The sequence below is a fragment of the Mycobacterium sp. SM1 genome (assembly GCF_018361265.1).
Taxonomy (GTDB): domain Bacteria; phylum Actinomycetota; class Actinomycetes; order Mycobacteriales; family Mycobacteriaceae; genus Mycobacterium.
Map to the genome: position 1 here is coordinate 114649 of NZ_JAFLNH010000004.1, position 110656 is coordinate 225304.

The 110656-nt window shown below is 67.1% G+C and carries 112 protein-coding genes, 4 tRNA genes, 15 pseudogenes and 1 other annotated feature (2 of these 132 running past the window's edge); of the genes and pseudogenes, 64 read left to right on the forward strand and 67 right to left on the reverse strand.

All coding sequences use genetic code 11. From position 1 onward, the window contains the following. The 7 genes and pseudogenes from MSM1_RS16980 to MSM1_RS17010 all read right to left on the reverse strand — a co-directional run. Positions 1-110, reverse strand: a pseudogene (locus tag MSM1_RS16980) (retinol dehydrogenase); its annotated part reaches 919 nt to the left of the window's first position; the annotation flags it as partial. Positions 111-287: 177 nt separating this feature from the next. Further along, complete coding sequence (locus MSM1_RS16985) at positions 288-857, reverse strand: hypothetical protein (protein WP_213444735.1); 570 nt, start codon at positions 855-857, stop codon at positions 288-290. A 382-nt stretch (positions 858-1239) separates the two neighbouring features. Then, positions 1240-1983 carry a hypothetical protein gene (locus tag MSM1_RS16990; RefSeq protein ID WP_213444737.1) on the reverse strand — a complete coding sequence of 248 codons (744 nt, stop codon included), beginning with the start codon at positions 1981-1983 and terminating at the stop codon, positions 1240-1242. 143 nt (positions 1984-2126) lie between these two features. After that, on the reverse strand, positions 2127-2513 hold the full coding sequence (locus tag MSM1_RS22080) for a recombinase family protein (protein WP_236056385.1): 387 nt from the start codon (positions 2511-2513) through the stop codon (positions 2127-2129). Positions 2514-2517: 4 nt separating this feature from the next. Further along, positions 2518-2622 (reverse strand): annotated as a pseudogene (locus MSM1_RS23045) (hypothetical protein); the annotation flags it as partial. Next, positions 2623-3171: a hypothetical protein gene (locus tag MSM1_RS17005; RefSeq protein ID WP_213444739.1), complete on the reverse strand. Its 549-nt coding sequence runs from the start codon at positions 3169-3171 to the stop codon at positions 2623-2625. It lies immediately after the preceding pseudogene. A 429-nt stretch (positions 3172-3600) separates the two neighbouring features. Further along, positions 3601-4871 (reverse strand): IS3 family transposase gene (locus tag MSM1_RS17010; RefSeq protein ID WP_213444741.1). Its coding sequence is split into 2 segments (ribosomal slippage): positions 3601-4598 and positions 4598-4871, totalling 1272 coding nucleotides; the frame shifts between segments, so codons are not numbered across the junction. After that, positions 4471-4602 (reverse strand) — a sequence feature (AL1L pseudoknot). It overlaps the preceding gene by 132 nt. 464 nt (positions 4872-5335) lie before the next feature. Here MSM1_RS17010 and MSM1_RS17015 point away from each other — a divergent pair. The 3 genes from MSM1_RS17015 to MSM1_RS17025 all read left to right on the forward strand — a co-directional run bounded on the left by MSM1_RS17015 (position 5336) and on the right by MSM1_RS17025 (position 9745). Then, positions 5336-6736: an IS110 family transposase gene (locus MSM1_RS17015; protein ID WP_213445661.1), complete on the forward strand. Its 1401-nt coding sequence runs from the start codon at positions 5336-5338 to the stop codon at positions 6734-6736. Between the two features lie 643 nt (positions 6737-7379). Then, positions 7380-8753 (forward strand): group II intron reverse transcriptase/maturase, encoded by a 1374-nt coding sequence (gene ltrA / locus MSM1_RS17020; protein ID WP_213444743.1) that lies wholly within the window; start codon positions 7380-7382, stop codon positions 8751-8753. Positions 8754-8863: 110 nt separating this feature from the next. Continuing rightward, entirely contained in the window at positions 8864-9745 is an 882-nt protein-coding gene (locus MSM1_RS17025; RefSeq protein WP_213444745.1) for an oxidoreductase, read from the forward strand. Between the two features lie 81 nt (positions 9746-9826). On the opposite strand, the gene MSM1_RS17030 is transcribed toward MSM1_RS17025, so the two are convergent. Further along, entirely contained in the window at positions 9827-10336 is a 510-nt protein-coding gene (locus MSM1_RS17030) for an amino-acid N-acetyltransferase (protein ID WP_213444747.1), read from the reverse strand. Positions 10337-10394: 58 nt separating this feature from the next. On the opposite strand from MSM1_RS17030, the gene pgsA reads away from it, so the two are divergent. The 3 genes from pgsA (at position 10395) to pspA (ending at position 12523) form a co-directional block, all read left to right on the forward strand. Continuing rightward, a complete protein-coding gene (gene pgsA / locus MSM1_RS17035; RefSeq protein ID WP_213444749.1) occupies positions 10395-10985 on the forward strand; it encodes a CDP-diacylglycerol--glycerol-3-phosphate 3-phosphatidyltransferase in 591 nt (196 codons plus the stop codon). Between the two features lie 201 nt (positions 10986-11186). After that, positions 11187-11513, forward strand: coding sequence for a transcriptional regulator ClgR (gene clgR, locus MSM1_RS17040; RefSeq protein WP_213444751.1), 327 nt, complete (start codon positions 11187-11189; stop codon positions 11511-11513). A gap of 158 nt (positions 11514-11671) precedes the next feature. Further along, positions 11672-12523, forward strand: a complete 852-nt coding sequence (pspA, locus tag MSM1_RS17045; protein ID WP_213444753.1) for a phage shock protein PspA — start codon at positions 11672-11674, stop codon at positions 12521-12523. A gap of 118 nt (positions 12524-12641) precedes the next feature. On the opposite strand, the gene MSM1_RS17050 is transcribed toward pspA, so the two are convergent. Both MSM1_RS17050 and MSM1_RS17055 read right to left on the reverse strand, forming a co-directional pair. Further along, on the reverse strand, positions 12642-13067 hold the full coding sequence (locus MSM1_RS17050) for a limonene-1,2-epoxide hydrolase family protein (RefSeq protein WP_213444755.1): 426 nt from the start codon (positions 13065-13067) through the stop codon (positions 12642-12644). Between the two features lie 75 nt (positions 13068-13142). Next, positions 13143-13688, reverse strand: coding sequence for a transposase (locus MSM1_RS17055; RefSeq protein WP_213444757.1), 546 nt, complete (start codon positions 13686-13688; stop codon positions 13143-13145). A 212-nt stretch (positions 13689-13900) separates the two neighbouring features. Between MSM1_RS17055 and MSM1_RS17060 the strand changes: the two genes are divergently transcribed. Next, positions 13901-15067 carry a glycosyltransferase gene (locus MSM1_RS17060; protein WP_213444759.1) on the forward strand — a complete coding sequence of 389 codons (1167 nt, stop codon included), beginning with the start codon at positions 13901-13903 and terminating at the stop codon, positions 15065-15067. Positions 15068-15083: 16 nt separating this feature from the next. Next, a complete protein-coding gene (locus tag MSM1_RS17065) occupies positions 15084-15287 on the forward strand; it encodes a DUF3046 domain-containing protein (protein WP_236056839.1) in 204 nt (67 codons plus the stop codon). A 170-nt stretch (positions 15288-15457) separates the two neighbouring features. Here the strand turns inward: MSM1_RS17065 and MSM1_RS17070 are convergent, their stop codons facing one another. Then, positions 15458-15970 (reverse strand): AmiS/UreI family transporter, encoded by a 513-nt coding sequence (locus tag MSM1_RS17070; RefSeq protein ID WP_213444763.1) that lies wholly within the window; start codon positions 15968-15970, stop codon positions 15458-15460. 437 nt (positions 15971-16407) lie between these two features. On the opposite strand from MSM1_RS17070, the gene recA reads away from it, so the two are divergent. From recA to MSM1_RS17090, 4 genes are all read left to right on the forward strand, one after another. After that, on the forward strand, positions 16408-18759 hold the full coding sequence (recA, locus tag MSM1_RS17075) for an intein-containing recombinase RecA (RefSeq protein WP_213444765.1): 2352 nt from the start codon (positions 16408-16410) through the stop codon (positions 18757-18759). Next, the gene (gene recX / locus MSM1_RS17080; RefSeq protein WP_213444767.1) at positions 18725-19246 is read left to right on the forward strand and encodes a recombination regulator RecX; all 522 of its coding nucleotides are present in this window, start codon (positions 18725-18727) and stop codon (positions 19244-19246) included. Before recA ends, recX begins: the two co-directional genes overlap by 35 nt. 153 nt (positions 19247-19399) lie before the next feature. Beyond that, entirely contained in the window at positions 19400-20935 is a 1536-nt protein-coding gene (gene miaB / locus MSM1_RS17085) for a tRNA (N6-isopentenyl adenosine(37)-C2)-methylthiotransferase MiaB (protein ID WP_213444769.1), read from the forward strand. Continuing rightward, on the forward strand, positions 20932-21555 hold the full coding sequence (locus tag MSM1_RS17090; RefSeq protein WP_213444772.1) for a hypothetical protein: 624 nt from the start codon (positions 20932-20934) through the stop codon (positions 21553-21555). The genes miaB and MSM1_RS17090 overlap by 4 nt, the downstream gene beginning before the upstream one ends. Positions 21556-21680: 125 nt before the next feature. On the opposite strand, the gene MSM1_RS23050 is transcribed toward MSM1_RS17090, so the two are convergent. Next, positions 21681-22109: a zinc ribbon domain-containing protein gene (locus tag MSM1_RS23050; RefSeq protein ID WP_374101748.1), complete on the reverse strand. Its 429-nt coding sequence runs from the start codon at positions 22107-22109 to the stop codon at positions 21681-21683. 91 nt (positions 22110-22200) lie between these two features. Beyond that, positions 22201-22350 (reverse strand): annotated as a pseudogene (locus MSM1_RS23055) (hypothetical protein); the annotation flags it as partial. Between the two features lie 180 nt (positions 22351-22530). Between MSM1_RS23055 and MSM1_RS17105 the strand changes: the two are divergent. Further along, complete coding sequence (locus MSM1_RS17105) at positions 22531-22965, forward strand: transposase (RefSeq protein ID WP_213444776.1); 435 nt, start codon at positions 22531-22533, stop codon at positions 22963-22965. Here the strand turns inward: MSM1_RS17105 and MSM1_RS17110 are convergent. Continuing rightward, a complete protein-coding gene (locus MSM1_RS17110) occupies positions 22962-24269 on the reverse strand; it encodes a DUF349 domain-containing protein (RefSeq protein WP_213444778.1) in 1308 nt (435 codons plus the stop codon). The two genes, MSM1_RS17105 and MSM1_RS17110, sit on opposite strands and share 4 nt — an antisense overlap. Before the next feature lie 623 nt (positions 24270-24892). Here MSM1_RS17110 and MSM1_RS17115 point away from each other — a divergent pair. The 7 genes from MSM1_RS17115 to MSM1_RS17145 all read left to right on the forward strand — a co-directional run bounded on the left by MSM1_RS17115 (position 24893) and on the right by MSM1_RS17145 (position 32126). Then, complete coding sequence (locus MSM1_RS17115) at positions 24893-25810, forward strand: DMT family transporter (protein WP_213444780.1); 918 nt, start codon at positions 24893-24895, stop codon at positions 25808-25810. A gap of 162 nt (positions 25811-25972) precedes the next feature. Continuing rightward, on the forward strand, positions 25973-26875 hold the full coding sequence (locus MSM1_RS17120) for a DMT family transporter (RefSeq protein WP_213444782.1): 903 nt from the start codon (positions 25973-25975) through the stop codon (positions 26873-26875). A 27-nt stretch (positions 26876-26902) separates the two neighbouring features. Continuing rightward, complete coding sequence (locus MSM1_RS17125; protein WP_213444784.1) at positions 26903-27598, forward strand: hypothetical protein; 696 nt, start codon at positions 26903-26905, stop codon at positions 27596-27598. A gap of 10 nt (positions 27599-27608) precedes the next feature. After that, positions 27609-28544, forward strand: a complete 936-nt coding sequence (gene miaA / locus MSM1_RS17130) for a tRNA (adenosine(37)-N6)-dimethylallyltransferase MiaA (protein WP_213445663.1) — start codon at positions 27609-27611, stop codon at positions 28542-28544. Continuing rightward, positions 28541-29410 carry a diaminopimelate epimerase gene (gene dapF / locus MSM1_RS17135; RefSeq protein ID WP_213445665.1) on the forward strand — a complete coding sequence of 290 codons (870 nt, stop codon included), beginning with the start codon at positions 28541-28543 and terminating at the stop codon, positions 29408-29410. Before miaA ends, dapF begins: the two co-directional genes overlap by 4 nt. A 46-nt stretch (positions 29411-29456) precedes the next feature. Further along, positions 29457-30896 (forward strand): GTPase HflX, encoded by a 1440-nt coding sequence (gene hflX / locus MSM1_RS17140; protein WP_213444786.1) that lies wholly within the window; start codon positions 29457-29459, stop codon positions 30894-30896. 69 nt (positions 30897-30965) lie between these two features. Then, positions 30966-32126 (forward strand): acyl-CoA dehydrogenase family protein, encoded by a 1161-nt coding sequence (locus MSM1_RS17145; protein WP_213444788.1) that lies wholly within the window; start codon positions 30966-30968, stop codon positions 32124-32126. Positions 32127-32247: 121 nt separating this feature from the next. On the opposite strand, the pseudogene MSM1_RS17150 reads toward MSM1_RS17145, so the two are convergent. Continuing rightward, positions 32248-33423 (reverse strand): annotated as a pseudogene (locus MSM1_RS17150) (TerC/Alx family metal homeostasis membrane protein); the annotation flags it as partial. Between the two features lie 369 nt (positions 33424-33792). Between MSM1_RS17150 and MSM1_RS17155 the strand changes: the two are divergent. Next, complete coding sequence (locus MSM1_RS17155) at positions 33793-35721, forward strand: LGFP repeat-containing protein (RefSeq protein WP_374101749.1); 1929 nt, start codon at positions 33793-33795, stop codon at positions 35719-35721. Positions 35722-35768: 47 nt separating this feature from the next. Here MSM1_RS17155 and lexA read toward each other — a convergent pair whose 3' ends face one another. Beyond that, a complete protein-coding gene (lexA, locus tag MSM1_RS17160) occupies positions 35769-36467 on the reverse strand; it encodes a transcriptional repressor LexA (protein ID WP_213444794.1) in 699 nt (232 codons plus the stop codon). A 661-nt stretch (positions 36468-37128) separates the two neighbouring features. On the opposite strand from lexA, the gene MSM1_RS17165 reads away from it, so the two are divergent. From MSM1_RS17165 to MSM1_RS17185, 5 genes and pseudogenes are all read left to right on the forward strand, one after another. Further along, entirely contained in the window at positions 37129-37473 is a 345-nt protein-coding gene (locus MSM1_RS17165; RefSeq protein WP_374101738.1) for a LysM peptidoglycan-binding domain-containing protein, read from the forward strand. Between the two features lie 136 nt (positions 37474-37609). Then, positions 37610-38074, forward strand: a complete 465-nt coding sequence (gene nrdR, locus MSM1_RS17170) for a transcriptional regulator NrdR (protein WP_213444799.1) — start codon at positions 37610-37612, stop codon at positions 38072-38074. A 160-nt stretch (positions 38075-38234) separates the two neighbouring features. Continuing rightward, on the forward strand, positions 38235-38726 hold the full coding sequence (locus tag MSM1_RS17175; protein ID WP_213444801.1) for a peroxynitrite isomerase: 492 nt from the start codon (positions 38235-38237) through the stop codon (positions 38724-38726). A 211-nt stretch (positions 38727-38937) separates the two neighbouring features. Next, entirely contained in the window at positions 38938-39195 is a 258-nt protein-coding gene (locus tag MSM1_RS17180) for a hypothetical protein (RefSeq protein WP_213444804.1), read from the forward strand. A 99-nt stretch (positions 39196-39294) separates the two neighbouring features. Next, positions 39295-40229: pseudogene (locus MSM1_RS17185) on the forward strand (transposase); the annotation flags it as partial. A 261-nt stretch (positions 40230-40490) separates the two neighbouring features. Here the strand turns inward: MSM1_RS17185 and MSM1_RS17190 are convergent. The 4 genes from MSM1_RS17190 to MSM1_RS17205 form a co-directional block, all read right to left on the reverse strand. Beyond that, positions 40491-41813: an ISL3 family transposase gene (locus tag MSM1_RS17190; RefSeq protein WP_213444806.1), complete on the reverse strand. Its 1323-nt coding sequence runs from the start codon at positions 41811-41813 to the stop codon at positions 40491-40493. 195 nt (positions 41814-42008) lie between these two features. Next, positions 42009-42695 (reverse strand): PhzF family phenazine biosynthesis protein, encoded by a 687-nt coding sequence (locus tag MSM1_RS17195; protein ID WP_213444808.1) that lies wholly within the window; start codon positions 42693-42695, stop codon positions 42009-42011. A 33-nt stretch (positions 42696-42728) separates the two neighbouring features. Then, complete coding sequence (locus tag MSM1_RS17200; protein WP_213444810.1) at positions 42729-43751, reverse strand: alpha/beta fold hydrolase; 1023 nt, start codon at positions 43749-43751, stop codon at positions 42729-42731. A 34-nt stretch (positions 43752-43785) separates the two neighbouring features. Continuing rightward, positions 43786-44757, reverse strand: a complete 972-nt coding sequence (locus tag MSM1_RS17205; RefSeq protein WP_213445682.1) for a proteasome assembly chaperone family protein — start codon at positions 44755-44757, stop codon at positions 43786-43788. A gap of 148 nt (positions 44758-44905) precedes the next feature. Here MSM1_RS17205 and MSM1_RS17210 point away from each other — a divergent pair, with 148 nt between their 5' ends. Continuing rightward, positions 44906-45079: a hypothetical protein gene (locus tag MSM1_RS17210; protein ID WP_213444812.1), complete on the forward strand. Its 174-nt coding sequence runs from the start codon at positions 44906-44908 to the stop codon at positions 45077-45079. Between the two features lie 99 nt (positions 45080-45178). Continuing rightward, positions 45179-46249, forward strand: coding sequence for a DUF4192 domain-containing protein (locus MSM1_RS17215; RefSeq protein ID WP_213444814.1), 1071 nt, complete (start codon positions 45179-45181; stop codon positions 46247-46249). Here the strand turns inward: MSM1_RS17215 and MSM1_RS17220 are convergent. The 3 genes from MSM1_RS17220 to MSM1_RS17230 form a co-directional block, all read right to left on the reverse strand. Then, entirely contained in the window at positions 46230-46922 is a 693-nt protein-coding gene (locus tag MSM1_RS17220; protein WP_213444816.1) for a metal-dependent transcriptional regulator, read from the reverse strand. The genes MSM1_RS17215 and MSM1_RS17220 overlap by 20 nt on opposite strands. Positions 46923-47042: 120 nt before the next feature. After that, positions 47043-48032 carry a sigma-70 family RNA polymerase sigma factor SigB gene (gene sigB, locus MSM1_RS17225; protein WP_213444818.1) on the reverse strand — a complete coding sequence of 330 codons (990 nt, stop codon included), beginning with the start codon at positions 48030-48032 and terminating at the stop codon, positions 47043-47045. A gap of 119 nt (positions 48033-48151) precedes the next feature. Further along, entirely contained in the window at positions 48152-48556 is a 405-nt protein-coding gene (locus tag MSM1_RS17230) for a DUF3099 domain-containing protein (RefSeq protein WP_213444820.1), read from the reverse strand. Between the two features lie 85 nt (positions 48557-48641). Here MSM1_RS17230 and MSM1_RS17235 point away from each other — a divergent pair, with 85 nt between their 5' ends. Beyond that, positions 48642-48881: a DUF3039 domain-containing protein gene (locus tag MSM1_RS17235; protein WP_213444822.1), complete on the forward strand. Its 240-nt coding sequence runs from the start codon at positions 48642-48644 to the stop codon at positions 48879-48881. 48 nt (positions 48882-48929) lie between these two features. Here the strand turns inward: MSM1_RS17235 and MSM1_RS17240 are convergent, their stop codons facing one another. Then, positions 48930-49124 carry a hypothetical protein gene (locus tag MSM1_RS17240; RefSeq protein WP_213444824.1) on the reverse strand — a complete coding sequence of 65 codons (195 nt, stop codon included), beginning with the start codon at positions 49122-49124 and terminating at the stop codon, positions 48930-48932. A 133-nt stretch (positions 49125-49257) separates the two neighbouring features. Between MSM1_RS17240 and MSM1_RS22085 the strand changes: the two are divergent. After that, positions 49258-49636, forward strand: a pseudogene (locus tag MSM1_RS22085) (DUF952 domain-containing protein). Here MSM1_RS22085 and MSM1_RS17245 read toward each other — a convergent pair. The 3 genes and pseudogenes from MSM1_RS17245 to ppgK form a co-directional block, all read right to left on the reverse strand. After that, positions 49587-50035 (reverse strand): annotated as a pseudogene (locus MSM1_RS17245) (RidA family protein). The pseudogenes MSM1_RS22085 and MSM1_RS17245 overlap by 50 nt on opposite strands. Before the next feature lie 81 nt (positions 50036-50116). Then, on the reverse strand, positions 50117-51754 hold the full coding sequence (locus MSM1_RS17250; protein ID WP_213445685.1) for an RNA polymerase sigma factor: 1638 nt from the start codon (positions 51752-51754) through the stop codon (positions 50117-50119). A gap of 163 nt (positions 51755-51917) precedes the next feature. Beyond that, positions 51918-52724 (reverse strand): polyphosphate--glucose phosphotransferase, encoded by an 807-nt coding sequence (gene ppgK, locus MSM1_RS17255; RefSeq protein WP_213444826.1) that lies wholly within the window; start codon positions 52722-52724, stop codon positions 51918-51920. Positions 52725-53043: 319 nt separating this feature from the next. Here ppgK and MSM1_RS17260 point away from each other — a divergent pair, with 319 nt between their 5' ends. Then, positions 53044-53895, forward strand: a complete 852-nt coding sequence (locus MSM1_RS17260) for an inositol monophosphatase family protein (RefSeq protein WP_236057031.1) — start codon at positions 53044-53046, stop codon at positions 53893-53895. Positions 53896-53958: 63 nt separating this feature from the next. Here the strand turns inward: MSM1_RS17260 and cei are convergent, their stop codons facing one another. After that, positions 53959-54609 (reverse strand): envelope integrity protein Cei, encoded by a 651-nt coding sequence (gene cei / locus MSM1_RS17265; protein WP_213444829.1) that lies wholly within the window; start codon positions 54607-54609, stop codon positions 53959-53961. Between the two features lie 175 nt (positions 54610-54784). On the opposite strand from cei, the gene MSM1_RS17270 reads away from it, so the two are divergent. Beyond that, entirely contained in the window at positions 54785-55087 is a 303-nt protein-coding gene (locus MSM1_RS17270; protein ID WP_213444830.1) for a DUF4193 domain-containing protein, read from the forward strand. 60 nt (positions 55088-55147) lie between these two features. Here MSM1_RS17270 and MSM1_RS17275 read toward each other — a convergent pair whose 3' ends face one another. Continuing rightward, positions 55148-55624 carry a DUF3093 domain-containing protein gene (locus tag MSM1_RS17275; RefSeq protein WP_213444831.1) on the reverse strand — a complete coding sequence of 159 codons (477 nt, stop codon included), beginning with the start codon at positions 55622-55624 and terminating at the stop codon, positions 55148-55150. 25 nt (positions 55625-55649) lie between these two features. Here MSM1_RS17275 and dut point away from each other — a divergent pair, with 25 nt between their 5' ends. Beyond that, the gene (gene dut, locus MSM1_RS17280; RefSeq protein WP_213444832.1) at positions 55650-56114 is read left to right on the forward strand and encodes a dUTP diphosphatase; all 465 of its coding nucleotides are present in this window, start codon (positions 55650-55652) and stop codon (positions 56112-56114) included. Then, on the forward strand, positions 56114-56914 hold the full coding sequence (locus MSM1_RS17285; protein WP_213444833.1) for a DUF3710 domain-containing protein: 801 nt from the start codon (positions 56114-56116) through the stop codon (positions 56912-56914). The genes dut and MSM1_RS17285 overlap by 1 nt, the downstream gene beginning before the upstream one ends. On the opposite strand, the gene MSM1_RS17290 is transcribed toward MSM1_RS17285, so the two are convergent. After that, the gene (locus MSM1_RS17290) at positions 56911-57615 is read right to left on the reverse strand and encodes an alpha/beta hydrolase (RefSeq protein WP_213444834.1); all 705 of its coding nucleotides are present in this window, start codon (positions 57613-57615) and stop codon (positions 56911-56913) included. The two genes, MSM1_RS17285 and MSM1_RS17290, sit on opposite strands and share 4 nt — an antisense overlap. Positions 57616-57775: 160 nt before the next feature. Here MSM1_RS17290 and MSM1_RS17295 point away from each other — a divergent pair, with 160 nt between their 5' ends. Both MSM1_RS17295 and MSM1_RS17300 read left to right on the forward strand, forming a co-directional pair. Next, positions 57776-58138 (forward strand): OB-fold nucleic acid binding domain-containing protein, encoded by a 363-nt coding sequence (locus MSM1_RS17295; RefSeq protein WP_213444835.1) that lies wholly within the window; start codon positions 57776-57778, stop codon positions 58136-58138. A gap of 70 nt (positions 58139-58208) precedes the next feature. Beyond that, the gene (locus tag MSM1_RS17300) at positions 58209-58862 is read left to right on the forward strand and encodes a DUF3159 domain-containing protein (protein ID WP_213444836.1); all 654 of its coding nucleotides are present in this window, start codon (positions 58209-58211) and stop codon (positions 58860-58862) included. Positions 58863-58930: 68 nt separating this feature from the next. Here the strand turns inward: MSM1_RS17300 and MSM1_RS17305 are convergent, their stop codons facing one another. Together MSM1_RS17305 and MSM1_RS17310 are read right to left on the reverse strand one after the other, a co-directional pair. Beyond that, positions 58931-59593 (reverse strand): TrkA family potassium uptake protein, encoded by a 663-nt coding sequence (locus tag MSM1_RS17305; RefSeq protein WP_213444837.1) that lies wholly within the window; start codon positions 59591-59593, stop codon positions 58931-58933. Positions 59594-59633: 40 nt separating this feature from the next. Next, the gene (locus MSM1_RS17310) at positions 59634-60305 is read right to left on the reverse strand and encodes a TrkA family potassium uptake protein (RefSeq protein ID WP_213444838.1); all 672 of its coding nucleotides are present in this window, start codon (positions 60303-60305) and stop codon (positions 59634-59636) included. A 552-nt stretch (positions 60306-60857) separates the two neighbouring features. Here MSM1_RS17310 and MSM1_RS17315 point away from each other — a divergent pair. The 3 genes from MSM1_RS17315 (at position 60858) to MSM1_RS17325 (ending at position 64605) form a co-directional block, all read left to right on the forward strand. Beyond that, positions 60858-61073: a dodecin gene (locus tag MSM1_RS17315; RefSeq protein ID WP_213444839.1), complete on the forward strand. Its 216-nt coding sequence runs from the start codon at positions 60858-60860 to the stop codon at positions 61071-61073. A 220-nt stretch (positions 61074-61293) separates the two neighbouring features. Next, entirely contained in the window at positions 61294-62640 is a 1347-nt protein-coding gene (locus tag MSM1_RS17320) for an IS256 family transposase (protein ID WP_213444840.1), read from the forward strand. A 225-nt stretch (positions 62641-62865) separates the two neighbouring features. After that, positions 62866-64605, forward strand: coding sequence for an IS1634 family transposase (locus MSM1_RS17325; protein ID WP_213443518.1), 1740 nt, complete (start codon positions 62866-62868; stop codon positions 64603-64605). 200 nt (positions 64606-64805) lie between these two features. Here MSM1_RS17325 and MSM1_RS17330 read toward each other — a convergent pair whose 3' ends face one another. From MSM1_RS17330 to MSM1_RS17340, 3 genes are read right to left on the reverse strand one after another with little or no spacing between them, the layout of a single operon-like run. Then, a complete protein-coding gene (locus MSM1_RS17330; RefSeq protein WP_236056847.1) occupies positions 64806-64955 on the reverse strand; it encodes a hypothetical protein in 150 nt (49 codons plus the stop codon). A 45-nt stretch (positions 64956-65000) separates the two neighbouring features. After that, on the reverse strand, positions 65001-66290 hold the full coding sequence (locus MSM1_RS17335) for an SLC13 family permease (RefSeq protein ID WP_213444841.1): 1290 nt from the start codon (positions 66288-66290) through the stop codon (positions 65001-65003). Between the two features lie 25 nt (positions 66291-66315). Beyond that, positions 66316-66762, reverse strand: coding sequence for a CBS domain-containing protein (locus MSM1_RS17340; RefSeq protein WP_213444842.1), 447 nt, complete (start codon positions 66760-66762; stop codon positions 66316-66318). Positions 66763-67091: 329 nt separating this feature from the next. On the opposite strand from MSM1_RS17340, the gene dxs reads away from it, so the two are divergent. Then, positions 67092-69092: a 1-deoxy-D-xylulose-5-phosphate synthase gene (gene dxs / locus MSM1_RS17345; protein WP_213444843.1), complete on the forward strand. Its 2001-nt coding sequence runs from the start codon at positions 67092-67094 to the stop codon at positions 69090-69092. A 3-nt stretch (positions 69093-69095) separates the two neighbouring features. On the opposite strand, the gene MSM1_RS17350 is transcribed toward dxs, so the two are convergent. From MSM1_RS17350 to MSM1_RS17360, 3 genes and pseudogenes are all read right to left on the reverse strand, one after another. After that, on the reverse strand, positions 69096-70340 hold the full coding sequence (locus MSM1_RS17350; protein WP_213444844.1) for a ribonuclease D: 1245 nt from the start codon (positions 70338-70340) through the stop codon (positions 69096-69098). A gap of 1 nt (position 70341) precedes the next feature. After that, positions 70342-70967 (reverse strand): annotated as a pseudogene (locus tag MSM1_RS17355) (DUF3000 domain-containing protein); the annotation flags it as partial. 159 nt (positions 70968-71126) lie between these two features. After that, positions 71127-71963, reverse strand: coding sequence for an enoyl-CoA hydratase/isomerase family protein (locus tag MSM1_RS17360; RefSeq protein WP_213444846.1), 837 nt, complete (start codon positions 71961-71963; stop codon positions 71127-71129). A 125-nt stretch (positions 71964-72088) separates the two neighbouring features. Between MSM1_RS17360 and hemE the strand changes: the two genes are divergently transcribed. From hemE to hemQ, 3 genes are read left to right on the forward strand one after another with little or no spacing between them, the layout of a single operon-like run. Continuing rightward, positions 72089-73162, forward strand: a complete 1074-nt coding sequence (gene hemE / locus MSM1_RS17365) for a uroporphyrinogen decarboxylase (RefSeq protein WP_213444847.1) — start codon at positions 72089-72091, stop codon at positions 73160-73162. Further along, positions 73159-74526: a protoporphyrinogen oxidase gene (locus MSM1_RS17370; protein WP_213444848.1), complete on the forward strand. Its 1368-nt coding sequence runs from the start codon at positions 73159-73161 to the stop codon at positions 74524-74526. Before hemE ends, MSM1_RS17370 begins: the two co-directional genes overlap by 4 nt. A 46-nt stretch (positions 74527-74572) precedes the next feature. Next, a complete protein-coding gene (gene hemQ / locus MSM1_RS17375) occupies positions 74573-75268 on the forward strand; it encodes a hydrogen peroxide-dependent heme synthase (RefSeq protein ID WP_213444849.1) in 696 nt (231 codons plus the stop codon). Between the two features lie 103 nt (positions 75269-75371). Here hemQ and msrB read toward each other — a convergent pair whose 3' ends face one another. From msrB to MSM1_RS17415, 8 genes are all read right to left on the reverse strand, one after another. Beyond that, positions 75372-75791, reverse strand: a complete 420-nt coding sequence (msrB, locus tag MSM1_RS17380; protein ID WP_213444850.1) for a peptide-methionine (R)-S-oxide reductase MsrB — start codon at positions 75789-75791, stop codon at positions 75372-75374. Beyond that, complete coding sequence (gene aftC / locus MSM1_RS17385; protein ID WP_213445687.1) at positions 75788-77098, reverse strand: arabinofuranan 3-O-arabinosyltransferase; 1311 nt, start codon at positions 77096-77098, stop codon at positions 75788-75790. The genes msrB and aftC overlap by 4 nt, the downstream gene beginning before the upstream one ends. A 67-nt stretch (positions 77099-77165) precedes the next feature. Further along, a complete protein-coding gene (locus tag MSM1_RS17390; RefSeq protein ID WP_213444851.1) occupies positions 77166-78743 on the reverse strand; it encodes an alpha/beta fold hydrolase in 1578 nt (525 codons plus the stop codon). A 16-nt stretch (positions 78744-78759) separates the two neighbouring features. Further along, the gene (locus MSM1_RS17395; RefSeq protein ID WP_213444852.1) at positions 78760-79548 is read right to left on the reverse strand and encodes a pyrimidine reductase family protein; all 789 of its coding nucleotides are present in this window, start codon (positions 79546-79548) and stop codon (positions 78760-78762) included. A 74-nt stretch (positions 79549-79622) separates the two neighbouring features. Then, positions 79623-80189, reverse strand: coding sequence for a GNAT family N-acetyltransferase (locus MSM1_RS17400; protein WP_213445688.1), 567 nt, complete (start codon positions 80187-80189; stop codon positions 79623-79625). Between the two features lie 95 nt (positions 80190-80284). Then, positions 80285-80878 (reverse strand): methylated-DNA--[protein]-cysteine S-methyltransferase, encoded by a 594-nt coding sequence (locus MSM1_RS17405; RefSeq protein WP_213444853.1) that lies wholly within the window; start codon positions 80876-80878, stop codon positions 80285-80287. Continuing rightward, positions 80875-81351, reverse strand: coding sequence for an RNA polymerase sigma factor (locus MSM1_RS17410; protein WP_213444854.1), 477 nt, complete (start codon positions 81349-81351; stop codon positions 80875-80877). Before MSM1_RS17410 ends, MSM1_RS17405 begins: the two co-directional genes overlap by 4 nt. Before the next feature lie 52 nt (positions 81352-81403). Beyond that, positions 81404-82189: a Clp protease N-terminal domain-containing protein gene (locus MSM1_RS17415; protein ID WP_213444855.1), complete on the reverse strand. Its 786-nt coding sequence runs from the start codon at positions 82187-82189 to the stop codon at positions 81404-81406. A 219-nt stretch (positions 82190-82408) separates the two neighbouring features. Here MSM1_RS17415 and MSM1_RS17420 point away from each other — a divergent pair, with 219 nt between their 5' ends. Then, complete coding sequence (locus MSM1_RS17420; protein ID WP_213444856.1) at positions 82409-83887, forward strand: sodium:alanine symporter family protein; 1479 nt, start codon at positions 82409-82411, stop codon at positions 83885-83887. A 38-nt stretch (positions 83888-83925) separates the two neighbouring features. Here MSM1_RS17420 and MSM1_RS17425 read toward each other — a convergent pair whose 3' ends face one another. Further along, positions 83926-85110 carry an NAD-dependent formate dehydrogenase gene (locus tag MSM1_RS17425; protein WP_213444857.1) on the reverse strand — a complete coding sequence of 395 codons (1185 nt, stop codon included), beginning with the start codon at positions 85108-85110 and terminating at the stop codon, positions 83926-83928. A 297-nt stretch (positions 85111-85407) separates the two neighbouring features. Between MSM1_RS17425 and MSM1_RS17430 the strand changes: the two genes are divergently transcribed. The 5 genes and pseudogenes from MSM1_RS17430 to MSM1_RS17450 form a co-directional block, all read left to right on the forward strand. Continuing rightward, positions 85408-85707 carry a DUF732 domain-containing protein gene (locus MSM1_RS17430; protein WP_213444858.1) on the forward strand — a complete coding sequence of 100 codons (300 nt, stop codon included), beginning with the start codon at positions 85408-85410 and terminating at the stop codon, positions 85705-85707. Positions 85708-85778: 71 nt separating this feature from the next. After that, a pseudogene (locus MSM1_RS17435) lies at positions 85779-86255 on the forward strand (transposase family protein); the annotation flags it as partial. Positions 86256-86315: 60 nt separating this feature from the next. Next, positions 86316-86900, forward strand: coding sequence for an IS607 family transposase (locus MSM1_RS17440; protein WP_213444859.1), 585 nt, complete (start codon positions 86316-86318; stop codon positions 86898-86900). Then, positions 86897-88549: an IS607 family element RNA-guided endonuclease TnpB gene (gene tnpB / locus MSM1_RS17445; RefSeq protein ID WP_213444861.1), complete on the forward strand. Its 1653-nt coding sequence runs from the start codon at positions 86897-86899 to the stop codon at positions 88547-88549. Before MSM1_RS17440 ends, tnpB (MSM1_RS17445) begins: the two co-directional genes overlap by 4 nt. Positions 88550-88578: 29 nt before the next feature. Beyond that, positions 88579-88725 (forward strand): annotated as a pseudogene (locus MSM1_RS17450) (transposase); the annotation flags it as partial. Positions 88726-88755: 30 nt separating this feature from the next. Here MSM1_RS17450 and MSM1_RS17455 read toward each other — a convergent pair. Continuing rightward, on the reverse strand, positions 88756-89649 hold the full coding sequence (locus MSM1_RS17455) for an IS3 family transposase (RefSeq protein ID WP_213444862.1): 894 nt from the start codon (positions 89647-89649) through the stop codon (positions 88756-88758). Then, the gene (locus tag MSM1_RS17460; RefSeq protein WP_213444864.1) at positions 89646-89888 is read right to left on the reverse strand and encodes a transposase; all 243 of its coding nucleotides are present in this window, start codon (positions 89886-89888) and stop codon (positions 89646-89648) included. The genes MSM1_RS17455 and MSM1_RS17460 overlap by 4 nt, the downstream gene beginning before the upstream one ends. 96 nt (positions 89889-89984) lie before the next feature. On the opposite strand from MSM1_RS17460, the pseudogene MSM1_RS17465 reads away from it, so the two are divergent. Beyond that, positions 89985-90710 (forward strand): annotated as a pseudogene (locus MSM1_RS17465) (transposase); the annotation flags it as partial. Between the two features lie 392 nt (positions 90711-91102). Here the strand turns inward: MSM1_RS17465 and tnpB (MSM1_RS17470) are convergent. Together tnpB (MSM1_RS17470) and MSM1_RS17475 are read right to left on the reverse strand one after the other, a co-directional pair. Beyond that, positions 91103-92754: pseudogene (gene tnpB, locus MSM1_RS17470) on the reverse strand (IS607 family element RNA-guided endonuclease TnpB). Continuing rightward, positions 92751-93017 (reverse strand): annotated as a pseudogene (locus MSM1_RS17475) (IS607 family transposase); the annotation flags it as partial. The pseudogenes MSM1_RS17475 and tnpB (MSM1_RS17470), both read right to left, overlap by 4 nt. A gap of 91 nt (positions 93018-93108) precedes the next feature. Between MSM1_RS17475 and MSM1_RS22090 the strand changes: the two are divergent. After that, positions 93109-93546 (forward strand): hypothetical protein, encoded by a 438-nt coding sequence (locus MSM1_RS22090; protein ID WP_236056851.1) that lies wholly within the window; start codon positions 93109-93111, stop codon positions 93544-93546. A gap of 39 nt (positions 93547-93585) precedes the next feature. Here MSM1_RS22090 and MSM1_RS17485 read toward each other — a convergent pair. From MSM1_RS17485 to MSM1_RS17505, 5 genes and pseudogenes are all read right to left on the reverse strand, one after another. Then, a pseudogene (locus tag MSM1_RS17485) lies at positions 93586-94043 on the reverse strand (tyrosine-type recombinase/integrase); the annotation flags it as partial. Positions 94044-94246: 203 nt separating this feature from the next. Further along, a complete protein-coding gene (locus MSM1_RS23060) occupies positions 94247-94711 on the reverse strand; it encodes a DUF732 domain-containing protein (protein ID WP_374101750.1) in 465 nt (154 codons plus the stop codon). Positions 94712-95077: 366 nt separating this feature from the next. Then, positions 95078-95293, reverse strand: coding sequence for a hypothetical protein (locus MSM1_RS17495; RefSeq protein ID WP_213444868.1), 216 nt, complete (start codon positions 95291-95293; stop codon positions 95078-95080). Positions 95294-95313: 20 nt separating this feature from the next. Continuing rightward, the gene (locus MSM1_RS17500) at positions 95314-95547 is read right to left on the reverse strand and encodes a hypothetical protein (protein ID WP_213444870.1); all 234 of its coding nucleotides are present in this window, start codon (positions 95545-95547) and stop codon (positions 95314-95316) included. Next, on the reverse strand, positions 95544-96122 hold the full coding sequence (locus tag MSM1_RS17505; protein WP_213444872.1) for a hypothetical protein: 579 nt from the start codon (positions 96120-96122) through the stop codon (positions 95544-95546). Before MSM1_RS17505 ends, MSM1_RS17500 begins: the two co-directional genes overlap by 4 nt. A 320-nt stretch (positions 96123-96442) precedes the next feature. Here MSM1_RS17505 and MSM1_RS17510 point away from each other — a divergent pair, with 320 nt between their 5' ends. From MSM1_RS17510 to MSM1_RS17540, 7 genes are all read left to right on the forward strand, one after another. Then, a complete protein-coding gene (locus MSM1_RS17510; protein ID WP_213444874.1) occupies positions 96443-97573 on the forward strand; it encodes a tyrosine-type recombinase/integrase in 1131 nt (376 codons plus the stop codon). 2 nt (positions 97574-97575) lie between these two features. Beyond that, entirely contained in the window at positions 97576-98016 is a 441-nt protein-coding gene (locus tag MSM1_RS17515; protein WP_213444876.1) for a hypothetical protein, read from the forward strand. A gap of 98 nt (positions 98017-98114) precedes the next feature. Beyond that, on the forward strand, positions 98115-98315 hold the full coding sequence (locus MSM1_RS17520) for an excisionase family DNA-binding protein (protein WP_213444877.1): 201 nt from the start codon (positions 98115-98117) through the stop codon (positions 98313-98315). Positions 98316-98541: 226 nt separating this feature from the next. After that, positions 98542-99024: a DUF2742 domain-containing protein gene (locus MSM1_RS17525; protein WP_213444878.1), complete on the forward strand. Its 483-nt coding sequence runs from the start codon at positions 98542-98544 to the stop codon at positions 99022-99024. Further along, complete coding sequence (locus MSM1_RS17530; protein WP_213444879.1) at positions 99024-100610, forward strand: DUF3631 domain-containing protein; 1587 nt, start codon at positions 99024-99026, stop codon at positions 100608-100610. The genes MSM1_RS17525 and MSM1_RS17530 overlap by 1 nt, the downstream gene beginning before the upstream one ends. After that, entirely contained in the window at positions 100600-100944 is a 345-nt protein-coding gene (locus MSM1_RS17535) for a hypothetical protein (RefSeq protein ID WP_213444880.1), read from the forward strand. The genes MSM1_RS17530 and MSM1_RS17535 overlap by 11 nt, the downstream gene beginning before the upstream one ends. 1044 nt (positions 100945-101988) lie before the next feature. Further along, complete coding sequence (locus MSM1_RS17540) at positions 101989-102273, forward strand: hypothetical protein (RefSeq protein ID WP_213444881.1); 285 nt, start codon at positions 101989-101991, stop codon at positions 102271-102273. A 71-nt stretch (positions 102274-102344) separates the two neighbouring features. On the opposite strand, the gene MSM1_RS23065 is transcribed toward MSM1_RS17540, so the two are convergent. After that, positions 102345-102614 (reverse strand): phage antirepressor N-terminal domain-containing protein, encoded by a 270-nt coding sequence (locus tag MSM1_RS23065; protein ID WP_374101751.1) that lies wholly within the window; start codon positions 102612-102614, stop codon positions 102345-102347. A gap of 100 nt (positions 102615-102714) precedes the next feature. On the opposite strand from MSM1_RS23065, the gene MSM1_RS17550 reads away from it, so the two are divergent. The 5 genes from MSM1_RS17550 (at position 102715) to MSM1_RS17570 (ending at position 104390) form a co-directional block, all read left to right on the forward strand. Then, positions 102715-103032 carry a hypothetical protein gene (locus MSM1_RS17550; protein WP_213444883.1) on the forward strand — a complete coding sequence of 106 codons (318 nt, stop codon included), beginning with the start codon at positions 102715-102717 and terminating at the stop codon, positions 103030-103032. Next, on the forward strand, positions 103032-103475 hold the full coding sequence (locus tag MSM1_RS17555) for a hypothetical protein (protein ID WP_213444884.1): 444 nt from the start codon (positions 103032-103034) through the stop codon (positions 103473-103475). The genes MSM1_RS17550 and MSM1_RS17555 overlap by 1 nt, the downstream gene beginning before the upstream one ends. After that, positions 103472-103780, forward strand: coding sequence for a hypothetical protein (locus MSM1_RS17560; protein WP_213444885.1), 309 nt, complete (start codon positions 103472-103474; stop codon positions 103778-103780). Before MSM1_RS17555 ends, MSM1_RS17560 begins: the two co-directional genes overlap by 4 nt. 118 nt (positions 103781-103898) lie before the next feature. Further along, on the forward strand, positions 103899-104207 hold the full coding sequence (locus tag MSM1_RS17565) for a hypothetical protein (RefSeq protein ID WP_307857426.1): 309 nt from the start codon (positions 103899-103901) through the stop codon (positions 104205-104207). Positions 104208-104216: 9 nt separating this feature from the next. Beyond that, positions 104217-104390, forward strand: a complete 174-nt coding sequence (locus MSM1_RS17570) for a hypothetical protein (protein WP_213444886.1) — start codon at positions 104217-104219, stop codon at positions 104388-104390. A 263-nt stretch (positions 104391-104653) separates the two neighbouring features. Here MSM1_RS17570 and MSM1_RS17575 read toward each other — a convergent pair. From MSM1_RS17575 to MSM1_RS17605, 7 genes and pseudogenes are all read right to left on the reverse strand, one after another. Next, positions 104654-105111, reverse strand: a pseudogene (locus MSM1_RS17575) (tyrosine-type recombinase/integrase); the annotation flags it as partial. A gap of 180 nt (positions 105112-105291) precedes the next feature. Continuing rightward, positions 105292-105966, reverse strand: a complete 675-nt coding sequence (locus tag MSM1_RS17580; protein ID WP_213444887.1) for a DUF732 domain-containing protein — start codon at positions 105964-105966, stop codon at positions 105292-105294. A gap of 315 nt (positions 105967-106281) precedes the next feature. Then, positions 106282-106503 carry a hypothetical protein gene (locus MSM1_RS17585; protein WP_213444889.1) on the reverse strand — a complete coding sequence of 74 codons (222 nt, stop codon included), beginning with the start codon at positions 106501-106503 and terminating at the stop codon, positions 106282-106284. Positions 106504-106508: 5 nt separating this feature from the next. Continuing rightward, complete coding sequence (locus MSM1_RS17590; RefSeq protein WP_213444891.1) at positions 106509-106745, reverse strand: hypothetical protein; 237 nt, start codon at positions 106743-106745, stop codon at positions 106509-106511. Positions 106746-106983: 238 nt separating this feature from the next. After that, positions 106984-107058, reverse strand: a tRNA-Val gene (locus tag MSM1_RS17595). Between the two features lie 16 nt (positions 107059-107074). After that, positions 107075-107145 (reverse strand) — tRNA-Cys (locus MSM1_RS17600). A 29-nt stretch (positions 107146-107174) separates the two neighbouring features. After that, a tRNA-Gly gene (locus MSM1_RS17605) sits at positions 107175-107247 on the reverse strand. Between the two features lie 168 nt (positions 107248-107415). On the opposite strand from MSM1_RS17605, the gene MSM1_RS17610 reads away from it, so the two are divergent. After that, positions 107416-107487, forward strand: a tRNA-Val gene (locus MSM1_RS17610). Positions 107488-107696: 209 nt separating this feature from the next. Here the strand turns inward: MSM1_RS17610 and MSM1_RS17615 are convergent. The 3 genes in view from MSM1_RS17615 to MSM1_RS17625 are tightly spaced (at most 56 nt apart) and all read right to left on the reverse strand, a layout consistent with a single transcriptional unit that may run on beyond the window. Further along, positions 107697-108977: a sugar ABC transporter substrate-binding protein gene (locus MSM1_RS17615; RefSeq protein WP_236057062.1), complete on the reverse strand. Its 1281-nt coding sequence runs from the start codon at positions 108975-108977 to the stop codon at positions 107697-107699. Positions 108978-109033: 56 nt separating this feature from the next. Further along, a complete protein-coding gene (locus MSM1_RS17620; protein ID WP_213444895.1) occupies positions 109034-109861 on the reverse strand; it encodes a carbohydrate ABC transporter permease in 828 nt (275 codons plus the stop codon). Then, on the reverse strand, positions 109848-110656 hold the 3' portion of the coding sequence (locus MSM1_RS17625) for a carbohydrate ABC transporter permease (RefSeq protein ID WP_213444897.1). Its footprint extends 76 nt past the window's final position; only the last 809 of its 885 coding nucleotides appear in the window; its start codon lies off the right edge, out of view; the stop codon is at positions 109848-109850. The genes MSM1_RS17620 and MSM1_RS17625 overlap by 14 nt, the downstream gene beginning before the upstream one ends.

The window sequence follows — 110656 nt, forward strand, 5'->3', positions numbered from 1 at the left end:
TCGTGCACCTCGCCCCACGCGCCGACAATGTGCCGCAGCTGGGCGGTGTGATCGCCGGGCGCGACACGATTTTTGCGGGCGAGCGGATTGACGATGACGCCTAGATACATCCGGACGTCACCAGCGCATGGCCGCCGGATTCGCACCGCCATGCCAACCGGCGATGGTTGCGGCGACGGCTCGCGAAGTGCCGCGTCCCACCTGAATCCTCCTCGGGCGGCTGGGGGCGCTTGGATCCGACTCGGGTGGCCGTGACCACGTGTGGGCTGCTAACCCAGACGATACCGCTACAGCTGGAGTTGGCCGTTGTTGGCCATTGCCGGGGTAACGGTTGCCCGGCCCGGTAGTCGCGTTCTTGCCCGGTTGGGTGCGCGGGATTTAGTTCCCCGTGTCCCTGGCCGGTGGCGGCTACTGGTGTTCGCTTGGTGGCTGTTGGGTTCGGCCTGGTCGGTAGCTCTCACCGCGTGTTCCTCTGGTCGCGTCGGTGTCACACCTTTCCGTCGCCGGGCCCTAAAGCCTTGGGCGCGACGCCCGATCACGGTGGCTGCTGCCTGGTGTCGGGTGAGGTTGGGGTAGGGGCGGCGCCAGTGCTTCTCGCCCGAGATGCTGCTGTAGGCGGGGTTGACCGCGAACAGGTGGATGCCGGCGCGGGCGGCCATGCTGGCGAGCCGGTTGCGGAACACCGCGGTGGGGATGCCAGACATCACGGCGCGACGGAACCGTTTCCCGGCCGCGCCGCGGCCCATGGTTTCCCGACCGGTGGCCCGCGCGTCGGCGAAGTCGAGGTCTTCGACCGCCAGCGTCGTGATGCCGTGCCGGCGGGCGTAGTGCGGCAGCCTGGTGATGGCGTGGCGCACGTGGGCGTCGCGGCGCGTCGAGCGGCCCGACAGGTCGATGCCGATGCGCTTGGCGGCCCCAACAGGGTTGCCGTGTGTCCAGGCGGCGCACGGCCAGGTGGCCGTCGTTGAGATCCACGCTCACCACCGGGCCTTCGGCGTACACATCGTCGCCGGCGGCGCCGGCCGCCCGGCCGGCCCAGCACGGCGCGCGGGGGATCGCCCAGCAAGCGGCCAGATACCGCCCGGCCCGGCCCGGGCGGCGGGTGATCGTGTACGAAATCGAGTTGCCGCCCGTGATCCGGTGGGCCCATTCGTCGCCGCGGTGCGCGAACACCGCGCGGGCTGACAGCACGTAGCGGCCACGGGCGGCGTTGGCCAGGCTCTCCAACGGTTTAGGCAATCAAATGCTGACCTGCCCGGCCGGGGTGACGGTAATGGTCAGGTTCCCAAACGGTTCGCCCGGGGAGCCGTTGGCGGTGATCCGGTAGCGCGCCGCCTGCCAATGCTGCCGCCACGCATCGGCGGTGAGCCCGGCATCGTCGAGCCGGTGGCGCTTTTTAGCGAGCCGTTTACCGCCGTCAACCACATGGACCCGACCCGCGGCGTGGTCGGCCTGCACGCGGGCGAGCTCGGCGCCTAGATGCTGCAGGCGGCGCTGCTTGTGGAATCGCTCGGCCTGAGTCGGGTAGCCCTTCGGATGTCGAGTCTTGCTGCGCGCCTTACGTTCTTCGGCGCTCAGGGTGTCACCGGTGGGGGCGGCCAGCCGTTTTTCGATCGTCGTGATCGCCGCCCGCAAACCGACAATATGGCGGCGCTGAGCGCCGCGGGCCAGCCGATACCGGTCGTCGTTAGCGGCGATGATCGCATTGGCCCGCCGGGCAGCAGACTGGGCGGTCAACCCCGCCTTGCGGGTGTTAAGCCGATCCCTGCGGGCGTGCCGCCGCGCCTCGGCATCAAAGACAGGCCCTATCGGTGTCGACCGCCAGGCCAAGTCCGCGCGCCGCAGCGCGCCCAGATGCTCGGCAACCAAGTCGAGCACGCGCTCGTCCTCGTCGGTGATCCGCAATCGGGTGCTAATCGCCACCCCGGACGGTCCGGCCGCCGGTTTGACTTCACGCCAGGCCCGCAGCTTGTCGGCCGTCATGCGGCATCACCGCTAGTGGCCTCGGCGCTCACCACTGCGCGTAATCGCTTCGCTTTGGCTGATCGCTGCCCGTAGAGGCGGCCAGCGAAGCTGGTCACGATCGCGATCATGTCGCGCACCAGTGCTGACTCCGCCGAATCGTCCTAGACGGCAAGGCCGCTGTAAGTCACACTCACCCCGTGTCCGGCCAGCAAGTGCTCGATCACCCCGACCCCGAAGCCTGCCAGCCGATCCGGGTGCTCGACCAGCGGCACGGTCACCGCGGGTTTCATGCACTCGGCCAGCGCTTTACCCAACCCAGCCCGACGGCCGGACAGCCCCGAGGCGACGTCGGTGAACACCACCAGATCCGCCCCGCCGAACTCCTTGAGCCCAGCCACCTGCCGGTCGAGATCGCCTTCGACCCTGCTGGCGCCGCGACGACACCCTCGCATACCCCACCATCCGCCCACCATCAGCGGGCGGATGGTGGCCGATCGCATCCAGATCGGCGATCCGGAAGATCCGCCGGCCACCGGCGCCGCGCGCATCCGGCAGCCGGCCTTCTTGCGTGTAGCGGCGCAACGTCCGCGTCGACACCCCCAATCGCAACGCCGCCGACGTCGCCGACACGTAATCATCCGGGCGCCGATTGGCCACTCAGCCCACCAACCCCGCAACAGGCGCGTGCACGTCACCGCTCTCGTCGTCGATGGGGCCCAGCCCGGCCAACACCACCGCCAGCCGCTCGGCGCGAGACCAGTCGCGGCGAGCCGCCAGCAGCATGCCAGGCAAGGCCGACAATGGGGCACCCATGTCGACAACCTTCTCCGGATCCAGTACTGGGCACTCGATCTCGGTCCACTCATATAACGCCTGGCACGCCAAGGCCATGACCTCAGCCGGGACGCCATCGAACGTGCGACCACGATAATCGGGCCCAGCGTCTCGCGCCGGCACGCCAGCAATAACCTCGAGGGCCTCAACATCGCCTGCCAGCACCAGCCCCGCGATGACGTAGCCATGCGCGAGGCTTTCTAATGCCCAATACTCGTGCCAGGCATCAGCCCAGGTCTCGGCATCCAGGCCGGCACCAGACACATAGGTGGCTTTCGTGTTCCCATTCGGGGCATCGAACAAATCGCCCAGCGTCCCCGGCTCCCGATAGACGCCGTGCTCGCGGCACCACTGTTCGTTACGCCCAGACAACGAGACCCGCGTTTGGCCCGCTCCCGGTTCGTCTCATCCGCCCGCCGGGCATGAGTCGACACGTCATAACCGCAGTCCCACACCTCGGTATCGGCCGCAGCGGCGTCTAGTGCGTCGCGCAGATAGTTGAGCAGATTCACCTTGGCGAAATCACGTGCGAATACCGACGCCGACTCGGTGATGGCCGGATACCCCACCGTCGCGCGGCGCGTGAGCACCGCCTCTAACCGCGCGGCACGCTGCCGTTCCTCTTCGGCCCGCACCGCCGCCAACGCCGCCCGAGCAGCACACAACCACTGCCGATGATCCCGTCGCGCATTAACAACATCACGAACCGTCCACGGCCGGCCCAGATCAGGCACATCCGCCACTGCCACCGCCAAGCGCTTCGCCACAGCCTGAAGCATCCCCGGTGTCATGCACACCTGGTTACGTGTGACCGGTGTGCTTTCCGGCCTGGAGTCGAGCGTAGTGCTCGGCCTCGGCTTCCGCGGGCGGGATGCGGCCCAGGCGGTGCATCAGCCTGCGGTCGTTGTACCAGCTGACCCACGCCGAGGTCATGTTCTCCAGGTCGGAGAGGGTGCGGATCGGGCCGGTGCGAAACGGGGAGCCTGGGCGCACGCACTCGGTTTTGTAGAGCCCGATCGTGGTTTCGCAGAGCGCGTTGTCCAGGGCGTCGCCGACGGTACCGATCGACGGTATCAGCCCCTCAAGCATCAGCGTCTCACCGTAATGTATTGCGGTGTACTGGCTTCCGGCGTCGCTATGATGGATCGTGTCGTTGAACGGATAGCCTTGACGGGCGCGGAACGCCGCGGCGTGGCGCAGGGCGCGCTCGACGAAGCCGGTGTCTTTGGTCATCGAGCACTCCCAGCCGGGGATCAGCCCGGCGTAGGCGTCGACGACGAACGCGGTGTAGCCGAACCCGCCGGTGTCGAGCGCGACGTAGGTGAAGTCAGCTACCTCCAGCAGGTTGGGTGCGGCAACGCGCCACCGCCGGCCCACCAGGTCCGGCGCTCGGGCCGCGGCCGAGTCGCGCTCGGTGGTACGCGGCGGGCGGCGAGCACGGGTGACACCCCGCCAACCGTTGCGGCGCATGATCCGTTCCACCGTGCGCCGGGCCACCGGGATGCCCTGCCGCTGCAGATGCGCCCACATCTTCAAGCTGCCGTAGAGGCTCTCCGGTGGGCGTTTCCCGTCGGCGTCAGGCTCGTAGTAGCCGGCCAGGATCTCGGTGATCGTGGTGTCCCACAGGGCCCGTTTCGACGGCGCCGACGAGCGGTGCGCCCAGTAGGTGCGCGGGGCGATCGCCACGCCCTGGATACCCAGGGCGCGGCAGATCGGTACGACCCCGAATTCCTTACGATGTTCGTCGATGAACGCACAGATCAGCGGTGTAGCGGGTCGCACTCCCGCGCGAAGAAACTCGTTGCGGCCTTGAGTATTTCGATAGTCTGCTCAAGCTCCCGGTTCTTCTTACGCAGCTCACGCAGCTCCCGGCTCTCCTCGCTGGACATCCCCGCTGCTTCACCGGCGTCGATCTCGGCTTGACGCACCCACTTGCGTAGCGTCTCGGTATGCATCCCCAGCCGGCCGGAGATCGCCTTGAGCGCCGCCCACTCTGAGTCGTAGTCGTCGCGGTGTTCGCGCACCAACCGCACGGCCCTGGCCTTGGTGTTCTCGTCGTACTTGCTCGGCATCGCGCCATCCTTCCCAACAAAGGAAGTGCGCATAAAACCGGGGACGGTTCAGCCTCCACCGTCAACTCCTGATTGGGATTCTGCGCCCGCGCCTACTTCGACCTCGACCGACTCACCCAGCCTCACCCCCACGCACTAACCACGAATACTGCGGCCAACAATGGCTAACAAACCAGCACTAAACAAGCCGCCACGCGGAACACGCACACATAATCTCAAACAGGTCCGACATTTAGCCTCGGTGTGAGTCCACGGGCAGGTCCGAGGGTCCGACTGGGACACCTGGTGATCCCTGAGATTTGAGCGGCCTCCCGTGGACTTTGGTGTCTGGTCGTGCGGTGTTGTTGTTCGGGAACTTGGAGCCAGCCCGTGGTGTGGACTCCTGCTTAGAGAATGTCTGGACCGTGGCCGTGGCGCTCAGTCACCTGGTGATCTGGAAGAGCTTGTGGCAGGAGGGTTTTTCAGTGGCATTGACGTTGGGGATCGACGTCGCGGTCCGGGCGGCGCATCAGGCGACGCTGGCCCGTGACGGCAAGACGGTGTGGCGGGGCCGTAAGTTCTTGACCCGCCCCGACGAGCTGGAGCGGGTGTGGGCCGATGTGGGTGCCGAGGATCCAGGCGAGCTGACGGTGGTGCTCGAGCCCACCAGAAACGCCTGGATTGTGGTGGCGGAGTGGTTTCGCCGGCGCGGCGCGAAGGTGGTGATGGTGCCGACGACTCAGTCAGCGGACCTGGGCAAGTACTACTCCAAGCACGCCAAGAACGACCGGATCGACTCAGAGCTGTTGGCCCGGCTGGCGCTGCTGCACCCTGAAGGATTGCGTCCCTACACCGGGCAAGGCCCAGCTGATCCGTTGCGGCGGCTCACCAAGCAGCGTTCCACGATGGTCAAGCGCCGCACCGCGGTCTATGCCCGCCTCGACTCCCTCATCGAGCTGCTGGGACCGTCCTGGTATGCGGTGCTCGGGTCGAACTACGGCAACGCCGCGCTGCAGTTTCTGGCGCACTACGCCAATCCCCACGCAGTGATCCGGCTCGGCCAGGCCAGGCTGGCCAGGTTTCTCGCCACGCGGTCCCGTGGCGCCTGGCGTGACGAGCATGCCGCCGGCCTGATCGTCGCGGCCAAAGAAACCCTCGCCCTGTGGAATGTCGACGGCACCGATGAGATGAACTTCGCCGAACTGGCCGCCGACATCGCCCACGAGGCCGAACAAGCGCTGTTTTTGACCCGTCAGATCAAAGAGATCGACGAACGGATCGCAAACCTCTACGCCGAGGCCGACCCGCAGGGGATTGTCGCGTCCGCGCCCGGCCTCGGAGCCACCATCAGCGCGGTCATCGCCGGCCGGATCGGTGATCCGCACCGGTTCACCTCGCTCGCGGCGATCCGCGCCTACACCGGACTGCTCCCGAAAGTCAGCCAATCGGGGGTGGTCAAGACCGAGTCGTCGATCACCAAGGCCGGCGACCCGCTGCTACGCGAAATGCTTTACACCGCAGCCGATCAGGCGCGCAAAGTCGATCCCCAATTTGCCGCGAAGTACCACCGTCTAATGGCCGGGGACCGCCACCACGACTCGGCGATCTGCCACCTGGCCACCATGCTGATCACCCGCATCGCCACCTGCATGCGCAACGGGCAGCCCTACCAACTGCGCGACGTCGATGGCACCGCGATCACCGAATCGGAAGGCCGAGCCATCGTCAAAGAGCGCTACCAACTCGATCCCCGCCGCCGCGACCACGTCCGCCACAAACTCATGCGCCAGCGCCGCAAAAAGGCGGGCCAGGAGTCACAGGAGTCGCCACGCGCTCTAACATCCCAGCCCGCTAAACGCAAGCCTACGAACCCCCAAGTGGCTTGACTTCAGTTAGGAACTCAAAACCCGAATGACCACTACCGGCCAACAAAACCGCTAGCAGTTCCAAACCCGTCCGGCGTGCGCGGCAGGGTCATCCCGGTCGCCAGAACGTCCCCCCGGACCGGATTAGGGTGAGTGCCATGTTGCGTCCTGCAAGTTGGACTGGACTAGCGGGTGAGAGTCCCGCCCCGGTAGGCACCGGAGCGCCGGGTAGCAGGCCCCGGTTCGTCGTCGAGAGGCGGCGGGCTAAGGGGGGTGTCAAAAGCCTCTTTGGAGGGAGCAAGTGTGCGGGCCGTAGTGTCATCCGACGCGAGTCCTGCAGCCTCGTCAAAGTCACAACGGAGGAGCCGAGCCGCTCATGTCACGGCGAAGGCCCATGTCTGTCGAGCCCTGGTCCGGGGTCAGCTCGGCGGGTCCTTCCGGGGTACGGGGAGCGGCACGTGCGCATAGTTCAGTCGGGAACAGGAGAGGCCCGTCTGCCCAGCCTGTGTCGGGCAAAGACCAAGGGTATAAGCCGATGGTGAAATCACTTGGAGGGCAGCGGGAGTCCGAGGGGGTCGTAGTACCGCTGATCGGCGTGAGAGACACGCCGGGAGGGAAGGGCCCCTGCTTTGATCACGCGTGTGAAGCGGGTAAGCGTGAGGGCATGACCGGGTTTGCTCGGTCCAACTACCCCGGCAGACCGCGGTCTGCCGTAGCCGTCGAAGAGCCGTTGGTGGTCTCGCCGGTGAAAGTGCAACAACTGCAACGGGCGCTATGGGCTGCGGCCAAGCAGTCTTTAGGTCGGCGTTTCCACGCCCTGTTTGACCGTATCTGCAGGGGTGACGTCCTGTGGGAGGCGTGGTTTCGCGTGTGCAAGAACAAGGGTGCGGCCGGGGTGGATCGGATCACCCTGGCCGCGGTGGAGGACTATGGCGTGGACCGCATGTTGCGTGAGTTGCGTCGTGACCTTCGCTCGGGTCGTTACCGTCCGGCGCCGGCGCGTCGGGTGGAGATTCCGAAACCACAGGGCGGTAAGCGGCCGTTGGGGATTCCCACGGTGCGAGACCGGGTGGCTCAGGCGGCGGCCAAGATCGTGCTGGAACCGATTTTCGAGGCGGACTTTGTGTCGTGCTCGTATGGGTTTCGGCCGAAACGGTCGGCGACGATGGCCAAGGAACGCTTGCGGACCGGGTTCATCGAGGGCTACCAGTTCGTGGCCGAGTTTGATATCGCCAATTTCTTCGGCGAGATCGACCACGTCCGGCTACTGGCCGAGGTCGGTAGGCGGGTCTCGGATCGGCGGGTGCTCAAACTGCTGCGCTTGTGGCTGCAAGCAGGGGTGATGGTCGAAGGTGTGCTGGAGCGGACGGTCGCGGGCACACCGCAGGGCGGGGTGATCTCGCCGCTGTTGGCCAACATCTACTTGCACGTGCTTGACACCGAACTGTCCCGCCGTGGGGTGGGTGAGTTGGTGCGCTACGCCGATGACGGTGTGGTGCTGTGCCGTAGCGCGGCACAAGCCGAGCACGCCTTGGCGGCGGTGGGAGAAATCCTGGCGTCGTTGGGGTTGCGGCTGCATCCGGACAAGACGAAGGTGGTCGACCTGCGGGAGGGCCGGGAGGGCCTGGATTTTCTGGGCTGTCACTTCCGGGCTCGCATGTCGGGGCGGTTATGGGAGCAGAAGCGGGTCATCCGCTACTACCTGCACCGCTGGCCCTCACAGCGGGCCATGGCCCGATTACGGGCCAAGGTTCGTGACCGTACCGGACGCAACCGGGTCGGGATGGACATCCGCGATGTGATCGCGGATTTGAACCCGATCCTGCGCGGGTGGGGCAACTACTTTCGCACCGGCAACGCCGCCGACAAGTTCCGCCAGATCGACTGGTACGTGGTACGGCGCCTGTTTCGCCTGATGGTGAAGAAGCGTGGCCGCAACCTGCGTGCCGGGCAAGTCGATCAGTGGACCGAGGAGTGGTTTAACGGGCACGGCCTGCACCGCTTGCGAGGCACCATCCGCTACCCGAAGGCTGCGTAACCATGTCCAGAAGATCATCGGTCAGCCGTGCGCGGGAAAACCGCACGCACGGATGGAAAGGGGGATGGGGAAACAGGCCTGCATTGCAGGTACTGCGCCCCTGACTACCAATGGCTGGGTGGACCGCGGCAGAGCTACCCTCGTTCACCGGACGCAGCGTCATCGTCACGGGCGCGAGCAGCGGGCTGGGCGAGGTGACCGCTTGTGAGCTGGCCCGCGTCGGCGCCCGTGTCATCCTGGCGGTGCGTAACACCGACAAAGGCGAAGCCGCCGCCGAGCGCATGCGGGGGCCCGCAACCGGCCCGGTCGAGGTGCGCCAGCTCGACCTGCAGGACCTCTCCTCGGTGCGGCGCTTCGCCGACGGGATAGATACCGTCGACGTCCTGGTGAACAACGCCGGCATCATGGCCACCAAATACGCGCTCACCGTCGATGGCTTCGAGGCCCAGATCGCCACTAATCACCTGGGCCATTTCGCATTGACCAACCTGCTGCTGCCCCGCATCACCGACCGGGTGGTCACCGTGTCCTCGCTGCTGCACGCCATTGGCTACATCAGCCTCAAAGACCTGAACTGGCAATCGCGGCCGTATTCGGCTTGGCTGGCCTACGGCCAATCCAAGCTCGCCAATCTGCTGTTTACCAGCGAACTTCAGCGACGCCTGGACGCCGTCGGCTCGCCGCTGCGCGCGCTGGCCGCTCATCCGGGCTATTCGCACACCAACCTGCAAGGCCACTCCGGCCGCAAGTTGGGCGACGCGCTGATACTGGCCCTCACCCGCGTGGTGTCCACCGATGCCGACTTCGGCGCCCGGCAAACGCTGTACGCGGTATCGCAGGAGCTACCGGGCAACACGTTTGTCGGCCCGCGATTCGGCCTGTACGGGCGCACCCGGCCAACCTGGCGCAGCTGGCCGGCCCGACGGGCCACCACCGCCGCCGCACTGTGGGAGCTGTCCGAAAAGCTCACCGGCACCGCATTTCCGCTCTGATCGATCAGATCAGCTTGTGGTTCGGCTCTCCGATCAGCTGACGCGCTGCCGGGCGGCGGCCATGCCGCCCGCCACACCCAATCAGAGGATCAACAGCATCCGTGAGTTGCCCAACGTGTTCGGTTTGACGTAGCTCAAATCCAGAAACTCGGCGACGCCGAGATCATACGAGCGGCGCATCTCCTCGTACACCTCGGCGGTGACCGGCGTGCCCTCGATCTCGGTGAACCCGTGTTTGGCGAAGAACTCGGTCTCGAAGGTCAGCACGAACAGGCGCCGCAGCTGCAGGTCGCGGGCGACCTCGATGAGCCGGTCGACGATCGCATGACCGATACCGCGACCGGTCATGGTGGGGTCGACCGCGACGGTACGCACTTCGCCGAGATCAGACCACAACACATGCAGTGCCCCGCACCCGACCACGTCGCCGCGGTGCTCGGCCACCCAGAATTCCTGGACGGCCTCGTAGAGTGTCACCAGGTTTTTTTCCAGCAAGATTTTCCCCGCGTAAATGTCCACGAGTCGCTTGATCGCCGGGACGTCGGAGGTTCGCGCGCGCCGCACCAGTGGCCGGTAGCCCTGGAGATTCACGGGTGCACAGTATCGGCATGCGGTACCCCGCCAACCGAGCACCCGTTATTCTGAGGCGGTGTCGGGGCAGCCGCAAACCGGTCCACTGGTAAAGCGCACCCGCATCACCAACTTCGCCAATGTGCTTACCGGCTTGCGGCTGGCGCTCGTCCCGATGTTCCTGATTGCGCTGTTCGCCGGGGGTGGACACGAAACCGACAGTCGTACAGCGGCTTTCGTGATCTTTGCGGTCGCTGTCATCACCGATCGGTTCGACGGCGCGCTGGCCCGTAACTACGGCATGGTGACCGAACTGGGTGCGTTAGCCGATCCGATCGCCGACAAGGCTCTCATCGGTGCGGCGCTGATCGGGCTGTCGATGCTCCGTGATCTGCCGTGGTGGGTGACGATACTGATCTTGGTCCGCGAGCTCGGTGTTACCGTCTTGCGCTTCGCTGTCCTGCGCCGCGGTGTCATCCCCGCCAGTTGGGGCGGCAAACTCAAGACCTTCGTCCAGGCGGTGGCGATCGGGCTGTTCGTGTTGCCGCTGTCGGGATCTTGGCTGGTGGCGGCGGGAGTGGTGATGGCTGCGGCGGTGGTGCTGACCGTGCTCACCGGCATCGACTATGTCGCATCAGCTGCCAAGGAGGTCCGCGGGACGATCCGCTGATCTGCAACGATCGCTGGAGCGTTGCGATGCGGGACTGGCGGCTGGTGTCTGGGCGCCGTTGACCGTTGCCCCCGGTGCGGCGGGGGTGTGAGCCGACGGCAGCCGGATCGGGGGAACCTACACCACCGCCGCCGGCGTTAATCTTACGGTTTATCTCTACGACCGCTGCTGATCAGGCTGGACAGGACGAAGGGAAGCACAATGGCGTCCCTATTGCGCGAACTCATCGGCGGCGTGCTGCGCCGCACCCGGATTTCGCAAGGCCGGACGCTGCGTGAGGTGTCGGATTCCGCGCGGGTAAGCCTGGGGTATCTTTCCGAGGTCGAACGCGGCCGAAAAGAGGCCTCGAGCGAGTTGCTGAACGCGATCTGTGACGCGCTGGAGCTGCCGTTGTCGGAAGTGCTCATCGATGTCGGTGAGCAGATGGCACGTCAGGAGCGGGCGGCTCCCACCGAGGCCGCCGCCGCCCACATCGACGAGAGCACCAAGGTTGTCATTCCGCCGGTGTCGCCGTTGGCGGTAGCTTGAGGCCGGCGCCGCGTGGGCATATGCGCAACGCGGGTGTGGCGGCCCACGCAGAACCGATACATTAGGCGCCGAGGCGGGCGCAGTAGTCAAGCGAGTAGTCAAGCGGCGATCCGGACAGATCGGGAGGATCCGGACAGAAACGAAGGCGGAGCTAACTGATGGCCAATCCGTTCGTCAAAGCCTGGAAGTACCTCATGGCACTGTTCAGCGCGAAGATCGACGAGCACGCAGACCCCAAGGTGCAAATCCAGCAGGCCATAGAGGAAGCGCAGCGTCAGCATCAGGCGCTAACACAGCAGGCGGCCCAAGTCATCGGCAACCAGCGGCAGCTGGAGATGCGGCTGAACCGGCAGCTGGCAGACGTGGAAAAGCTGCAGGTCAACGTGCGCCAGGCGGTGACATTAGCCGATCAGGCCGCCGCCGCCGGAGACACCGCCAAGGCCACCGAATACAACAACGCGGCCGAGGCCTTCGCCGCCCAGCTGGTGACCGCCGAGCAAAGCGTCCAGGACCTCAAGGCGTTGCATGATCAGGCTCTGAGCGCGGCCGCCCAGGCCAAAAAGGCCGTCGAGCAAAACGCGATGGTGTTGCAGCAGAAGATCGCCGAGCGCACCAAGCTGCTGAGCCAGCTCGAGCAGGCGAAGATGCAGGAACAGGTGAGCGCCTCGCTACGCTCGATGAGCGAGCTCGCCGCCCCGGGGACCACGCCGACGCTGGACGAGGTGCGCGAGAAGATCGAACGTCGTTACGCCAACGCGATCGGCGCGGCCGAACTCGCGCAGAACTCGGTGCAAGGCCGCATGCTCGAGGTCGAGCAGGCCACCGTGCAGATGGCCGGGCACGCCCGGCTGGAGCAGATCCGCGCGTCTATGCGTGGTGAGGCCTTGCCGGCGGGCAGGCAGGCAGAGGGGCCCGCGGCAATCCCGGCCACTCCGGCAAGCACCGAGACCACCGTCGCCGCGACGACCGAGACACCTCCCGGTCAGCAGTCGGCGGATGGTCAGATGTGACCCGCGGCCGGGTGGCAGGCTGGGGGTGCCGGGCGGTGGCGCCCACTGGCGCAGCGGGGCCGGACCGTCAATGAGGTCACTGAGATAATCGGTTGGCGGCCCGCCTAGTACGCCGGAGTCAGAAGCTCGCCTTGAGCGACGGCACCATCATCGCGGCCAGACCGCGTACTGTCGCCCTGAGCATCGCCAAGAAGTCAAAGTAGTCGCGCCACAAGGTGATCCGCCCGTCCTGGATCTCGAAGACGCCACAGACCCAGAGCTGCAGCCGCAGCGGGCCGATGATCAGCGCGTCGGTGCGTTCGGTGAGTACCGCCGAACCGTCGGCAGCGATGCGGTGGATCTTGGCCTCGAACCCGATGCGTCCCTGCATCCAGCGAAACAGCCGCATCGCTTTGCTGCGACCGTAGATGGTGGGCAAGCCGACGTTCTGGTAGACCAAATCATCGGCCAATACCGCATCGACCGTCTCGAGATCCCCGGCGGCCAGTGCTCGTAGCAGCGCTTCGACGGTGCGGGTATTCTCTGCAGCGATCGACTCGGTCATGGGGTTATAGCGTAGCTACTTCGCCCCGAAAAAGGTCCTGGGTGCTCGTCCGGGCTCGACGCGGCCGAATCCCGGTCATGGTCCTGTTTCCCCGCTCTTCCAGCGCTTTTCCGGCTCCGTTCCGGTCTCTTGCGTGATGGAGGCCGGTGGAGGCGCGCCGGATCGGGCTGGGATGGCCTTCACCGCCGTGGTGTCAGCGCGCACCTTGTCCAGCGTCACCACCTGCTCCGCGGCGGCTTTGACCAGCAGCGCCCAGTTCAGCGCCTCGATCATCTCGGGCCCGCAGCGGGCGGTGATCGTGCCCAGCGCGCACGGGTGCGGCACCGTCGTGCCCAGCGCGATCCGGCACAACCGCGACCAGGAGATCCAATCAGCGACCTCCCGGCACAACGTCTCTCGCCCCAGCCGGTAGCGGTGCTTGAGGAACATCATCCGCGGATAGGTCTTGATCGGGATCGACGGACCTCCAAGCAGCGGGCAGAAGTGGACTCGGTAAGGCGCGAAGAACGCCGGGTCGTCCAGCGGCTCGTGCACCGCTGCCAGCTCCTTGGGCAGAGCCTGGTCTCCCGGCGGCAGGATCGTCTCCCAGAGTGTCTGCTGCGGGTTCGTGGTCACCAACATGAGGCCTGGATTCGATTACACCTCAAGCGATTTCGACGATTATCCCGTCATTCGCCCAGTTCAGGCGGAAGGCGCGCCAACATACCTGCAGGTCAAGGCCACAATCCCGGCAGCCTTTTTCGGGGCGAAGTGGCGAGCGGTGGTGACCCGCTGCGCCCGGTTCGCGGTGCTGGTGAGCGCCGCGGGCCTGGCGCTGTGGAAGGGTAAGGGCCGTGCGTGTCGCCGTGGTTGCCGGGCCGGATCCCGGCCACGCGCTTCCCGCTATCGCCTTGTGCCAACGCTTCGCGGTGGCGGGCGACACCCCCACCCTGCTCACCGGGGCGAACTGGTTCGATGCCGCCCACGCCGCCGGTATCGCGGCCGTAGAACTGGACGGGCTCGAGCCCACCGAGGAGGACCGTGACGCCGGATACCGAATCCATCGGCGGGCGGCGCGGATGGCCGTGCTCAACGTGTCCCGGTTAGATGCCCTGGCGCCCGATTTGGTGGTGTCTGACGTGATTACCGCAAGTGGGGGCATGGCCGCCGAGTTACTGGGGATCCCGTGGGTCGAGCTCAACCCGCACCCGCTGTACCTGCCCTCGAAAGGGTTGCCCCCGCTGGGCAGCGGATTGGCGCCCGGTAAAGGGGTTGCGGGCCGGGTGCGTGACGCCATGATGCGAACGCTGTCCGCACGATCCTGGCGTCAGGGTTTGCGCCAGCGAGAAGTGGCGCGGGCTGAAATCGGCCTGCCAGCGCGTGACCCCGGCCCGCTGCGCCGGCTGATCGCCACCCTGCCGGCGCTGGAGATTCCGCGCCCGGACTGGCCACCGGAGGCGGTCGTGGTAGGCCCGCTGCACTACGAACCGACCGACCGGCTGCTGCCGATCCCACCCGGCCGCGGGCCGGTTGTGGTGGTCGCCCCGTCCACGGCGGCCACCGGGACCGCCGGGTTGGCCGAAGTTTCGCTGCAGTGCCTCATCCCGGGACGAAGCCTGCCACCGGGGTCGCGGCTGGTGGTGTCGCGGTTGAGCGGGGGGGAGCTGACGTTGCCGCGGTGGGCGGTGGCCGGGCTGGGGCGCCAGGACGAGCTGCTGCGCCATGCCGATGTGGTGATCTGCGGCGGCGGGCACGGGATGGTGACCAAGTCGCTGCTCGCCGGGGTTCCGCTGGTCGTGGTTCCCGGCGGTGGGGATCAATGGGAGATCGCCAGCCGGGTGGCCCGCCAGGGCGCCGGGCGGCTGATTCGGCCGTTAACCGCTGACGCGCTGGCCGCGGCGGTCGGCGAGGTGCTGTCGTCGCCCCGCTATCGCCAGGCCGCGCGGGCGGCGGCCGCCAGCATCACCACCGTCGCCGATGCGGTGCAGGTGTGCCACGACGCGTTGGCGTCGGCGCGGTAGGTTGAATCGCTGTAGGTTGAATGACGTGCGCCTGACGGAGTTTCACGAACGGGTCACCTTGCGGTTCGGTGCGGCGTACGGGGCATCGGTGTTGCTCGATCACGTGCTGAGCGGCTTCGGCGGCCGCACGGCCGCTGAGGCGATCGAGGACGGCGTGGACCCGCGTGACGTATGGCGGGCGCTGTGCGTCGACTTCGACGTCCCCCGCGATCAATGGTGACGGCGCGGTGAGCCGGTGGGCGTGCCGGCCCCGCTATCGCGGCCTCACCTGCCCGCAGGGGTTTCCGGCCAGCCACCCGCCTCCCTGGCGTGCGGATTCGCGGACCGGGAGCAAGTCAATGGTCAATGGATGTGTGGCGACGATGACGCGATGCCGGCCTAGGTGAGAGGCTACTTGTGAACCACTGGCCACCAATTTCCAAAAGGCCAGTACCCGTAAAGATAGAGCCAGCCGGTTATCGCAACTTCTATTCCTACGAAATACGTCATCGCTATCGTGGGCTTCAATATCCAGGGAGGCTTGACGGCGTGGAGTTGGTAAAACAGGTACCACAATGTCCCGTAGCTAATCCACTCGAATGCCCAGCCCAGATCGCCACCCAGCAGGGCTTTTATGGCGTACGGGACCGTAACAAACGCGACCAACGCGCAGTAGATCCCCAGCGCCCTCTGGTCGGTTGCTCCCCTCACGGCGTTCCAGCCGGTCCATAAATAGGTCACACCGAACAGCACCCCACCGGCCGCGAGCGGGTAGTTATGTTCGACGAGTCCGAAATATAGCGCTGTTCCTGTTGCCAGAACACCGACAAATAAATTGAAAATTCCTGCATCATACGCGTCTGCTTTACCCCGCAACCATGCCGCATTCACAATCAGGATCATTCCGATAAACAGGTAATCCACCCCTAAGAAACTGCCGTTCAATACGGACCTCCCAATATCCGAAAATATCTTCGCGCCTCATCTTAGGCTGAGCGCCGATTTTCCAGGAAAGTTTGCGGAAGTTCGCAGTGAGGTGATCATTCGATCGCATTTGCTAGCCGCATTTGCCGTCCAGCTGGCGGCGGTTTTCGGCAAAGCGGCCGGGCAGCAGCCGGCGCAGGAGTTCCGCACCACGTCGCATCGCAGCGTCCCGCGGTGCCGCCGGGGACCCTGACCGTGATTTTCCGGATCTCGACCGTCGCACGGCGCGCCTACTTGCCATCGAACACACGTTCGCTAATGTGATAGGGGTTCGACGGTAAAGATGCTGGCCAGGCTACTTGTCGGCGGCTGCCTCTAGGGTCACGGCCAACCGATCGACACCGGTCGACCGAACACCAACCACAGGAGACACCACTATGACGCAAGCCCCCGATCGTGAGAAGGCGCTCGAGCTGGCGGTGGCCCAGATCGAGAAGAGCTACGGCAAAGGGTCGGTGATGCGCCTCGGCGACGAGGTGCGTCAGCCGATCTCGGTGATACCGACTGGGTCCATCGCACTGGACGCGGCCCTGGGCATCGGTGGCCTGCCCCGTGGACGGATCGTGGAGATCTATGGGCCGGAGTCCTCGGGGAAGACCACCGTCGCCCTGCACGCGGTGGCCAACGCCCAGGCCGCCGGTGGCATTGCGGCGTTCATCGATGCCGAACATGCGCTGGACCCGGAGTACGCCAAGAAGCTCGGTGTGGATACCGATTCGCTGCTGGTCAGTCAACCCGACACCGGTGAGCAGGCGCTGGAGATCGCCGACATGCTGGTGCGGTCCGGTGCGCTGGACATCTTGGTGGTCGACTCGGTGGCCGCGTTGGTGCCGCGGGCGGAGATCGAGGGCGAGATGGGTGACAGCCACGTCGGCCTGCAGGCCCGGCTGATGAGCCAGGCGATGCGGAAAATGGCTGGCGCGCTGAATAATTCAGGAACAACGGCGATCTTCATCAACCAGTTGCGCGAGAAGGTCGGCGTGTTATTCGGAAGTCCCGAAACCACTACTGGCGGAAAGGCTTTGAAATTCTATGCGTCGGTGAGACTGGACGTCAGGAGAATCGAGACGCTCAAGGACGGCACCGAGGCGGTCGGTAACCGCACCCGGGCCAAAGTCGTCAAGAACAAGTGCCTCGCAGAGGGTACTCGGATCTTCGATCCGCTGACCGGCACGACACATCGTATTGAGGATGTCGTCAACGGGCGGAAGCGCATCCATGTCGTGGCCGCGGCCAAAGATGGCACGCTGCAGGCACGACCCGTGGTGTCCTGGTTCGACCAGGGAACGCAGGATGTGATCGGGTTGCGCATCGCCGGTGGCGCAACCGTTTGGGCAACACCCGATCACAAAGTGCTGACGGAATACGGCTGGCGCCAGGCCGGGGAACTCCGCAGGGGAGACCGGGTGGCGCAACCGCGGTCCTTCGGCGGATTCGGTGGCCATGCGCCCATTTCGCTGGCTCAAGCGCGGTTGCTCGGCTATCTGATCGCGGACTCCTACGCGAGTGGTACGCCCCCAGTGCACTTCATCAATGTTGACCAGGCACTCAGTGATGACGTGGCACGAATCGCTACGGCGCTCGGTTGCGCGGCCCATCCGCAGGGGCGCGGCTCCCTTGCGCTCACGCGTCGGCCCGGCGAGCACGACGGTGTGCTAGACCTGTGCCAGCGGGCCGGTATCTACGAAAAGCCCACGTGGGAGAAGACGATTCCTAACTGGATTTTCGAGCCCGACACCGCTGCCGATATCGTCGGCAATTTACTGTTCGGCCTGTTCGAGGGCGGTGGCTGGATAGGCCGGGAACCGACCGGAGCGCCACGAGCCGGATACGCCACGACCTCTGAACAGCTTGCCCACCAGATTCATTGGCTGCTGCTGAGATTCGGAATCGTGAGCATCGTCCGCGATTACGATCCGGCCCGAAAATCGCCGAGTACCATCATCGGCCGACAGATCCAGGGCCGCCGGGTGTGGATGGTCCGGATCGCGGGTATGGAGAACGTGAGGGCATTCGCGCAATCAGTTCCTATGTGGGGGCCCCGCGGTAGCGCCCTTGTCCAGGCGGTTTCACAGGCCATGCGGGGAAGGCGGTGTGGATCGCCGGTGACATACCTGTCCGCGGAGGTGACCGACGCCGTGCTGAACTACCTTCATGAGCGCGGCGTGGGCGTACGGCAGGCGGCGGCGATCATCGGCGCGGGCGCCGGGAGCGCTGGTGGCGGAATGCGGCGGGTCTTAGGAGGTGTCGGCCGGCTGCGCAGGGATCGTGTGCAGGCGCTTGCGGATGCCCTGGATGACACGTTTCTGCGTGATGTGCTGGCGGAAGAACTGCGGTACTCGGTGATTCGAGAAGTACTGCCGGCGCGGCGGATGCGGACGTTCGACCTCGAGGTCGAGGAGCTGCACAACCTCATCGTGGACGGGGTTGTCGTGCATAACTGTGCGCCACCATTCAAGCAGGCCGAATTCGACATCCTCTACGGCAAGGGCATCAGCAGGGAGGGCTCGCTGATCGACATGGGCGTGGACCAGGGCTTCATTCGCAAGTCCGGTTCCTGGTTCACCTACGAGGGCGAGCAACTCGGTCAGGGCAAGGAGAATGCGCGTAACTTCCTGCGGGAAAACGCCGACGTCGCCAACGAGATCGAGAAGAAGATCAAAGAAAAGCTCGGCATTGGCGCGGTGGTGACCGATGACGACGTCTTACCCGCACCCGTCGATTTCTGACCCGTCTCGCGAGGAGCGGGCGCGGGCGTTATGCCTGCGCCTGCTCACCGTGCGGTCACGAACCCGGGCCGAATTATCCGGGCAGCTGGCGAAACGCGGATACCCCGACGACATCAGCGAGCGGGTGTTAGATCGACTGGCCGCGGTCGGGCTGGTCGATGACGCAGACTTCGCCGAACGGTGGGTGCGTTTCAGGCGGGCCAACGCGGGAAAAAGCAAGCGCGCACTGGCCGCCGAGCTGCAGGCCAAGGGTATCGACGAGGATCTCATCGACGCGGCGCTGGACGATATCGACGCGGGCGTCGAGCGGGACCGGGCCGAGCGCGCGGTGCGGGCCCGGCTAAGACGGGAGACCCTCACCGACGATGATGCGAAGGTGTGTCGCCGGCTGGTGGCGATGTTGGCCCGCCGCGGCTACGACCGGGCGATGGCCTACGAGGTAGTAAGCACCGAGCTGGCCGCCGAACGCGACCGTCGCCGGGTGTAGCTCGGCGGCGGCCGCACCGGCCGCCGCCAAGGCGAGGACGACTGGCCTGGGTGCTGATCCCCACGATGTCGTGCGACAACGTCGGGAGCGGCTCGCCGTGGTCGGGGGTAGGCGACCAACCCGGGAGCTGTCTAGTCGCCGTACCATGGCCCCGTGACGTCAACGGTGGCGCAGGGCCAGACGGGGGCGGGAACCGCAGACCGGTGCTCGCCCGGGCGCGGGCGCACCTATCAGGTACGCACCTACGGCTGCCAGATGAACGTCCATGATTCCGAGCGGTTGGCGGGCCTCCTGGAAGCGGCGGGCTACCGGCGCGCGCCGGAGGGCTCTGACGCAGACGTGGTGGTTTTCAACACCTGCGCCGTGCGCGAGAATGCCGACAATAAGCTCTACGGCAACCTCAGCCACCTGGCGCCGCGCAAACACCGTAACCCGGACATGCAGATCGCGGTCGGGGGCTGCCTGGCCCAAAAGGACCGAGAAACGGTGCTGCGCAAAGCGCCGTGGGTCGACGTTGTCTTCGGAACCCACAACATCGCTGCGCTGCCGACGCTGCTGGAGCGGGCGCGTCACAACAAGGCCGCGCAGGTGGAAATCGCCGAGGCGCTGCAGCAGTTTCCCTCTACGCTGCCATCGGTTCGCGAATCGGCGTATTCGGCCTGGGTTTCCATCTCCGTGGGCTGCAACAATCGCTGCACGTTCTGCATCGTCCCGTCGCTGCGCGGGAAGGAGGTGGACCGCAGCCCAGCGGATATCCTGGCCGAGATCCGGGCGCTGGTAGATACCGGTGTGCTCGAAGTCACCTTGCTGGGGCAAAACGTTAACGCGTACGGGGTCTCCTTCGCCGATCCACGCCTGCCGCGCAATCGTCGCGCTTTCGCCGAACTGCTGCGCGCATGCGGGCGAATTGACGGGCTCGAGCGGGTCCGGTTCACTTCCCCGCATCCGGCCGAATTCAGCGACGACGTCATCGAGGCGATGGCGGAAACCCCCAACGTCTGTCCGGCCTTGCATATGCCGCTGCAGTCCGGTTCCGACCGGATCTTGCGGGCGATGCGACGGTCTTATCGCGCCGAGCGTTTCCTGAGTATCATCGATCGGGTGCGGGCGGCCATACCGCAGGCCGCGATCACCACCGATGTGATCGTCGGTTTCCCCGGTGAGACCGAACAGGACTTCGCTGCCACACTGGAAGTTGTACGGCAAGCGCGGTTCGCGGGCGCATTCACCTTCCAGTATTCCAAACGTCCGGGCACGCCGGCGGCCGAACTGGCCGATCAGGTTCCCAAGGCTGTTGTGCAGGAACGCTACAACAGGTTGGTGGCACTGCAGGAGCAGATCGCTCTGGAGGAGAATCGCGCCCAGATCGGCCGGACCGTCGAGTTGTTGGTGGCCACCGGTGAAGGCCGCAAGGACGCCCGTACAGCGCGGATGAGCGGCCGGGCACGGGATGGCCGGCTGGTGCACTTCACCCCCGACGGACAGCAGGTGCGGCCCGGCGACATCGTCACCACGGTGGTCACCGACGCCGCGCCGCACCATCTCATCGCGGACTCGGGCATCCGCACTTGTCGCCGTACCCGTGCCGGGGACGGGTACGCCGCCGGGCAACGCGGGGCAGTCGGCCTCGGCATGCCCGGTATCGGACGGTCGGCAAGCCCGGCCAGTGAAACCGGGTGTACTCCATGAATGCCGGTCCGAAGCCGGATGGCTTCGACGCGTTCAAGACCGACATCGAAGAGGCGGAACGCCGTATCGCCCGCGAAATCGACCCGGGCGCACGGGCTGTGGTTGTCGCCGTCCTGGTATTCGTGCTGCTGGGGTCGTTTATTCTGCCGCACACCGGCGACGTCAACGGCTGGGACGTGCTGTTTAGCACACATGGTGCCCACGCGGCCGCGGTGACGTTGCCGTCACGGATGTTCGGCTGGCTGGCGCTGGTGTTCGGCGTCGGCTTTTCGATGCTGGCCCTGCTGACCCGGCGCTGGGCGTTGGCCTGGGTGGCACTTGCGGGGACCGCGGTGGCCAGTGCCGGCGGGTTGCTGGCCGTGTGGTCACGACAGACCGCGGCCGCCGGGCATCCGGGCCCCGGTGTTGGACTTGTCATCGCGTGGATCACGGTGATCTTGCTGACATTTCACTGGGCCCGGGTGGTGGGCTCTCGCACCATCGTCCAGCTTGCCGCCGAGCAGGAACGCCGCCGTGCCAGCGCGGCGCAACACTGCAAGACCCCACCGGAAAGCCCGGCCAGCCCCGCGGCCGATGATGGCCGGCCCAAGCCGGAACGCGATAGTCCGGAGTGGGGTTAAGCTCGCCGGGCCAGGGGCGTTCGGGGCGTTCGAAGACGGAGACGGGACGGGCGGGGACACGCCTTAAAGCGTGTCGAACAACTTTGGTGAGTGTTCGGCACCGCCATTCTCGGGCGTTCCTGGGTTCAGGCCGCGGGCGCGGTGTGAACTCGGCACCGCCATTCTCGGGCGTTCCTGGGTTCAGGCCGCGGGCGCGGTGTGAACTCGGTTCCCGCGTCAGCCGGGCTGGTGTCACCAACACGTGGGTGTTGGCCAGAGCCGTCCCGTCGGCGGGCAGTGGTGGCCCGGCCTCCTGCTTGGGGGTCCGGGGATCGGTTCGGGTGATGGGTGCGGCCCCAGCGGGCCAGATTCGTCGCGGCGTTGGTGTCTGGGGCGCCGGTATGCCCGCAACCACAGGTGAACACCCGATCGGCCAGCGTCATCTCGGTGTTGACCGCGCCGCATCGCGGGCACAGCCGGGTCGATGGGATACCAGCGGTCGGCCTCGATGAGCTGCCCGCCGCGCCAGGCCTGCCGGTAGCGCGGCATCCGGGCGAGCTCGGCCCAGCCGGCATCGCAGATCGCGCGGGCCGGCCGGTGGTTGGCCAGCATTCCTGTCACGTTCAGGTTTTCGATGACGATCCGGTCGTGGGTCTTGACCAGCCCGCCGGGTAGGTGGTGCAGGACATGGCGGCGCACATTGGCCACACGGTGGTGACGCCGGCCCAACCGGGCGGCGGCATCCTTGCGGTTGAAGCCGGGTGCTGCTGGGCGGGGTGCACGTCGGCGGCCTCGGCATTCAACGAACACCACCACCGGCCGCCGTGGTAGCTGATCGTGGCGAAACAGATTGTCGCTCGCTGTTTGGCGACCATGCGCCGCAGCCGGCGGGTGCCCTCACGCACCGCGACCGCCCCGATGCCGGGCAGCATGGCCGAGCGGGGGTGATCGCCCTCACCGACGCGTATCGCCGGTTTGCCGCCCTTGGGGTGCTTGGTGCGCGTCAAACGCCATGTCCTCGTCGACACCAACGTCGACACCAACGCTGTGCTGGTCGCCGCTGTCGTCACCGCAGCCGACGTGACCGACCGGGCGGCATTCCCCACGCTGCTGGGTAAGGCCAAGCGGGTCGCGCCGACCATCAGCCACGTGTGGCTGGACAACGGCTACACCGGGCAGGCCGTCACCACAGCCTGCGCCAAGGCCGGTGTCACCGTGGACGTGGTGTCCGGGCCGAAACCCGGCCACGGCTTCTTCGTCCAGCCCCGACGCTGGATAGTCGAACGCACCAACGGCTGGATCAACCACTGCCGCCGCATCGACCGCCACTACGAAACCACGCTGGCCGCCCACGAAGGCTTCCTCTACCTCAGCCAAATCGCTTTACTACTTCGACGACTCGACCGCAGCCAGCTGCTCGACACGCCTTAGGACCTTCGGGTCAGCGCGTTAGCGGCAGCCTCGGCCCATTGACGCCACTGCGCGGCGTTCGCCTTGGCTTCCTCGGCTTCTTTGCTGCGGCCGGCGGCTTCCGCTTTTTGTGCCTGGCGTTCGAATTGCTCGGCTCGGGTGCGGAACTGCTCGGCACGCGCCTGGGCCTGGGGATCCCACCAGTCCGGCTGGGCGTCGCGCACCTTTTTCTCGACCGCGCGCAGTCGCCGCTCCAACTCCGCGGAGCGCTCCCGTGGCACCTTGCCGATCGCATTCCATTTCTCGGTAATCGACCGCAGCGCCGCCCGGGCGGCGTCGAGGTTGCTGGTGTCGAGTTTTTCCGCCTCGGCCAGCAGCGCCTCTTTCGCGTGCGCATTAGCCCACAACTCCGCCTCCCGTTCTGCGGTCGCCGCGTTTCTCGCCGCGAAAAACGAGTCTTGGGCGGCTTTGAACCGGCGCCACAGCGCGTCGTCGACATCCCGGGCCGCTCGGCCGGCCGCTTTCCATTCGCTGAGCAACTTGCGAAATTCCGCGCTGGTGGTAGCCCAGTCCGTGGACCGCGACAGTTCCTCGGCGCGTTCACACAGCCGTTCCTTTGCCTGCCGGGCCCCTGATCGCTCACGGTCGAGCCCGGCGAAGTGGGATCCCCGACGCCGGTTGAAGGTGTCCCGGGCGGCCGAGTAGCGCTTCCACAGCGCGTCGTCGGTCTTGCGGTCCACGCCGGTGATCGTCTTCCATTCTTCGAGAATGGCGCGGAGGCGGTCACCGGCCACTTTCCACTGCGTCGAGTGTGCGGCGAGTTCCTCGGCCTCAGCGGCCAGCGCTTCCTTACGGGCCGTCTGGGCGGCGCGCAGCTCCTCGCGGCGGGCGCGATCCGCGGCGGTGACGGCGTCGGCGTGTTCGCGAATGGCGTCCAAGCGGGCCGCGAGTGCGTCGACGTCGCCGAGCACATTCGCCGTCGGCAAGGCCTCAGCCAGCGCCGCCGCGGCGTTTTTGATCTTGCGGGCATCGCCGGAGCCCGACACCAGCCGCTCCTCCATCAGCGTGATCTCGGTGTTCAAATCCTCGAATCGTCGCCCGAAATGAGCGAACGCCGCCTCGGGATCGCCGGCTTGCCAGCGGCCGATGACACGCTCGCCGGCACCGGTGATCAGCCACACTGTGCCGTCGTCATCGACACGACCGAACCGGCGCGGATCGTTGGCCGGTGGTGACGCAGGGGCGGTAGGGCGGGGCCCTGGACGCGGTCCTGGCCGGGGAGCCGGCTTGGGTGCATCACTGGTCTGGGGCTTTTCGGCCGTCATCTGCTTCCGTCACCTACCCTTCGCGCGGGTCATCCCCGCGCACCTGCCGCGCATCGCGGCGCCATCACCTCACCATCGGAGCCCGTCGGCCCGACGGCCGTCACACGATCCCCCGAGGGTCCACCAGCTATTGAAGCAGCTTGACCGGTGACGCGCCGCCGGGCAGGCGGTGCGCCTGAAACCGGGTCTGGCCAGCGGCGCGCGGATCTGGTCGGGTCCGGTGTGGCCGCGGTGCTCCTGGCGGTGGGGTCGGCGTCATCGTGGGCGTTATGTGCGGTGCTGACTCAAAGTGTGGCCGCCGTGCTCGACGACGGCCCCGGGGACGGTGCTGCGCGCGCGGGAGTGGTACGCGTGGACGCTGGTCGCGCTGACAGGGACGGTGTTTCAGCCCTAGGCGGTTCGCGTCGTGCCGTGTTGCCCGGAGTGCACCCCGGGCTGCCAGTGGTCGCGTCGGTCGTGCGTAGGTTGGTGGCTAGGTGTTGCTAGGTGGGAAGCTCTACGGGGGCGGGCCCGTCGAAGTCGCGACGCTGCCCAGCGAAACGGGAATGGGCGCGGAGCCGGTCGTGAAGAACAACGCGTACCCGAGGCGGCTTGCGGGCCGGACATCGGCGAGGAGGTCACTCATGTCGAGGGCGGACATCGCGGTGTCGCTCGCCCTGTGCGCCGCGCTGGCTGCGGCGATCGGCTCGGTGATCCGTCAGCGCTGCGCACAGGAGATCACCGAGAGACCGGTCGGCCCGCTGGCTTTGTTCACCATGCTGTTGCGGGACACCCGATGGTGGCTGGGCGGCACGGGGGACATCGCCAGTTATGGCTTGCTGGCCGCGGCCCTCGACAAGGGCTCGGTGATGCTGGTGATGGCGCTGCAGGTGACGGCACTGCTCTTCGCCCTTCCGATCTATGCGCGGATAACGCGTCACCGGATAACCCCCCGCGAATGGCTGTGGGCGGTCCTGCTGGCCGCGGCGTTGGCCGTCGTGGTCGCGGTGGGGCAGCCAAAGGCCGGCACCTCGCACGGCTCGCTGGAACGCTGGATTGTGGTGGCCGCCGTGATGGGCCCGCTACTGGGGCTTTGCGTGCTGGGCGCCCGCATCTGGGCGGACCGTCCGGCTGCGGCGGTGCTGCTGGCGGCGGTGTCGGGTTCGTCGTTGGCGCTGTTCGCGGTGTTGACCAAGGGCCTTGTCGAGGCGGTCGAGCACGGTGCCCTCCGCGTGCTGCATAGCGCGGAGCTGTACGCCTGGCTGCTGGCCGGGCTGGCCGGGATGATCTACCAGCAGTCGGCGTTTCGCGCCGGCGCGCTGACCGCGTCTCTGCCGACGATGACGGTGGCCAAGCCGGTGGTGGCCTCGGTGCTCGGGATCACCGTGCTTGGTGAGACCCTGAACGCTGACGGCGCGGAGTGGTTTGCGCTGGTGGTGGCGGCGGTGGTGGTGATCGTCGCCACGATCGCCCTGGCCCGCGGGGAGGCCGCGACGATGGCGGCCGGCGCCGGGCGCGACGTGAAAATCGCCCACCGGCCCGCCGCGCCGTCGCAACCCTGACCCGGCCGGCTGTCAGGATTGACCATTATTGACCATTGGATGTCCGGGGGCGCTTGAAGGTCCGCGGGACGCGCGGGGATTCGCGGGGCGCGTGGGGGACGGGGAGAGCCGGTGCGCTGGCAGGCGGCGGCCATGGCTGGCGCATAGACGAGGAGGTCAACAGTGGCGAAAGCGGATATTGCGGTACTGCTCGCCTTGAGCGCTGCGCTGGTCTCCGCGGCCGGCTCGGTGATCCGTCAGCGCTCCGCGCAAGAGATCACCGACCAGCCCGTCGGCCCGTGGACACTGTTCCTCCTTTCGCTGCGCGACGGGCGGTGGTGGCTGGGCGGGGCCGCGGCCGTGGCGAATTACAGCTTGCAGGCAGCCGCGCTGAGTCTCGGGTCGGTGATCCTGGTGACGGCGTTGCAGGTGACGGTGCTGTTGTTTGCGCTGCCAATCAATGCGCGCCTGACCCGCCACCGGGTCACCCCCCGGGAGTGGATGTGGGCGGTGTTGCTGGCCGGTGCGGTGGCGACGGTGATCACGGTCGGCGACCCCACGCAGGGCCAGCAGCGGGCTTCGCTGGGCACCTGGATGGCCGTCGCCGCGGTGATGGGCCCGGCGTTGCTGCTGTGCGCGCTGGGCGCACGGATCTGGTCGGGAGCGGTGGCGGCGGTCTTGCTGGCAGTGGTGGCCGGCTCGTCGTTGGCGCTGTTCGCGGTGCTGACTAAGGGAGTTGTCGAAGCGGGTGAAGGCGGCGCCGGAGCCCTGCTGCGCGCACCCGAGCTGTATGCCTGGCTGGCCATGGCGCTGGCCGGGATGGTGTTTCAGCAGGCGGCGTTTCGCGCCGGCGCCCTGACCGCGTCGTTGCCGACCATGACGATGGCCAAGCCGGTCGTGGCGTGGATCCTGGGAATCACCGTGCTGCATGAGACCCTGCGCGCCGACGGCCCGGAGGTTTTCGCGCTGGCGGCGGCGGTGACCGTGGTGATCGTGGCGACCGCGGCCCTAGCCCGTGGCGAAGCCGCCGCGATGGAGGCCCGTGCGACTGCCATACCGGTCGAGGCGCGGCGGGTCACCGCGTAACGACGCTAGTTTGGCTAGTTTGGTGGCGTGTTAGCCGCCATCGCGATTGTCCCCTCCGCCCCGGTGCTGGTTCCCGAACTGGCCGGTGCCGCCGCTGCCGAACTGGCGGAGGCGCGGGCGGCGGTGATCGCGGCGGCCGCGTCGTTGCCGCCGCGCTGGATTGTGATCGGTGCGGGCCGCGCGGACGGCGCATGGCGCCCGGAAACCGCCGGCACCTTCGCCGGTTTCGGGGCCGACCTGCGGGTACGGCTCTCGCCACCGGCCGGTGAGCAAGCCGAGCAACTGGCCGAATTGCCGCTGTGCGCGCTCTTTGCCGCCTGGGCGCGGGGTCAGGCCCGGCCCGAGGCAAGCGCCGAGGTCCGGGTCTACGCCGGTACCCATGGTGCCGACGCCGCGCTGGCGCGGGGCAGGCAGCTGCGTACCGAGATTGACCAGTCGGCCGAGCCGACCGGTGTGCTAGTTGTGGCCGACGGCGTGACCACCCTCACACCAACCGCACCCGGGGGCTACGAACCCCGCGACGCCGGCGTTCAGCGGGCCCTGGATGACGCGTTGGCCTGCGGTGACATCGCCGCCTTGAGCCGGCTGCCCGAGCAGGTCGTCGGCCGGGTGGCATTTCAGGTGTTGGCGGGCCTGGCCGAGCCGGCGCCACGATCCACCAAGGAGCTCTACCGCGGCGCGCCCTACGGCGTGGGCTACTTCGCTGGCGTGTGGCAGCCGTGACATGCCTGCCGTGAGACCACTGGTGATCACCGGTCCCACCGGCACCGGCAAGTCGCAGCTGGCGCTTGACGTCGCCGAGCGTCTCAGCGGTGAGACCAGCGCGGAAATCGTCAACGCCGACGCGATGCAGCTCTACCGGGGCATGGACATCGGCACCGCGAAGCTGCCGCTGGCCCACCGGCGCGGCATTCCCCATCACCAGCTGGACGTCCTTGATGTCAGCGAAACGGCAAGCGTTGCACGCTATCAGCAACAGGCCGGCGCCGACGTCGAAGCAATCGTCGCCCGCGGATCGGTACCGATCGTGGTGGGGGGCTCGATGCTCTACGTCCAATCGCTGCTCGACGACTGGTCCTTTCCGGCGACCGATCGGCAAGTCCGGGCCAAATGGGAGCAACGACTCGCCGCGGTTGGCGCCCCTAGGCTGCACAGCGAGCTAGCGGAGCGTGATCCGGCGGCGGCCGCCTGCATCCAGCCGACCGACGGTCGCCGCATTGTGCGCGCACTGGAGGTCGTGGAGCTTACCGGGCAGCCGTTCGCCGCGTCGGCGCCGAGCATCGGCGCACCGCGCTGGGGTGCTGTGATCGTCGGATTAGATTGCGACACCGAGCTTCTCGATGACCGTTTGGCTCGCCGCACCGACGCTATGTTCGCTCAGGGTCTTGTCGACGAGGTGATCACGCTGCTCGGCCGGGGACTGCGCGAGGGTGTCACGGCCTCCCGGGCCTTGGGCTACGCGCAGGTTATCGCGGCGCTGGACGCCGGTGGGGGAGTCGACAGGCTGGAGGAGGCGCGCCAAAAGACCTATATCGGTACCCGCCGCTACGTGCGCCGTCAGCGGTCATGGTTGCGCCGCGACCACCGCATCCACTGGCTCGATGCGACCTCGGCCCACCTCGTCGAGGACACGTTACGGGTGTGGCGGCACGTATCGTTGAGCAGGTGATCTTCGCCAAGGGCCATGGCACGCAGAACGATTTCGTGCTTGTGGTCGATCTGGGCGCCGAATTGACGCTGACACCTGCGGTGGTGGCCGCGGTTTGTGACCGGCGACGCGGGCTGGGTGCCGACGGTCTGCTGCGGGTGACGACGGCGCGTGCGGCGCTGACCGCCGGGGCGCTGGAGCGCCTGCCCGACGGGGTCGGCGCGACCGACTGGTACCTGGACTATCGCAATGCCGACGGCTCGGTCGCTCAGATGTGCGGCAACGGCGCGCGGGTGTTCGCGCACTACCTACGTGCCGCGGGGTTGGAGACCCGTGACCGGTTCACGATTGGGTCCCTGGCGGGCCCCCGGCCGATCACCGTGCACCGCGCCGATGCCACCACCGCCGACGTCACCGTCGACATGGGCAAGGCCCAGCTGCTGGGCACGGGGCAGGCCACCATCGCCGGCCGGCGGTTCAGCGGTGTGGCGGTCGACGTGGGCAACCCGCACCTGGCGTGCGTGGATCCGCGGCTGACCGTGGAGGCGCTGGCGGCGTTGGAGGTGGCGCCGGTGGCCTATGACCGGGCGCGTTTTCCCGACGGGGTCAACGTGGAAATCCTCACCGCCGCGTCCGGCGGGGCGGTGTCGATGCGGGTGCACGAACGAGGCGTCGGTGAAACGCGCTCCTGCGGCACGGGCACCGTCGCCGCCGCGGTGGCCGCACTGGCCCACGGCGGCGCCGACACCGGAACGCTTACCGTGCGGGTGCCCGGCGGGGCGGTTCTCGTCACCATCACCGAAACCACCAGCTACTTGCGCGGGCCGTCGGTGCTGGTGGCCCGGGGCGAACTCAGCGAGGAATGGTGGCGGGCCCAGCTGCGTTAATTGTGATGCACAACGCCGACTCGGCGGGCACCATCTGTAATTGCCAATGACACATCCAGAATTTCCTGATCCCGCTTTACCGCCCACTGCGGGCGAGTTAACGCTCGACGATCGATCGGCGCTGCGCCGTGTCGCGGGCCTGTCTACCGAACTCGCCGACGTCACGGAGGTCGAGTATCGGCGGCTGCGCCTCGAGCGGGTGGTGCTCGTCGGGGTCTGGACCGATGGCAGCGCCGCAGAAGCCGAGGCCAGCCTGGCCGAGCTTGCAGCGCTGGCAGAAACGGCCGGCTCACAGGTGCTCGAGGGCTTGATCCAGCGCCGCGACAAGCCCGATCCGGCCACCTACATCGGCTCGGGCAAGACCGCCGAGCTGCGCGAGGTGGTGCTGGCCACCGGCGCTGACACCGTGATCTGCGACGGCGAGCTGTCCCCGGCGCAGCTGACCGCGCTGGAGAAGGCGGTCAAGGTCAAAGTCATCGACCGCACCGCGCTGATTCTCGACATCTTCGCCCAGCATGCAGTCAGCCGGGAGGGCAAAGCCCAGGTGTCGCTGGCGCAAATGGAGTACCTGCTGCCGCGGCTTCGCGGATGGGGTGAGTCCATGTCGCGGCAGGCGGGGGGGCGTGCCGGCGGAAGCACCGGCGGGGTGGGTCTGCGTGGTCCCGGTGAGACCAAGCTCGAGACCGATCGCCGCCGCATCCGCGAGCGGATGGCCAAGCTGCGACGCGAGATCAAGGCCATGAAGCAGGCCCGCGACACCCAGCGGCGCCGGCGCCTGAGCAGCGAGGTGCCGTCCATCGTGATCGTCGGTTACACCAACTCTGGCAAATCCAGCCTGCTTAACGCCCTGACCGGGGCGGGGGTCCTGGTGCAGGACGCCCTATTCGCGACCCTGGATCCCACCACTCGCCGGGGAGAGTTTCCCGACGGGCGGCCATTCGTGCTCACCGACACCGTTGGCTTCGTGCGCCACCTGCCCACCCAGCTGGTCGAGGCGTTCCGCTCCACCCTGGAGGAGGTTGTCGACGCCGACCTGCTGGTCCATGTCGTCGACGGCTCCGACGCCCACCCGCTGGCGCAGATCAGCGCGGTACGCCAGGTTCTCTCCGAGGTGATCGCCGACCACCACGGCGATCCGGCGCCGGAGCTGCTGGTGGTCAACAAGGTCGACGCCGCCAGCGATCTGGTGCTGGCCCAGTTGCGTCGGGCCTTGCCGGGCGCGGTGTTCGTCTCCGCGCGCACGGGTGAGGGCATTGACGCGTTGCGGCGGCGGATGGCCGAGTTAGCCACGCCGATCGACACCGCGGTCGACGTGGTGATCCCGTATGACCGCGGCGATCTCGTCTCCCGGGTGCATGCCGACGGCCGCGTCCAGCAAACCGAGCACCGGGACACCGGCACACACATCCGGGCCCGGGTGCCGCTGGCCTTGGCGGCGAGTTTGCGCGAGTTCGCCGCGGCGCCCGGCCGGGCCTCGACCTCATAGCCCGGCACCCGACCAACCACCTGGTTGGTATATCTTGGGCGCAGCATCCCCGTCTGCCGGAGGTCGTCCATGAGCGGTGCCGTCAAGTATCAGCGCACGCTGTTTGAGCCCGAGCATGAGCTCTTCCGCGAGTCTTACCGGGCCTTCCTCGATCGTTATGTCGCGCCGTATCACGAGGACTGGGAAAGGGCGAAAATCGTCGACCGCAATGTGTGGCTCGAGGCCGGTAAGCAGGGATTTCTGGGTATGGCGGTGCCCGAGGAGTACGGCGGCGGGGGTAATCCCGACTTCCGCTACAACACGATCATCTCTGAGGAGACCACCAAGGGGCGCTACAGCGGAATCGGCTTCGGGCTGCACAACGACGTGGTCGCGCCCTACCTGCTGCGGCTGGCCACCGAAGAGCAAAAGCGGCGGTGGTTGCCCAAGTTCTGCACCGGGGAATTGATCACCGCGATCGCCATGACCGAGCCGGGCGCCGGCAGTGACTTACAGGGCATCAAAACCCGCGCCGTCAAACACGGAGATCATTACCTGCTCAACGGATCAAAGACGTTCATTACCAACGGAATCAACTCTGACCTGGTGATCGTGGTAGCGCAGACGGACCCGGAAAAAGGGTCTCAGGGCTTCTCGCTGCTGGTCGTCGAACGTGGGATGACGGGTTTCGACCGCGGCCGTCACCTGGACAAGATCGGCCTGGACGCCCAGGACACCGCAGAACTGTCGTTTACCGACGTCCAGGTTCCCGCCGAGAATCTCCTCGGCGAGGAGGGCATGGGGTTCATCTACCTGATGCAGAACCTGCCCCAGGAACGTATCGCGATCGCTATCATGGCGGCTGCGGCGATGGAGGCCGTGCTGGAGCTGACGCTGCAATACGCCAAAGAGCGCAAAGCCTTTGGCCGGCCGATCGGTAGTTTCCAGAACAGCCGGTTCCTGCTGGCCGAACTGGCCACCGAGGCCACGTTGGTGCGGATCATGGTCGACGAGTTCATCCGGTTGCACCTCGATGGAAAGCTCACCGCAGAGCAGGCGGCGATGGCCAAGTGGTACGCGACCGAAAAGCAGGTACACCTGATCGACCGCTGCCTGCAGCTACATGGAGGTTACGGCTATATGCGCGAATATCCTATCGCCCGAGCCTATTTGGACGCACGTGTGCAGACGATATACGGTGGCACAACCGAGATTATGAAAGAGATCATCGGCCGCAGCCTCGGTGTGTAACCGGTGTTTAACCCGTTCGATGATGTCGGCTGGGCAGCGGCCCGGGGCGGGCTTCCCCGGCGCTGTTGCCGGGTCCTGGCGGGGCCTCGTTCGCTGGCCGGGGTCGGTTTTGGCCTGGCTGGTTCGCGTCGTGTAGCTGGTGCGCCTTGCGCAAAAGCTCGACGAGTTCGTCTTCGTTTGGGATTCGCGCCCGGTATTTCATTGGCAGCGCATTGATTTGGCGTTCTTCGGTGAGCAGCGCAGCGAATGTCTTCTCGCGCTCGGCGGGATCGAGTTCACGGTGCAGGCTGAGATATTCCCGGGCGTGCCGACGGGCTCGAGCGACCGCATTCTGCGCGCGCCCCCGAGCCGACAGCAATGACGCCCCCGTGGTTAAGACCAGGATGGCGATGATCACCATGAGCGACAGATCGGTGCTCACATCACCGACCGGGACCGGCCTACCGTGGTTCATGAACGGAACGTTGTTCTCGTGCAGCGCCTGCAGCAGCAGCTTGATACCGATGAAGCCCAGGATCAGCGCCAGCCCATAGGACAGGTAGACGAGCCGGTCCAGCAGGCCGTCGATCAGGAAATACAACTGACGCAGACCCAACAGCGATAACGCGGTGGCGGTGAACATCAGGTAGATGTTTCGGGTAAGGCCAAACAGCGCAGGAATCGAGTCGAATGCGAACAATAGGTCGGTGCCGCCCACCGCGATCATGGCGAGCAGCATCGGGGTCATCACCGATTTGCCGTTCTCGGCGGTGAACAGTCGATCGCCGTCGTAGCTGGCGGAAGTCCGCAAAAAGCGGGTGGCCAGACGGATGACCACACTGTCGGCCGTGCGCCGCTCCGAGTCCTCGGGCCTGGCGAGATTGTCGGCCGTCATCAACAAGACCAGGCCGAACAGGTAAAACGCCCAGTTGACAATCCTGATGAGCGCGGCACCGGCGAAGATGAATCCGGTGCGCGCGATGAGCGCGAACGTAACGCCGAACAGCAACACTTTTTGCTGAGCAACCCGGGGGACCGTGAACCGGCCCATGAGAACCAAAAAGACAAACAAATTGTCCACCGATAAGGCCTCGTTGCTGAGGTAGCAGGCGAAATACTGGACGCCCATCGTGGCGTCGCCGACGATGACGACTCCGATCCCAAAAACCGCCGCGATGCCGATATAGATTGCCGACCAGATCGCGGCGTCGCGTAACGTCGGCAGGTGTGTCTTGCGGATGTGGAAGACGTAATCCACCAGCACCAACCCGAGGATTGCCGCGACCGTCAGCGCCCAGACCAGTGTGGAAGCACCCATGTCAGCTGTATTGCCTCTCCTGGCGCGTGGTGAGCTGCTGTCTTCGGCACGGTAACGCACCCGTCACCGCGGAGGTAGCGCGATCGCCGGCAACACGGGCGCGGGGCGGCATCATTTCCACATCGGTCGGGTCACCACTTTCGTAATGTCTGGGATATGGCAGTGCGATTGTCGTTCGCTGGAGCAGTGGTGTGCCGCCCGGCGGCCACGGGTGTCGCCGTGCGATGCCGGGCGGGGACCGGCACCGGGGGGAAGCACGGCGACGATGGGGATCATGCGGCTACCGGGGTCACCGCCCGTTTGCCGGGGCCGGCCTGGCGATCGACGGTGGCTACCGGTAGCGGCATTTTCGGGGCCGCGGGGGCTCCGGTGACTCGAGGGGGCCGTGGAGTCGGGCTTGCCGGGCGCGTGGCGCTGGCTTTGGGAACGATAGTGGTCACCGTCTTGCTGGTGGCGCCCGTGGCGGCGGCGTCGCCGGAGACCGACGCCGACGCCGCCATCACGTCGGCGTGGGAGCGCGCCGGTGGCGACAGTTCAGTGCTGGGCGCCAAGCAGGGTGACGTTTATCCGGTCGGTGACGGCTTTGCCCAGAACTTCGCCGGCGGCAAGATGTTTTACACCCCGGCTACCGGCGCGCACGCCTTGTATGGAGCGATCCTCGATAAATACGAATCCCTGGGCGGCCCGGCCGGCAGTGATCTCGGTTTTCCGACGACCGACGAGGTCCCGGGCCTGATCGGGCCGGACAGCCGGGTCAGTTTGTTCGCCGCCACCGACAAGCCGGTGATTTTCTGGACACCCCAGCACGGCGCGTTCGTGGTGCGCGGTGCGATCAATGCCGCGTGGGACAAACTCGGCAGCTCCGGCGGTGCGCTCGGCGCACCGGTAAGCGACGAAACCTACGACGGTGAACTTGCCATTCAGAAGTTCAGCGGCGGTCAGGTGTCGTGGAACCGGCTGACGAAGGTCTTCACCACCGTCCCGCCGGAGTTGGCGAATCAACTGACGGGTTTGCAGGTGCCCATCGATCCCACCGCGGCTATCAACACGGCTTGGCGCGCGGCCGGCGGTGCGAGCGGTCCGCTGGGCGCCAAAAAGGGCGAGCAACATCCCATCGGCGACACCGGCATCGTCCAGGACTTCGCCGGTGGCAAGGTGTACTTCAGCCCGGCTACCGGGGCCAATGCCGTCGAAGGCGCGATCCTGGCCAAGTATGAGTCCCTGGGCGGGCCGGTCGGCAGCGACCTGGGCTTCCCGATCGCCAACGAGACCGACGGCGGTATCCCGGCCAGCCGGATCAGCAGGTTTTCCGCCGCGGGTCAGCCGGTGATTTTCTGGACGCCCCAGCACGGCGCGTTTGTGGTGCGGGGCGCCATGAAGGCGGCCTGGGACAAGCTCGGCGCCGCGACCGGCGTGCTCGGCGCGCCCGTCGGCGACCAGGCCGTCGAGAGCGGTTTGGTGACCCAGCGGTTCACCGGCGGCACGATTTCCTGGAACCCGGACAAGAATACCTTCAGCACCGTGCCGGCCAGCCTGGCGTCGCAGCTGACCGGCCTGCAGGTGCCGGGGCAGAGCCGGCCGAGCGGGTCGGCGTCGATGACCTCGGGCAACCCGGGCAAGGGGTTGGGCTGGCATTCCTGGTGGCTGAAGGTCACGGTGCCGGTGCTGCTGCTGATCGGGCTGGCCGTGTTGGCGGCGCTGTGGCGAGGACGCCGCGCGAGCGGCCGTCAGGCCGGGACCTATCACGGCTATAACGACTATGACGAGGCTTATCCCGCCCAGATTGCCGAGCGGGTGGCGGACGCGGGCCATGCGGCAGGGGCTGACGCAGCAAGACGCGCGGACCGCGAGAGCGCGACGCCGGTCGGCTGGCCGCCGCGTCCTGCCCACGTGCCAGACGAGGACGTGGGTGCGGCGCATACTCCCGCGGCGCCGGCCGGTTTCAGCGCCGGCGCCGATGCGCAAGGCGATGTGGATAACCCCGATGCCGTGGACACCGCGCCCACCCGTGTCCCCTCGCCGGTCGAGGTGCGCAGGGGGCGACACGCGGCCGTGGATACCGATGACCACGCCACCGTGCAGTCGCATGAGCCCCCGTCCGGCAGGGCCGGCCGGCTCGCGATCCATCTTCCCCTGCAGGACCCGTATCAGGCGCCAGACGGATACCCCATCAAGGCCACCACAAGTGGCGGAACGTATTACACGCCCGACAACCCGCGGTACGAGGAGGTTCTTGCCGAAATCTGGTTCGCCAGCGAGGAAGCCGCGCAAGCCAATGGTTTCATCAGGGCGAGCTAGCAAAGCCCGGTCCGTGGCAGCACGCTCCGCCGTGGCGCCACACCGCGTTACATCTTGCGAATCACGGTGACCACCTTGCCCAGCACGGTGGCCCCGTTGCCGGGGATGGGGTCGAACGCCGGGTTGTGCGGCATGAGCCAAATTTGATCGCCGGTGCGTTTGAACGTCTTGACGGTGGCCTCACCGTCGATCATCGCCGCCACGATGTCGCCGTTATCGGCCACGTTCTGCTGACGAACCACGACCCAGTCCCCGTCGCAGATCGCCGCATCGACCATCGAGTCACCGACAACCCGGAGCACGAAAAGCGCCCCTTGGCCAACCAGCTCACGCGGCAGGGGAAAGACATCTTCGATAGCTTCCTCGGCGAGGATGGGTCCGCCGGCCGCGATGCGGCCAAGGACCGGGACGAACACGGGCTCGGGCAAGGCGGCGGAACCGCCGACGTCGGTGGGCGGCGCCCCGGCGACTTCGTCAGCGCTGCGGACGTCCACAGCGCGCGGACGGTTGGGGTCTCGGCGCAGATACCCTTTGCGCTCCAGGGTGCGCAGTTGGTGGGCCACCGAGGATGTCGACGTCAGGCCCACGGCGTCCCCGATTTCCCGGATGCTGGGCGGATATCCGCGGCTGGTGACCGACGTGCGGATGACCTCGAGGATGGTGCGCTGCCGCTGTGTCAGCGCCGAGTCGGCGGATTGCAGGCGGCGGCCTGGGTCGGCTTTCCGGTTGTCGCTGCGCTCGCTCATGAGCCCGAATGGTAGACCAACTTCCTCCAGTTATCAAACGTGTGTTCGAGCCGTGTCGCGTGGGCAGGTTGGCAAGCACCTGCTGACCGTGACGCGGTGACGCATTTAGGTGGCGATCCCGGTGACCGGCGGGGCGGCCAGACGTCGAATCGCCGAGTCGTGGTGGCGGTCGTGGCTCTCGGTGCTGCGAGATCCATCGGCCGGGTCGAGAACGTCCGGCGCCGCCACACCGTGGTCGCGTCGCGGGCCGGTGTCGGCCGGTGCGCAGCCCGCACGGCCACATCGATACCCGGCGTCACCACCCCCTGTCGCGGTCGGTTGTTCGGCCGCTCACGAACCGCTCCCACGCTAGATGTCGGTGGCCGGGCCTATGCTGCGGGCACATCGGGCAACGAGTCGACCACATGTTCGGGTAGCCGGGTATGACGGGGACGCTGACAAGCGATTTGGACAAGGGAACAAGAGATTGGACAACAGGCTAGGAGGAAGAAAGATGACGGTGTCCGGCACAATCCGCAGGCGCGCTCCGGTGGCCCGATGCCCCGCCCGGGCGCATCCCGGCGGGCGTGACAGGCCCACGCCTGCCGGGCCCCGTGCGTGCCGCCCGGGGGGCGCGCCACCGCCCTATGGGGGCACCGGCGTGCGGGGTACCGGCGCGGCGATGCCTACCGCCTGTCGCGGTGGGCGTGCCGTGACGCCGGCGGCGACGGTGGGGCTGGCCCTGCTGGCCGCGGTTATCACCGGCTGGCTGGGTCTGATGGCGCAATCGAGGGACACGTCTTCGGGCACCGCTGGCGATGGGTCGCCGGTACCCGACCGGCTTGCCGTGGTGCGGGTCGAAGCCGGGGAGACCGCGCAGGAACTCGCCGCCAGGGTAGCCCCCGGGGCACCGGTCGGGCAGGTCGTCGAGCGCATCCGGGAACTCAACGGCGTGGATCCCGCGGCGCTGGCGGCAGGCCAGACGCTGATCGCACCGGTAGGTCAGCGGCCCGGCTATGCACCGTGAAAACTCCGACGGCCCGGCGATCATCCGCGATGGTGCCGGCAAAGCCGGGCCGGCAGCAGCGACGGTGGTCCTGTGGCGACGCGCCCAGGTACTCTCGGAGTGGTCGGAGGCCTGTCGGCGCGGCGGAGGAGCGGTTATGCATTGTCCGTTCTGTCGCCATCCCGATTCCCGGGTGGTTGACTCACGAGAAACCGATGAAGGTCAGGCCATTCGGCGCCGCAGGTCATGCCCCGAATGCGGTCGGCGGTTCACGACCGTCGAAACAGCTGTGCTGGCGGTGGTCAAGCGCAGCGGTGTCACCGAGCCTTTCAGCCGAGAGAAAGTCATCCGTGGCGTGCGGCGGGCGTGCCAGGGCCGGCAGGTGGACGAAGATGCGTTGAACCGGCTGGCGCAGCAGGTGGAAGACACGGTACGTGCCACCGGGTCGGCGGAAGTCCCGAGCCACGAGGTAGGCCTGGCCATCCTCGGTCCGTTGCGAGAACTCGACGAAGTGGCCTACTTGCGGTTCGCGTCGGTGTACCGATCATTTTCTTCGGCGGATGACTTCGAGCGTGAGATCGAGGCGCTTCGCGCGCACCGCAAAGTGTCGACTCCGAGTTGACCGAATTCTTGGGCGCATTGCCCTCGTTGCGGCGGCCCCGGCTGGTTGCCGGGCTGCTAACTCGCTCTTCGACGGGCCGGTGGCTCGGTGCTCAGCCTTTCGTGGACTGGGCCATCACCCCGTCCACGACGCGTGATCGATTCCCATTAGGCTAAAAGCCATGTCCGCCGTCCTGCACCCTGATCTTGAGGAGCTCGCGCCGCTTCTCGGGACCTGGGCGGGGCGCGGCCGCGGCAGATATCCGACGATCGAGCCATTCGAGTACCTCGAGGAAGTCGTGTTCTCCCATGTGGGCAAGCCGTTTCTGATCTACGGGCAAAAGACCAAGGCGCCAGATGACGGAATTCCGCTGCACGCCGAGACCGGGTATCTTCGTGTGCCACAATCGGGCCGGGTTGAACTCGTCCTGGCTCATCCCAGCGGCATCACCGAAATCGAGGTGGGCACGTATTCGGTGGACGGAGCCGTCGTCGAACTCGAATTGACCGCGTCGGACATCGGGCTGACCCCGACCGCCAAAGAGGTAAGCGCACTTGCCCGCCGCTTTCGCCTCGACGGCGACGAGCTTTCATACTCCGTGCAGATGGGCGCGGTCGGACAGCCAATGCAGAACCATCTCACCGCGGTGTTGCACCGCAAAAGCACAAGCTGAGTGCCAACCCCCGCAATTGGGCAATCTCCCGCGAATTGAGCGTGCTTCCGGCTTATCCGTGGATCCGAACCATGGGGACCCACGGCATGATCCGGGCAAGCGGGGCGTGGTCGCACCGTGAGCGGCGCAGGTGGGCGCACCGGGTCTTAGTGCCGTGGCCCGAGCCGCATCCCCGGTTCACCGGGTCGGTCGAGCGACTGGCGAAATTGACGTGTTCACGCAGCGCGATGTGCTCGGCGTAGCCCGCCTGTTGCGACCTGGCTGGGATGCGGCGTGGCATGTGATGGGCCGCGCGGTGGCCCGGGGGCCGGCCGCCAAGCCGCTGACGGTACCCGCTCACGGTGAACCGGTGGAGATCCCTTATTCACGCGCGCCGCAGAACGTTGCCGCCGAGCACGTTCGCAATTCCGTGTCACCCCGCTTTCCGGGAAGCACTTTGGTCAACCCTGGCGAAAAGCGGCTCTTCTGACTCATCCGTGGGCCGGTTGTTGATGTAAGGGGCGCACGTCGTTGTGGCTTAAGGTTTCTGGCTTGTGGAAGGTCAGGAACCAAAGGAGCCAACAACGACGTGCGCAATGTGAGGCTATGGCGTGCGCTGCTGGGTGTCGACCAGCGCACCGTGATCGAAGACATCGAGTTCGAGGGGTTCGGGGAGGAAGACGCCGACGGCGACACGCTGGTGGTGGCGCGGGTGCGGCCGCGAAGTGGTGTTTCGCGCCGTTGTGGCCGCTGCGGTCGCAGGGCGCCCTGGTACGACCGGGGTGAGGGTCGGCGCCGGTGGCGGGGCCTGGATTGGGGCACGATGCAGGTGGTGCTGGAGACCGATGCGCCGCGGGTGAACTGCCCCGCCCATGGGCCTACGGTGGTGGCGGTGCCGTGGGCGCGCCACCAAGACGCTGCGACGGTTTTTCGACGCTCTGGGCGCCCAGCGGTGCGCGCAGATCACCCCTGTGTCCGCCGATGCGGCGGAGTGGATTGCCGATGGGGTCGCCGAGCGCTGCCCGGGAGCGATCCGCTGCGCAGATCCGTTTCATGTGCTGGCCTGGGCCACCGAGGCGCTGGATGCCGAGCGGCGCCGGGCCTGGAACGACGCGCGAGCGATCGCGCGCGGCGAGGCCAAAGCTGGCCTGGATCGCCAGCACTGATACCCGGCTCTACCGCGCGTATCTGCTCAAAGAGGGATTGCGCCACGTGTTTTCGGTCAAGGGCGAGGAAGGCAAGCAGCCCCTGGACCGGTGGATCTCCTGGGCGCGGCGCCGCCGCATCCCAGTCTTCGTCGAGCTGGCCCGCCGCATCAAACGCCACCGCGAGGCCATCGACGCCGCCCTCGACCATGGCCTATCGCAGGAACTGATCGAATCCACCAACACCAAAATCCGACTCCTGACCCGGATTGCGTTCGGATTCCGCACCCCGGAAGCACTCATCGCCCTGGCAATGCTCGCCCTCGGCGGGCACCGACCCGCCCTGCCAGGCCGCGCCAAACACCCACGGATCAGTCAGCAGGGCCTGAAAAGCGGCGGTTTTGGGGCCCTCCTGACGTATCCGTGGGTGGATGGGGCCGATTCGGGGCCGTGATCTGATGGTTGAATTCGTTTGTGCTCCCTTCCGCGATAGTTGCCTGTAGCGCTGCCCGGGTGGGAGGTGTCCATGTGGAGCCCCCGAGCGCAGCGAGGCGGAACGACATGGACACCGACGAGCGGGTAGCGCAGAATCGGCGACGTCTGAGAGGGGAAACCCGAGGGGTGCCCTGGTGGAGGGGTGTTAGCCGCGGCCGGGCAGGGTGGGGCGGTGGCCGCCGAGGGCGAGCATGGCCAGGGCGATCAGCGCGGCGGGGTTGTGGAATCCGAATGCGATGCGGGTGAGCAGGCGGATCTTGGTGTTGGTGGATTCGATCAATCCTTGGGACAGGCCGTGGTCGAGGGCGGCGTCGATGGCCTCGCGGTGGCGTTTGATGCGGCGGGCCAGCTCGACGAAGACCGGGATGCGGCAGCGCCGCGCCCAGAAGATCCACTTGTCGAGGGCGTCTTTGCCGTCCTGGCCTTTGACCGAAAACACATGCCGCAGGCCCTCTTTGAGCAGGTACGCGCGGTAGAGCCGGGTGTCGGTCTTGGCGATCCAGGCCAGTTTGGCGGTTTGGCGTTCGGTGAGGTCCTCGGGGTTTTTCCACAGTGCATAGCGGGCGGCTTTGAGCCGCCGTGCTCGTTCATGACCCGGCCGCGGCGCGGTGTTCCTGCTGGGCCGACCACGGCCCCATTTGGCCTCGCCGCGCGCGATCGCTCGCGCGTCGTTCCAGGCCCGGCGCCGCTCGGCATCCAGCGCCTCGGTGGCCCAGGCCACCACATGAAACGGATCTGCGCAGCGGATCGCGCCCGGGCAGCGCTCGGCGACCACATCGGCAATCCACTCCGCCGCATCGGCGGACACATGGGTGATCTGCGCGCACCGCTGGGCGCCCAGAGCGTCGAAAAACCGCCGCAGCGTCTTGGTGTCGCGGCCCGGGGCGGCCCACACCAGCCGGCCGCTGTCGTGGTCAACCACCACCGTGAGGTACTTATGGTGACGCTTATAGGAGATCTCATCGATGCCGATCCGACGCAGACCCGCAAACCGGTCGATCCTCTTCTCCGTGTCGGCCCACACCCTCGCCACGATCGCCCCTACGGTGCGCCAGGCGACCCGCATCAACTCGCACACCGCGGTTTTCGAACACGCCACCGCCAGCCAGGCCACCGTGTCATCAAAGGCCAAAGTGTGCCCGGCATGGTGGCGCGCCCACGGCACCGCCACCACCGTAGGCCCATGGGCGGGGCAGTTCACCCGCGGCGCATCGGCCTCCAGCACCACCTGCATCGTGCCCCAATCCAGGCCCCGCCACCGGCGCCGACCCTCACCCCGGTCATACCAGGGCGCCCTGCGACCGCAGCGGCCACAACGGCGCGAAACACCACTTCGCGGCCGCACCCGCGCCACCACCAGCGTGTCGCCGTCGGCGTCTTCCTCCCCGAACTCCTCGAACTCGATGTCTTCGATCACGGTGCGCTGGTCGACACCCAGCAGCGCACGCCATAGCCTCACATTGCGCACGTCGTTGTTGGCTCCTTTGGTTCCTGACCTTCCACAAGCCAGAAACCTTAAGCCACAACGACGTGCGCCCCTTACATCAACAACCGGCCCACGGAAGCGTCAGAAGAGCCGGTTTTGGGTGGATATGGCGCACCCGTGGCGGGTATCGCCTGTTCGGATAGGGACGCGAAGGGCTGCGCGCGCGACCAAGGGTCGCTAGACGAAGTGCGTCACCCCGTCGCTGACGACCCGGCCGGCGACCTGAACCCAGCCCTCCGGACTCCAGGTGGTCCGGATCACCGAGCCCTTGCCCTGGATGATGGTGAGGTCGCGGCTGAGATAGTCGGTGATGCGCACCGCCGCGGCGCCGGTCGCCTCATCCTCGGGAATCCCCACATTGGCGGCGAACATCCGCGCCCGCAGCGCTCCCGCCGACTGGTCGGTCCAGGTCCACAGGTAGTGCTGGATGTCGTCGGGAAAGTCGGCGGGGTTGGCGGCGGCTAGCTCGTCGAGGGAGTCGAGATCGTGCACGGCGAACTCCGGCGCCCATTCCGAACGGGCACGGATAGCCGTCAGGTCGTCCTGGTAGCACACCTGGACGATGCCGGCCGGCACCTGCAGTGTGCGAATAGGCATGCCCTGCTCGCGCAGCCACCACGACGCTCCCACAGCCGGGTGACCCGCGAACGGCAGTTCGGTACGGGTGGTGTAGATGCGGGCGTGGGCGGCCGCCGACCCTCCGCTAGGAAGATCAACGAATATCGTTTTGCTGTAACCTAATTGGGCAGCCAGTCGCTGTCTGTCCCGGGGGCGGACCACCCGTGCGTCGACGACGCCCAGCGGGTTTCCAAAATTGCCTTCTGAGTCGGTGAAAACCCGCAAGACCGTCACATCGAAACCCATGGGGTGACTGTAGACGCCGTGCCCAAAGGGCGATCAGGTGGCGCTGCGCTCGTCAGCGCCCATCGCGTTGAGGACGGCGACACGCGTGTCGGCCGGACCGGAGACGGAATGCTCGCCGCTTCCCAGGCGAAGCAACTCGCGCAACGCGTCCTGATCGTATTCCGCCGGTTCGGTGCTATCGATGAAGCGTTCGACAACCTCAATAAAGCGGTCCGGATCGTCGTGGAAGGGGAAATGCCCGGAGCGCTCGAAGATCTCCAGCCGGGAACCCGGCATCGCCGCATGCGCCATCCAGGCGTGCTTTACCGGCACAACTACGTCATGCGTTCCCCAGATGATCTGCACTGGAACAGATTTCGCCAAATAACAGCGGTCCAGCATCGTCACGATTTGGCCGCGCCAGTCCACCACGGCGCGCAACGTGCGAGTGAACGCCGAGGAGGCTTTCGGTTCGGGCAGATTGGCCAGCACCCGCAGAATATCGGGGAGGTCGCGGCCCACTCCGGTTGATCCGAGCATCGCGCCTACCGCACGCCCGGCGAGCTGCAGCGCCGGGAGCACCAACGGCAGCCGCAGCAGCGCCAGGGCCTCCCCACCCCACGGCAACGAGGCCCAGCGCAACAGGATGTTGACGTCCTTGGTGACACCGCCGGTAGCGACCAGGACCAGCCGCTCGACCAGCTGGGGGAACTGGTAGGCGAACTGCATTGCCACCCCGCCGCCCAGCGAATGACCGACTATGGTGACGCGCTCGATGCCGAGCACGCTGAGCAGATCCCGCATCCCGTTGGCATACGCCGCAACCGAATAGTCTGCGCGCGGTTTGTCGGACTGCCCGTGACCCAGCAAGTCGACGGCGATGACCGTGAACCGCTGCGCCAGCCTGGCCTGCACGGCGCTCCAGGTGGTGGAGTTGTCACCGATCCCGTGGATCAGCAAAATCGCCGGGCCCGAGCCGGCGATCCGGAACGCCCGCCGGTAGCCGTGGATGGTGCGAAACTGCAGCGACGGCGTCACCTCGCGCACCGGACGAAGATGCGGCTTGCGCTCCGTCATGTCGCCAACCTCGGTGCCGGGCCCGTCGGGGCGGTCAGGTCGAGTCGTTGCCGTCCGGCTTTTTCTCTGCCTGTTGGGCCAAAAAGCGCTCGAACTCGGCACCGAGTTCATCCCCGCTAGGCAGGTCTTCGTCGCGCGCCAGCAGGGACCTGTTCTCCTGGGCGGCGATGAAAGCATCGTACTGGCGCTCGAGCGCCGCCACCACTTGAGCCACTTCCGGACTTGCCTGAACCTGCTCGTCGATCTTGGCGCGCACCTCGGCGGCCGCTTCGGCCAGCGCGGCCAGCGGAAGCTGCAGTTGCCCGGTCCTGGCCACCTGCTCGAGCAGCGTATGCGCGGCGGCCGGATAGTCGGTCTGCGCCAGGTAATGCGGCACGTGCGCAGTGAAACCGACGACCTCATGGCCGTGCTGAGCCATGCGGTATTCCAGCAAGTTGGACGCGCTGCTGGGCACCCGGACCTCCGCTATCCACGGCGTGAAATCGGCGATCAGATCCCGGTTGTTGGAGTGCGCGGTCAGGGTCATCGGCCGGGTATGCGGAACTGCCATCGGGATTGTCCCCAATCCGATGGTCTGCCGGACGCCGAGACGTTCCGCCAGTAGCCGCACCGCGGTGACGAAACGCTCCCACTTCAGGTCGGGCTCCATGCCGGCCAGCAGCAAAAACGGTGTCCCTGCACTGTCGTGCAGCGCGTACAAGCTCAGTTCCGGATCCTCGTAATCGGTGAAGTGATCCCATTTGAAGGTCATCGGCGGCCGCCGTGATCGATAATCCAGCAGCTCGTCGATCGCGAACGACGCGACCCGCTCGGTTTGCAGGGTTTCCTTGAGGTGGGTTGCCGCCAGCCGGATCGCATGACCAGCATCGGAAAAGCCCTCCAAGGCGTGGACCAACACCGGGCCACTGCCGTCCTTCGACGATAATTGCGGTGCCGGGAGCTCAAGCTCGTACATGTCTGCCTGCCCGGATTGGTAGTCCTGACATGGGTATTGATCCTGGGCCATAGCTGTCGCCTCCTCCATGGCGCGCCGTTGCACCACGCCACCTAGTCTCACCCGGGGTCCCACTCAGGGCGGGTCTCGCTTGGGCCGATGGGTAGTCGATGGGTAAATTAGCGGACCCGTCCGACCCGACAACCCGGGTATACCGGCTATGTATTTCGAACGTGTTAGCGCTAAAGCAAGTTCCTCGGGCTTTTCCCGGCGCGCGCTGCCCGGGGGGTCAGGGGCGTGGCTTATCGGCGACACCCGCGCGGGTGCGCTGCCGGCCGCCACCGTCGGGGCGGCGAGCTGTGGGGCGCCGCTGGGGCCGCTGCTGGGGGTGTAGCAGGCCATGAACCCACAGTCGCGGCTTTGTCCACAGCCGACCGGGCCGCGCCGCTCGCCGGCACACCGGCTGACGGTGCCGGTTGCCAGCGTAAAAGACATGACGAAGCATCGAGCTGATTTTGAACTGAACCGCCCCGGCGCCTTGATTGCCGCATTGCCGGCCATTCTCGGCTTTACGCCGGAAAAGTCCCTCGTCCTGGTGTCGGTGGGCAGTGGCGAACTGAGGTCGGTGATGCGCGTCGATCTTTCTCGGGAGCTGGTCGGCCAAACGGCTCATCTTGCGCAGGTCGCCGCCGCGGCCGATCCCGAGGCGGTCATCGCGGTGATCGTCGACGCCGACGGTGCGCGCTGCCCGATGTGCAACGAGGAGTACCGCGAGCTATGCGGAGGGCTTACCGAGGCGTTGTCTGAGCACGGCATCGCACTGTGGGCGGCGCATGTGGTGGATCGGGTGGCCGCCGGTGGACGCTGGTATTGCGTTGACGGGTGCGGTTCGGGCGGCGCGATCGATGATCCTTCGGCATCTCCGCTGGCGATGGCGGCGGTGCTGGAGGGGCGTCGGCTCTATGAGCGCCGCGCCGACCTGCAGGCCGTCATCGCGATCACCGACCCGCCGCGAAGCGCGAGGCTTGCCGGCCTGATCGGCGAGCAGGCGGTGTCGCGCGAAGCCGCGCATCGCGCCGATCCTCTGGGCTGCCGCCGCTGCGATGTGCAGGGCGTGATGGCCGCCGCAGCAGCCGTCGGTGACGGACAGTCCCTGTCCGATGCGCAGTTGGCGCAACTGGGCTGCGCGCTGGCCGACGTGCAGGTCCGCGACACGCTGTTCGCTCTGGCAGTCGGGGAGAACGCCGCTGCGGCGGAATCGCTGTGGGGGGTATTGTCACGCACCTTGCCCGGCCGGTGGCGGGTCGAGGCGCTGGTATTGCTCGCGTTCAGTGCCTATGCTCGCGGCGACGGACCGCTGGCGGGGATGTCGCTGGAATGCGCGCTGCGCTGCGATCCGGAGCACCGCATGGCGGGCATGTTGGACACGGCGTTGCAGTCCGGCCTGCGACCCGAGCACATCCGCGACCTGGCCGGCACCGGCTACCGGCTGGCCGAACGACTCGGGGTGCGGCTTCCGCCGCAACGAGTGTTCGGCTGGGGGGCTAAACCTTTTCGACCTTGACCGCGTGCGCCATCTCGTAAGGCAGGCTGACATTCTCGTGACCGGGGATCACGATCGTCACGCCGCCCCCCGGGTTGGTCTCGACGGTGACCCGCGCGTTGGGGACGACGCCGGCGTCCTTCAGCCGGCTGATCAGCTCGACATCCCCCTGAACGTGTTCGGCGAGTTGACGAACCACCACCGCCACCGGCGGTCCGGACGGCAACTCGGTCAATCGCACCAGGTCGGCGTCATCGGCACCGTGCTCCGGTCCGACGCCCAGGTCCTCTAAACCCGGAATCGGATTGCCGAACGGGGACGTGGTCGGGTTGTTGAGGACCTGCACCAGCCGGCGCTCGACATCCTCGCTCATCACGTGCTCCCACCGGCAGGCCTCCGCGTGGACTTCCTCCCACGGCAGACCGATGACATCGACGAGCAGTCGTTCAGCAAGCCGATGCTTGCGCATTACGGCGGTGGCCAGTGCCCGGCCCTTGTCGGTGAGCTCCAAATGGCGGTCACCGGCGACACGCACTAAACCGTCCCGCTCCATCCGCGACACGGTCTGGCTGACAGTTGGCCCGCTCTGGTCGAGCCGTTCAGCGATCCGCGCGCGCAGCGGCATCACGCCCTCTTCCTCGAGGTCGTAAATGGTCCGCAAATACATCTCGGTGGTATCAACCAGCTCATTCATTCCGCACCCTCCGTCGCTGCTGAGTCTACGTGTCCGGCTGCGTGAATGACCCGCCAAAAGCGCCAAGACAGCAGTATGCCCGCCGTTGGCGCGCGACGGGCATACTGCTCTCGGGTTCAGTTAGCTGGCGTAGGAACGCAGCCGGTCGGCGCGCTCGCCATGGCGCAGCTTAGCCATTACTTCCCGCTCGATTTGGCGCACTCGCTCACGGGAAAGGCCGAACAGCTTGCCGATCTGGTCGAGGGTTCGCGGCTGCCCATCATCTAGGCCGAAGCGCAGCCGGACCACTTGCTGCTCGCGCTCGTCAAGGGTCGCCAGCACGCTGCGGATGTCGGTGTGCAGGAGTTCGGCGATCACCGCGTTTTCCGCCGACATCGCTTCGGCGTCCTCGATGAAATCACCCAGCGGGGCTTCCTCCTCGGAGCCGACCGGCATATCCAGGCTGACCGGGTCGCGGCTGTGCTCCAGCAGGTCGGTGATCTTGTCGATCGGGATACCGGACTCAGCCGCGAGTTCCTCATCGGTGGCCTCGCGACCGAGGTTCTGGTGCATCTCCCGCTTGATTCGCGCGAGCTTGTTGACCTGCTCAACCAGGTGGACCGGCAGCCGGATGGTGCGACTCTGATCGGCCATGCCGCGGGTGATGGCCTGGCGGATCCACCATGTGGCATAGGTCGAAAATTTGAATCCTTTTGTGTAGTCGAACTTTTCCATCGCGCGGATCAGCCCCAGGTTGCCCTCCTGGATGAGATCCAGCAGCGGCATTCCGCGACCGGTGTAGCGCTTGGCCAGTGAGACCACCAGCCGCAGGTTGGCCTCCAGCAGGTGGCGGCGCGCTGCCTCCCCATCGCGGACCACGGCCGCCAGCTCCCGTTTGCGGTTCTCGCCGAGGCGCTTGCGGGTTTCCAGCAGGTGCTCGGCGTAGAGGCCCGCCTCGATGCGCTTGGCCAATTCAACCTCATCGGCGGCGTTGAGCAACGCCGTTTTACCGATGCCGTTCAGATACACGCGCACCAGGTCCGCTGCGGGGCTCTGAGCATCCAGGTCGCTGTCAACCCGGCTTGTGGTGGCATCTGCCATTGCGGCCTCCTGATCGGCTTGAACTGTCATGTTGTCCAACGACCAGCCCCGGCCCAAAGTTCCCACCGGTTCGCGATCTCACCCCCTTTGACCTGCGCGAATGTGCCGAGGACCTGAGAATGTCCTGAGAAGATGCGATCAGCGGCGGCTTATTCGGAACCGCCGCGGCCCGGCACCGGCGGGTCCGGTTGTGCCGCCAGCTCGCTACGAGGTTCGAGGGCCGGTCGCCGCGCTGTCGGGAACAGCGGGGTGCGCCGCCGGTTGTTATCGAACCGTCGAGGCTCGTCGGCGCTGCGGGGGGGCCGGTCGTTGGCGATCAATACCGCCATCCACGGCAACGGGATCGAAACCGCCACGATCGCAAGCGAGATCAAACCGTTGTGCCATGCGCCGTAGGCGAGTGCGGCCAGCACAAAAGCGGGCACCCGAAACGCCATCAGGGTCGCGTATTTGCGCACCCGCTCGCGACGTTGCGCCTCGTAGGAAGGCGCGGCGGCCGTGATGAGCACCGGGCGACCATCGTCGTCGAAACCCGGCTTCTGGCCGCGCTTCATCTATCTACTGTCCCACACTCTGGCTATTCCGGGGCTATTCCGGCTGGCTCGATTTAAGGACCGGTTCCGGGGCACAATGTCAGGCATGCAGACCCAGACGATCGAACGTACCGATATCGACGAACGCGTCGACGACGGGACCGGCAGTGACACCCCGAGGTACTTTCACTACGTCAAAAAGGACAAGATCGCCGAAAGCGCGGTGCTGGGAACTCATGTGGTCGCCCTGTGCGGCGAGGTGTTTCCGGTCACGCGAGCGGCCAAGCCGGGCTCACCGGTCTGCCCGGAGTGCAAGCGGATCTACGACAGGCTCAAGAAGGACTGACCGCACGGATGACCAGGCCCGCGCTGTTCCCCGCGGGCGAGTCAGGATTTATGGTTCCGGCGAGCCGTTGACCTCTAACACCGCGGCCAGTTCGATCAGTTTCGCTTCATGCTGATTGGCGTGGTGCTGGCAGAAGAGAAGCTCTGCTCCGGAGGGTAAGGTGGCGCGGACGCGAGCGGCGGCGCCACACCGGTCGCAGCGATCAGCCCTGGTTAGCGCTGGGCTGGTCAAGGTGGTGTTCATGGCTGCTCCTTTTCTGCCATATCTCTAGTCTCTCAGACGCCAGGGTGTCCGGCCGTGTTCCCGCTACCGGGTGTGTCGTTTCTCGGGTCCGCACCCGCCTGGGCGCCGCCCGCGCCTCGAGCATGCTGGGGCGGTGAACCCCATTGCCGTGGTGCTCGTGCACCTGCGCAGCGGCGTCCAGCAACGGTCGCGAGCGCAGGCCCTCGATGAGCTTGGCCCCGGTCGCTCGACAGCGCCGGGCTCGTCCATCTTTCGGCGCCCGGGCAGGCACACGTGCCCGGGCGCCGAGCAAGCGCTACCCGGGACGCGGCGATTTTGTGTGGCTCTACCTCGATTCCCTCTACCTCGATTCCGGGGCGCTGGGCTCACCCGTGCGTCGGGAACCTGGAGTAGCAACGGATCTGCGGCCGATGCTGTTCCCGCATCGGTGTGGGCCGCTTCCGGTCCGCGCTGTGATAAGCGTCACCGGCTACCGGCCCGGCCGGGACGAAACGTTTCCGCGGTCGGGTTAGCGGGCTGAGGGTCGGCCGGGGACTCGAGGCAGGCATCGGCTTCGATCTCGACCAGCAGGTCGGGCGCGATGAGCGCGGCGACCTCGACCATGGTGGCCGCCGGCCGGATCTCGCCGAACACCTCGTGGTGCACCGCGGCGACCTCGCGCCAGCGTGAAATATCGGTTAGGTAGATCCTAGGTAGATCCGCGTCCGGACCACGTCGGCGAGAGTCGCGCCCGCTTGTTGCAGCGCAATCTCGATGCGGCGTAGAGCGTCTCGGGTCTGAGAGACGAGGTCATCGCCGACCCCGGTTGTTCCTGCGACGGCCACGTGCGAACCGACGCGCACCGCGCGCGAGTAACCGACGGCCGATTCGAAATCCGATCCGCACGAGACGACGATACGGCTGGCGGGCATTCGGTCACGGTAGGCCAATGGCATCGTCACCGCAGCCCAGCGGCGTAGCGGCCGAGACGGGCGCTATTCTTCCAGCGCCGCTCAGTCCAGGTAGTCGCGCAAGACTTGAGAACGGCTGGGGTGGCGCAGCTTCGACATCGTCTTCGACTCGATCTGGCGGATGCGTTCGCGCGTCACGCCGTAGACCTGGCCGATCTCGTCGAGGGTACGGGGCTGGCCGTCGGTGAGGCCGAAGCGCAGCCGCACCACACCGGCCTCGCGCTCGGACAGTGTGTCCAGCACCGACTGCAGCTGGTCCTGCAGCAGGGTGAATGACACCGCGTCGACGGCCACCACCGCCTCGCTGTCTTCGATGAAGTCGCCGAGCTGACTGTCGCCCTCGTCGCCGATCGTCTGGTCTAACGAGATCGGTTCGCGGGCGTATTGCTGGATCTCCAGCACCTTCTCCGGGGTAATGTCCATTTCTTTGGCGAGCTCCTCCGGCGTGGGCTCGCGGCCGAGGTCCTGCAGCAGCTCGCGCTGGATGCGGCCCAGCTTGTTGATCACCTCGACCATGTGAACGGGTATCCGGATGGTGCGGGCCTGGTCGGCCATGGCGCGGGTGATGGCCTGGCGGATCCACCATGTCGCGTAGGTGGAGAACTTGTAGCCCTTGGTGTAGTCGAACTTTTCCACCGCGCGGATAAGGCCCAGGTTGCCTTCCTGGATCAGGTCCAGAAACGCCATTCCGCGGCCGGTGTAGCGCTTGGCCAGCGACACGACCAGCCGCAGATTAGCTTCCAGCAGATGGTTTTTCGCGCGATCGCCGTCGCGACAGACCCACATCATGTCACGGCGCTGGGCGGCGGGCAGCTTCTCGCCGCGTTCGGCCATCTCGGCCATCAGCTGGCTGGCGTATAGCCCGGCTTCGATCCGTTTGGCCAGCTCGACCTCTTCCTCCGCATTGAGCAGTGCCACCTTGCCGATCTGCTTGAGGTACGCGCGAACCGAGTCCGCCGATGCGGTGAGCTCCGCATCCTTGCGCGCCTGGCGCAATGCCTCGGATTCGTCTTCGTCCCAGACGAAATCACCGGAGGCCTTGTCCAGTTCGGTGGGCTCGGCGAACTCTTCGTCGTCATCGGCGCCGTCCTCGCCGATCGCTGCGACCGAGACGGTGTCGTCCGCAGGCTCGGTGGCGTTCGAATCGAGATCGACATCACCGCTCCCAGACGCTACGTCCGCGAGGTCCTCGAGATCGAGGACGCTGGCTTCGATGTCGATGTCTTCGGCGTCGATATCTACGTCAGGCTCAGCGTCGAGATCCGGCTCGATATCAAGATCCTCGACAGCAACGTCGAGATCGGTGTCAGAGGCGATGACTCCGTGATCTTTGATGGCGTCCTTCGGCACCCCGCCCTTCTGGATGCCGCGAGCAGACGCTGACGTGGCGGAGGTGCCTTTGGCGGTGGCACGGCCCTTTTTCGCGGTGTCGGCGCGCCCGGCTGCGCTGGGTGTGGCGGCCCGCGAGGCGGTCTTGGTGGCCCGCGAGCCGGTCGTGGCGGCCCGCGAGGGCGTCTTCGCGCGGGCAGCTGTCTTGCCGGCGCTCTTGGCGGCGGAGCCGTTAGCGGTCCCGTTAGTTGACTTGGTGGCAGACCGCTTCGCTCCGGTTCGGGCTGGGGATTTGGTAGCGGTCCGTTTCACCGGCTCCTCTGTCGCCGAGCTTGCCTTGGTCGCTGCCACATACACCCCTTCGGTCGGACTCACTTTCGGTGCCTCTGGGCGTGCTTAACCGAAAATGTCTGCTATATCGAATGTCGGCGCGATCGTCGCCGCTATCGGTTAGGCGGCCGCCGCCGACCATTGTAACGACCACATGAGAACGCACCGGCGGAGCGGACAAAATTCAGCGCGCAACATCGCTGGCCGCCATGGCCGCGCCGACGATCCCGGCGGTGTTCAGCAAGGCGGCGGCCACCACCGGGGTGCGGTTCTCGAGCAGGGGCACCCACTTGTCGGCCTTGCGGCTGATACCGCCACCGGCAATGAACAGATCGGGCCAGATCGCGTTTTCGATGGCAACCAAGACCTTGGTGACCTCTTTCGCCCATCTTCTGTAGCTCCAGCCATGCCGTTCCCTCACCGATGATGCCGCGCGCTGCTCGGCCTCTTTGCCGTCAACCTCCAGGTGGCCGAACTCGGTATTGGGCAGGAGCTTCCCATTGTGGATGACGGCCGACCCAATTCCCGTCCCGAACGTCAGCAGCACCACCACACCGGTATTATTTTTGCCTGCTCCGTAGCGTTCTTCGGCCAGCCCGGCCGCATCGGCATCGTTGAGAACGGTGACGTCCTGACCGCCGAGTTCTAGGCTGATGATCTCGCGCGCGTTCGTGCCGATCCAGGATTTGTCCACATTAGCCGCGGTCCGTGCGACACCACCGGTGACGACGCCGGGATAGGTCACCCCGAGTGGTCCCGTCCATCCGAATTCCTTGACGATCTTGGCGACGGTCTTGGCGACCGCGGTCGGGGTGGCTGGTTGCGGCGTCGGCAGCTTGAAGCGGTCGCCGAGCAGCCTCCCGGTGCCCAGATCGACGATCCCGCCCTTGATGCCGCTCCCGCCGACGTCGACGCCAAGCCCCTGAAGCCGCGTCCCCGCGCCGGTCACGTCGGTCCTGGAAGTGCCGGTTGTTGCATCGCAGCCAACCATCAAAACTCCTCGGGGAGCCGTGCGTACTGCCCACACCTTAGCCGCGACCTTAGCCGCGCGGGTGGTTGACAGCCCCGCTCACGGGTGATTGTGAAGGCCCGAGGAGTCATTCCCGACGGGCGCCGAGTTGGCTAGGGTGTCGCCGGATGCCCGCGACAACGAGCCGCGAGCACACCTGGTGTGGCGACTGTGAGGCGATGAATCGGTGACCAAGCGCGACAAAAAGCCCGACAATGAGCCCGACAAGAAATCCGACAAAAAGCCCGACAAAAAGCCCGACAAGGAGTCCGACAAGAAGTCCGACAAAGAGCCGGCGCACCTGCGGTCGGTGGCCGAAACGCTGGCCGCAGAGGCCGCTGCATTCGTGCGCAATCGGCGGGCCGAGGTGTTCGGCCCCGGCACCCGCACTGCGCAAAACAGCGTGGTGCGCACCAAAAGCACCCCGACGGATCCGGTGACGGTGGTGGACACCGAGACCGAACAGCTGCTGCGCAGCCGGTTGGCGCAACTGCGGTCCGGTGACCCGATTCTCGGTGAAGAGGGCGGTGGTCCCGCCGGTGCGTCGGACACCGCCGCCGACGCTGTCACCTGGGTGCTCGACCCAATCGACGGCACGGTGAACTTCGTTTACGGCATCCCGGCCTACGCGGTGTCGGTCGCGGCCCAGGTTGACGGTGTGTCGGTGGCCGGGGCGGTCGCTGACGTTGCCGCCGAGCGGCTGTATTCGGCCGGCGCCGGACTCGGCGCGCACCTCACCGACGAGCACGGCACTCGCGCATTGCAGTGCACCGCAATCGATGACTTGTCGATGGCGTTGGTGGGCACGGGGTTCGGGTACTCGCGGGGCCGCCGCGCCATGCAGGCGGCGCTCCTGGCCAAGATCCTGCCGGTGGTCCGTGATGTTCGTCGTATCGGTTCGGCGGCGCTGGATTTGTGCATGGTAGCGGCCGGGCGCCTGGACGCGTACTACGAGCATGGGCTACAGGTGTGGGATCACGCCGCGGGTGCGCTGATCGCCGCTGAAGCGGGGGCGCGGGTGTTATTGCCGCTGCCGGGAGGGCCCCCGGGTGGCGCAGAACTGGTGGTTGCCGCCGCGCCGGGCATCGCCGACGATCTGCTTGGCACCCTCGCGCGATTCAACGGGCTGGAACCGATCCCCGACGACGACTGAGCGGCTCGACGAGGGTGGGACGTCACCGGCGGCCCAGCGGGGCCTGGGCGCTGGCGCCCGCGGTCAGCAACTGTCGGAGTGGATTTTCGAGAGCAGCGCGGGCTCGGCGGGCTCGGTGGCGCCGGGGCGCAGGCTGGCCAACACCGTGTCGATGTCATCGTTATGCGCCAGTGCCGTGAAGTCGGTGCCCAGCGCCAGGTCGACGGAGTCATCGGTGCGGCCGTCGCGGAACAACTCGGTGCACGGTGCCACCAACCACACGGCAGCGGCGGCGGCCTGGCCGGCCTCGCCGAACCGGATCTGGCCCTGACAATTCAGGCGGGTGTTGGCATAGATCGGGTCGTTGGCGGCGGTGGGCTGGGCGAAGCCGAGTTCCCGCAGCGCGTCGGCGGTGTCGGCGGCCTGACCGCCGCGGCCACTGGCGTTGAGAACCCGAACCTTGGTTTGCGCGAGTTTGGCCGGTGTGACGTCCATCATCGTTGTGCGCGATACCTGTTCACCCAGCGTCGGTGCTGCCGGATCGGCGGATCGCGGGGGCGGGTTGCATGCCACCGCCTCGCGGACGTCGCCGGGGCGGGTCAACGCGATCGCCCACACCACCGCGGTCACCGCCACCAGCACGATCAGAACCAAGAGAGCCGAGCGGGCGTTACGCCGTCGAAAGGGCCGACCGTGCTTGTCGAAGGCGGTGCCCTCGGTGATTTGGGTAACCACGCAGGAAACTCTAAACGCTGTGCTCAATCGGGAGCATGATGGTCGAACACATGATGTGATGTAAATCACACATGAATCGGTGCGGGAACGGGCACGAATCGTTTGGTAAATGCGTTCGACGCTGGTACAAAGCGTTGCTTGCAAGATCACGAGGGGATTTCCAGGGGAGAGGCCGATGCCGACCGACTATGACGCCCCACGGCGTATCGACACCGATGACGTCTCCGAGGATTCGCTGGAGGAACTCAAGGCCCGGCGAAACGAGGCGGCCTCGGCCGTGGTCGACGTCGACGAATCCGATTCCGCCGAGTCCTTCGAACTGCCCGGCGCCGACTTGTCCGGTGAAGAGTTGTCGGTTCGTGTCATCCCGAAGCAGGCCGACGAGTTCACCTGCTCTCGTTGCTTCTTGGTGCAACACCGCAGCCGGTTGGCCAGCGACAAGAACGGTGTGATGATCTGCATCGACTGCGCGGCTTGACGTGGCGGGATTGCCCGAAGGCTCCCCGGCGCGTTGCCGCCGCCGTCATCGCAGGGCGGGTCAACTTCGCAATGCCGACAGCAGCTTGTCCGGGTGACGGCAGCTCACCAGCCAGTAGGGCGTCGGGTCGTCGGGGTCGTCCAGAACGGCCAGCACCATCGGGCCGATCCACGCGCGATGCAGCACGTATGCCGCGGGGTCGAGTTGGCGGCCAAGCGCCGCGGATTTGGCTGAGCGCGGTATCTCGGCGGATCGGGCGATCGCGGTGACCGGCAGGTGCGCCTCGCCGGCCCATAGTTCGACGCCGGTGTCACTCACGATGACCCGGATCTCAACGCGGCCCAGCCATATCAATGCTCCGGCGGCGGCGGCAAACAGCGTGGCGAACGGCACCCAGGTGGGAAGCCCGGGTATGCCCCGGTTGACGTCGAACGCGATGAGCGCCGCAAGCCCGAAGGCCGGCGGCCACCACCACCACGGCACCCGGAGCCGTTCGCGATACCGCACGCTTCGGGGCGCGACGCGCGTACCCGACATCCGATTAAGAGTAATCTCAGGGCCCGTGTCGATCAGTCTGGCGGTTGTCCGTTTGGACCCTGGGCTCCCCCTGCCCACACGAGCTCACGACGGCGATGCCGGGGTTGATCTCTACAGCGCCCAGGATGTCGAGCTCGCTCCCGGGCAACGTGCCCTGGTGTCGACGGGTATCGCGGTTGCCATCCCGTTCGGCATGGTTGGCTTGGTACACCCTCGATCGGGATTGGCTGCGCGGGTGGGCCTTTCGATCGTCAACAGCCCGGGCACCATCGACGCCGGGTATCGCGGTGAGGTAAAGGTCACGCTGATTAATCTTGATCCGGTCACCCCGATCGTCGTGCATCGCGGTGATCGCATCGCCCAATTGCTGGTGCAGCGGGTCGAACTGGCCGAGTTGGTCGAGGTCTCTTCGTTCGACGAAGCCGGGCTGGCCGCCACCTCCCGTGGTGATGGCGGTCACGGCTCCTCGGGTGGACATGCGAGTCTGTGATGGCATTCGGTAGGCGCAGGCGCAAAGGTGGCCGGGGGCGGGTACCCATCGGTTCGGCCGGTGCGGAGCCGCGACCGGAAGGACCGGACGGGCTGCCCGAGCCCGAGGGCGCCGCGGCGGAAGGAGCGGATGGGCTGCCCGAGCCCGAGGGCACCGCGGCGGAACCGGAGGGCCCGTTCGACATCGACGACTTCGACGATCCCGCGGCCGCTGAGCAGGCCCGCCTGGATCTGGGCTCGGTGCTGATCCCGATGCCGGCGGGCGGACAGGTGCAGGTCGAGTTGACCGAGACCGGTGTGCCGAGCGCGGTGTGGATCGTAACGCCCAATGGCCGCTTCACGATAGCCGCCTACGCCGCACCGAAGAGCGGTGGTCTGTGGCGGGAGGTGGCCGGCGAACTCGCCGATGCGCTGCGCAGGGACTCGGTCAAAGTCACCATCCAGGACGGGCCGTGGGGGCGAGAGGTGGTTGGCGTCGCCGCCGGTGTGGTGCGGTTCATCGGGGTAGACGGGTATCGCTGGATGATTCGTTGCGTCGTTAACGGGGGCCACGAGACCATCGACGCTGTGACCGCCGAGGCACGGGAAGCGTTGGCCGACACCGTCGTTCGGCGTGGTAACACGCCGCTCCCGGTGCGCACGCCGTTGCCGGTGCAGCTGCCTGAGCCGATGGCGGCGCAGCTGCGCGCGGCGGCGGCCGCACAGCAGGCGGAACAACAGCCGGGCGGTCGTCCGCCGGCCGCGCGGCGCAGCGCGGCGGGCTCGGCGATGCAGCAGCTGCGCAGCAGCACGACCGGCTAGTCGAGCTCGTTGAGCGCGTCCAGACACGCAGCACCGAGCGCCGCCGGATCGGCGCCGATCTGCTCCAGGGTGACGGTCCGCAGAGCCGCGCGCGGCGCTGCGGCCGCCCATTCGACTCCAACCTCGAGCGGATGAATCGGATCGTCCACCGCCGCGACTATCCCCAGCGGCGTGACCAGTCGTTGCAGCTCCGCGTGGCTGGGCGCGGCGTAGGCGGCGGCTTCCTCCATGGCGTCGGGCAGCAGTGGCCACTGGCGCCGCCAGGATCGGGTGAGCTCCTCGGCCAACCAGGCTGGGCTGGATGCGCGCATCCGCATTGTCGCCGCCGTCAGGCCGTCCCGACGCAGCCGGCGTGCCGATTGGTGGGCGGCGTGAGCGGCGGGGGCGGTTGCGGGGTCTCCGGTCCAGGCCGGCAGGGCGGCCAGCACAGCGACCGCGTGACCCGGATTAGCCAGCGCCCAGGCGGCCGCGACCGCGGCGCCGATCGACACGCCGCCCACGGCAATCCGGCCCGAACGGGCGGCGTCGTCCAGGGCTGCCAGGTAACCGGCGATCAAATGTCCCGGCTGTGGCCGCGGTGCCAGCACTACCGCACCGACGCCGCGCAACGGGCCGGCAAACGCCCGACGGATGTAGTCGTCGTCGGAGCCGGCTCCGGCCAGCAACACGGTTTGAACACCAGACAAATCGACGGCGGCCACCTCCTGATAGTGCCTGCTGCTAACGGCTCGTCAACACCCTGGCGGTGCGGGGCGTCCGGGAACCGACGCGATAGGGTGTCCGTTGGCATCAAGGAAGCGACCGAAACGGGGCGAGCTTTCGTCACGTAGTTGTCACTTAGCTGAACTGGCAGGAGAGGCCATGGTGGCCGAGGGTTACTTGCGCCGGCTCACCCGTCGGCTGATGGACGGCCCGGAGCAACGCGATGGCGAGCAGTTATCCGACGAGGGCCCCGATACCGGCGTGCAGCGCGCGATCGACTGCGCGCGTGGCCAGGAGGTCACGGTGGTGGGCACGTTGCACAGCGTGGAGGCCGAGCCCAAAAGCAGCGGCATGCGCGCCGAATTGTTCGACGGCACCGATACCGTGACCTTGGTGTGGTTGGGGCAACACCGCATACCCGGTATCGAATCCGGCCGCACGTTGCGGGTGCGGGGCCGTTTGGGGATGCTCGAGAACGGTACCAAGGCGCTGTTCAACCCGCACTACGAAATTCAGCGATGACCAAGAAAGTCGGCGATGACCGGCCGGGCTCGAAGCGTGCCAGCCGGACGGAAGGTCGATTAGGCCGCACATGAGGGCTAACCACATCGGTGCCGAGCACATGCTGGCGCGGCTGGGTGGGGTCAGTGGGTTGATCTACTCGTCGCTACCGGTGCTGGTGTTTGTGCCGGTCTCCAGCGCCTTCGGGCTGCGCCCGGCGATCGGGGTCGCCCTCGGCGTGGCCGCATTGGTCCTGCTGTGGCGGCTGATCCGCCGAGGGTCCACGCAGCCGGCGTTATCCGGATTCCTCGGCGTCGGTGTCTGTGCGGCGATCGCCTACGCGGTGGGGCAGGCCAAGGGTTACTTTCTGCTGGGCATCTGGGCGTCACTGCTGTGGGCCGTGGTCTTCACGCTGTCTGTCCTTGTTCGCCGGCCTCTGGTCGGGCTGCTGTGGAACTGGGCCGGCGGGCACGATGGCAGCTGGCGCGACGTGCCCCGCGCGGTCTATGCCTTCGATATCGCCACACTTGCCTGGGTGCTGGTATTCGGTGCGCGGTTTGTGGTCCAACGGCTCCTCTACGAGGCTGATCAGACCGGTTGGCTGGCGGCGGCGCGCATTGCGATGGGCTTGCCGTTGACGGCCGTGGCTGCGTTGGCGAGCTATGCGGCCATCAAGGCGGCACAGCATGCGATTGCGGCCGACGGGAACGCCGCAGCAACCGAGACCGACGGTGGCCGCACGTAGCTCGCGGAGCCGGCACATGCCGGCACAGTTCGTGCCACCCGGGTGTGGTCTGGCATTGCTAGTCCTTGCTAGTCCTTCGGCAGCAACAGCCGGCGCAATTCCTCCTCCGCGTCGGCGACCGCGACGAAGAGTAGCTCGTCACCGCCTTCCAGCGGCTCGTCGGCCTGCGGCACGATCACCCGCGGCCCGCGCAATATCGTCACCAGTGCCGCATCCCGCGGCAGCTGCAGCCGCCGAAGCGGTTCGCCGCGCCACGGGGTGTCCGCCGGCAGCGTGATCTCGACCAGGTTAGCCTGGCCCTTGCGGAACTCCATCAGCCGCACCAGATCTCCGACGGCGACCGCCTCTTCGACGAGCGAGGCCAGGATACGCGGGGTGGACACCGCGACGTCGACGCCCCAGGCGTCGGTGAAAAGCCATTCGTTGCGGGGATCGTTGACCCGGGCCACCACCCGGGGCACCGCGAACTCCGTCTTGGCCAGCAAGCTGAGCACCACGTTGACCTTGTCATCACCGGTGGCAGCAACCACAACGTCGAAATCTTCGAGGTGTATCGACTCCAGCACACTGAGTTCGCAGGTGTCGCCGAGCCGCCAGTGCGCCTGCGGAATAGCATCGACGTCGACGTGCTCGGGGTTGCGCTCGATCAGGGTCACGTCATGGCCGCTGTCAATGAGTTCGCGGGTTATGGAGCGCCCGACCGCGCCTGCCCCGGCGATAAGCACTTTCATCTGCACCACCCGTTAACCCCGGCGGCCGTCATCACCCGCGTCACGACTCGAGGTCCGCACTAGGTGGCAAAGCGGCGATGGCAGCCGCCTCAGCGACCCGACCGGATATCGCGGCAACGTATACCTGATCGCCGGCCTGAATGACGGTTTTCGGTTTCGGCAGCAGTCCGGCACCGAAGCGGATCACAAACGCGGCGCGGGCGCTGGTGGCCGCCTCCAGGGCGCTGACCCGATGTCCCACCCAGTCTTCGTGCAAGGCGAGCTCGACGAGCGCGACGGTGCCCGTCGGGTCGCGCCACGTGGCAGCCTCGGTTTCGCCGGTCAGCGCGTGCAGCAAACGATCGGTGGTCCAGGGCACGGTGGCGACCGTGGGGATGCCGAGCCGTTCGTAGACCGCGGCGCGTTTGGCGTCGTAGATGCGCGCGACAACGCGCGCGACACCGAACGTGTCCCGGGCCAGCCGCGCCGAGATGATGTTCGAGTTATCCCCGGACGACACCGCGGCGAAGGCATCGGCCTGCTCGATGCCCGCCCGCAGCAACACATCTCGGTCGAACCCCACGCCCAGCACACGTTCGCCGGCGAATTCCGGGCTAAGCCGGTCGAAGGCGGCGTTGTCGCGGTCGATCACCGCCACCTGGTGGCCGATCCGCGACAAACCGTCGGCCACTGACGCCCCTACCCGACCGCAACCCATGACAACTATCCGCACCGAAGGTCTCCTGCTCGCAGACCGTCTCGGCGACCGCGTTGGCCAACCGATTTACGCCCAAAACGGTCCCGCCGAGGGAACGCTACCGCCATGCCCGCGGGGATCGGCCCTCGGCTGTCACGTCCGGGCTTCTCCGCCGCGGGGCTCGGTTGACTGGGCCGGTCGTTGGAGAGCAACGGGCTGAGCCACGCCCTGTAGCCCAAGCGGATCGCCCTGGCGGCGCTTGGCCCGGGGTGCTGTTCCCCTGGCCTTCGCTCCCAAGGGGATCTCCACGCTCTTTGGATCGTAGATACGTCACTCCCGGGCGGGTTCGGGGTTTCCCGCTTCAGGAATCCGCTGTGGTTAAGATCGCCCGCTCATGCCGGCCAAGTGGGGCATCCGTGGCCGGCGGTGCTGACGAATCAGGGGGAATTGGTGAATCGCGACGCTAGCAATGCCGTGTCATACGAACACTCGCAATCTCAGGTAGCGGCGACTTGATTTTGTGGCGTTTTCGCCCGCGTGATGGCTGTCCTGGTTACTGTTCACCAGCCCACTCGAGAAAGGGATGCCATGACCAACCACACCTACCGCGTGATAGAAATCGTCGGAAGCTCTCCCGAGGGTGTCGATGCGGCGACGCGCAACGCAATATCTCGCGCCGCCCAGACGATGCGCGGACTCGATTGGTTTGAGCTGCAGTCCGTCCGCGGCCACTTGGAGAACGGAACTATCGCCCATTTCCAGGTAACGCTGAAAGTCGGCTTCAGACTGGAGGATGCTCGCTAGAAATCGCCGGCGAACCGGTCCTCGACGACATACTCGACCGCCTTGCGGCATTGCCACGCCCGGTTCTCCCGCAACGGCTACCGGCTCACGGAACGGCGCCCCAAACTCCAACACTCGCCGCAGCCCGTGCCTGCGCGGGTCGTGTCCCTGCGGCGGTGTAAAAGGGTTCGGACGTAGGTTCCCTCCAAGACGGGAAGTCTGAGGAAAGGAGCCCACGTCCGTGTCGAAGAGGATATCGCCTGCGCAGCGGTTGCAGGCAGAGATTGATGGGGTGTTCGCCGGTGGTGAGGATTTGTCGCGTGCAGTCGAGCGGGTGGCCCAGTTGGGCGCGCAGCTACTGCTGCAGTGCGCGTTGGAGGCCGAGGTGAGCGCGTTTTTGGGCCGGGATCGCTACCAGCGGGCCGCTGCCAGCGAGGATCCGCGGGCTGGGATGCGTAACGGGTATTGCCCGACCACGGTCAAAACGACCGCCGGCCCGATCACGCTGCAGCGGCCGAAGGTGCGCGGCACCACCGAGCGGTTCGCCAGCCAGTTGTTCGGCGCGGGGGTGACCAAGACCAACGCGCTGGAGTCGCTGGTGATCGCCGGGTTCGTGCGCGGGTTGTCGACCCGCGACGTGGAGGCCACCTTGGTCGAGGCGCTCGGCGAGGGCGCGGCGGTGTCGAAGTCGACGGTGTCGCGGGTCTGCGAAGACATCAAGACCCAGTTCGAGTCCTGGAGCCGTCGGCGCCTCGACGAGGTGGAGCTGGACTACCTGTTTTTGGACGGCAGCCATTTCACGTACCACGCCAACGCCTCGGCCGAGCCGGTGCTGGCCGCGTGGGGCATCGACACCGACGGCAAACCGGTGTTCGTCGGGCTGGAGGCCGCCTGCAGCGAGTCCGGGGATGCCTGGGAGGGGTTTTTGCGCGGGCTCGGCGAGCGCGGGCTGGCCTGCCCGCTGCTGGTGATCAGCGACGGCGCACCGGGGTTGATCGGCGCGGTGGAGCGCACCATGGGTGCCGCGCTGCGCCAGCGGTGTCTGGTGCATCGCGCCAGAAACATCCTTGCCAAAGTGCCCAAAAACGCCCAAGCCGAGGTGAAGGCCGACTACTGGGCGATCTTCGATGTGCCCGAGAACATCGAGCCTGGCATCGACGCGGTCACCTACGTGCACAACAGGATCGACGCGTTCGCCAAGCGTTGGCGCGACTCGTATCCGGCGGCGGTGCGGTGTCTTCTTGATGACCGTGACTCGCTGACGGTCTACCTGCGGTTCCCACGCGAGCATTGGGCCCGGGTGCGCCACTCCAATTTCATCGAGCGGACCTTCGGGGAGACCCGCCGCCGAGTCAAGGTCATCGGCCGACTGCCCGGCGAGCACTCCTGCCTGAAGCTGGTGTGGGCCGTGCTCGACCGCGCCTCGGCCGGCTGGCGCGGGTTCACCATGACACCGGCCGGGCTACGGCTACTACAGGACCTGCGAAGGTCGTTGCATGACCCACCGACCAAACTGCCGCAACGAAATTCGGAAGTACGCGCCGAAACCGGAGCGGCGCCGGCCGATGCTGTCGGCGCCATCGCATAAAATCACAATCGCAAGTGAGCGGAATCTATGCCCGAACTTTTACACCGCGATTGGGACGCCACCCCTGCCCCGACTTCCGCAGTTCGTAGGCATATTTCGGGGTAGCGCGGAGCGATTGTGCTGGTAGGAGGCTTGCAGAGTCACCGAAACGGCGGATTCGTGTAGGCACACGAGTTCTGGCGTGTCGCTGGACTTCACCAGCGAATATGTGCTAGCAGTGTAGGGGTGTACCTGCGGGAGACGAAGCGGCGCAACCGCGACGGGTCGACGGTGTCGTATCTGCAGCTGGCGCACAGCGAACGCCATCCGGTCACCGGGGTGCCCTCGGCGAAGGTGATCCACAACTTCGGCCGCGCTGACACCGTGGACCGCGACGCGCTGGCCCGACTGGTCGCCTCGATCTCGCGGTTCCTCGACCCGGCACAGGCGATCGCGGCCGCGCACACCGGCGAGATCGAGATCTTGGACTCGCGCCGCTTCGGCGGGGCATGGGTGCTCGACCAACTCTGGGACCGGCTGGGTGTGGGCGCGGCGCTGCGCCGGGTCGCCGCGGACCGGCGCCTGGACGCCGCGACCGTGGAGCGGGTGCTGTTCGCGCTGGTGGCGCAGCGGGCGCTGGAACCGGGCAGCAAGCTGGGCGCCACACGGTGGGTCGCCGAACGGGTCGCGATCGCCGAGTGCCCCGGGTTTTCCGATGACGCGGCGTATCGGTCGATGGACTTTTTGCTCGCCGCGCTAGGCGAGATCGCCGCGCAGATCTTCGATTCGGTCGCGCACCTGCTCAACCTGGACGTCGACATCGTCTTCATCGACACCACCTCCACCTACTGGGAGGTCGATGTGCCCGACGAACTGGCCGACCTGGCCCCCGAACCCGAGGTCGACGACGGCACCGCGAAAGCGGTCGAGCGGGCCGCGCGCCGGTTCGGCAAGTCCAAGGACCACCGCGACGACCGGCCTCAGGTGGTGATCGCGATGGCGGTGACCCGCGACGGAATCCCGGTGCGCTGCTGGACCTTTCCCGGCAGTGAGAGCGATCAGCGGATCATCCGCACGGTCAAAGACGATCTGGGATCGTGGAATCTGCACCGGCTGGTGTGGGTGGCCGACGCCGGGTTTGCTTCCGCGGCCAACCGCGCCTATCTCACCCGCGGCGGCGGGCACTACATCCACGCCGAGAAGCTGCGCCACACCAACGCCGAGGCCGCCGACGCGCTGGCCCGCCCCGGCCGTTACCACGACGTGGCCGACAACCTGCGGGTCAAGGAGATTCGGGTGGCACCCGGTGGCGGCAACAACGAGGGGGTGCGTGCGGAGCGGTTCGTGGTGTGCCACAACCCGGATGCCGCCGACCGTGACGCAGCAGTGCGTGAGCGGCTCATCGAGCACCTCTCCGGGCTGATCGATGGCTCGGACGCCTGGCCGAAACGCAAGCGCGACGAGTTCGTCGGCTCCTTGAAGGGCAAGCCCGGGCTGCGCAGGCTGTTGCGGCGCACCAAGACCGGGCTGCTGCGCATCGACCGCGCCGCCGCCCAACGTGAAGCCCACTACGACGGCAAGTGGCTGCTGCGCACTTCCGACCTCACGCTTACCGCCGAGGATTTGGCCGCCGCCTACAAGCAGCTGCTCGCGGTGGAACGCGGCTGGCGCGACGCCAAGAGCTCGCTGGGGCTGCGCCCGGTCTACCACCACCGCGAGGACCGCATCCGCGCTCACGTCCAACTGTGTTGGCTGGCACTGCTTCTCATCCGCGTCGCAGAAACCCGCACCGGCGACACCTGGCGCAATCTGCGCCACGAACTCGACCGCATGCACCTGGTCACCTTCGCCACCGCCGACGGCCGCGTGGCGCAACGCTCCGCCCTCACCGGCGATCAGAAAACCATCCTCGCCGCGCTCGACCTACCCGAACCACCCAAGTACCTCGACTTCACACCCGGCATCGACGCCGCCGTCGCCGACTGACGAACCCCGCCCGGATCGCTGGCGTCGTGTAGTAACACGACCCAAATCGGCTCATCCCACGTTTGCGCTAGTAAACGCCCAAATCCGGCGATCCGTGTGCCCACTATCTGCGGAAGTCAGGCCTGCGCGCCCAGGCGGCGCCTCGGCGGATCATGGCGTGGACCGCGACACACCCGGCGTGAGCTAGCAACGGCGAACGGTCACAGCAGCCGGTTATGCCCGGACGCGAACGCCGAGCCGCTCGCCGGGTCGGCCCAGCCGAGCGAGCCGCCCAATCCGGCATGGCCAACGCCCGGGATCAGGCCGGGAACCGGAATCGTGTGGTAGCCGAGGCGGAATGACAACGGCACCAAGACAACGGCGCCAAGAGGTTGCGGTCCAGCCGTAGGCGAGGGCTAGCCGGCCACAAAGTAGCGCAGCCACAGGTAGGCCGCGCAGAGTGCCACGGATATCGCCGTGACCAACACCCCCTTGCGGGTGAATTCCCAAAACGAGATGGGGTTGCCGGCGCGGGTTGCTATGCCGAGCATCACGATGTTGGCGGTGGCCCCGACGGCGGTCAGGTTGCCACCCAGGTCGCCGCCGAGCGCCAGCGACCACCACAGCACGTTCTGGTGCGCCTGACCCGGCATGGTCCCTGCCAGGTGGGCGACGATCGGCGTCATCGTGGCCACATATGGGACGTTGTCGATGACACCGGACACCAGCGCCGATACCCCCAGGACCAGCATGGCCGTCAGCAGGGCGTTGCCACCGGTGGCGTGGGCCGCCAACTGGGCCAGCTTGCCGATGATGCCGGTCTTCAGCAAGGCGCCGACCATGATGAACAGGCCGACGAGGAAAAGCAGGGTATCCCATTCCACGCTGTGCAGGTAGTCCGACTGATCGAGGCGGGAGATCAGGATGAGGGCGCCGGCGGCCAGCAGCGCCACCAGGGATGGCTGAAGATGGATTGCCGGGGAGACCACGAAGCCGGTGAGCATAGCCGCCAACACCACCCCGCACTTGACGAGCAGCCCGCGATCGCGAAGCGCCTCCTCCTCCTGCAATGACATAACGTCAGCGATTCGCTCCGCGTCGACCCGGGACAAGCCGCGGAACAGCAAGGGCGACATGGCGATGAAGACCAGCATCACGATGACCACGATCGGCGCCATGTGCACGAGGAAGGCGGTGAACGACAGGCCGGTGTGGGCGCCGATGATGATGTTCGGCGGGTCGCCGACCAGTGTCGCCGTGCCGCCGATGTTCGAGGCGAACACCTCGGCGATCAACAGCGGTACCGGGCTGATCGCCAGCCGATCGCAGACCAGCAGGGTCACCGGCGCGATCAACAGCACCGAAACGACGTTGGGCAGCACGGCCGACGCGAGCGCCATCACCAGCATCAGCAGGATCATGATGCGCAGCGGGGAGCCGTTGGCGCGCTTGGCCGCCCAGATCGCGGTGTATTCGAACACGCCGGTCTGGCGCAGGATGCTGACGACGATCATCATGCCCAGCATCAGAAAGATGACATCCCAGTCGATTCCGGTCGCTTGGGAGTAAAACACATCGGGAGCGTCGATCACCGGCAACAGGACCATGAGCCCCGCACCCACCAGCGCGACCGTGGTCTTGTTGAAGCGTTCGCTGATGATCAACGCGTAGGCGACCACGAACACCGCAGCGGCGTAGAGCATCATCGGGGCCGTTTCACCGGACGGCCGATTAAAGTTTCAGTGCGGCCGCCAGCAGGCGCGATGCGGTGATCACCCCGTGCAATTTGCCGTCTTTGACCACGGCGACCAGCGGACATCTCAGGCGGGCCATGGTCTCGGCCACCTCGATAATCGTGTCGTCGGCATTGGCCACGGGCACGATCTGTCGCTGCTGGGGCAGCACGTCGCGGATCGTCTTGCCGCTCAGCTGCTCGACGGCGTGGTCGGCCATCGACTCGTTCAACACGGCGGCCAGTCCGGGATCGTCCTGCACATAGCCGGGCACGATGAACCGCACGACCTGGGAGGCCGGCAGCACAGCGTACGGCTTGGCGGGCGTACCGGTGACAACCACGATTCCGGTCAGGCGGTGCTCGGCGAGAAGGCGGACTGCGTCGAGCGCATCGGAGTCGATATGCACGACCGGGAACTTCTCGTCGATGTCCTCTGCACGCACACCGCAACAATACTTTGGCTCCGCAGCGATTCCGGGATCGCTGCGTGCGTGGGCGCGTGGTCGCATTTCCCATCGGGTGCCGACGCGGCAGTTTGCTCGCTGATCGCGAGGACGGCAGCCGGAAGCGGCGACGCCCATGATGAACTCCCGGGTGGTATGGACAACGACGCCGACCAGACTTCCCGGCTCACCGGGCACCAACATTATCAAGATGCCGGCCGGTACGCCTGTCGAGGGTTCTGGTCGTCACATCGCAGCGGTCCAAGAGCGGCCCGCGGTTCGTCGCGGCTTTCGCGAGGAGACCCCGGCTGCCTGCGTACACTGGCGGGATGCTGGAACAGATCCGCGGCCCCGCCGATCTGCGGCATCTTTCCCAGACCCAGCTACGCGCGTTGGCCGACGAGATTCGCGAGTTTTTGATCCACAAGGTGGCCGCAACGGGCGGACACCTGGGGCCCAACCTCGGCGTCGTCGAGCTGACGCTGGCACTGCACCGGGTCTTCGACTCGCCGCACGATCCGATCATTTTCGACACGGGTCATCAGGCGTACGTGCACAAGATGCTGACCGGACGCTGCCGGGGTTTCGACACCTTGCGAAAAAAGGACGGCCTGTCGGGGTATCCCAGCCGGGCCGAGAGCGAACACGACTGGGTGGAGTCCAGCCACGCCAGCGCGGCGTTGTCCTACGCCGATGGCCTGGCCAAAGCGTTCGAGTTGACCGGGCACCGCAACCGGCGTGTGGTGGCAGTGGTGGGCGACGGCGCGCTGACCGGCGGCATGTGCTGGGAGGCCCTCAACAACATCGCCGCGGCCCGCCGGCCGGTGGTGATCGTCGTCAACGACAACGGCCGCAGTTACGCGCCCACATTCGGCGGATTGGCCAACCACCTGGCCGCACTGCGACTGCAGCCGGCCTATGAGCGGGCGCTGGACAAGGGGCGCCGCGCGATGCGCAGCATTCCGATCGTCGGCGAGCTGTGTTACCACCTCATCCACAGCGTCAAAGCCGGCATCAAGGATGCGTTGGCGCCGCAACTGCTGTTCACCGATCTGGGCCTGAAGTATGTGGGGCCTGTTGACGGTCACGACGAGCACGCCGTGGAGTCCGCGCTGCGCAGCGCGCGCGGCTTCGGCGCACCGGTAATCGTGCACGTCGTCACCCGCAAGGGCATGGGCTACGCTCCGGCCGAAGATGACCAGGCCGAGCAGATGCATACCTGCGGGGTCATCGACCCGGCGACCGGGCTGGCCACCCACGCGGCGGGCCCGACCTGGACCGCCACGTTCTCCGACGCCCTCATCGCCTTCGCCGCCGAGCGTCGCGACATCGTGGCGATCACCGCCGCCATGCCCGGCCCGACCGGGCTGACGGCGTTTGGGCAGCGCTTCCCGGACCGGTTGTTCGACGTGGGCATCGCCGAGCAGCACGCGCTGACGTCAGCGGCCGGGCTGGCGATGGGCGGTCTGCACCCGGTGGTGGCGATCTATTCGACATTCCTCAACCGGGCGTTCGACCAGATCATGATGGACGTCGCGCTGCACAAGCTGCCGGTCACCATGGTGCTCGACCGGGCCGGGATCACCGGCCCGGACGGCGCGAGCCACAACGGCATGTGGGACTTGTCGATGCTGGGCATTGTGCCCGGCATGCGGGTGGCTGCACCTCGCGATGCCACGCGGTTGCGCGAAGAGCTCGGCGAGGCGCTTGACGTCGATGACGGCCCGACGGCGATCCGCTTCCCGAAGGGCGATGTGGGCGAGGACGTCCCGGCATTGGAGCGCCGATGGGGTGCGGACGTGCTGGCGGTGCCCGCCAGCGGCTTGAGTCACGACGTGTTGCTGGTGGCGGTCGGGGTGTTCGCCTCGATGGCGCTGACGGTGGCAAAGCGGCTGCGCACGCAGGGCATCGGAGTGACGGTGGTCGACCCTCGATGGGTTTTGCCGGTGCCCGACGTTGTCTGTGAGCTGGCGACCGGTCACAAGCTGGTCGTCACGTTGGAGGACAACGGTGTGAACGGTGGCGTCGGCTCGGCGGTGTCGCTTGCGCTGCGGCGCGCAGAGATCGACGTACCGTGCCGCGTCATCGGTTTGCCGCAGCGGTTTTACGATCACGCGTCGCGGGGCGAAGTGCTGGCCGAGGCCGGCTTGACCGACCAGAACGTGGCCCGCCAGATCACCGGGTGGGTCGCGGCGCTGGGGAGTCGAGCGATCGGGCTCGGGTCCGGTGACGACGCGGGCCGCGACGGGCCGGGGTGGGGGGGTCATCCGCTTGCGGGGGGGTGCCGGAGAGCGGCGGACCAGTCCGAGGTCAGCGAGCACCCAGATTAGCTGTCAGTCGGCCGGTGGCGACAACGCCGCCGCCAGTACGGGAACCACGAGTTCGCGCTGCCACGCCCTGGCCTCGCCGAGGCGCAGGAACTCGTCGATCACGCTTTCGTCGCCGCCCTGCCACTCCCAGCACAGTCGCCGCACCAAATCCGGCGACACCAGATTTTCCGTGGGCACTGAAACCCGGTGCGACAACTGCGTCAGCGCCGCCTTGGCCGCAGCGAGGCGCGCGGCCGCCTCTGGTCTACGTTTGCCCCACCGCGCGACCGGGGGCGGGCCGTTGGTCAGCTCGGGCTCTTCGGGAGGCTCGGGGCTTTCCCGGGCCGCTCGCACCGCGGCCAGCCAAGTAGCGGCGTAGCGGCGCTGCTTTGGCCCGCCGAAGACCGGCAGGGCAACGAGGTCCTCGATGGTCTTGGGGTCGGCGATGGCCGCATCGATGATGGCCGAGTCGGGGAGGACACGGCCCGGCGCGATGTCACGGCACTGTGCGATGCAGTCACGTGCGGTCCATAGTTCGCGAACCGCGGCCAGTCCGCGCCGGTCGCGCACCCGGTGGATGCCTGAGGTGCGTTGCCAGCGATCCCGCCGGGTGGACGGCGCCGTTACACAGTTCCGAAGGTATTCGAATTCCTGCGCAGCCCAATCGGTCTTCCCTTGCTCGGCCAGCACATCCGCGACCGCGTCGCGTAGTTCGATCAGCACCTCGACGTCGAGCGCCGCATAGTTCAGCCAGGCAGCCGGCAGGGGGCGCCGAGACCAGTCGGCCGCGCCGTGGCCCTTCGCGAGGCTGAGGCCAAGCAACCGCCGGACCATGGCCGCCAGGTTGACCCGGTCGAACCCGGCCAGCCGTCCGGCCAGCTCGGTGTCGAACAGCACGGGGGGCCGCATGCCGATCTCGGCCAGGCAGGGCAGATCCTGATCGGCGGCGTGCAAGATCCACTCGTCCTCACCGAGCACCTCGGCGACCGGCCGCAACACGGTCAGCGGATCACCGCCATGGCTGACCGGATCAATGAGCATGGTGCCGGCGCCGGCGCGCCGGATCTGAATCAGATACGCACGGTTGGAGTAGCGGAATCCCGACGCCCGCTCGGCGTCCACCCCGAAAGGTCCACCTCCGCCGCGTAGGCGCTCGGCCGCCGCTTCGATCTCGGTGCTGCTGGCCGAGAGCTCCGGTACGCCGCCAGCCGGATGCAGCAACGGTATCGGGGTGGGTTCGGTGCTCTGGTTGGCGGCCGCGTCACCCATGTCAGATGCGTGAGCGTGAACCCAGGTCGGTCACCCCGACCGGCGGGAGGCCCGCGGCGTGCTCGAGCACTTCGCAGAAAGCTTCGACGTGAGGGCCGATGTTGGGGCTGGTCGCGGTCCACGACGCCCGCAACTCCAACTGGTGGGCGCGCGGCGGCCCGGAGATATCGCCGAAGCGCACCGATGTGGTCGCAGTGACGGTACCGCCAAGTGCGGTGACGTGCTCGGCGCGAGACCTCAACGCGTCGGCCAGCCAGCTCCACGCCACCTCGGGCAACAATGGGTCGATAGCCTCATGAGAGTCCAGGTCAGCCTGAATGTAGGCGACTAACCGCATGGTGCCATCCCAGGCGTCGAACCCATCCGGATCGTAGAGCAGAATCAAGCGGCCGAACGCGCTGCCCTCCGGCTGCTCCAGGAGCACGTCGCGCTCGGGATATTTGACCTCGGCACCGATGGCGTAGCTGTACGGCGCCAGGCGCTGCGGCGGCCGGATCGGGTTGAGCGCAATTTCTGAGCGCGCGGTGACAGCGATCATCGTGGCCACCGCTTCGCGGAATGGGGCCGGTTCGGCTGAGCTCAATACCGCCGCTCCTTCTCATCGCTTCGCTCTGCATCGTCGCCGGCGTGGTTTGTGGGCGCCGCTCCTTCTCATCGCTTCGCTCTGCATCGTCGCCGGCGCGGGTCACAACATTCGACGGTAGACCCAACCGCCGACATGCGGGGGCAGGCACGCCGCGTCGGTCGGCGTGGTGGGATTCGCCGGCGGGGCGGTCCCCGGACCGGTCAGCGCGTTCGGGTCGGCGTGTCGTCGGTTGCGGCAAATCGTGCGGGACGCTTCTCGCGGTGTGCCGACAATCCTTCCCGAACGTCGGGGCCACTGAAGCCGATGAATTCCAGGCCCAGTGCTGCTTCGAAGGCCGGCGCGAACATCCGGTACCAGTGGTTGAGGCTGTGTTTCGTCCAGCGGATCGCGGTTTGAGCGCCCTGCGCGAGGTCCGAGGCCAGCCGTGTTGCGGTGGTCAGCACCTCGTCGTCGTCGGTGCACAGTGACACCAGGCCGATCCTTTCGGCTTCCTCCCCGGAGAGCGGCTGACAGGTCAGTAGGTAGTACTTGGCCTTGGCCATGCCGACCAGCAGTGGCCAGCAGATCGCGGCGTGGTCGCCGGCGGCCACCCCCAGTTTGGTATGGCCATCGATGATTTTCGCGGTCCGGCCGGCGACCGAGATATCGGCGAGCAGCGCTACCACCAGACCCGCGCCGACGGCCGGGCCCCGGATCGCCGAAATCACCGGCTTGTCGAAGTTGACCATGTTGAGCACCAGGTCGCGCGCTTCCCGCAGAATACGGACGCGGTCGGCAAAGCCCCCCATGGTCTCTTCGATCAGGTCGAAGCTCCCCCCGGCGGAAAATGCTTTGCCCTCCCCACGGACGAGGACGACGCGCGCACCAGGATCGCGATCGATGACAGGCCAGATGTCGGCGAGGTCGCGGTGCATTTGCGGCCCGACCGAATTCAGACCGGGTGCATCGAGGATCAGGTGCAGCACACCCTCGGCGCCCAGTTCGACGCGAAGGCTGGGAAACTCCTCGTAGCTGACGGGGGGCTGACTGACTGGCATCTCGGCTCCTGAGGGTCGATGGGCTCATCCGGCGCTGGCCACTAACCGGCCGCGGACCGTGATGCTACGCGCCCCGGGGCAATCGGTGCGGGTGTCAGGGGGCCGCCGTGGCAGCATTGAGCACAATGAGAACCCGTCGCGACCTTCCCGCGTCGCCCTACCTGGCCGCGGCCGGCGGTCGCAAACCCCATTGGGTGCCGGTGTGGTTCATGCGCCAGGCCGGCCGCTCGCTGCCCGAATATCGGGCTTTGCGCGATAGGCACAGCATGCTGGCGGCATGCTTCGACCCGGAACTGATCTGCGACATCACCATGCAACCGGTCCGTCGCCACGGTGTCGATGCGGCGATCCTGTTCTCCGACATCGTGGTGCCGCTGCGCGCCAGCGGTATCGACCTGGACATCGTCCCCGATGTCGGCCCGGTCATCGCGTCCCCGCTGCGCACCCGTGCCGATATCGCTTCGTTGCGACCCTTTGAGCCGCAAGCGGTTCAGCCGGTGGCGGAGGCGGTTTCGCTGCTGGTAGCCGCCCTGGGCGATGTTCCGCTGATCGGTTTCGCCGGGGCCCCTTTCACGTTGGCGTCCTATCTGGTCGAAGGCGGGCCCAGCCGCCACCACGCCCGTACCAAAGCCCTGATGCTGGCCGACCCCCCGAGCTGGAACACGCTGATGGCGAAGCTGGCCGATGTGACCATCGCGTTCTTGCGTGTCCAGCTCGATGCCGGGGCAGACGCGTTCCAGGTGTTCGACTCGTGGGCGGGCACGCTGTCGCCAGACCACTACCGTCGATACGTGTTGCCGCACAGCGCCCGGGTGTTTGCCGCGTTGGCTGGATACGGTGTGCCGATGACGCATTTCGGTATCGGGACAGCCGAGCTGCTGGGCCCGATGTCGGCGGCCCTGAAATCGGGGGAGCAGCCCGGGCGGGCGAGGGTGCTGGGGGTCGACTGGCGAACCCCGCTGACCGATGCCGCTGCCCGTGTCGAGTCGGGCACTGCGTTGCAAGGCAACCTCGACCCGGCGGTGTTGCTGGCGGGCTGGCCCGTGGTAGAGAGCGCGGCGCGCGCCGTGGTCGACGACGGGCGCCGGGCGGTCGATGCGGGTGCATCCGGTCACATCTTCAACCTCGGCCACGGAGTGCTGCCGGAGACCGATCCAGGAATTCTGACCGACCTGGTGTCGCTGGTGCACTCCCTATGACCCACTCGTATGGCATTGTCGGCGGAGGTATCTCGGGGTTGACGGCCGCCTACCGGCTGCGGGTGAGCGCTGGCGAGGACGCGACGATCACGCTGTTCGACCCCGCCGACCGCCTTGGCGGGGTGCTGCGCACCGAGCTTGTCGGTGGGCAGCCGATGGATGTGGGCGCCGAAGCGTTCGTGGTGCGCCGGCCCGAAGTGCCGGCGCTGCTGGCCGAGCTGGGGCTGTCGGACCGGCAACTGGCCGCCACCGGCGCCCGGCCGCTGATCTACAGCCGAGACGGGCTGCATCCGCTGCCGTCGGCGACGGTGATGGGGATACCGTCGTCCGCGACGTCGATGGCCGGGCTGGTCGACGCCGCGACGATCGCACGCATCGCCGCCGAACCGGCTCGTGCGCTGCGTTGGCGGACCGGCAGCGATCCCGCCGTGGCCGCCTTGGTGGCCGAGCGGTTCGGCGAGCAGGTGGTGGCCCGGTCGGTTGATCCGCTGTTAGGCGGAGTGTATGCCGGCTCGGCCGCCAGCATCGGCCTGCGCTCGGTGGCCCCGTTTCTGGCGGCCGCCCTGGACGCCGGCGCGCCCAGCCTGACCGACGCGGTCCGCCGGGCACTGCCGCCCGGCGGTGGCGGGCTGGTGTTCGGCGCGCTGGACGGCGGCTACACGGTGCTGGTCAACGAGTTGGTCCGCCGCAGCCGCGCGCGCTGGGTGCACGCGGGCGTGGAGCGGATCGACCGCGCCGGGACCGGCTGGACCCTGCAGGACGACACCGGTGCCCACTGGCGCGCCGACGCCGTCGTCCTGGCCGTCCCGGCACCACGGCTGGCACCTTTGGTTGAGGCCGTCGCCCCGCGCGCCGCCGCGGCGGCGCGCCGGATTGCCAGCGCGTCATCGGCGGTGGTGGCGCTCGCGCTGCCCGGCGATACCCCGTTGCCCGAACACTCGGGTGTGCTGGTGGCCAGCGACGAGCCGTTGCACACCAAGGCGATCACGCTGTCGTCGCGCAAATGGGGTCGCCGCGGCGATGTGGAGCTGGTGCGGCTGTCGTTCGGGCGGTTCGGCGACGAGGTCGCTCTCAGCGTCTCCGATGACGAGCTGCTGGGCTGGGCGATAGCCGACCTGGCCACCGTGTTCGGCGTGCCCGTCGATCCGCTCGATGCCCGCGTGCGGCGCTGGATCGACGCGCTGCCCCAATATGGCCCCGGCCACGCCGACGTGGTCGCCGCGGTGCGCGCCGGCCTGCCGCCGACGCTGGCTGTTGCGGGCAGCTATCTCGACGGAATCGGTGTGCCGGCCTGCATCGCGGCCGCCGGGCACGCGGCCGCCAGCGTGGTCGGGGCGCTCGGGGCCGCAGAGACGGTTCCATAAACGGCTCCAGAGGCAGCCCCAAAGACAGAGGTGGCACGATAGAGCCATGGCCCGCTTGGATTACGATGCCCTCAACGCCACGCTGCGCTATGTGATGTTTTCGGTTTTTTCCGTGCGCCCCGGCGTGCTGGGGGACGACCGGGCCTCGATCATCGACGAAACCGCCACATTCCTCAAGCAGCAGGAGGAACGCGGCGTGGTGGTGCGCGGGCTCTATGATGTCGCGGGTTTGCGCGCGGATGCCGACTTCATGGTCTGGACGCATGCCGAGCCGGTAGAAGCGCTGCAAGCGACCTACCAGGATTTCCGGCGCACCACCACACTGGGACGGGCCTGCACGCCGGTGTGGAGCAGTGTGGCGTTGCACCGGCCGGCGGAGTTCAACAAAAGCCACATCCCGGCGTTTCTTGCCGGGGAGGAACCGGGTGCCTACATCTGCGTGTATCCGTTCGTGCGCTCCTACGAGTGGTACCTGCTGCCCGAGGAGGAGCGGCGCCGCATGCTCGCCGAACACGGCATGGCCGCGCGCGCGTACAAGGACGTGCGGGCCAACACCGTCCCGGCGTTCGCGCTGGGCGACTACGAGTGGATCCTGGCGTTCGAGGCCCCCGACTTGTACCGCATCGTCGACCTGATGCGCGACCTGCGCGCGACCGACGCGCGGCGGCATACCCGCGCGGAGACTCCGTTTTTCACCGGACCGCGGGTATCGGTGGAGCGGCTGGTGGCGGCACTGCCGTAATGCCCGGCGCGCTCCGCGCCTCGCCGCGACAGTGCGACCGGCGACGGTGCCTCTCGTGAAACGCGTCGATAACCGCACTCTCGCGGAATAACGAAATAACGCGTCAGGAGGGCACAAACCGCAGGCTGATCGAGTTGATGCAGTAACGCAAGTCCGTCGGCGTCGGATAGCCTTCGCCGGCGAACACGTGGCCCAGATGGCTGTGGCAATTCGCGCACAGCACTTCGGTGCGCGTCATACCCATCGAGTGGTCGGGCCGCAGGATCACCGCATCCGAGCTCGACGGGTCGAAGAATGACGGCCAGCCGCAATGCGATTCGAACTTCTCGGTGCTGCGGAACAATTCGGCGCCACAGGCCCGGCACTGATAGACCCCCTCGGTCGTGGTGGCGGTGTACTCGCCGGTGAAGGGCCTTTCGGTGCCGGCGCGGCGCAGCACGGCGAACTCCTCGGGGGTGAGTTTCTGACGCCATTCGTCGTCGGTGAGTTGTACCCGCGGGGGCGGTAGCGCCTCGGCACTCATGTCCCCACGCTAGCGGTTGTCTTGCCGGGCAGCAGCCACGCCGGATCAATGCCACTGTCTAGCCGGTGATCGGCTCTGGCATCCAAGTAGCGAAAGCAGAGCACGCAGAACACCACGATCAGCAGCAGCGACCAGCCGTAGGTGATTTTGAGGTATTCCAGCGCCCGGCCATACCTCATCCAGTTGAAGAGCAGCCAGCGGTCCAGCGTCAGGAACCCGTAGATTCCCAGCCAGGCCGGCCAGTTACGGATCACCGAGTTGGGTAGCACCACGGTCATCAGGAACGGGAACAGCATCATCGAGTAGTAGCCCTGCGCCAACGGCAGCGCCAGCCATGACCACAGCAGCAGCACGCCCGAGGAGGTGGTCAACCAGAACAGCGGGTCGCGGGTGCGGTAGTAGCGATACAGCAGCCACAGGCAGCCGATAGCGATCATGGTGAACAGGATCCGCAGGAACACGATCAGCCAGGTGGGCAGGCCGAAGTACACACCGTTGCCCCCGATCGAGCTGTTGAAGTAGTCACGGGTGCTGCGGATGTAGGGCAGGGTGCGGGTGAAGAAGTCCTGGGGGTCACTGACCAGTGGCCATGCGGCCACGTTGAACACCACCGGCACCACGACCGCGGCCGCCACCGCCCGCCACTGGCGGTTGAGCAGCGGCAGCAGTAGCAACGGCAGCAGCAGGGGCTTGACCACCAGCGTCAGCCCGATCGCGATGCCGGCCCACCACTGACGGTCGACCCGATTTGCCGCGGAGCCGTCGAGCAGCCAGCGCAAAAACAGCACCTCCAGCAGCAAGACGCAGCCGTTGATGTTGGTGAACACCAGCGTGTTGGTCACCGTTTCGGTGCAGAACATGGCCAGCAGCAGTGCGGGAGCCGCCACCGAGGTCAGCGTGAAATTAAAGAGCCGCAGCAACAAATACCAGGCGATCAGGATGGCCACGGTGTTGATCAAGATGAACAGGTACCGCGACGGCGTAAAGGGCAGGAAGCCAAACGGCGCCATCAGCAGGGTGCCGCCGGGCGGATACAGGTAGTGCGGGTCGACATAGTCGAAATGCTCGTTGTAGATGTCCCAGCCGTGCCGGAAGTTCAGCGCCGCCCGGTAGACCGGCTTGAAGTCGTCGGTGATGTTGCCGTTGGTGGTCAGCACGATGCTGCGGTGCAGCACCGACATGATGGCCAGGGGCCACAGCGCCGACCGTAGTACCGTGGCGGCGCTCGGTGCGTGAGTGCGGGGACGAAACGCGGCCAGCGTGGAATCGCGCACGCCGGTGCGGATTAGCTCAGCTGTCGCCACCAGCGCACACTACACCGGAGCACCTGGCCTCCAACAACCCCCAACCCGACGTATCACCGAAACCGAACTATCAGGCGGGGCAGTAGGTGTCGGTTCGGGGCAGCGTGCCGCTGTCCAGGTAGCCGATCAGTGGTGGCACCGCGCAGGAGGAATAGATGCTGGCGCCGTGGCCGATGCCCTGCCACATCACCCGCTTGCTGGCCGTGCCCGCGTTGATGATGGTGGCGGCCGTCGCGGCGACCCCTTGTGAGCCGACGATCGGGTCGTTGTGCACGCCCAGCAACAACACATCGATCTTGAGTTTCCTCGGTGGTTGCGGCGCAGATGCGCTCGGCCAGTGTATGCAGTCGGCCAAAGCGAGGGCGCCGACGGCGCCGAACTGCGGATACAGCTTGCCCCAGGCGACCACCAGTTGGCGAATCCGGTCCGGGGTGGGGCGGTTGAGGGAGTCGCTGCACGTGTTGACGAACTGACCGTCCGTGCCCCGCAGCGATTCGGCCCGATTGATCAGGTTGGTCAGCAGATTGGTGTCACCGGAGCGGGCGGCGGCCAGCGCGCGGGCCAAATCCAGGGTGGCGCTGACGCGGTCGCCGACGGGGAAGCCCAGGGCGGTGGTGATCGCGCCGGCTACCGAGGCCACCGACGCACCCGCGGGGCCGTGCCCGGCTCGGGCGGCGGCCAGCAGCGAGTCGACGGCGCCCTTGGGGTCGGGACCCAGCGGACAGTCGAGCGCCGCACATTGCGCAGCGAACTCGGCGAGTGCCGCCTGCTCGCCTTGAACCTGTTGCTCGGCGGCGTTTTCGGCGCCCACGTCCAACGCGACGGGCGAGTCGAGGATCAGCCTGGCGACACGGTCGGGATGCAAACCGGCGTACGTCAGTGCGACTTGGGCGCCGTTGCCGATGCCGGCCAGCGCGAGCGCCGGCACATCCCAGATACTGCGCAGGCGCTCGACATCCGTGGCGGCGTGCTGGTTGTCGTAGGCGGAATCGCCGGGCGCAATGGTGTCGGTGCAGCTGGTGGTGGCTTTCTCGGTGACGTCGCTGAGATTGGCGACCTGGTCGTCGCCCGGCTCGAATTGGGCCTCATCGCGCATCAGGTCGCGATCGATGGGATCGCGACAGTCCACCGGACTCGACATGCCCATGCCACGCCGGTCGACGGCCACGATGGGGTGGCTGCGCAACACGTCGGCGCCCGCGTGGGACAGCCAGACCGGCAGCTGCACCGACGACGGCAGGTCCGAGCCGGTGGTGAACACCAGCGGGCCGGCCTCGGGCGGGGTCTGATCCGAGCGGGCCCGGACCACGCCGACGCTGAGTGTCCCGGCCGCGCCGTTGGCCGGGTCCAGGTCGGCGTCGTAGCTGGCGCAGTCCAGGTGGACACCCGGCGCCGCGGGAACCGCGGCGCCCCCGAACACCCGCGCCGTGCAGTCCCGCCACGCCAGGTCGTTCTTCGGCGCTGCGATCGGCGGCGGACCGCTCGGGGGCGGTGTGGTGGTGACCCGGGCGTGCGGTCGGGCGCCGGCGTTGGTGGCGAAGCGCGGGTCGGCGGCCAGGCCCGGGACGCAGCCGGCGAGCAGCGCGGTCACCGAGATCATGATCATCGCGGGCGCTACATGCCGACTCATGCCGACCACAGTAGCCATCACGGGGTCAGGGCCGTCAGCGCCCGACCTTGACGTAACGCGTGTACAGATAGCCGGCGTCGTCGGCGAGAACGTGCCGACAGCGCATCCGGGTCAGCACCTGGCCCGGGTCGGTCGTGATGCGCGGGGCCCGGCCGCCGACGATAACCGGCGCGATCGTCAGACACAGCTCGTCGAGCAGGTCCCGCTCGATGAGCGAGCCGAGCAGCAGCGGACCGCCTTCGGTTAGCGCCCGGCGCAGGCCGCGCTCTTCCAGCGCGACGCGTACGACGGCTTCGTCGACGGCCGCCGAATCGCCGCCCGAGCAGGCGATGACGTCGGCGAGACCGGCGAGCCGGCGGCGTGTTTCCGTGGCGGCAGCGGCGCTGGTTAGCACCAGCGGCGCTACCTCGGTGCGGGTGAATACCGGCAGATCGCGGTCGAGCCGACCAGAGTTGGTGACGATCGCCAGCGGCGGAACCTCGCTTTGGCCCCGGGTCTGGCGGTGCTGGCGCTGGGCAATGCTCAGGTGAGCCCCGGAGTAATTCTCGACCCGCACGGTGCCCGCCCCGACCAGGATGACGTCGGCCAACTCGCGTAACAGGTGGAACAACCGCCGATCGCCCGGTCCCCCGAGTCCGCCCGTGGTGCCCTTGACGGTAGCGCCGCCGTCAAGGCTGGAGATCACGTTCGCCCGCAGCCAAACGCCGGGATGTTCGGCCGGGTAGCCGTACAGCGCCAGCAGCTCGCCGTCGTCGAGCTCGCGGACCGCGCCCAGCAAAGTGAGTGGCATCCCCTCGGCGCGGCCGGCGTCGGGGTCGGGCATGAGCACGATTGGACCACGTCACGGTGGTGCCGGTCCGCACCGCCCCGCAACTGTGGACACCGCCGCGGCGAGGGTCATCCGGCAGGGTCGAGGACACGGATCATGAGGTAATCGTTTTCGACGTCGCTGCCCAGCCGAAACCTCCTGGTGCCGCAGGCGGTAAAACCGTGCTTGGCGTAGAAGCGTTGCGCGCGCCGGTTTTGCTGGTTAACGCCCAGCCACACCCAGCGCGCGGCCCACTCGGCCGCACCGGCGAGCACGGCGTCCATCAGTGCCGTCGACACCCCGCGACCGTGATAGTCGGGCAGCACATACATTTTCGAGAGCTCAACCGCGGGGCGGATGCGAAGCACCCGCGCTATATCGGCATCCATATCGGCATCCATGTCGGCATCGGGGACGAGGCCGCGAATGAGCATGGCGTAGCCGATGATTCGACGCCGGTGCTGTGCGGTGAAAATCAACCGCCCGGGATCGGCCAGATATCCGGCGAAGCACCCGGCGGAAAGGTTCGCCGCGATGAACGAGGCGATGTTCTCGGCGCTCACCGACGGCGGGCACGCCAGCGGAAAGGTTTGCGCCGCGACCGCCGCCAACTCTTCGCTGCCCACGGACTCCGCGGTGGCGGCGCGCACCGTCACGGCTGGTGGTGGATCACCCGGATGATCGGGCCGGCAACGCGTCTTGTCGCGGCTCGTCACCGGGTGGGTCACAGGTTCCTCTGCGCCCACGGCGGCTAGGCCGCTTCCAGGTCCAGCAGCGCCGCCTTCACCCGCGCCCCGCCGGCGTACTGACCGGGCGAGCCGTCCGAGCGCACCACCCGGTGACAGCCGATGACCACCGGCAATGGGTTGTGCGCGCATGCCGTGCCGACGGCGCGGGCCGCGCCCGGCTTGCCGATGGCGGCGGCCACGCCCGCGTAGCTTTCACGCTGCCCGTAGCCGATGCGGCGCAGGTGCTCGATGACGGTGCGCCGGAAGCCTGCTACCAGGCGAAGGTCGATCGGCAGGTCGAAGCATGTGCGCCGCTTGGCGAAATACTCCTCCAGCTGGCGGGCGGCGGCGTCCAGTCGTGCCGGGGCGCGCAGGAGGCGCGGGCTGACCGACCGCGCGAGCCCGGCGAGCACCGCGGCGTGGTCTTCGACCTCGAAGGCCACCCGAACCAGCCCGGCATCGGTGGCCGCCAGCAGCAGCGCACCCACCGGGGTGTCGATGGTGCGGTAGGCGACGTCGAGCAGGCCCCGCTCGTCGGCGCCGCGTTCCAGCCTGGTGTGCAGCCGGGCCAATGTGGCGGTTTCATCGTGGTGGGCTGGAAATATGGTCGAGTTCATGGTGTTTCGTCCCTCGGATAGCTCCGGCGGAGTGTCTTGATGCCGTCGGCGGCGGCACGGCGAGCGGCCTCCGGGGTGTTGCCGAGCAGTTCGGCGATCTCGGCGAACGGCAGCCCGGCCAGGTGGTGGTAGGCCACCGCCAAGCGTTGTTTGTCGGGCAGGCGGCTCAGCTCGGCCCATAGGGTGTGGTCGCGTGCGGCGGGATCACTGTGTGCCGCAGGGTGGTCGGCGATGTCGTCGGTCGGAACGGGTCGCCGGGAGCGGGCCCGGCCGGCGTCGATGGCGCGGCGGTGCGCGATCGTGACCAGCCAGGCCTCGACGTTGGCGCTGGCCGGCAGGTGCGGGTAGGCACGCAACGCCGACAGGAACGTCTCCGACCACGCATCCTCGGCGTCGTCAGGACCGACTACGGCGCGGCACACCCGCAGCACGGTCGCGCCGTGCTCGGCCACCACGTCCTCGAAAGGCCTCATCGCGCCCACGTCGGGTAGACGCCGCGGGCCGCCACGATGTGAGATAGGGCCGTCAATCGCTGTTGCCGGCCCTTGAATTTGCGGCGGCATCAGGCGCGGAATCGGTCGGGCCCCCAACGTCTTTCCCGGCGGTGAGCGACTCCAGGAGAGTGATCAGGTCGACCGCGACGCGCTCCTTGTCGATACCGGCCCGGTGCAGCGGCCCGGCGCCGTCTTCCAGCTCGAGCAGCGCGAGGAGCAGGTGCTCGGTGCCGATGTAGGTGTGGCCGAGTCGAAGTGCCTCACGGAAGCTCAGCTCCAGCGCTTTGCGCGCGGGGCCGCTGAACGGGATCACCTCCGGGATCTGGTCGGCGGCGGGAGGCAGTGTGACGGTTGCGCGGACGGCCTCGGCGTCGACCTGTTGCGCGTTGAGCAGCGCGGTGGCCAGCGCGGTGGGATCGCTGAGCACACCTAGCAGCAGGTGCCCGGGTGTGATTGTGCTGTTACCGGCGTCGCGTGCCGCGCCCTGGGCGGCGGCGACGGCGTTGCGGGCTCGCGGGGTGAATCGCTCGAAGCCCTGGTCGGGTTCGAATGCCATGATCTCCGCCCTGGGAACGAACCGCTTCTGCGCCGCCTGCTTGGTGACGCCCATGCTTTTGCCGATCTCAGTCCAGGAGGCTCCGGCGCGGCGGGCCTGATCAACGAAATACCCGATCAGATGATCGGCGACCTCGTCGAGGTGCTCGGCGGCCAGGGCGGCCGTGGCGAGTTGCTCCAGGACGCCGCCGTGCCCCCGCTTGATGGTGTCGATCAGCTCATCGAGGCGGATACGGTCGGCGAGGGGTGTCGACTCGGCCATGTTGTCAACTCTAGGTTGACGGTGGGTGCCTCGTAAACCGTTGGCGGACATGATTCGTATCGTCGCGTCTTTGCCGGCTCGACCGGCGCCGTCAGAGAGGGCGGTAATCCAATCGTTACCGCGTCGTGCTGCGCTCGCGGAGTGGCGAAACCTATTGTCAACATCTCGCCCGTAGCATCGTGCTCTCAAGGGCGCCCACGTGTTTGGAGGGAAGTGACCATGGACTTCCTTCAGAAACAGGTGCTCGGCCCGCTGAGCACGATCCTCTCCACCCACATCCTCATCTGCGTGCTTATCGGAGCGGGGATCTATTTCACGCTGCGGACCCGCTTTGTCCAGATCCGTTATTTCGGACGGATGCTTCGCCAGCTGCGGCGGTCGCGCCGGCACGCGGGCGGCATCTCGTCGTTTGAGGCGTTCTGCGTGGGCCTGGCGTCTCGGGTGGGCGTCGGCAACATCGCCGGGGTCGCTGTTGCGCTCACGCTCGGCGGTCCGGGGGCGGTGTTCTGGATGTGGGTGGTGGCGGCGGTCGGCATGGCGACGGCGCTGATCGAGGCCACGTTGGCGCAAATCTTCAAGGTGCGCTCGAATGACGGTGCCTTCCGCGGCGGCCCCGCGTTTTACATCCAGCGCGGGCTGGGCTCCCGGGCCGGCGGGATCGTCTTCGCGATTCTGGTGGTGTTCACCTTCGGGATCGCCTTCACCATGGTGGAGGCCAACGCGATCAGCGATGTCGTGCAGACGTCGCATGCGGTGACGCCGGGGTGGACGGCGCTGGGCCTTGCGGTATTTGCCGCTCCGGTCCTTTTCGGCGGGATCCGGCGTGTCGCCACGGTCGCGGGATGTGTCCTTCCCGTCGTGGCAAGCGGGTATGTGCTGCTCGCGCTGGTCATCATGGCGGTCAACATCGCGCGCCTGCCGACGGTGATCGCACAAATCGTCGGTGGCGCGTTCGGGATCACGCAGATCGCCGGCGGTGTCGGCGGTGGTGTCGCTGCCGCGATGCTCAACGGGGTCAAGCGCGGGCTGTTTGCCAGCGAGGCGGGCATGGGCAGTTCGCCCCACATCGCGGCCACCGCGACGGTGTCTCATCCGGTCGAGCAGGGCCTGATCCAGTCCCTCGCCGTTTTCGTCGACACCATGCTGGTGTGCACCGCCACGGCGGTCATCGTCATGGTGTCGGGTCCGGACGTCTACGACCCGGCTCGCCCGGCGCCGATCGCCGGTGCGAGCCTGACGCAAACGGCGATTGCCGCCGGTCTGGGGTCCTGGACCACGGACGTGATGACGATCGTGGTGTTCGTCTTCGCGTTTTCGGCCGTGCTGAGCAACTACGTGTGCGCCGAGGCCAACTTGTTTTTCCTGGGGGCGGGGCATCGAGGGGTCGCGGTGCTCAAAGTGGTGACGCTGGTCGCGATCGCCGTCGGGGCGATGGGCAAGCTGGGGCTGGTGTGGTCGCTCGCCGATGCCGGGATGGCGTTGGTGGCAGTCGTCAACCTGATCGCGATTTGCCTGCTGGGTAAGTGGGCGTTTGCCGCCGTACGGGATTTCCACCGCCAGTCCGTCGCGGGCCGAGAGCCGGTGTTCAACATCGCCGAGCTGCCCGGTGTGCTCGACGGCGATGTCTGGCAGTTCCCCGGGCGGCGGCCGCTTCGCCGGGACGTCGTGACCTCGGCGCCGGCCACCGCGGGTACCTGACCGCGCGCGAGCGCCGGGGGCGCAGTCAGCGGATGTCGCTACGGGTTGCTGCCGGGACTGGTGGCGCCGCCGGCGGTGTAGGACTGCTTGCCGGTACCGGCCAGCTGCCCACCGGCCACGATGAGGTATTCCTCGCGGATGGGCCGCCCGGCGAACCAGTCTTCGAGGATTTCGCGGGTGCCGGCGGCGTAGCGAGCCTGGGCGGACAGCGTGGTGCCCGAAACGTGGGGCGTCATGGCGTTGTAGGGCATTCGGCGCCACGGGTGCTCGGCCGGCGGCGGCTGGGGGTACCAGACATCGCCGGCATAGCCCGCGAGCTGGCCGCTGTTCAGCGCGGCCACCACCGCGTCGCGCACGCAGATTTCGGCGCGAGCGGTGTTGACGATGTAGGAACCGCGCCGCATCGATGCCAGCAGCTTCTCGTCGAACAGGTGGTAGGTCTGCGGGTGCAGCGGGGCGTGGATGGAGACCACGTCGACCGCGCGCACCAGCGACTGGGCATCGGGATGGTAGCTGACGCCGAGTTGCTGCTCGACCTCGGCCGGCAGCCGGTGGGTGTCGGTGTAGTGCAGGTTGACATCGAAGGGCGCCAGGCGGCGCAGCACGGCTTGCCCGATGCGCCCGGCGGCGAGCACCCCCACATCCATGCCCTCCAGGTCGTAGGCGCGTGCGGCGCAGTCCGCGATGTTCCAGCCGCCCTGCGCCGCCCATTGGTGCGACGGGATGAAGTTTCGTACCAGCGCCAGGATCTGCATGACCGCATGCTCGGCGACGCTGATGCTGTTGCTGTAGGTGATTTCGGCGACCGTGATGCCTCGGGTGATCGCGGCGTCGAGATCCACGTGATCCGAGCCGATCCCCGCGGTGATGGCCAGTTTGAGCTTGGCGGCTTTGGCAATCCGCTCGGCGGTCAAATATGCGGGCCAAAACGGTTGGGAGATAACGATATCGGCGTCGGGCAGGTGATGCTCGAACTCGGAGTCCGGGCCGTCTTTGTCGGCGGTCACCACCAGCTGATGTCCGGCGTCCTCGAGGAATTTCCGCAGGCCCAGCGCGCCGGAGACGCAACCCACCAGCTCACCGGGAGTGAAATCGATGCCCGACGGGCTGGGCAGGCTCTGGCCACCGGGATAGCCCTGGATCACCGGGATGCTGTCGCGGGCATACACCGGCGGGTAGCCGGAGACCGGATCCGGGTACAACACCAGCACGATCTTTGCCATGACGTCCTCCTCTGACGGCTTGCCAACCGGGCCGCCGGGCCGTTCACGGTCTGCGCGAGCGGCGCTGCCCGCCTAGGGGTGGCTGTGCGAGAGAGACTATCCGGTGCTGCCGCACAGCTCGGTGGCGACCCGTGTGTCACCGAGCGCGCAGCAGCGCGTGCGTCGCGCCATCGGGGTCACGCCGAAGGGATCGTTGCTCCTTCGCCGGGCCTGGATCGGCGCATCGGGTATTCGTGATGACTCTTCTTGATGGGGAAACGCCGTGCGGATCACTCCCCGCGGGGCAATGATGAGCACATGAGACTTCCGTTGGTGGCGCTTGGTGTCGCGGCGCTGATCGGCTTGGCGGTGCCGGTTCGCGCCGATCCGGCCGGTGACGACGCACGATTTCTCGCGGCACTGAACGACGCCGGGATCACCTACACCAACGCGGACAAAGCGGTTGCGGCCGGCAAAGCGGTGTGCATGAAGATGGATGACGGTACGGCGGCCCCGGATGTTGTCAAGCAACTCACGGAGGCCAACCCGGGATTCATGGTGCAAAAAGCCGAAAAATTCGGCTCTTCTGACGCTTCCGTGGGCCGGTTGTTGATGTAAGGGGCGCACGTCGTTGTGGCTTAAGGTTTCTGGCTTGTGGAAGGTCAGGAACCAAAGGAGCCAACAACGACGTGCGCAATGTGAGGCTATGGCGTGCGCTGCTGGGTGTCGACCAGCGCACCGTGATCGAAGACATCGAGTTCGAGGAGTTCGGGGAGGAAGACGCCGACGGCGACACGCTGGTGGTGGCGCGGGTGCGGCCGCGAAGTGGTGTTTCGCGCCGTTGTGGCCGCTGCGGTCGCAGGGCGCCCTGGTATGACCGGGGTGAGGGTCGGCGCCGGTGGCGGGGCCTGGATTGGGGCACGATGCAGGTGGTGCTGGAGGCCGATGCGCCGCGGGTGAACTGCCCCGCCCATGGGCCTACGGTGGTGGCGGTGCCGTGGGCGCGCCACCATGCCGGGCACACTGTGGCCTTTGATGACACGGTGGCCTGGCTGGCGGTGGCGTGTTCGAAAACCGCGGTGTGCGAGTTGATGCGGGTCGCCTGGCGCACCGTAGGGGCGATCGTGGCGAGGGTGTGGGCCGACACGGAGAAGAGGATCGACCGGTTGCGAACTGTTGCGTGTTGAGTGTAGTTAAGTGTGCGTAAGTGTGTTTGAATTGGTGTTGTGAATCTGGCGGATTGGGCCGGATCGGTTGGGGTGAACCGGCATACGGCTTATCGCTGGTTTCGGGAGGGAACGCTGCCAGTGCCCGCGGAGCGGGTGGGCCGGCTGATTCTGGTGCGCGCGACGCCGGCCGGCGGGGGCGCGGCGGACAGTGTGGTGATCTATGCCGGGGTGTCCAGCCATGATCAGCGCGCCGATTTGGATCGCCAGGTGGCCCGGTTGACGGCGTGGGTGACCGAGCGGGATCTGACGGTGGGGCAGGTCGTTACCGAGGTCGGGTCGGGGCTGACCGGCAAACGCCCGAAGCTGCGCCGGATCTTGTCGGACCCGGATGGGAAGGTCATTGTTGTGGAGCATCGCGACCGGTTGGCCCGCTTCGGGGTGAAGCATCTGGAGGTGGCGTTGGCTGCGCAGGGGCGGCGGATCGTGGTGGCCGATCCCGGGGAGACCACCGATGATCTGGTGCGCGACATGATCGAGGTCCTCACGTCGATGTGCGCCCGGCTGTGTGGGCGGCGCGGGGCACGGAACCGGGCGATGCGCGCGCTGACGGCCGCTAAACAGGGACCGGGCCGGGCGGCATGATCGTCGGGATGCGCAGCCGGGCGCAGGCCGCGAAGGTGGCCGCGGCCACCGGCGGGGCGCATCTGGCGGGCAAGCCGAAACCCGATGGGACGCCGACGTGGTCCCGGTATGTCGATGTGGGCGCCGATTTCGAGGCGCACCGGGCGGCGGTGGAGTCGGTGTCGGTGTTGTTCGAGCTGTTCGATGGGGACGCCGACGGCTATGCCGCGACCGGGTCGCCGGGTGCGAAGTTGCCCACCGGGTGGACGGTGACAGCGGCCAAGTTCGAGGTCGAATGGCCCGCCGAGCCGGATCGGGCTGGGTTGGTGCGCTCGCATTTCGGCGCGCGGCGCAAGGCGTTCAACTGGGGCCTGGCCCAAGTGAAGGCCGACCTGGACGCCAAAGCTGCCGATCCAGGCCATGAGCCGGTGGGCTGGGACCTGGGTTCGCTGCGGTGGGCGTGGAACCGCGCCAAAGACATGGTCGCGCCGTGGTGGGCCGAGAATTCCAAAGAGGCCTACTCCTCAGGGCTGGCCGATCTGGCGCGGGCGCTGCAGAACTGGTCGGCCAGCCGCAACGGCACACGGCGAGGTCGCCGTGTGGGCTTTCCGCGTCTCAAATCCGCGCGCCGCGACGCCGGCAGAGTACGTTTCACCACCGAAACCATGCGAGTCGAGGACGATCGGCGCACCATCACCGTGCCGGTGATCGGGCCGCTGCGATCCAAGGAGAACACCCGCCGGGTGCAACGGCATGTCGCTTCCGGGCGGGCCCGCATTCTGAACGTGACGCTGTCGCAGCGGTGGGGCCGGTTGTTCGTCTCGATCGGCTACGCGCTGCGCACACCGGCCACCGCGCCCACGGTGGCCTCGCCGACCGTGGTCGCCGGCATCGACCTCGGGGTGCGCGCTTTGGCCACCGTCGCCACCCTCGACACCGCCACCGGCGAAGAGTCGATCATCGAATACCCAAATCCGGTCCCGCTGAAAGCCACCCTGGCGGCGCGGCGGCGGGCCGGGCGTGAACTTTCCCGCCGCATTCCCGGATCGCGCGGCCACCGGGCAGCGAAAGCCAAGCTGACCCGGCTGGATCGCCGGTGCGTGCACCTGCGGCGGCAAGCCGCCCATCGGCTCACCACCGAGCTGGCCGGCGGCTATGGCCACATCGTGATCGAAGACCTCGACGTGGCCGCCATGAAACGCAGCATGGGACGACGCGCCTACCGGCGCGCCGTCTGCGATGCGGCGATGGGTTCGATCAGGCCGATGCTGGCCTACAAGGCCGCCCGCCACGGCGCGGTGCTCACGGTGGCGGATCGCTGGTTCCCATCCAGCCAGATCCATCACGGCTGCGCCCAACCCGACGGCACCGCGTGCCGGCTGATCGGCAAAGGGCGCATCGACAAGCTGCTGGTGTGTCCGCGCACCGGCGACGTCGTCGACCGTGATCGCAACGCCGCGCTTAATCTCCGTGACTGGCCGGATCACGCCAGTTGTGGTCCAGTCGGGACCACGGCCCCACCGGTACCCGGGCCAACCGCATCGGTTGGTACAGGCCATGGCGCGGACACCGGAACATCCGGTGCCGGCGGAGCATCCGTAAGACCCCGCCCGCGCGGGGCCGGATGCGGAGAGGCCAAAACCCAAACCCCGCAAGGGGACGCCGCATGAGCGTGCAACTCAAACACACTCAACGGCAACGGTTTGCGGGTCTGCGTCGGATCGGCATCGATGAGATCTCCTATAAGCGTCACCACAAGTACCTCACGGTGGTGGTTGACCACGACAGCGGCCGGCTGGTGTGGGCCGCCCCGGGCCGCGACACCAAGACGCTGCGGCGGTTTTTTGGGTTTCCCCTGAAAACGTGGAGGTTTCCGTTATGCGGCCTCCGGTTGGATGGCCGTGATTTTTTCGTATTCGACGGGTGGCAGCAACCCGGCTGAGCTGTGCCGACGTCGGGTGTTGTAGAACTCGTAGCACCAGGTGGTGATGGCCTCGCGTGCCTGTGCCTTGGTGGCGAAGTGGTGGCGGGACAGCACCTCGTGTTCGAGGGGGGAAAAGAACGCCTCGCTGGCGGCGTTGTCGAAGCACGACCCGACACGTCCCATCGATTGGCGCACCCCGAGCTTGCGGCACAGCTTAGTGAAATCATTGGCGGTGTAGGTAGATCCGCGATCAGTGTGAAAGATCACGCCAGCGATCGCTGCGCGCCCGCCACGTACTGCGACGGCCATCTTGATCGCGTCGCTGGCCAGCTCCGCATCGGGGTGCTTCGACATCGGGCAAGCCAGCAAACGTCGCCCGCACAGGTCCAAGACCGAAGCCAAAGACAGTTTGCCCTCATCGGTGGGGATTTCGGTGATATCACCGCACCACGCCCGGTTGGGCGCTGCGGCGGTGAAGTCCCGTTTGAGCAGGTCGGGGAACTGAGGTGCCTTCTTGTCCTGGCGGGTCAACCCCCTGGGGCGCTTAGGCTTGCGCCCGGCCAGCCCGTGCCGGCGCATCGAGTCGGCCACCGTGTTCACGCTGACCTTCCAGCCTTCAGCGAGCAGGTCGGCGTGGATCCGCGGCCAGCCGTAGGTGCGCTGGGAGCGCTCGAACAGCTCCGCCACTCGCGCATCCAGCCGCGCGCGGCGTCGCTGCCGCTCAGTGGGCTCGCGGTCCAGCCACTTATAGAACCAGGAAACGCTGACCCCCAAAAGCGCGCAGCACACCGTGTGTGGCACCCGATGCAAGGTCCTCTGGTCGGCGATAAAGCGGGCCACACTCACCTCGTCGCCTCCTTGACCCAGCCGACCACGGATCGCTTGAGCACATCACGCTTCATGCGCAGCTCGGCGACCTCGGCTCGCGGCCGCTTCAACTCGGCGATATCACCGGTGGAAAGCCCCTGGGCGCCTTCCCGCTCAGCACGATCTTTGGCAACCCAATTACCCAGGGTGCCCGGATGGATCCCGAGGTCTCGGGCCACCTGCGCGATCGGCTTACCGGTATCCCGGACTATCCGCACCGCTCCCTCCCCCAAACTCCCGGTCGAACTTCCTACGCGTCTCTGACATGCCCTTACCTCATAGTGCATGCCTCCACACTTTCGGGGGATTTCCCTTTCGACGCTCTGGGCGCCCAGCGGTGCGCGCAGATCACCCATGTGTCCGCCGATGCGGCGGAGTGGATTGCCGATGTGGTCGCCGAGCGCTGCCCGGGCGCGATCCGCTGCGCAGATCCGTTTCATGTGGTGGCCTGGGCCACCGAGGCGCTGGATGCCGAGCGGCGCCGGGCCTGGAACGACGCGCGAGCGATCGCGCGCGGCGAGGCCAAATGGGGCCGTGGTCGGCCCAGCAGGAACACCGCGCCGCGGCCGGGTCATGAACGGGCACGGCGGCTCAAAGCCGCCCGCTATGCACTGTGGAAAAACCCCGAAGACCTCACCGAACGCCAAACCGCAAAGCTGGCCTGGATCGCCAGAACTGATACCCGGCTCTACCGCGCATGTCTGCTCAAAGAGGGATTGCGCTATGTGTTTTCGGTCAAGGGCGAGGAAGGCAAGCAGGCCCTGGACCGGTGGATCTCCTGGGCACGGCGCTGCCGCATCCCAGTCTTCGTCGAGCTGGCCGGCCGAATCGTGCGACACCGCGAAGCCATCGACGCCGCCCTCGACCATGCCCTATCGCAGGGACTGATCGAATCCACCAACACCAAAATCCGACTCCTGACCCGGATTGCGTTCGGATTCCGCTCCCCGGAAGCACTCATCGCCCTGGCAATGCTCGCCCTCGGCGGGCACCGACCCGCCCTGCCAGGCCGCGCCAAACACCCACGGATCAGTCAGTAGGGCCAAAAATTCGTGGGGATCGCAGCCAGCGTGTACTGTCCTCAACACATCGCCGGCGGCGGTGGGGGCTGACCGGCGCCTGCTCCGGTTGCGTAGATGGCCGCTCGCGCTTGGGCGAAGTTGCTCGCCGGGGTGGTCGTGCGCAGTGCGTCGCAGTCACGAGCGAGCCGAGAAGGCGTTGGTCGGCGTCCGGTGGAGTTGCGATCGCCTCGATCGCCTGAGGAGCGACGCGCCACGGCCAGTGCGGGTTTCAGGAGGCGCCGGGGTCTTGCCGCCGTGGGCGGCGCAGCGACGGCGCTGGTTTCGCGTCGACTGGCTTCGACGCCGGCGCTGGCGGCCGCCGCAATTGGTTTCGCATAACCGTTGCCGTTGAGTGTGTTTGAGTTGCACGCTCATGCGGCGTCCCCTTGCGGGGTTTGGGTTTTGGCCTCTCCGCATCCGGCCCCGCGTGGGCGGGGTCTTACGGATGCTCCGCCGGCACCGGATGTTCCGGTGTCCGCGCCATGGCCTGTGCCAACCGATGCGGTTGGCCCGGGTACCGGTGGGGCCGTGGTCCCGACTGGACCACAACTGGCGTGATCCGGCCAGTCACGGAGATTAAGCGCGGCGTTGCGATCACGGTCGACGACGTCGCCGGTGCGCGGACACACCAGCAGCTTGTCGATGCGCCCTTTGCCGATCAGCCGGCACGCGGTGCCGTCGGGTTGGGCGCAGCCGTGATGGATCTGGCTGGATGGGAACCAGCGATCCGCCACGGTGAGCACCGCGCCGTGGCGGGCGGTTTTGTAGGCCAGCATCGGCCTGATCGAACCCATCGCCGCATCGCAGACGGCGCGCCGGTAGGCGCGTCGTCCCATGCTGCGTTTCATGGCGGCCACGTCGAGGTCTTCGATCACGATGTGGCCATAGCCGCCGGCCAGCTCGGTGGTGAGCTGATGGGCGGCTTGCCGCCGCAGGTGCACGCACCGGCGATCCAGGCGGGTCAGCTTGGCTTTCGCTGCCCGGTGGCCGCGCGATCCGGGGATGCGGCGGGAAAGTTCACGCCCGGCCCGCCGCCGCGCCGCCAGGGTGGCTTTCAGCGGGACCGGATTTGGGTATTCGATGATCGACTTTTCACCGGTGGCGGTGTCGAGGGTGGCGACGGTGGCCAAAGCGCGCACCCCGAGGTCGATGCCGGCGACCACGGTCGGCGAGGCCACCGTGGTCGCGGTGGCCGGTGTGGCAGCGCGTAGCCGATCGAGACGAACAACCGGCCCCACCGCTGCGACAGCGTCACGCTCAGAATGCGGGCCCGCCCGGAAGCGACATGCCGTTGCACCCGGCGGGTGTTCTCCTTGGATCGCAGCGGCCCGATCACCGGCACGGTGATGGTGCGCCGATCGTCCTCGACTCGCATGGTTTCGGTGGTGAAACGTACTCTGCCGGCGTCGCGGCGCGCGGATTTGAAACGCGGAAAGCCCACACGGCGACCTCGCCGTGTGCCGTTGCGGCTGGCCGACCAGTTCTGCAGCGCCCGCGCCAGATCGGCCAGCCCTGAGGAGTAGGCCTCTTTGGAATTGTCGGCCCACCACGGCGCGACCATGTCTTTGGCGCGGTTCCACGCCCACCGCAACGAACCCAGGTCCCAGCCCACCGGCTCGTGGCTTGGATCGGCAGCTTTGGCGTCCAGGTCGGCTTTCACTTGGGCCAGGCCCCAGTTGAACGCCTTGCGCCGCGCGCCGAAATGCGAGCGCACCAACCGCGCCCGATCCGGCTCGGCGGGCCATTCGACCTCAAACTTGGCTGCTGTCACCGTCCACCCGGTGGGCAACGGCGCACCGGGCGAACCCGTCTGGGCGCAGCCCTCGGCGTCCCCATCGAACAGCTCGAACAACACCGACACCGACTCCACCGCCGCCCGGTGCGCCTGAAAGTCTGCGCCGATATCGACATACCGGGACCACGTCGGCGTCCCATCGGGTTTCGGCTTGCCCGCCAGATGCGCCCCGCCGGTGGCCGCGGCCACCTTCGCGGCCTGCGCCCGGGTGCGCATCCCGACGATCATGCCGCCTGGCCCGGTCCCTGTTTAGCGGCCGTCAGCGCGCGCATCGCCCGGTTCCGTGCCCCGCGCCGCCCACACAGCCGGGCGCACATCGACGTGAGGACCTCGATCATGTCGCGCACCAGATCATCGGTGGCCTCCCCGGGGTCGGCCACCACGATCCGCCGCCCCTGCGCAGCCAACGCCGCCTCCAGATGCTTCACCCCCAAGCGGGCCAACCGGTCGCGATGCTCCACAACAATGACCTTCGCATCCGGGTCCGACATTTAGTCTCGGTGTGAGTCCACGGGCAGGTCCGAGGGTCCGACTGGGACACCTGGTGATCCCTGAGATTTGAGCGGCCTCCCGTGGACTTTGGTGTCTGGTCGTGCGGTGTTCTTGTTCGGGAACTTGGAGCCAGCCCGTGGTGTGGACTCCTGCTTAGAGAATGTCTGGACCGTGGCCGTGGCGCTCAGTCACCTGGTGATCTGGAAGAGCTTGTGGCAGGAGGGTTTTGCAGTGGCATTGACGTTGGGGATCGACGTCGCGGTCCGGGCGGCGCATCAGGCGACGCTGGCCCGTGAGGGCAAGACGGTGTGGCGGGGCCGTAAGTTCTTGACCCGCCCCGACGAGCTGGAGCGGGTGTGGGCCGATGTGGGTGCCGAGGATCCAGGCGAGCTGACGGTGGTGCTCGAGCCCACCAGAAACGCCTGGATTGTGGCCTACGAACCCCCAAGTGGCTTGACTTCAGTTAGGAACTCAACTATGCATCCTTCGATGCGGACAGCCACGTCAACCACGCCGCCCTGTGTGTAGGGGTGAGGCGTGCCGCGGTGCGCCGTAGATATGCCGCGATCACCACGCGCACGCGGCGGCTTCGCGTAGCTCGTCGCTCGCCAAACCCGTGTACCGCTGGGTGGTGGCCACCGAGGCGTGCCCCAGCAGGGTTTGCACCGCCCGCAGATTCCGCGAGCCGCGGTAGGCGCGGGTGGCGAAACGATGCCGCAGATGATGCATCGACCGGCCACCCGGCAGCGCGCAGGCAACGAGTTTCCCCACATGCGCGGCGCTGACATGCCCGCCGAGCATGTTGGGGAACAACCATCCCGGCACGGGCGCGCCGGGGGTGTGGCCGGCCGCGCCTAGCCGCACCAGCGCCGCCAGCTCCCGACTCAACGGCACCACCCGCTCTTTACCACCCTTGCCGTGCACCAGCAGCGCGGGCGCGTCGGGATGGTCGAGCAGGTCGCGGGTGTGGATTTGGGCGACCTCGGGCGCCGCAACCCGGCCTCGGCCGCCAGCCGCAGCATGAGCCGCCCACCCCCGCCCGGCGCGCCGGGCGGCCGCTGTGCCAGACACGGGGGCTGGTGCGCAAACCTGGCATCGCCGAGTTTGGGCACCCGCTCAGGCAACGACTACGCAGAGTTTGCTGCCGATCTGCCGCCATGTCGTGCCGAATCGGCACGGCATGGATCGGCAAGAGCCAGACACCCGGGGCGCATTTCCCCGAGGAGGGCTAGTTCCAGGAGTGTTGGGGACAGTAAGCTGCCTCGGCTGCGTCGACAAACTGTTTTGCGCCGTTTGGTGGCAGGTTGGGGTTAGCTGCAAGCAGCTCCGATACTATCTGGTCGTATGGGGTGCCTTGTGCGGATGCTTTACATACAGTGTGGGCGATTCTGATTTCAACTTGGGGGCCTTCAGGTGTTGTGATGCCGTCGTTGCGGAGCGCGGTCAGGAACTGGTCATCGGCCAACCATTCTGGTTGCGGTGCTGCTTGGGGGGTGTGCTCATGCCCAACATTGTCGGGGTAGGCACTGGTTGGGGGCGGCGGCGTGATTGTGGTATTGGGTTGCGGTGCTGGTGCGGGCGACGTTGGCGGTGTGGGGGGTGTGGGGAGGGGCTTGGTTACTGGGGATGGTGTTGGTTGCGCTGACACGTGGGGGGGTGTGCTGTGGGTTTGTTGTTGGCGGTAGAAGCGCATCCCGAGGATGGTGGTGGCCGCGGCGGTGACGATGAACACAATGACAACGGCAAACCAGCGGAGCGCGTGGTGTGGGCGCGGGATGTCATCGGGGATGGTTTCGGTTTGGGACCATGCGAGGGCATCGGTTAGTGGCGCTGGCTGCTGCTCGGTGGGGTGAGCTGGGAGGGCTTGGGCGCTGAGGGTTTCGTTGTTTTCTGTGATGTCGGGTTTCCTTTTGTCGGCGTTTTCTATGGATTGGACAGTAGTGCCCGGCTTCGCTGATTGACCAGCCTTCGGATCGGGCTTCGCGTCGTAACCCCGGATCGCACCACTGGATAGGGCCGCTCGGGTGCAGCAGCATCCCGGCCAGCAGCGCCGCGACAGTCACCGCTGCACCTGGTGGGTGGCGCGGTGCCGCTGGTAGACATGCCAGCCGTGGGTGCCCAGCGCCACCAACCCCATCACCAGGCCGGCGGCGGCCGCCGCCACCACATACACCAGCACCGCGACAGCGATGATGAGCGCCGCGATCAGCAGCGCCTCGACCGGCAGCCCGGTGCCGACGCGGATGGGGCCGAGTCGGGTGCGCGCCACCGGCACGGATACCCACATTCGCGGCGTCACCGCGCGCCCCCGGCTTGCGCCGCCGCGTCGGCGCGAGCGTCGCCTTCGACGATGAACAACAGGCGCTCGGCATAGGCGAGCGCGTCGGCGATCCTCCCGGCCAGCTCGAACGCCCGCGCCGCCCGCGCCCCGGCGAGATACCCTTGCGCGCCGAGCGCGTGCAGGCGCGCGTCAGCCAGCGCGTCCCGGCACTCGCGCAAGCACCCCAATGCCTGCTCGGCGGGTGTCATAGCCGCACCCCCTCGCCCGGCTGGCCGCCTGGGGCCACCCGCTCCAGCCACGGCGCATCATCCCCCGATGTGTCGATACCCGCTCGGCGCAGAGCCGCGCGCTCACGATCTAGCGCACCCCACCCCGCTACGCCGTCCGCGTGCCGGGAACACACCACCATGCGCTCGCCGTCGCGGCGGCACACCAGGAACTCGTGCCGCTCGGTGTCACCTTCAGCAGTCTCGATAGCGTCCAGCAGCGCGCCAGCCAGCTCGCGGGCCCGCTCAACGGTGAGACCACCCGCCGGCGCGGCCACCGCGTCGCTGACGAAAACGACCGGCTTCGAGCGCATCACCCGGCCGCCCACGATGCGGTCGTAGACGGTGATCCACACATCCCCGCCGGCGAACTCGCGGTCCCACACGGTCACCGGCCCGTCGTCATCGACGAGATAGTCCGGGTCGATGCCGCGTAGCCACGTCGGCGCGGGCGGCGCGGCGTGCTCGGCCCCGCGTTGGCCGCCCTGGCCGGGCACCCACCAGTTCGGCGGCGCGGGCGCGGGCCCGATATCGATCAAATCGGCGGTGTCGTGCATGGCGAACCCCTCTCGGTCTTGCCAGACCGGGGACACCGAATCGCTCAACACCGTTTTGGCACGTCTTTGGCACGAAACACGCCTAGGCCCACTAACTACCGTGTCTGACCTGCGTAAACACTGGTGCGCGGTACTGGGATTGAACCAGTCCAATCGGTTTGCTGGCGTTCGGTTGGTGACCAGCGCTGATGGTAAATCACCAGCGCTGTCAACGAACAGTACAACCGGAAGCTTGCGGAAGCAAGCGGAAGCTTGTTAGCTATGGTCAGGTCATATTCAGGTCATGACCTGACCAGCGCACGGGAACTGGAAACACGCCAATGACACGTGGAGCGGGCCGCAAGAACCGCGCGAGCGGCACGTTCGGGTCGGTGGACAAGCTCGCACGCGGCTACCGCGCCCGCTACTACGGCCCAGACGGCCGCCGCCACAAAGCCCCCACACTGTTTCTCACCAAGGCCGAGGCCCGCGCGTGGCTGGCGCTCAAACAGGCCGAGATCGTGCGCCAAGCCTGGACGCCGCCTGAGGCCCAACGCCCAGCGGCGCCCGCACTGACGTTCGCCGAGTACGCCGAAACTTGGATGTCCCAGCGCGATCTGAAGGACCGGACCCGCGAGCACTACCGCAAGCTGCTCGACCAGCATCTACTGCCCGCGTTCGGCGTGACCCCGCTGGGGGCGATCACAACCGAGGATGTGCGCGGCTGGTATGCGGCGATGGCCCACCGCAAGACACCGACCTTGCGCGCGCACTGCTACGGCCTGCTGCGAACGATCCTCGGCACCGCGGCCAGCGACGGACGAATCCCTTTGAATCCGTGCGTGATTCGCGGGGCCGGCACCGCCAAACGGGTCCACCGCATCCGGCCCGCCACACTCGACGAGCTGGAAATCATCACGAATGCGATGCCCGAGCAGTACCGGCTGATGGTGCTGCTCGGTGCGTGGTGCGCGCTGCGATACGGCGAGCTGGCCGAGCTGCGCCGCATGGACGTTGATGTGCGCGATGAAGTGATTCGTGTCCGGCGCGGGGTTGTGCGTGTTCGCGGCGGCCGGTTTCTAGTCACCACCCCTAAGAGCGACGCCGGCGTGCGCGATGTGGCGATTCCCCCGCACCTGCTGTCGGCAATCGAGGACCATCTCGCCAAACACGTTGGCGGCGCTCGTGATTCGCTGATATTCCCCGCCAAGAGCGGCCTTCACCTGGCGCCCGCCACCTTGAACCGGCACTTCTACAAGGCGCGTGACGCGGCCAACCGGCCCGACTTGAGGTTTCACGACCTGCGCCACAGCGGCGCGGTGCTGGCCGCCGCCACCGGCGCGACACTAGCCGAATTGATGGCAAGGCTAGGTCACTCCACCCCAGTGGCGGCCATGCGCTACCAGCACGCCGCGCAAGGCCGCGACCGTGAAATCGCCGCGCTACTCAGCAAAATCGCGGAGAGACGGTAATCATGGACAAATACGTGGTCACGTGCAACTGCGGGGGAGCTGCCGCGCCAGTTGCCGAGATCGACGACCGGCGCGAGGTTGTGAGAAGAGCCGCGGCGATGGGATTCAATCCCGCCCTGATCGGCGATGAGCTAATTGTGCGCGGTATCGGCCCAGAGGACACGGCGGTGCAGTTCGCGGCCGCCGACGGCGAGCGTCATGGCGTCCTATATAGGCAAGCCGCGCAAGCGTGGGCCGACTACGCGGTGACCGAGACGGTGTGGCCTGACGGGAATTCCACCTTTACAGTTCGGTGCGCCGCGTGTAAGACGCAAGTCCAAATCACGGCCACCGCTCTAGGGGTTTTTTTGGATAGAGCCTCCGCGGCGCGGGATAAGCTGCCGCGAATCGACGGGCGACACGAAATACCCATCGGTGTGTTGTGCAGGTACGTGGCACCATAAACGGCTATCATGTACACATGCGCTCCACGTGAGCGTTTACGTCTCCGAAATTCCTCGGGTGGGCGGTATATCACCGCGCCGAAAGGACACCCCGAGGAATGCCCGATGTTACAACCTCCCAGCGGCGTCGCTACGCGACCATCAAGGAAGCCGCCGCATATTTAGCCGTCAGCGATCGCACGATCCGGCAGATGATCGCCGACGGTCGGCTCACCGCGTACCGCAACGGCCGTCGCGTCATCCGCCTCGACCTGAATGAAATCGATGGCCGGATGCAGCCATTCGGCGGTGCCCGATGAATGGCGAAGGCCGGGCAATGCCCGGCCTCGCAGTGAGCAACCGTCCACAGTCTAGCACGCCAGACGCGACACGCCGGCCGCTCCAGCAGGTCTCGTGTCGCGAGTGCGGTGTCGCGCTGCGCAGCGCCAAGCCGCGCCGACTCGGCTACTGCCGCTCGTGTTTGCGCGTGGGCCAGCGCCTTGGGTGGCTCGACAAGCGTGGCCACCGCGCCCATGGGGGTGGCCGATGACCGAGACGATCATCGTCACCCTCCGCGGCGACCGCAGCGAGATCGACGACACCAACCTAGTCGAGCGTGGGCGGCAGCTCGTGCTGTCGCGACGGCACGCTCCTGCGCCTGCCGGCGATGATGGGCCAAGCACGACACCCCGATCCCCGCAACATGTTTCACTACAGTCGCGGCAGGTGAGCTGGTGGCCCGTCCATGTCTACGTCGATCGCCTACTGACGCGAGCGGGCTATGGCGAGCTGCCGTGGCCGGGAACGCCAGCGTGGTGCGCGCTGTCTGACAACGATCCCCGAAAACTGCTGGCGTTGGCCGAGTTTGGTCAGCATCACGCTCTGCGGGTCGAGACCGCTCAGCAGGATATGGCGGAAGCGTCGAAAGCTGTTGCGGCATCCGCTGATTGGCGCGCGATCGCCAACGAAATCACACAGCTACACGCCGCCGTCGCGAGCGGTATCCGAATCCCACGAAAGGCATCCTGATGACTGACACCACTGACCGCGCCGATGAGCTGCTCGACTGGTACCGCGAAGACCTGCCGGAAGACGGCGCGGCGCTGCTAGACGAGCTGCGCGACACGCTCACTCGATACGTGGCGTTCAGCGATGAGCACTCGGCTATCGCCGTGACAATGTGGATCGCCACCACCCACGCATTACCAGCGTTCGATACCGCCCCGCGACTAGTCATCACCAGCCCCGAAAAGCGTTGCGGCAAGACACGGTTGCTTGACTTGATTGATGGCACCTGCCACAACCCATTGGCGACCGCGGACGCGACCGTGGCCGCCATCTTCCGCTCGCTCGGCGGCGACCACCCGCCAACGCTGCTCATCGATGAGGCCGACACGATCTGGGGTGCCGCGAAAAAAGCGTCAGAATCAGCCGAAGACCTCAGAAAGCTTCTGAACGCTGGGCATCAGCGTGGCCGGCCTGCCTTGCGCTGCGTCGGCCCCGCCCAAACCCCCACAACGTTCGACGTTTTCGCGATGGCCGCGCTGGCGGGCATCGGCGCGCTTCCAGATACAGTTACCGACCGCGCCGTCAATATCCGAATGCGCCGACGCGCCAACGGAGAAACCGTCGCCAAGTTCCGGTCACGGCGCGACCGCCCGAAACTGAAGGCGCTACAAGAGCGGCTGGACCGGTGGGCGGCCGATCGCATCAGCGAGCTGTCGGCGGCTGAGCCGGACATGCCCGTCGACGACCGCGCGGCTGACACGTGGGAACCTCTAATCGCCGTCGCTGATGCCGCGGGTGGCCACTGGCCGCAGAGCGCGCGGACAGCGTGCAAGGTACTCGTCACAGCCGCCGACGCCAGCGATGAGGACTCGTCGCTAGGGGTGCGGCTACTCTCCGACATCGCCAGCGTGTTCACCGAGCGGGACACATCGTTTGTGCTCAGCGCTGATCTGGTAAACGAGTTGCGTCGAATTGAAACCTCGCCGTGGAACGATTTCGACCTCACACCCAGCAAACTCGCTTATCGCTTGCGGGAGTTTCGGGTCAAGCCCCGGCGTAGCAGCGACGCGCGCAGTCGCGGATACCGTCGTGAAGACTTCGACGACGTTTTCCGCCGGTATATCCGTCAGAACCCGTCAACCCGTCAGAAACCGCAGGTAGACGGCGATTTTACGTCTGACGGGTTGAAAACCGACCCGTCAAGTCGTCAGATGCAACCCGTCAAGGTGTCAGAACCCGTCAGACGCTCTGAGCCTCCTACCAGCGGATTTGACGCCTTGACGGGTTCTGACGGGTTGCCGGACGGAAACGGGCCAACACATAGCAGGGCGACTACGCGACACGACGGCCGCCGCCTCCCACAGTCGGCGGAAACCAACCCACAGCCACACACCCAGCAAACAGATGACACCCCGGAAGGCGACGCTGTGCCCGACGATCATGACACCAACACCACGGGCACCGCTCGCGGTGATGACGCGGCCGACGATGAGGCGACCCCCCACCCCCGAACGTTCGTAGAGCTTCCTGACGGGCGCATCGAATGCCCGCGATGCGGGCCTGTAATCATCTGCGAGCACTGGGAGGCAGCGTCCCGTGAGCAGTAGCCGCAACGGGTCCAGGATTGACCCCAACACCGTCGCCTGCCTGTGTGATTGCGGCACACGTGACTACATCGCCGCCGCCGCCATCGACGCAGACGGCTCCAGGCATCTCCTGCTCGCCCGCGTGGACGCCATCGGAGACGGGAAAACCCACTACGACCCCGCGTGCAGCCATGTGCCGCATGAGCAGCTCGGCCCACTGCCCCCAGCGTGGCGGGCACGTGTGCAGCTCGCCCCGCTGCGCTGCGGGCGGCCGACCTTGGCCGGCACCCCCTGCCGGTGCATCGTCACCACACCCGGCGCGCCCTGCCACCTACACAAGGCGGCCAACCAGTGAACCACAACCAACCCCCGCGTCCCCGCCTCATCCCGGCCACTGCGCGCCTGGACACCCCGCGCCGGCCAACCCGCGCCCAGCGGATCGCGCAGAACCGCCAAGCGCGCGCCTGGCGGCGCAAGACACAAGAAAGGAAGCCCTGATGCCCACCCAACCAGCCGCCGCCGCACCCAGCGATCCCGAACCACCCCCGCTACGGCAGTGCCCGCACTGCGGCGCGGCCATCGGCCCCCTGCCGGCATCCGATGTCGTGTGCCCACGCACACGACGAACACGACAAGGAAACAGGACAACACGACACAAGGGACACAAGGATTGAACACACGGTGAACAGACCACAAGGACACAGGGACACACATGACACACGATGAGAACACGTGGCAGACACAACAAAGGAAACACAGAACAGAGAAACGATACGAATCACATTGTGGCAGAAAGCGAAATAGCCACCTAGGCGATACGGAAGATTTATGCTACCCCCCGCCAAACAGTCACACCAAGCCGCCTCCAGTACGAACTCCAGTCCCAGCACGACGAACTCCCAACCCCCGGCACACGCCAGCCTGGTTGCGCCTCAACCGACTTCAACGCACCCGATATCGCCACCCCCAGCGCGCACCCAGCCAGCAGAACCCCAGCTTCACGCCCACACCACCCAGCTCCAGGCTTGTCCTCGACAGCGAGTCAGGCCGGTGTCGCGCCGCACTCACACGCCCCTCAACCCAAAACCACACCCAGCCACACGCCAACGCATCCCTCAGAGGCACACGCACCAAGCACACGCCACCCCCGCCAGCAAACACACCCCGCGAAACCCAGCAAACACACACCCCCGAAACCGCATCGTCAACCACCACACACCACCCCCAAAACCAGCAAACCACCACACCAACACCCACCAGCCCGTATACCACCCCCCGCAAAAAAATCGGAGGGTGGGGGGGTGTTCGCGACCGCTGGTGGGTCGCTTTTCTCTCCCTCCGGGGCAATTGTCCACATTTATTCTAGGAGCGTGTAGCAATGCGTGGCTCGAGAAGGCCGGTGCCGCAAAGGTTTTCGGTGCTGGCGGCCGTCCAGTCTGGTGATCCTGATCGCGCGCTTTCCGCGCTTGCGCGGCGGGTGGCGTGGCAGCTTGGCCGGACAACGGATGCGCGCGCGGTGTCGAGTCTCGCCAAGACACTGATGGTGACGATCGCCCAGCTCGAGGCGCTGCGGGAGCGGGAGCGTCGTCCTGGCGCGCTGGCGGCCGAGTTGTGTGAGCGTCGGGCTGAGCGGCAGCGGCGTGCTGCGGCGCGCGCGCCTAACGATCCGGGCCAAGGTTGCTAGCGGCATCGGGATGCAGTCGGCGTGAAGCGCATACATGGCCCGTGACCTGCCATCTTCGCCAACCGTAGTCATCATGACAACAGTTGCCCAGGGTGCTCGGCCGCGCGCCTAGCGATCCGGGCCAAGGTTGCTAGCGGCATCGGGATGCAGTCGGCGTGAAGCGCGTACATGGCCCGTGACCTGCCATCTTCGCCAACCGTAGTCATCATGACAACAGTTGCCCAGGGTGCTTGGTTGAGCTTTCGGTACTGGGTGGCGTGATTTACGCCAATGGCGTCGCATAGGGGCTTGAGCGCGACGTAGGGCTGGCCGCGCTGGTCAGGCCACACTTGCCGCGACACGCTTGTGAGCTGCCACAAATCATCGGCGATGGTGTTGTAGACTGTCCACAAACGCTATCCGTGTGGACAGCTTCGACAGCTTCGAGGAAAGGGAATACCCATGATGTACGGCAGCGCCGACGCGGGATGGTGCCCGGATTATGGCCCGGGCAAGGACATGGTTGGCCTGCCGCTGGGCGGTGAGGATATGGAGCCGGTGCGACTGGTCACCGGCAAGCCGCCGGAGCAGTGGACCGAGCAGGAGCGCGAGGATTGGTTCCTCTGGCAGCTTGGTCCGCAGTTCCGGGTTGGTTTGAAACCCCCGCCGGGCGGTGCCAGCTACTACATCCCCTCGCCGAATGACCCGTACTACTTCAATCGCGCTACTGGCCGGTTCGAGGCGAAGCCGAACACCAGCGCGTGCCGGGTGTTCGACTGATGCTGGGGACGGATTTCACGGCGATCGAGGACGCCACCCTGGCCGACCTGCCACGGATCAGGATCAAGCAGGGTGTGCCGTCCCTGCGGCTGAAAGCCCCTAATGGCCGCCTCGTGGACTTCCCTGGCAGTGGTGCGCCGCTGCCGCGCTGGGCGGCCTGGGACGCCGCTCAAACACGCCGGATGCTTGATCTGGGGCTGATTGAGTATTGCGACAACGATGGCCGGCCCACTGACCCGGAGCGGGTGGTGGAGTGCTTGTCGGCGATCGAGGCCCTGGGTGTGCCGGTGTCGGCGGGGCGGCCGCGCGCGGCTGAGGCGCTGCGCCGCGCCGGGGCGAGGTTTTCCAACGAGACGATAGGTAAGGCGGTGCTGCTCAGGAAGTCGGGCTGGAAGGCCGGCCAGCCCTTCCCGTGGGACAGGGAGCAGGAGGCAAGTAGGTGATTAAGCGTGTTTCGGCGGTGAGCGACACCCCGGCCGTGGTGGCGTGGGGGGCTTTTAGCGAGGTGTGGGACGCCCCAACGCTGCTGCTGGAGAACATCGGCTCTTCCACGGTGTTCGTCGCCTACAGCGAGGCCGAGTTGACGTTCGACGACGATTTGACGCTGGCGGCGCTACCTGTGCGCCCCGGTGAGCGGGTGACGCTGCCGCGCCGCGACTCCCGGCCAGAGTTTCACGTTTGGGCGTGCTGCCAGCGTGGTGAGAGCGGGCAGCTCGCCTACTACCATCCCGGCCTACCGGCCCTGTGAAGCCTCCGCGTCATTTGGCGGCTCGCGGCGCGGCCGGGGGGCGGCCGGCCGGCCCAAAGTCGCGTACGGGTGCAAGCTGGCCGGCCAGCCCCCGACAACAATGGAAGGTGTCGGACCCGTGAGCACGAGCGACACCCCAGCGGTGGTGCCGGTCGGCGAGTCCCCGGCGGTGATCCCGCTGCCCACTGGTTTACGCGCTGTGGTGGCGCTCAACAACTCTGAGGGCATCGGGGACGCTGCTGGCGCGCCAGACATCATCGTCAACACCGGCCAGATGGCGTCGCTGAACCCCCTGACTGGGGTGCGGCTTCGGCCTGGTGAGCTGTTCAATATGCCGCTGCTCGACCCCGCCACCGGGTATCAGCTCGCGTTGTCGGCGGTCGCCACCGGCCCCGGCGCCGTACTGCAGCTACTACTGCGGGAGTAGGACACCCAGATGATGGATGATGCGACGTACGCGGCGATGGCCACACAACACGCGCTGTGGAGGCTGTCGGACGATGCCCGCCGCGGCCAATACGACGCGCTCAATGACCTGTTGCGGGCGGCGCGGCACGCCCGCGACGGCGGCGGCCCAGGAAACATCGATTACATGCATGTGCCGTTTTGATGCGGGCAGGTATTATCAAGCCTGTTCATTGTCCAAATAACGCTGTCATAGCATCTAGCTCCGGCGATGAACATCGGAGGCCCGCCGGCCCATCCCCCAGCACACTGGCGGGCCTCCACCATCCCAGCGATCCAGGTCGAAAGGATCGACGACTCAGTGAGCGCACCCCACCCACGCGCCGAGCGGCCGGCGGGCCAAGGTGGCGCGCCCCAGCGCCGACACTTCGTCTGAGCTGGGGAGGACAGGGAAGGGGCGGCGCCGCCCTACCATGCGCACGCGGCGGCTTCGCGTAGCTCGTCGCTCGCCAAACCCGTGTACCGCTGGGTGGTGGCCACCGACGCGTGCCCCAGCAGTGTTTGCACCGCCCGCAGATTCCGCGAGCCGCGGTAGGCGCGGGTGGCGAAACGATGCCGCAGATGATGCATCGACCAGCCACCCGGCAGCGCGCGGGCAACAAGTTTCCCCACATGCGCGGCGCTGACATGCCCGCCGAGCATGTTAGGGAACAACCATCCCGGCACGGGCGCGCCGGGGGTGTGGCCGGCCGCGCCTAGCCGCACCATCCCCGCCAGCTCCCGACTCAACGGCACCACCCGCTCTTTACCACCCTTGCCGTGCACCAGCAGCGCGGGCGCGTCGGGATGGTCGAGCAGGTCGCGGGTGTGGATTTGGGCGACCTCGGGCGCCGCAACCCGGCCTCGGCCGCCAGCCGCAGCATGAGCCGCCCACCCCCGCCCGGCGCGCCGGGCGGCCGCTGTGCCAGACAAAGGGGCTGGTGCGCAAACCTGGCATCGCCGAGTTTGGGCACCCGCTCAGGCCGATCTGCCGCCATGTCGTGCCGATTCGGCACGGCATGGATCGGCAAGAGCCAGACACCCGGGGCGCATTTCCCGGAGGGGGGCTAGTTCCAGGAGTGTTGGGGGCAGTAGGCGGCTTCGGCCGCGTCGACAAACTGTTTCGCGTCGCTTGGTGACGCGTCGGGGTTAGCCGCAAGAAACATCGAAACAATCTGGTCGAACGTTTTTCCCTGCGCAACATATCCGCACACGTAATGAGCAGCTCCGATCTCAGCTTGTGGACCATCTGTGCTTGTGATGCCGTCATTGCGGAGCGTGGTCAGGAACTGGTCATCGGCCAACCATTCTGGTTGCGCCGCTGCTTGGGGGGTGTGCGCATGCCCAATATCGTCGGGGTAGGCACTGGGGGGAGGCGATGGCGTGATTGTTGCGTTCGGTTGCGGTGCCGGTGGAGGCGACGGTGCTCGGGGGGGCGTGGGGATGGCCCTCGTTACCGGGGCTCGTGGTTGCGCCGAGACGTGGGGGGGTGTGCCGTGGGTTTGTTGGCGGTAGAAGCGCATCCCGAGGATGGTGGTGGCCGCAGCCATGACTATGAACACAACGACAACGCCAATCCAGCGAAGCGTGTGCTGTGGGCGCGGGATGTCATCGGGGATGGTTTCGGTTTGGGACCATGCGAGGGCATCGGTTAGTGGCGCTGGCTGCTGCTCGGTGGGGTGAGCTGGGAGGGCTTGGGCGCTGAGGGTTTCGTTGTTTTCTGTGATGTCGTGTAGTGACATTGGGGGTTTCCTTACTTGAGATGCGCCATTCCTGCCGCCCACCAGGGGATGGTGGTTGCTGGGGCACCGTTGTCGGGTTGTTTTTTGTTGCGGCATGTGCGGGTGTAGAGGGGGAGGACTGCCGCTGTGATGGTCGCGATGATGGGGAGTTTCATGGGGTTTCCTTTCGTCGGCGTTTTCTATGGATTGGACAGTAGTGCCCGGCTTCGCTGATTGACCAGCCTTCGGATCGGGCTTCGCGTCGTAACCCCGGATCGCACCACTGGATAGGGCCGCTCGGGTGCAGCAGCATCCCGGCCAGCAGCGCCGCGACAGTCACCGCCGCCGGCTGGCGCGGTGCCGCTGGTAGACATGCCAGCCGTGGGTGCCCAGCGCCACCACCCCCATCACCAGGCCGGCGGGGGCCGCCGCCACCACATACACCGCCACCGCGGCAGCGATGATGAGCGCCGCGATCAGCACCGCCTCAACCGGCAGCCCGGCACCGACACGGATGGGGCCGAGTCGGGTGCGCGCCACCGGCAGCGATACCCACATTCGGCTCACCGCGCGCCCCCGGCTTGCGCCGCCGCGTCGTATCGAGCGTCGCCCTCGACAACAAACTTCAGCCGCTCGGCATACGTGATCGCGTCGGCGATGCGCTCGGCCAGCTCGGCCGCGCGTGTCGCCCGCGCCCCGCCCAGGTACGCTTGCGCGCCGAGCGCGTGCAGGCGAGCCTCGGCCAGCGCGTCCCGGCAGGCATGAAGGCACTCAAGCGCCTGCCCGGCGGCGGTTTTCATAGCCGCACCCCCTCGCCCGGCTGGCCGCCTGGGGCCACCCGCTCAAGCCACGGCCCACAACTCCACATAGATACCGCCGCTTCAAAACGGTCGCGTTCGAGGCCGGGATCGGTTGGAACAGTGTAGGTGGGCATACGGGCTCCCTTCGATGGAGCCAGCTTCGCCGACTGTCAGGTCATATCTAGGTCACACCACCGTGTTTGTCTGTCTAACTACCGTGTCTGACCTGCGTAAACACTGGTGCGCGGTACTGGGATTGAACCAGCGACCTCTTCCGTGTCAGGGAAGCGCTCTCCCGCTGAGCTAACCGCGCCCGGGTCCGAGAAAAGAGGTGGAGACGGGAATCGAACCCGTGTGCACGGCTTTGCAGGCCGTTGCCTCACCACTCGGCCACTCCACCGCGGGGTTGACGCCACTGAAACACCTTCGAGCGGATGACGGGATTCGAACCCGCGACCCTCACCTTGGCAAGGTGATGCGCTACCAACTGCGCTACATCCGCGTGCAGCAGACCAGATCGTCGCCCGGTGCGAAGCACGACGATAGTCCACCTGACCAGGCCCGCACAAATCTCTTGATACCACGCGCGGCTCAACGGCGCCGCGATGCCGCGCGTTCTCCCACGATAGCCGCACGTGCTAGTCTTCGACGTCGTTCGCGTCTCGGCGCCGGTCCCGTGGCTCAGTGGGAGAGCGCCCGCTTCACACGCGGGAGGTCGCTGGTTCGATCCCAGCCGGGACCACGGTCGCTGACCTGCGTGGACATGGTGTTGGTACTCGGTGGTCCGGCCGGGTTTTCCGATTTTTGTCCGTAGTTGATTGCCGAATCGGCGGTTGTGGCTGCGAGTGCCTGACTCCGGGACGATGCCGCCTCGCGCGTTGCCGATGCGGGGCACCACCCCGGGGCGATGTGGCTGGCCCAGCTGCGGCTGGCCCCCCGCGGTGCTCACCGTTAACGGCGCGCGGCGGCATTGGCCGCCGCCTGGGCCCGGGCGAGGGTGGTCGCGACATCCCCGCGGCCGAGGAACATGTCGTCGAAATACGGTTTGAGGGCCTGATACCCGGCGGCAAAACCGGCGCCGCCCGGCGCGGGGATGCGCGGACCGCGAAGCACGGTGAAAAACGGTGAGACGTCCACGCCCTTGGCGGCCCAGTAGGCAAAGTAGACACGCTGCGCCGACAGCACCGCCGGGATGGCGCTGCCCCGCCGGCCGAGGTACTCGTTGCCCTGCTCGCTGCCCATCCAAGCCAGAACCTGACGCACCGCATCCGGATGCTTGGATGCCGCATTACCCGCCGCCGCAATACCATTGGTGACGCTGACCCGTCCGGCCGGCCCGATGGGCAGCATCGCCACCCCCCAGTGGAAGCTCGCCCCCTCGGCGACCGCCGCCAGGTTGTAGGTGCCGGACTGGAACAGCGCCATCTTGCCGGCCAGGAACTGGTTCCGGCAGAAATCCCCGTTGTCGTTGGTGTCCGAGGCCGGTGGCGAGACGTGGTCCACGTTGATCAGGCCGACGAGGTAGCGGAAGGCTGCGATCGCGGCGGGGTTATCGAAGGCGAACGCGTCGCCCCGCTGGAACACCCCACCGGCCGACCCGATGTAGTTCAGATAGATCCCTTGCGGATCGTTGGCCGCGTTGTATCCCCATTGCCGCACCCGACGGGCGTCGAAACCTGTTGTGCCCGCAGCGTGCCCGTCGGCGTCGACGGTGAGCCGGGCCAGCAGGGGACGCAGCGTGTCGGCGCCGTCCGGGCTCCACCGCAGCGCCCCCAGCGCGGCCGGGTCGACGCCGGCCGCAGCCAGCAGATCCGCGTTGTAGTAGACCGCGATTCCCGCGTCGGTCAGTTGCGGCACCGCCCACAGCACACCGTTGCGGGTGAACTGGCTGACCACCGCGGGGTCCCACGTCGACGCGGCAGCCGGGCCGAAAGCCTTGTCGATGCTCAGTAGCCGACCGCTGTCGGCATAGCCGGCGAGATAGGCGTTGGACAGCCAGAAGATGTCATCTGCGCTGCCTCCGGCCACGTCGGTGCGCAGCGTGTCGAAGTACGTCGCAAAGGCCACGACGTTGGTGCGCACCTCGATACCCGGGTGCGCGCGGGTGAACGCCGCAAACGACTCCCGATAGGCCGCGGCAACCTGTTGGTCCCACAGTCGCACCGTCACCACGGTCTTGCCGGCGGGCGCCCGGGCGGAAACGTCCAAAAGCACCGCCGCCGCCCCCAACATCGCGACGACCAGAGCCAGCCCCGCAGCGACCAGCGTGGAAAACCTTGGTCGCCGGCTCACTTCAGTCCCGTGACGATGATCGAGGACACGATCCGCCGCTGGAAGGCGACGAACAACACGATCAGCGGCACGATCGCGGCCGTGGTGGCGGCCATCACCAATGTCCATTGGGCGTTATATCGCGACTGCAGGGTAGCCGTTGCCACCGTCAGCACCCGCCACTTGGCACCGCTGGTGATCACCAACGGCCACATGAAGTTGTTCCATTGCGAGACCACGGTGATCAGCAACAACGTGACCAGAATCGGCCGGCTCGCCGGCACCACCACATGCACAATCACGTCAAGGGTATTGGCGCCGTCGAGACGTGCCGCGTTGATCAAGTCCTCCGGGATGGCACGAAAGTACTCGCGCAGCAGGAAGATCGCGTAAGGCGAGCCGAACACGAACGGTAGCACCAGCGCCCAGAACGTGTTGCGCAAACCGACCTGGGCCATCATCAAATACAGCGGAACCACCGTAACCGTGGGCGGCACCATCAAGGTTGCGAGGTACACCCAGAACAACCCGTCGCGCCCCGCGAACTGCAACCGCGCGAACGCGTAGGCGGCCAGCACCGAAAAGCTCAGTTGCCCAATCACGATCATCGCTGTCATCACCGCGGTGACCGCCAGCGCGCGGCCGAAGCCCGCGCCGGCCAGGCCGGCATAGTTGGCCAGCGTGGGGGGGCGCGGCAGCGCCAGCGGACCGCCCGTCACGAACTGGCGTGCCGAGGTAAACGACGTCAGCAGTCCCAGTGTGAACGGGGTCAACGTGATCAGCGCGCCGACGGCCAGCCCGGCGTAGATCGCCAGAGCCGAGAGGGCGCGGCTAGGTGAGCTCATAGCTGATTCGTCGCCGGAAATACAGATGCTGGACAATGGTGATGCCGACCAGGATGGCAAATAGCACCACCGCCATCACCGCGGCCCGCCCGACGGCCGCCGAACCGAACGCTTCGGCGTAGATGCGGTGGGCCACCACGTCGGTGCGGCCCCGCGGGCCACCTCCGGTCAGCGCATACACGGTATCGAAAACCTGTGCAGCGCTGATGATTCCGGTAACCAAAACGAAGAACATCGTGGGGCGCAGCATCGGCAGGGTGATGCGCCGGAATCGTTGCCAGGCGCTGGCGCCGTCGATGCGGGCGGCCGCGTGGAGATCCTCGGGGATAGCCAAAATGCCCGCCAGAAAGAACATGGCGACATAGCCGACATTCGTCCACACGACGACCGCTGACACCAGCGGCAGCGCAAGGCCGGGGTCGGTGAGCCAGTCGATCTGATGTCCCAACACCGTGGCGACCGCACCGTCGGTGGGTGCCAGGATCCATCGCCACAGCACCGCGATCGCCAGCGGGGCGCAGATCCACGGCAGCACGTACACCGTGCGCAGCAGGCCGCTGCCCGGCAGGCGGCGGGCCAGCATCGACGCGGCCAGCAGACCCAGCAGCGTCTGCGCCGGGACCACCATCGCCACGAACACGGCGGTGACCACCAGCGAGTTGCCGAACGCCGGGTCGGTCAGCACCGAGCGCCAATTGTCCAGCCCGACATACTCGATGGGGCCCAGCAGATCCCACCGGTGCAGGCTTAGCCAGAGCACCACAAGCATCGGCAGCAGCAGAAACGTGACCATCC

Bases quoted from the DNA above. Each gene is read 5' to 3' on its own strand.
- MSM1_RS17505 (WP_213444872.1), bottom strand. From the start codon at position 96,122: ATGCACGACACCGCCGATTTGATCGATATCGGGCCCGCGCCCGCGCCG.
- MSM1_RS17360 (WP_213444846.1), bottom strand. From the start codon at position 71,963: ATGCCAGTCAGTCAGCCCCCCGTCAGCTACGAGGAGTTTCCCAGCCTT.
- MSM1_RS17405 (WP_213444853.1), bottom strand. From the start codon at position 80,878: ATGAACTCGACCATATTTCCAGCCCACCACGATGAAACCGCCACATTG.
- MSM1_RS17315 (WP_213444839.1), top strand. From the start codon at position 60,858: ATGACCAACCACACCTACCGCGTGATAGAAATCGTCGGAAGCTCTCCC.
- MSM1_RS17115 (WP_213444780.1), top strand. From the start codon at position 24,893: ATGTCGAGGGCGGACATCGCGGTGTCGCTCGCCCTGTGCGCCGCGCTG.
- MSM1_RS16990 (WP_213444737.1), bottom strand. From the start codon at position 1,983: ATGACGGCCGACAAGCTGCGGGCCTGGCGTGAAGTCAAACCGGCGGCC.
- MSM1_RS17240 (WP_213444824.1), bottom strand. From the start codon at position 49,124: ATGAACACCACCTTGACCAGCCCAGCGCTAACCAGGGCTGATCGCTGC.
- MSM1_RS17305 (WP_213444837.1), bottom strand. From the start codon at position 59,593: ATGAAAGTGCTTATCGCCGGGGCAGGCGCGGTCGGGCGCTCCATAACC.
- hflX (WP_213444786.1), top strand. From the start codon at position 29,457: ATGACACATCCAGAATTTCCTGATCCCGCTTTACCGCCCACTGCGGGC.
- MSM1_RS17615 (WP_236057062.1), bottom strand. From the start codon at position 108,977: ATGTTGGGGGCGGCGGCGGTGCTTTTGGACGTTTCCGCCCGGGCGCCC.
- MSM1_RS17270 (WP_213444830.1), top strand. From the start codon at position 54,785: ATGCCGACCGACTATGACGCCCCACGGCGTATCGACACCGATGACGTC.
- MSM1_RS22080 (WP_236056385.1), bottom strand. From the start codon at position 2,513: ATGCGCGCGGCGCCGGTGGCCGGCGGATCTTCCGGATCGCCGATCTGG.
- MSM1_RS23050 (WP_374101748.1), bottom strand. From the start codon at position 22,109: ATGCCGGCTGGGCCGAGCTCGCCCGGATGCCGCGCTACCGGCAGGCCT.
- MSM1_RS23060 (WP_374101750.1), bottom strand. From the start codon at position 94,711: ATGCGCTTCTACCGCCAACAACAAACCCACAGCACACCCCCCCACGTG.
- MSM1_RS17090 (WP_213444772.1), top strand. From the start codon at position 20,932: ATGAATGCCGGTCCGAAGCCGGATGGCTTCGACGCGTTCAAGACCGAC.
- MSM1_RS17175 (WP_213444801.1), top strand. From the start codon at position 38,235: ATGTCCGCCGTCCTGCACCCTGATCTTGAGGAGCTCGCGCCGCTTCTC.
- MSM1_RS17025 (WP_213444745.1), top strand. From the start codon at position 8,864: ATGGCTGGGTGGACCGCGGCAGAGCTACCCTCGTTCACCGGACGCAGC.
- MSM1_RS17420 (WP_213444856.1), top strand. From the start codon at position 82,409: ATGGACTTCCTTCAGAAACAGGTGCTCGGCCCGCTGAGCACGATCCTC.
- MSM1_RS17145 (WP_213444788.1), top strand. From the start codon at position 30,966: ATGAGCGGTGCCGTCAAGTATCAGCGCACGCTGTTTGAGCCCGAGCAT.
- clgR (WP_213444751.1), top strand. From the start codon at position 11,187: ATGGCGTCCCTATTGCGCGAACTCATCGGCGGCGTGCTGCGCCGCACC.
- MSM1_RS17285 (WP_213444833.1), top strand. From the start codon at position 56,114: ATGGCATTCGGTAGGCGCAGGCGCAAAGGTGGCCGGGGGCGGGTACCC.
- hemQ (WP_213444849.1), top strand. From the start codon at position 74,573: ATGGCCCGCTTGGATTACGATGCCCTCAACGCCACGCTGCGCTATGTG.
- MSM1_RS17205 (WP_213445682.1), bottom strand. From the start codon at position 44,757: ATGGCCCAGGATCAATACCCATGTCAGGACTACCAATCCGGGCAGGCA.
- hemE (WP_213444847.1), top strand. From the start codon at position 72,089: ATGAGAACCCGTCGCGACCTTCCCGCGTCGCCCTACCTGGCCGCGGCC.
- MSM1_RS17215 (WP_213444814.1), top strand. From the start codon at position 45,179: ATGACGAAGCATCGAGCTGATTTTGAACTGAACCGCCCCGGCGCCTTG.
- MSM1_RS17530 (WP_213444879.1), top strand. From the start codon at position 99,024: ATGACTGACACCACTGACCGCGCCGATGAGCTGCTCGACTGGTACCGC.
- MSM1_RS17235 (WP_213444822.1), top strand. From the start codon at position 48,642: ATGCAGACCCAGACGATCGAACGTACCGATATCGACGAACGCGTCGAC.
- sigB (WP_213444818.1), bottom strand. From the start codon at position 48,032: ATGACAGTTCAAGCCGATCAGGAGGCCGCAATGGCAGATGCCACCACA.
- MSM1_RS17200 (WP_213444810.1), bottom strand. From the start codon at position 43,751: ATGACGGAGCGCAAGCCGCATCTTCGTCCGGTGCGCGAGGTGACGCCG.
- MSM1_RS17055 (WP_213444757.1), bottom strand. From the start codon at position 13,688: ATGTTGGTGACCACGAACCCGCAGCAGACACTCTGGGAGACGATCCTG.
- MSM1_RS17350 (WP_213444844.1), bottom strand. From the start codon at position 70,340: ATGGGTGACGCGGCCGCCAACCAGAGCACCGAACCCACCCCGATACCG.
- MSM1_RS17335 (WP_213444841.1), bottom strand. From the start codon at position 66,290: ATGATGCTCTACGCCGCTGCGGTGTTCGTGGTCGCCTACGCGTTGATC.
- MSM1_RS17510 (WP_213444874.1), top strand. From the start codon at position 96,443: ATGACACGTGGAGCGGGCCGCAAGAACCGCGCGAGCGGCACGTTCGGG.
- MSM1_RS17550 (WP_213444883.1), top strand. From the start codon at position 102,715: ATGATGTACGGCAGCGCCGACGCGGGATGGTGCCCGGATTATGGCCCG.
- nrdR (WP_213444799.1), top strand. From the start codon at position 37,610: ATGCATTGTCCGTTCTGTCGCCATCCCGATTCCCGGGTGGTTGACTCA.
- MSM1_RS17230 (WP_213444820.1), bottom strand. From the start codon at position 48,556: ATGAAGCGCGGCCAGAAGCCGGGTTTCGACGACGATGGTCGCCCGGTG.
- MSM1_RS17520 (WP_213444877.1), top strand. From the start codon at position 98,115: ATGCCCGATGTTACAACCTCCCAGCGGCGTCGCTACGCGACCATCAAG.
- MSM1_RS17050 (WP_213444755.1), bottom strand. From the start codon at position 13,067: ATGACCGAGTCGATCGCTGCAGAGAATACCCGCACCGTCGAAGCGCTG.
- MSM1_RS17590 (WP_213444891.1), bottom strand. From the start codon at position 106,745: ATGAAAACCGCCGCCGGGCAGGCGCTTGAGTGCCTTCATGCCTGCCGG.
- MSM1_RS17300 (WP_213444836.1), top strand. From the start codon at position 58,209: ATGAGGGCTAACCACATCGGTGCCGAGCACATGCTGGCGCGGCTGGGT.
- ltrA (WP_213444743.1), top strand. From the start codon at position 7,380: ATGACCGGGTTTGCTCGGTCCAACTACCCCGGCAGACCGCGGTCTGCC.
- MSM1_RS17395 (WP_213444852.1), bottom strand. From the start codon at position 79,548: ATGCCCGACCCCGACGCCGGCCGCGCCGAGGGGATGCCACTCACTTTG.
- MSM1_RS17370 (WP_213444848.1), top strand. From the start codon at position 73,159: ATGACCCACTCGTATGGCATTGTCGGCGGAGGTATCTCGGGGTTGACG.
- MSM1_RS17110 (WP_213444778.1), bottom strand. From the start codon at position 24,269: ATGACGGCCGAAAAGCCCCAGACCAGTGATGCACCCAAGCCGGCTCCC.
- MSM1_RS17430 (WP_213444858.1), top strand. From the start codon at position 85,408: ATGAGACTTCCGTTGGTGGCGCTTGGTGTCGCGGCGCTGATCGGCTTG.
- MSM1_RS17580 (WP_213444887.1), bottom strand. From the start codon at position 105,966: ATGTCACTACACGACATCACAGAAAACAACGAAACCCTCAGCGCCCAA.
- MSM1_RS17620 (WP_213444895.1), bottom strand. From the start codon at position 109,861: ATGAGCTCACCTAGCCGCGCCCTCTCGGCTCTGGCGATCTACGCCGGG.
- dxs (WP_213444843.1), top strand. From the start codon at position 67,092: ATGCTGGAACAGATCCGCGGCCCCGCCGATCTGCGGCATCTTTCCCAG.
- recA (WP_213444765.1), top strand. From the start codon at position 16,408: ATGACGCAAGCCCCCGATCGTGAGAAGGCGCTCGAGCTGGCGGTGGCC.
- tnpB (WP_213444861.1), top strand. From the start codon at position 86,897: ATGATCGTCGGGATGCGCAGCCGGGCGCAGGCCGCGAAGGTGGCCGCG.
- MSM1_RS17515 (WP_213444876.1), top strand. From the start codon at position 97,576: ATGGACAAATACGTGGTCACGTGCAACTGCGGGGGAGCTGCCGCGCCA.
- MSM1_RS17295 (WP_213444835.1), top strand. From the start codon at position 57,776: ATGGTGGCCGAGGGTTACTTGCGCCGGCTCACCCGTCGGCTGATGGAC.
- pspA (WP_213444753.1), top strand. From the start codon at position 11,672: ATGGCCAATCCGTTCGTCAAAGCCTGGAAGTACCTCATGGCACTGTTC.
- MSM1_RS17415 (WP_213444855.1), bottom strand. From the start codon at position 82,189: ATGGCCGAGTCGACACCCCTCGCCGACCGTATCCGCCTCGATGAGCTG.
- MSM1_RS17220 (WP_213444816.1), bottom strand. From the start codon at position 46,922: ATGAATGAGCTGGTTGATACCACCGAGATGTATTTGCGGACCATTTAC.
- MSM1_RS17425 (WP_213444857.1), bottom strand. From the start codon at position 85,110: ATGGCAAAGATCGTGCTGGTGTTGTACCCGGATCCGGTCTCCGGCTAC.
- msrB (WP_213444850.1), bottom strand. From the start codon at position 75,791: ATGAGTGCCGAGGCGCTACCGCCCCCGCGGGTACAACTCACCGACGAC.
- MSM1_RS17555 (WP_213444884.1), top strand. From the start codon at position 103,032: ATGCTGGGGACGGATTTCACGGCGATCGAGGACGCCACCCTGGCCGAC.
- recX (WP_213444767.1), top strand. From the start codon at position 18,725: ATGACGACGTCTTACCCGCACCCGTCGATTTCTGACCCGTCTCGCGAG.
- MSM1_RS17210 (WP_213444812.1), top strand. From the start codon at position 44,906: ATGTATTTCGAACGTGTTAGCGCTAAAGCAAGTTCCTCGGGCTTTTCC.
- MSM1_RS17275 (WP_213444831.1), bottom strand. From the start codon at position 55,624: ATGTCGGGTACGCGCGTCGCGCCCCGAAGCGTGCGGTATCGCGAACGG.
- ppgK (WP_213444826.1), bottom strand. From the start codon at position 52,724: ATGGTTGGCTGCGATGCAACAACCGGCACTTCCAGGACCGACGTGACC.
- MSM1_RS17585 (WP_213444889.1), bottom strand. From the start codon at position 106,503: ATGTGGGTATCGCTGCCGGTGGCGCGCACCCGACTCGGCCCCATCCGT.
- MSM1_RS17570 (WP_213444886.1), top strand. From the start codon at position 104,217: ATGATGGATGATGCGACGTACGCGGCGATGGCCACACAACACGCGCTG.
- MSM1_RS17525 (WP_213444878.1), top strand. From the start codon at position 98,542: ATGACCGAGACGATCATCGTCACCCTCCGCGGCGACCGCAGCGAGATC.
- lexA (WP_213444794.1), bottom strand. From the start codon at position 36,467: ATGAGCGAGCGCAGCGACAACCGGAAAGCCGACCCAGGCCGCCGCCTG.
- MSM1_RS17500 (WP_213444870.1), bottom strand. From the start codon at position 95,547: ATGACACCCGCCGAGCAGGCATTGGGGTGCTTGCGCGAGTGCCGGGAC.
- MSM1_RS17195 (WP_213444808.1), bottom strand. From the start codon at position 42,695: ATGGGTTTCGATGTGACGGTCTTGCGGGTTTTCACCGACTCAGAAGGC.
- MSM1_RS17390 (WP_213444851.1), bottom strand. From the start codon at position 78,743: ATGGCTACTGTGGTCGGCATGAGTCGGCATGTAGCGCCCGCGATGATC.
- MSM1_RS17410 (WP_213444854.1), bottom strand. From the start codon at position 81,351: ATGAGGCCTTTCGAGGACGTGGTGGCCGAGCACGGCGCGACCGTGCTG.
- MSM1_RS17165 (WP_374101738.1), top strand. From the start codon at position 37,129: ATGCCTACCGCCTGTCGCGGTGGGCGTGCCGTGACGCCGGCGGCGACG.